This window comes from Acuticoccus sp. I52.16.1, assembly GCF_022865125.1.
GTDB lineage: Bacteria > Pseudomonadota > Alphaproteobacteria > Rhizobiales > Amorphaceae > Acuticoccus.
Genome location: NZ_CP094828.1, coordinates 2,501,076 through 2,616,418, shown reverse-complemented (window position 1 = coordinate 2,616,418; position 115,343 = coordinate 2,501,076). Strand labels below are relative to the sequence as shown.

Here is a 115,343-nt window from a genome sequence, read left to right as displayed (position 1 = left end):
ACCATCGACACCAGCAGCATCGTGCCGCCGAAGACGTAGCACCAGTAACCGTAGGCGGTGAGCCGCGGGTAGGCGAGGTCGCGCGTGCCGAGCAGCTTGGGCAGCAGGTAGATCGCGAGCCCTTCGAACGTCGGGATCGCGAACAGGAACATCATGATGGTCCCGTGCATCGTGAAGATCTGGTTGTAGATCTCCGGCCCGGCGAAGGCCGAGCCCGGCGTGGCGAGCTGCGCGCGGATCAGCATCGCCAGGATGCCGCCGATCAGGAAGAAGACGAACGCGGTGACGAGGAAAAGCTTGCCGACGTCGGAGTGGTTCACGGTGGAGAACCAGCCCCGGAGCCCCGGCTCGGACGACCAGATCGCGGTCAGCTTGCGGTGGCGCTCGAGTGCTCTCATTCGGTCTCGCTCGTCATGAAGGCGTCCCATCCGGCGGCGTCGTGTGCCACCACTTCGAACGTGAGGCGGTCGTAGCCGGGGCCGGAGAATTCCGCGCTGAGCCCGGCGTAGGTGCCCGGTCGGTCCGCCGCGATACGCAGGACGTTGGTGTGGCCGGGCACCGCGTCGAGCTTTCCGGCGAGCCGCGGCACCCAGAAGCTATGGAGCACGTCGGCTGTGGTGATCGCGACGTCCACCGGACGGCCGGCCGGGATGTGCAGCACGTTCCGGCTCGTGCGGGCCGGAGGGTCGCCGTACGAGAAGACCCAGGCCGACCGCCCGCCTTCGGCGGCGACGCGCACGACGTCCGGCGCATCGCGCGGCAACAACCGCTCGCCGACGACGAGACCGTAGGCCAGGAGCGCCAGCAGGACCGCCACCGGGAAGGCGATGCCGAGCTTGACGACGAACAGCCGCACGCGCGCGGCGTCGCCGTCCGTGCCGCTCCCGGCGTCACCGTCTTCGGGGCGACGAAAGGCGGCGGCGACGAGGGCCATCACCAGGGCGAAAATGAGCACCGCGCCGACCAGCATGACCCACCACAGCGTCGCGATATCGCGCGCCGCCGGGCCGGCCGGGTCGAGGGTCGACAGCGGCCCTTCGCAACCGGCCAGCGCGAGGGGCGTTGTCGTCAGGAACAGGATGCGGGGTGAGAGATGACGTCCGAAACGATTCTGAACGACGGCGAGGAGTTGACGGACCCGATCGCCGAGATCCCCGGCTTCCGGGAGACCGAGTCGCGGATCGCCGTCATGGGCCATCCGATCCACGCGATGAGCGTCGCCTTCCCGGTCGCGCTCACCTTCTGCACCTTCGGCGCCGATGCGCTCTACTGGTGGACGGGTGACGTCTTCTGGGCGCGCGCCGCGCTCTGGGCCGCCGGCACCGGGTTCCTGTTCGGGATGCTCGCCGGCTTCTCGGGCACGGCCGAGCTGCTGCTCGTCTCGGGCATCCGGGCGCGCGCACCGGCCTGGACGCACTTCATCATCGCGGTGACGCTGCTGGCGCTCTTGGGCGCCAACTGGGGCCACCGGCTCTACGGGTTCGAGGCGGCGGTGCTGCCTTATGGCATCCTCCTGTCGGCGCTGTGCGTCGGCGTCGTGGCATTTACCGGCTGGCATGGCGGCAAGCTCGTGTTCGACTATCGGCTGGGGACATCGAAGAGCAGCTGACGGCCGCGCGGGACGGTGAGCCAGTCCGGGAACTCGATGAAGGCCAGCGCCGGCTTGCCGAGGACGAGGACCAGGATCGCCACCACCGGAATCGCCACGGCCGCGATCGGCAGCCACGGGCTCGGCGGGGTGTGCTCGCCGGGTTCCTCGGCCACCTTCGCCAGGATGTGGCCGACCCACGCGTGCGCCACCACCAGAAGCGCGACGAACGCCAGCTTGGCGTAGAGCCATGGCGTGAACACCTCGCGCAGGAAGATGAGCCACGTTCCGGCGATCACGGCGATCACCGCCGCCGGCGTGACGCATAGCGTGTAGGTGACGTGCGTGGCGCGGCGGATGATGTCGTAATCCGCCGCCGACACGGCGGGGTCGTGCCGCGCGAGCATGAGCGGCAGCGCCACCAGCCCGCCGGCCCAGACCAGCAGCGCCGCGATGTGCACGGACTTGAAGAGCGGCACCGCGGCGGTCAGCGCCGAAAGGACGGGCCCGTCTAGCACGAGGCGGCGCCGCGGTGGGCGATCATCGCCCAGCCCCGCCGGGCGACGATGACCGCGGCGACGGCGTAAGGGATTCCCGCCGGCACCCACATGATCAGCCCGCCGAGCGCCTGGTCGTCCACCGGAGAGATGCCGAAGGCGAACGGCGCGGCGAGGTGGGCGGCGAACAGCGGCTGCGGCGCGAACGTCAGCACCGCGCCGAGCATGCCCATCTGCGCGAAGCCGGCGACGACGAAGGCGAGACTGTCGATCGGCGAGGCTTCCTGCGCGAACACGCAGCGCCAGAACCAGACGGCGCTGGCGAGAAGGCTCAGCTGCATCAGCCAGTAGACGGCGACGTTGGCCAGCGCGAGGTCGTAGGCCGCCGGCACGTGCCAGGCCCACAGGACGACCGTCGAGACCGCGAAGGGCAGCGCGATGCGTGGCGCGCGAAGCGAAGGCACCGCGCACGCGAGAAGCGGCGCCGCGACCGCCACCAGCAGGACGTGATGCACCCCCCGCGCCGAGAAGAGCGCCGCGGAGAGCGGGCACAGCGGAGAGACGAAGGCGACCGCCAGAACGCCCACCGCCGCGAGACCCGCCGGGTGGCGGCGCAGGACGAGGGTGAGGGCGAGCAGCGCCACGAGCAGAGCGGGATCGAAGTTCCAGGACGCCCAGACCGCGTCGGGAAGGGGCGGCGGTCCGCAGTACGTGGCGTTCATGCGGGAGGCGACCTCCATGGGGCTCGATGCGTTGGACCGCGAAACGATCGCGGGCGAGTGCCCGGATAAGGTCCCGCGCAAGACTAAACCGATGCGTGCGGACGATCGTTCCCCGCCCGCCTGCGACCAGACGCCTCTGCCGGCGGACGGCGAAAGCACGCGGACGACCCTCGTCGTCCGCGTGCCGGGATCGTTGCCGCGATAGATCCGCGACCCGCCGGGCGGCGGATCGCGCCGGGTTACTGCGTCTGCGACTCCGGCAACGTCGCCGGGGCGATGTCGGTCTGCGGCGGGGTGGTGCTCTCCTCGGTCGCGGCATCGTCCGTCGCCGGATCTGCGGCGGCCGGGTCCGCCGGAGCCTCTCCGGCCGTGTCCGGCGCGGGGGTCGCGGCGGCAGGATCGGCCGGGGCCGGAGCCTCGCTTTCGGTCTCCGCCGCGGTGGTGGCTTGGTCGGCCGCCTCCGTCGCCGGCGCGGAGTCGCCCGCCTCGCCCGCCTCGGTGGGGGCGGTGGCGAGGGTCACGCGGTCGGTGCCGATCGGCTCGGGCGTCACCGTCCCGTCGGCCGCCGCCACGCGCCACACGGTGTTGCCCGCATCGTCGGCGATGAGCAGCGCGCCCGTACCGTCGATGCCGACGCCGACCGGGCGGCCACGGGTGTCCTCACCGTCCAGGAACCCGGTGACGACGTCCTGCGCCATCCCCGCCGGCTCACCATTCTCGAACGGCACGTAGACGACCTTGTAGCCGTTGAAGGCGTTGCGGTTCCAACTGCCGTGCTCACCGATGAACGCGCCGTCGGCATAGGCCTCGGGCAGCGCCGAACCCATCGAGAAGGTCATCCCCAGCGCGGCGACATGGCTCGACAGCGCATAATCCGGCGCGATCGCCTGCTCCACCATGTCGGGCCGCGGCGGGTGCACGCGCACGTCCACGTGGTCGCCATAATAACTCCAGGGCCAGCCGTAGAACCCGCCGTCCCGGACCGAGGTCATGTAATCCGGCACCAAGTTCGGCCCCAGCTCGTCCCGCTCGTTGACGACGGTGTAGAGGGTGCCGGTCTGCGGATGGAACGTCAGCCCATTGGGGTTGCGCAGGCCCGATGCGTAGACGCGCGCCGCACCGGTCTCACGATCGACCTCCCAGATGGCCGCGCGCCCCTTCTCGGCCTCCAGCCCACGCTCGGCGGCGTTGGAGTTCGAGCCGACGGAGACGTAGAGCCGCTCCCCGTCGGGAGAGAGGGCGAGGTCCTTGGTCCAGTGGTGATTGATCGGCCCGCCGGGGAGCGGGGTCAGAACGGTCGGCTCGGCGGTGATCTCGGTCTGGCCCAGCTCGTACGGGTACGCCAGGATCGCCTCGGTGGACGCGACGTAGAGCGTATCGTCGATCCAGGCGACGCCGAACGGCGAGGCGAGGCCGGTCAGCAGCTCGCTCCGCGCGTCGACCACGCCGTCGCGGTCGGTATCCTGCAGCAGCGTGATGCGATTGCTTTCCGGCTGCGGCTCTCCGCCGCCGCCGTGCGCGATCTGCATGATGAAGCCGCGGATGAGGTCCTTCGGCCGCGCGACGGGCTTTCCGGAGGGGCCGCGTCCCTGCACCACCAGCACGTCGCCGTTGGGCAGGGTATGGACCGTGCGCGGGTTGGCGAGGTCGCGGGCATAGGCGCTGACGGTGAGACCGTCGGCCACCGTCGGCGCCTGGCCGTCGGCCCAGCCCACGACGGACGCGACCTTGAGGTCCGGGAGGAGCGCCCCGCCGGGCTCCGGCAGGACCGGATCCGGGCCGATCTGGGACGAGACGTCGAAGTCGGAGCCGCCCTCGTTGCAGCCGGCGAGCACCAGCAGGGCGAGGCACCCGCCGACGAGCGCCGTCGAGCGGCGAAGGGTGGAGGCGTTACGCATGGAGGGCTCCCAACTCGCGACGGTAGATCGGAGCGCGCCGCGTCATCGCGCTGAGGACGAGGAGCACGGCCGTCGCCGCCGACAGGCCAAGGCCCAGGAAGACGACGCCGGTCCACCCGTCGCGGGCGTGTACGAAGTTGTTGACGATGCCGACCGCGTAGGCCGCGACGAAGAAGATCGTCGCGCCCCACCCCGGCAGAAGAGGGCGAATGGAGCGCCGGAACAGCACCTCCAGGAGGCCGATCGCGAGCGCGATGCCGCCCATGACGGACGCCGCGAGCAAGAGCCACTCGGACGCGTGCTGCCAGAAGAGGTTGGCGGTTCGCCAATAGACGAAGTCGCTGACGAGGACGAGGATGAACGGGACCGACGCGAACGGGACCAGCGCCGCATAAAGCGGTGGCCCACCGATCACGACCGGCGAGGAATGTGGCGAAGCCATATGGACGAACTCGGCTCAGTGGGACGTTGCTGAAGAAGCGCGTTCAGCGCGGACGGAGTTCCCCCGCGGTGCGAGTTTAAGCGACGCGCCGCCGGCCCCGCGGCTCCGTCTCTCGCCCCTTGTCTGGCGGAACCCCGCACGGAGCCCGGCGATATAATGCGTTCCCGGCGGCCGGCGCTTCACAGCGAGCTACATCGTCGCGGGAACGGTGAGGCCGCTCGGCTCTTTCAAAAAGAGGTCCCGGGGAAGGTGAGCCGCGGTTCGACGTCCGCCCCGCCGCCGCGGCGGCGCGGTCGCCCGCCCGCAGCCTCGGCGACGCCACCGGCCCGCGACGGTGCGAGCGGACCGTACCGCCTCCCGTCCGGATCCGGCGGCTGGCCCACGACACGACGGAGGTTTGATCATGCAGCAGCACGTTTCGACGAAGACGGCATCCCTCTATCGCATGGTGATGCCCGATCACATCTGCCCGTACGGGCTGAAGTCGAAGGATCTGCTGGAGCGCCGAGGCTACACGGTGGACGACCACCACCTGGAGACGCGGCAGGAAACGGACGCCTTCATGGACGAGCACGGCGTGAAGACAACGCCGCAGACCTTCATCGACGGTGAGCGCGTCGGCGGCTATGATGAGCTGCGCGTCCACTTCGGCATCGACCCGCCGAAGGAGGAGCAGAGCGACACCACCTACCAGCCGGTGATCGCGATCTTCTCCGTCGCCGCCCTTCTGGCGCTCGGCCTCTCTTGGCACCAATACGGCACGCCGCTGACGCTGCGGGCGGCGGAATGGTTCGTCTCGCTGTCGATGACGATCCTCGCCATTCAGAAGTTGCAGGACGTCGAGAGCTTCTCGACGATGTTCCTCAACTACGACCTGCTCGCCCGGCGCTGGGTTCCCTACGCCAAGATCTACCCGTTCGCCGAGGCGCTGGCCGGCGCGTTGATGACCGCCGGTGCGCTCGTCGTCCTCTCGGCGCCGGTGGCGCTGTTCATCGGCACGATCGGCGTCGTGAGCATCGTCAAGGCGGTCTACATCGACCGGCGGGAGCTCAAGTGCGCGTGCGTCGGCGGCGCCTCGTCGGTGCCGCTCGGGTTCGTTTCGCTGACCGAGAGCCTCATGATGATGCTCATGGGCCTGTGGATGCCGCTCAAGGCGTTCGTTTTGTCGTGACCCGCGCGGTCGCGGCGCGCCGGGGGACCGGCGCGCCGAGCGCCCTCAGCGCTTGCCCAAGAAGGTGAACGGCTCGGCGGGCTGGAAGCGGCCGGTCGCATCGCCGGCATAGGTGGTCGACTGATCGGGACCGAGGTCGAGCTTCAGCGTTCGGCCGCTCTCGGCGGACAGGTCGAGCGACGTGAGGTCGACCCAGAAGGTGTTCGGGGTCAGCGCGGACTCGAAGAAGTAGAGCTTGCGGGCCTGGTCGGAGACCGTGCGCCAGCGCGTCGAGGAGATGTTCGGCTGGTCCGGCGTCGCGATCCCTAGCGGCACCGAGACGTTGCGGATCACCGAGAATGCCCCGGCGATGGCCCGATTCGCGTCCGTGAACTTGGGAATGGCGTTGGTATAGAACGACGCGCGAGCGAAGCGGTCGGCGGCTCGGTTGGTGCCGGGGAGGAAGACCGTGCCGCCGATCTCGGACCAGTAGGCGTCGAGGGCGAGCTGCTTCTCGAACGCGGGCGAGTTGGTCATCACCTGGTAGTCGCGGCTGTGGTGGATGACCTGCCGGCCGTCGATATATTCGACGATGGCGCTGTCCCCCTCGGCGTCCGACAGCGACAGATGCAACGTCGCGAGGCGGCTCTCGCCCGGCACCTGGTCGGTCACGACGACGAACGGCTCGGCCGACAGCGCGTCGACCGCCTCGGCGACGGTGGCGAAGTTGTCGAGCACGTATTGCGCCCAGGCGGCGATGGTGAGGCCGGGCTTGTCGCCCGTCTCGGCCGGATACTCCGATTCCACCAGCCACAGGACGTTGGCGACCAGGCCGGCCTCGTTCATGCCGTCGGTGGTGGCGATGTCGTAGGCGGAGGCGATCACGCTGCCGTACTTCGACGTCCAGGTCACGGAGTTCTCGCCCGCGCTGCCGTTGCGCGCCATGCCGCGGGGAAAGACCCACAGGTTGGTGCCGACGTCGGTCTTCCAGTCCATCGAGCGGGCGGTGATCACGGTGTCGCCGGCGCCCAGGTACACGAAGCGGGTGCAGGCGTGCGCGCCGACGACGGGGGCGACGGCACCGGCGAAGGCGACGGTGCCGGCGAGACCGAAGCGGGCGGCACGGCGGAGGAGTTGGCGCATGGCGTCTCTCGTTGCGAGGAGCGGTCGGCTCTCGTGGCGGCGAGCGGTCAGCTCGGGGAACCGGCGGGGAGGTCGAGGCCTTCCAGCGGCGGATGCTGGGCGGCGCTCAGGTCCCTGGCGAGGTAGGTCGTCTGCGACGGGCGGGCGAAGGCGGTGTCGTTGTCGTCGACCACGTCCATCACCTTGAGCAACAGCGCCTGCTTGATCTTGAGGAATTCGGTGTAGTCGGCGCTGTTGATGTAGGCCCAGATCTCCACCTCGAACGCCGACTCGGCGATGTCGAGCAGCACCACGCGCACGGTGTCGCCCTTCACGCGGAGATCGGCTTTCAGCTTCTGCGTGATGCCCTCGATCACGGCGGTCAGCTGCTCGGACGTGGTCTCGTGGCGCAGGCGAACCACCGTCTGCATCAGGTTGGCGTCGCGGCGCGAGAAGTTGGTGATCGACATCTGCGAGAACTCGGAGTTCTGCACGGTGACGAGGGTGCGGTTGAGGCTGCGCACCTTGGTCGAGCGCAGGCCGATCTCCTCCACCGTGCCCAGCATGGAACCGAACTGACAGAAGTCCCCCACCTTCACCGGCCGGTCGGCATAGAGGATGATCCCGCCGATGAAGTTCTCCAAGGTCGGCCGCACCGCCAGCGCGATCGCCAGACCGCCGACCCCGAGGCCGGCGACGATGCCGTAGACCGGCAGGCCGATGCGTGTCGCGCCCATGAAGAGGATGAAGCCGGCCGCGAGGAAGCCGATCACCCGCATCACTAGGCGGATCAGGCTGGCGTCGAGGCTCTCCTGGCGGATCCGCGGCGAGGAGATGATCAGCGCGGCGACGAGATTGAAGGCGAACAGCACCAGCGCGGCGAGCGCGATGGTCTGCAAGGTCTCCACCGTCAGCTCGACGTAGGTGAGAACGTCCCCCGTGAGGTTGACGACATCGTCGCACAGCCAGCGATAGACGCCGAGGAAGGCGATCACCAGGATCGGCATCAGCAAGCGGTGGATCGCGCCGCCGACGCCCTGGGACGAGGTGCGGCGCGCCTCGCCGTGCAGGACCAGATAGGCCAGCACACCGAAAACGGCGGTGATGAGGACGAGTGCGATCCACTGCCACATCGCCTGCTCGAAGTGGATCGTCAGCGCCCAGGGCGGCAGGTCGAGCACGTAACGGTAGAGCTGGATCGGCATCGACAGGCCGGGCGCCGAGACGAAGTGCCGGTAGAAATCGACCTGGCCCTCGGTCATGCGCGGCATGGTCCGCACCAACTCGTAGAAGTTCGGCAATTGACGGACGGTCTCGGGCGAGAACAGGAAACGCGCGTCGCCCGAGAGCGTCTCGGAGCGGATCATCTGGATCTGCGTGCCGGGGATGGTCCACCCATGGAGCGCGGCGCCGTCGTCGACCGCCGCCGCGTCGGGGACCGCGCCGGGCTCGGGCAGCGGGATGCGATCGAGGATCTCCTCCAGCAGCAGCACCGAGTTGATGCCGACCGTGCGCCGGTTCGTCGGTGCGATGGCGGAGAGGTCCATGGTCGACATCGCGCGCGTCAGGTTGTTGATCGCCGAGCGCTTGTAGGCGGCGGTCTCCTCGCTGTCGAACAGGAGGCTCCCCTCGTGGTCGCCGGATTCGTAAAAGGCGGCGACGAGGTCGGCGGCGGCGGCGTTGGAGAGGACGCGGAAGCTTTCCAGCGTCTGGCGCGGCGATCCCGTGGGCGCGGGCGACAGGGGCGAGTCGGTCGCGGCGAGGGACACGGACAGGGGCGAGGCCGCCGCGGCCGGGATCGCGTCGGAGGCGGAGGCATCCTGCGCGCCGGCGTCCTGCGCGCGCGCCGCCCCGGCGAGGATGACGGCGAAGCTCGCCACGACGATGGCCGCCAGCGCCGCCCGGTACGCTCGGGCGATGGCGGGCTGCAGGATCCGGGACGTCGTCATGATGCACTCCAGCCCAAGTCTTCGAACGCTCCACCGCGCACGCACGCCCCCCGGAGCGCGCGACCGGCCCTTGCAGGGCCCAAGTCTCCCCGCTCGGCCCCGTCGATTGCTAGCGTACCGGATAGATGAAGGTCGACCCCTGGCGGCCACCGAAAAGAATTATGGTCGGTCGTTCAGGACTGAAGCGAACGCCGGGTGAGCGCGCCCCTCGGCCGGCAGCAGTCCGCAGGCCATCGGCGCGGCGCGCGGCCGGGCGGCGCTCTCTGCTGCCACCATAAGTGTTGGTTGCGTCCAAATGCGAACCGCGGCGCGAGATTGGAAATGTTCACGTTCGAACGACAAGGTGTCGCGAGACGATCTCAGCCCCCCTCCTCGCGCAGACCTGCCATGATTCACCGCGGCAGCTTGCCCAAAACGCCGGCATTCGCTGACCGATACGATATGTTCGGCGGCTGTTTCGCGCGCAAACCGGCAAGGCAACCTGACGATAGAAGGTATCTATCGGAATTAGCTGACTTATCTATTTCCTATATTGCAGCGCAGCACATATGTTGCGGCGCAAAGGCAAGCGCCTGTCATTGCAGCGAAGGTTCCCCATGTCCGTCATCAATACCCCCGTCCAGCCGTTTGCCGCCAAGGCCTTCCACAACGGCAAGTTCATCGACGTGTCCAACGCCGATATTCGCGGCAAGTGGGCCATCTTTTTCTTCTACCCGGCGGACTTCACCTTCGTCTGCCCGACCGAACTGGGCGATCTCGCCGACCATTACGACGAGTTGCAGGCGCTGGGCGTCGAAGTGTTCTCGGTATCGACCGACACGCACTTCACGCACAAGGCCTGGCACGAGACGTCCGACACGATCGGCAAGATCCAGTACGCCATGATCGGCGACCCGACCGGCACGATCACCCGCAACTTCCAGATCATGCGCGAGAACGAGGGCCTGGCCGACCGCGGCACGTTCGTCGTCGACCCGGACGGCGTCATCCAGGCGATCGAGATCACCGCCGAGGGCATCGGCCGCAACGCCTCCGACCTGGTCCGCAAGGTCAAGGCCGCCCGCTACGTGCGCGAGCACCCGAACGAGGTGTGCCCGGCGAAGTGGGAAGAGGGCGAGGCGACTCTGGCCCCCTCGCTGGAACTCGTCGGCAAGATCTGACCGGCCGCGAGGCCCCTCCCCGTCCGGCGCGGCCTTCGTCGCCGGACGGGCCACCGCCCCATGACCGGCCGCACGGCGGCCGCCCGTATCGACCACGGCCGCGCCCGCTCGCGCGTGCCAGGAGATCCCGCGATGCTCGATGACGCGATGAAGGCCCAGCTGCGGCAGCACTTCACCAGGATGGTCCGCCCGGTGGAGATCCTCGCCAGCCTCGACGACGGCGCCAAGTCCGCCGAACTGGCGACCCTGCTCGCCGAGCTTGCGACCCTCTCCGACCACATCACCGTCACCGAGCGCAGAGGCGGCGCGGCCCGCACCCCGGCGTTCGCGCTGACGAGCCCGGGCGAGGACATCCACCTCGCCTTCGCCGGCATCCCGATGGGCCACGAGTTCACCTCGCTGGTCCTCGCCCTCCTGCAGACCGGCGGCTACCCGCCCAAGGTCTCGGACGAGACGATCGCGGCGATCCGCGCCATCGACGGCGACTTCCGCTTCGAGACCTACTATTCGCTCTCCTGCCAGAACTGCCCGGACGTGGTGCAGGCGCTGAACCTGATGGCGGTGCTCAACCCCAACATCCGCCACGTCGCCATCGACGGCGCCCTCTTCCAGGGCGAGGTCGAGGCGCGGCAGGTGATGTCGGTCCCGTCGGTCTATCTCAACGGCGAGCCGTTCGCGCAGGGCCGCATGGAAGTCGACGAGATCGTCGCCAAGCTCGACACCGGCGCCGAGGCGCGCGCGGCCGAGAAGATCGCGGCGCAGGACCCCTTCGACGTGCTGATCGTCGGCGGCGGGCCGGCCGGTGCCGCGGCCGCCGTCTACGCCGCGCGCAAAGGCATCCGCACCGGCATCCTCGCCGGGCGGTTCGGCGGCCAGGTGCTCGACACCATGGCGATCGAGAACTTCGTCTCCGTGCGGCACACCGAGGGGCCGCAGTTCGCCGGCGCGCTCGAGGCGCACGTGAAGGACTACGACGTCGAGCTGATGACGCTGCAGACCGCCACCGCGCTGCGCCGGCACGGCGACCTCTTCGAAGTGGAGCTGGCGAACGGCGCCTCGGCCAAAGGCCGCACCGTCATCCTCTCCACCGGCGCGCGCTGGCGGCAGATGGGCGTGCCCGGCGAGGAAGAGTACCGCAACAAGGGCGTCGCCTACTGCCCGCACTGCGACGGTCCGCTCTTCAAGGGCAAGCCGGTCGCGGTCGTCGGCGGCGGCAACTCGGGCGTCGAAGCCGCGATCGACCTCGCCGGCATCACCAGCCATGTGACGCTCCTGGAGTTCGGCGCCGAGCTGCGGGCCGACGAGGTGCTGCAGAAGAAGCTCGTCAGCCTTCCCAACGTCACCGTCCTGACCTCGGCCAGGACGACCGAGGTGCGCGGCGACGGCGCCAAGGTCGTCGGCCTGACCTACGAGGATCTCATCACCGGCGAGATGCTCCCGGTCGACGTCGACGGCATCTTCGTGCAGATCGGCCTCCTGCCCAACACCGAGTGGCTGCGCGGCACGGTGGCGCTGACCGACCGCGGCGAGGTCGAGGTCGCCGCCAACGGCGAAACGTCGCTGAAGGGCGTCTTCGCCGCCGGCGACTGCACCACGGTGCCCTACAAGCAGATCGTCATCGCCGTCGGCGAAGGGGCCAAGGCGTCGCTGGGCGCGTTCGACCACCTGATACGCGCCTCGGTCACCAACGACGCGCGCAGCAAGGCGGCCTGACGCCGTCCGGCACCGCGGGCCGCGCGATGACCCTGCGAGAGCTGGAATATCTCGTCGCGCTGGCACGCTTTCGCCACTTCGGGCGGGCGGCCGAAGCGTGCTGCGTCAGCCAGCCGACGCTTTCCACGCAACTCAAGAAGCTGGAGGGCGAGCTCGGCATGCAGCTCGTCGAGCGGGGCACCGGCGGCGTGCTCCTGACCCCGTTCGGCAAGGCGACGGCCGAGCGGGCGCGCAAGATCCTCGCCGAGGTGCAGCACATCAAGGACGCCGCACAGGAGGCGCGCGACCCGGAGAGCGGCGCCGTCCGGCTCGGCATCTTCCCGACGCTGGGGCCCTATTTGCTGCCCGCCATCATGCTGCGGTTCGCCGAGCGCTTCCCCAGCCTCAAGCTCTCCCTCATCGAGGAGAAGAGCCTGGACCTCCTCGCCCGCCTCGAAGGCGGCGAGATCGACGCCGCGCTCCTCGCGCTGCCCGTGGAGGGGGACGCCATCGCCTCGCGATTCCTGTTCGAGGAGCCGTTCCTGTTCGCCGTGCCGGCGGCGCATCCGCTCGCCGGGCGCGGGCGGATCGGGGTGGAGGAAATCGAGGGCGAGGCCCTCCTGCTGCTGGAGGACGGCCACTGCCTGCGTGATCAGGCGCTCGACATCTGCGGCCTGACCGGCGCGGCGCCGCAGCCCGCCTTCCGCGCCGCGAGCCTCGAGACCTTGCGCCACATGGTCGGCGCCGGTCTCGGCGTGACGCTCCTGCCGCAACTGGCGACGACGGGCGGCACCGCGGCGCCCGGCGTGCGCCTGGTGCGCTTCAGCACCCCGGCGCCGAGCCGGCGCATCGCCCTCGTATGGCGCCGCTCGTCGGCCCGCGCCGCGCTGTTCGGGGCGATGGCGGACCTCTTCGGCACCGTCGCCGGGGCGCTTCTGTCCGCAGATCCCGTCCCCCTCGCCCCGGCGGCGAGCCGTCCCGCGGCCTGACGCGGCCCGGCATGTTCAGCGCAGGCGCAGGTTCACCTCCGCCGCCTTATCCCAGGTCCACGTATCGCCCTCGCGGTACATTTCGACGAAATGGCCCGGAATCAGCCGATCGCCGAGGGTGAGGAGATGGCGGATCGTCTCCGTCGCCCGCTCGGGCGTATCGAACGCGTCGTTGACCCGCTGGGTGAAGACCTCCTTCGGGAACTTGATCGCGTCCTGCGCGACGACCGTGCGCCCGCCCGCGGTGTCGAGCACGAGCGCGGTACAGCCGGGGGTATGGCCGGGGGCGGGCAGATAGCGGACCCCAGGCGCCAGCTCCCCCGCCCCCTCCAGGAAACGGGTGCGGTACCGGGCGACCTGCTCGCGCACCATGAACGGCACGAACGGGTCCTTCGGATGCGGGTTCGCCGCATACTCGTACTCGGTCCGGCTGACGAAGACCTCGGTCGAGGTCGGAAACATGTGCAGGTTCAGGACGTGGTCGCCATGAAGGTGCGACAGAAAGATCCGCCCGACGTCCGCCGGACGCATGCCCCGCTCGGCCAGCGCGCGCTCCAACCCCTGCCGGTTCACCATATGCCCGACGTCGACGAGGATCGGCCCCGTGTCGGTGTGGACGAGGGTGATGTTGGTGAGCCCGATGTAGCCGATGTCGAGCGCGGCGGCCGACCCCTCGAGGAGGATCTCGTAGCTCACGGTCATGACTGATCTCCGGTGCGCGCGATGCTGCCGGCCGGTCGCGGCAGGTCGAAACGGACGGCCCCGCCCTCGACCACGACGCGCCGGCTCGGCGAACTTGACCCCGGCATCCATAACACCAGCATGACCTTTTCCCATGCCCGCGGACATTCGGGCGGACGACGACAACAAGGAGGCCCGATGGCCGACATCTGTCTGGAGGTGGCGCTCAACGGCGGGCTCGGCCGCACATGGCAGCCGGGAATGCCGACCAGCGTCGACGCGATCGTCGCCGACGCGCTGGCCTGCCTCGACGCCGGGGCGTCGGTCATCCACTATCACGCCTACGACGAGGCGACCGGAGCGCACGACGAGCGGGCGATCGACGTGCACCGTGCGGTGCTGGAGCGGCTGCGTGAGCGGACCGACGCGATCGTCTACGGCACGACCTTCACGCGGCGCGGCGACGCGCCGGCGCCATCGCTCCAGGAGCGGTTCCGCATCGAGCGGACCTTGCGGGACGAGGGGCTCGTCGACGTGTTCGTGCTCGACCCGGGCTCGTGCAGCTTCGCGCGGGAGAGCAACCTCGCGGGCGGGTTCGCCTACGTCAACGAGCCGCGCGAGACACTCGCCGGGGTGGAACTCGCCAGGGACAGCGCGATGGTTCCGGCGCTGGCGATCTACGAGCTGGGCTTCGCGCGGGCGGCATGCGCGGCGGCGAGGGCGGCGGGGCTCGACCCCCGGCGGATGGCCTTTCGGCTGATGTTCACGGACGGCTTCGTCTGGGGGTTGCCGCCGAGCCCCGAGACGCTGCGCCTGACACACGCGGCGATGGCTCACCTCGGCGTGGACCGCTGGATGCTCGCCGGCATCGACTTCGATGTCTTCGCGCTGATCGACGAGGCGCTGGCGCTCGGGTGCGACATCCGCGTCGGCCTCGAGGACGCCCCGCGCGGCACCGAGCAGACGAACGCCGCGATGGTGGCGCGTGCGGCCCAGCGCATCGCGGCGGCGGGGCACGGCGTCCTCACGCCCGCGGCGGCGCGCGCACGCATCGTCGGTTGAGGCGACGCTCGGGACCGCCCGGCCGGGACACGGGCACGCGCTCGTCGCGGCCTGCGGGCGGGAACCCGGTGACGACGAGGCCCGAACCGGCCGCTCGTCATGATCCGCATAAACTCTGCGGTTAACTGCGGAGCGTGATCGGGTAGGGTGCGCGCAACAGATTCGAGGTGGGGCCCAATGGACTTCATGGCACGGGTGACGTCGATCGTCGGCGGCACCATGGTTCTCCTACGGCGCAGGTCCGCGCCGAAGACGCATGCGATCGGCGCCACGCCGCAGATCCCCGACGCGAAGACGCAAGGGATCATGACGTTGAAGATGCCGAGCGCGCACGGCTGGGCGCCCGGCCATCTGCCGACCGTCGCGCCCGGCCTGAAGGTCAACGCCTTCGCCGAGAAGCTCGACCACCCGCGCTGGATCGAGGTGCTGCCCAACGGCGACGTGCTGGTCGCCGAGTCCAAGCAGCGCCCCCGCCCGGCGCGCGGCCTCATGGACCACGCCGCCCAGGCGACCATGGCCCGCGCCCGCGCCATCGGCGACAGCGCCGACCGCGTCACCCTGTGGCGTGACGAAGACGGCGACGGCGTGGCCGAGACGCGCACCGTCTTCGTCGAGGGTCAGAACCAGCCCTTCGGCATGGCGCTGCACGCGGGGACCTTCTACCTCGGCAACACCGACGGCATCGTCGCCTTCGACTACGAGGACGGCGCCACGTCGGTGGCGGGACCCGGCCGCAGGCTCGTCGAATTCAAGCCGGGCGGGCATTGGACGCGCAGTCTGATCGTCTCGCCCGACCGCACGAAGATCTATGCCGGCGTCGGCTCGCTCACCAACATCGCCGACAACGGCATGGAGGAGGAGGAAGGGCGCGCCGCGATCTGGGAGCTGGACATCGCGACGGGCGCGGCGCGGATCTTCGCCTCGGGCCTGCGCAATGCCGTCGGTATGGCGTTCGAGCCGACGACGGGCGCGCTGTGGACCGTCGTCAACGAGCGCGACGGCCTCGGCGACGAGACCCCGCCCGACTATCTGACGTCGGTGAGCGACGGCGGCTTTTATGGCTGGCCCTTCTGCTACTGGGGCCAGGTCGTGGACGACCGGGTGCCACAGGACGCGGCGATGGTCGCCCGCGCCGTCAAGCCGGACTACGCGCTCGGCGGGCACACCGCCTCGCTCGGCCTGTGCTGGATGCCGGCCGGCACGCTGGACGGGTTCGGCGACGGCATGGTCATCGGCCAGCACGGCTCGTGGAACCGCTCGACGCTCTCGGGCTACAAGATGATCTTCGTCCCCTTCGCCGACGGCCGCCCGGCCGGCCCGCCCCGCGACATCCTCTCCGGCTTCCTCTCCGAGGACGAGAAGCTCGCCTACGGCCGCCCGGTGGGCGTCGCCGTCGGTCCGGACGGCAAGTCGCTGCTGATGGCGGACGACGTCGGCGACGTCATCTGGCGCGTGACGAGCGCGTAGACGCCGCCCAAGGGTCCGCGGTCGCGCCAGCCGTCCCGGTGGCGGCGCTCGCCTCCCGTCCCGGCAAGACAGTGAGAATGGGCGCGGGCACGACCGCTCGCGCCGACTTCAGCGCAAGGCAGTCCTCATGACTTCAGACCAACCGACCCCCGACGACCGGGACGCCAGCACGCCGGGCCACGTCGCGGTTCAGCCACGGTGGGTGATTCTCGTACCGCCGGTCGCGGCCTTGTTCGTGGTGCTGGAGCACCTCGGCATCGTCAGCCTGCACGACGTCGTGGCGCAGCTCGTCGCCGTGCCGGTGCTGATGGCGACCATCTTCTGCGCGGTGCATCACGCCGAAGTGATCGCGCACAAGGTCGGCGAGCCGATGGGGTCGTTGGTCCTGGCCATCGCCGTCACCGTGATCGAGGTAGCGCTCATCATCTCCATCATGCTCGCCTCGCCCGAGAGCGGCTCGGAGATCGCCCGCAACACCGTGTTCGCGGCGATGATGATCGTGCTCACGGGGATCATCGGCGCATGCCTGCTGGTGGGCGGCATCCGCTTCTATGAGCAGGGATTTCAGGCGCGCGGTGCCATCGGCGCGATCAGCGTGCTGGCCACGCTCGCCACGCTGACGCTCATTCTACCGAACTACACCCTCGCGGTGCCGGGCCCGTTCTACTCCAACGGGCAGCTCATCGGCGTCGGGATGGCCTCGCTGGCGCTCTACTTCCTGTTCCTGTTCGTCCAGTCGATCCGCCACCGCGCCCACTTCCTCGACTCCGACGGCGATTCGGAGGCGGCCGAGGGGCACGGGCTCGTCGTCACCCGCCGCATGGTCACCGTCAGCCTGGGGCTTCTCGTCGTGTCGCTGGTGGCGGTGGTGATGATCGCGGAAGGCCTGTCGCCGGCGGTGGAGGGTGCGATCACCGCGGCCGGGCTGCCGCTCTCATTCGTCGGCGTGGTCATCGCGGCGCTGATCCTGCTGCCGGAGTCGATCGCGGCCTTGCGGGCGGCGCGGCAGAACCGCATCCAGCAGAGCCTCAATCTGGCGGTCGGTTCGGCGCTCGCCAGCATCGGGCTGACGATCCCCACCATCGCCTTCGCGTCCGTCATCCTGGGCATTCCGCTCAGCCTGGGCCTCGAGGACGAGCATACCACGCTGCTGATCCTGGCGGTGTTCATCTCGACGGTGACCGCCTCCACCGGGCGCAGCACCATCTTGCAGGGCGGGGTCCATCTCGTGATCTTCGCCGCCTTCCTCATCATCTCGGCGGTGCCATGAGGGTCCCGAACGCGCGCGGCGTGGCGCCCGGCCGTTACTTTAATTTCATATGATCGATATGATATGTCCGGACGGATGCCGCGACCGTCATAGAGGTTCCACTGCTCAGACCATGTCCTGGCCAGACGCAGACCCGACGCGGACCCGGCCGCGCTCCATCCCCGACCCGCGCCCCGCCGGATGGCGCGCGGCGCCGTTCCGCCGTCCCCCGGCGCGCTTCGAGGGCGACGCCTGATGTGCACGTCGCTGATCTACCGCGATGCGGCGGGGCGCCCCTACTTCGGCCGAACGCTGGAGCTGACCGTCGAGCTGCCCTACCAGGTCGCGTACGTCCCGCCCGGCACGCCCTTCTCCTCCGCAAGCGCAGGGCATCCGGCGCTCGGCTACAGAGCCTGCCATGCCTTCGTCGCGGTCACCGTCCCGGACCGGGTGCCGGCGGCCGACGCGCCCGTCGCCTTCGCCGACCTCAAGGTGCTGGAGGGTCTCAACGATCAGGGGCTGACCTTCAGCCTCCTCTCCTACCCGGCGGCGAGCGGCAAGCAGAAGGCCGTCGACCTGACGCGGGCGGTGCTGTCCGCGTCCGACCTCGGAAGCTGGGCGCTGGGGCAGTTCGCCACCGTCGCCGAGGTGAAGACCGCCCTCGCCGAACAGCCGGTGATGCTGGAGGCGCTGGCGATGCTGGGCGGTGTGGAATCCCCGTTCCACTACGTCGTGCACGACGCGACAGGCGCCGCGCTGGTGATCGAGTTCGACCACGGCGCGATGACGCTCCACGACAACCCCGTCGGCGTGATGACCAACGGCCCGGCCTTCGGCTGGCACCTCACCAACCTCGACAATTACACCTTCCTGTCGAACGTCGACCGCAGCCGCGCGACGTTCGGTACCTACACCGCGACGCAGCCCGATTCGGGGATCGCGACCGCGGGGCTGCCGGCGTCCAACACCTCCGTCGGCCGGTTCGTGCGGGCCGCCTACTACGCGCAATTCACCGAGGCGGCGGCGACGCCCGACCTCGCGGTGACGACCCTCGCCCACATCATGAACACCTTCGACCGGCCGCGCGGCGTCACGATCGACACCCCCGACGCCGGCGGCGGGCACATGGAGGTGGCCGGTCTCGCCGCGGACACCGCGACCCCGTACGCGACCGAATTCACCTCGTGGACGAACCTCTCGGATCTGGCGCGCCGGCAGTTCTTCCTGCGCAGCTACCAGAGCCTCGCCTACACCGCCTTCGACCTTGCCGCACTCGCCGGGCTGACGACGCCTCGGGTGGTGGCGCTCGCCCACCTCGATGGCGCGAACGGCACCGCGCTGCTGACGAACGCCCCCCACTGAACGCCGCCCCCAGAGGGCAACAGAGCGACGACGAGGAGACGCTGCCATGGCCGAGGACACCCCCCGCGACCGCGAGGACGGGATCAACGACGAGCTCTACGGCGCCGGCTCGGTGGGCGCCGCGCTGCCCAAGTCGACCTTCCCCGATGCCGAGCGCGACCCACGGAGGATCTACGCCGCCGTGCGCGACGAGCTGATGCTCGACGGCAATGCCCGGCAGAATCTGGCGACCTTCTGCCAGACCTGGGAGGAGCCGGAAATCCATCGCCTGATGGACGACTGCATCGACAAGAACATGGTCGACAAGGACGAGTACCCGCAGACCGCCGAGATCGAGGCGCGCTGCGTGCGCATGCTCGCCGACCTGTGGAACGCCCCGTCCGCCCGCGGCGAAGGCGAGGCGGTCGGCTGCTCGACCACCGGGTCGAGCGAGGCGGCGATGCTGGGCGGCCTCGCCATGAAGCGCCGCTGGGAGGCCCGCCAGCGCGCCGCCGGCAAGCCCACGGCGAAGCCCAACCTCATCACCGGGCCGGTGCAGATCTGCTGGCACAAATTCACCCGCTACTGGGACATCGAGCACCGCGAGATCCCGATGGAGGACGGCCGCCTCCTGATGACGCCGGAGGAGGTGCTCGCCCGCTGCGACGAGAACACCATCGGCGTGGTGCCGACGCTCGGCGTCACGTTCACGGGCGAGTACGAGCCGGTGAAGGCCGTCGGCGAAGCGCTCGACCGCTACCAGGCCGAGACGGGGCTCGACATTCCGATCCATGTCGACGGTGCCTCGGGCGGCTTCCTCGCCCCCTTCTGCGCGCCGGATCTCGAGTGGGACTTCCGCCTGCCGCGCGTGAAGTCGATCAACGCATCCGGCCACAAGTTCGGCCTGGCGCCGCTCGGCTGCGGCTGGGTGGCGTGGCGCGACGAGGCCGACCTGCCGGAGGAGATGGTCTTCTGGGTCAACTATCTCGGCGGCAACATGCGCGACATCGCGCTGAACTTCTCGCGGCCGGGCGGGCAGATCGTCTGCCAGTACTACAACTTCCTGCGCCTCGGCCGCGAGGGCTACCGCAAGATCCACGACGCCTGCTACGCCAGCGCCGGTTACGTGGCGCGGGAGCTGGCTGAGATGGGCCCGTTCGAGATCGTCTACGACGGCGATCCGGCGTGCGGCATCCCCGCCGTCTCGTGGGCGCTGAAAGACGGCGACCACGGCTTCTCGCTGTTCGACCTCGCCGACCGGCTGCGCGTGCGCGGCTGGCAGGTGCCGGCCTACACCCTCCCGGCCAACTGCCAGAACCGCGCGATCCAGCGCATCCTGGTGCGCAACGGCGTCAGCTACGACCTCTGCTCGATGCTGCTGGACGATATCCGCGCCGCCCTCGCCCACTTCGCGGCGCACCCGATCACCGCCCCGCTCACCAGCGAGGAGGCGTCCGGCTTCCACCATTGAGGGAGCCGGTCGCGGGGGCCTCCGCGTCGCGCGATCGCCGGAGGCCGTGCTCGGCGGCGTGGCCCCTCTCCAACCGAGGCGGCGCCGGCGGTAGGCTCCGACGCGGCCGGCCATACCGGGCCGCCGGAGGGTACACAATGCCGGGACATTGGACGATACGCACACTGTGCGCGGCGCTCGCGTTGAGCTGCGGCATCGCCGGCCCACCGGGTGCCGCGGCCGGGGCGGACGCGGACGCGACATTCCTCGCCATCAGCGACGTCCATCTGGATCCGTTCACCGGCACGGCCGCCGACGGTCGCCTTCTCGCGGCCGATATCTCCGAGTGGCCGCGGATCTTCGCGGACGTGTCCGTGCCGGTCGCGACCTACGGCGACGACGCCAACGTGCCGCTCCTCGACGCGGTTCTCGCCGATGCGGCCCGGCGGACCCCGTCGCCGGACTTCGTCATCTTCTCCGGCGACGCGGTGGTCCACCGCCTCGCATATCGCGTCCGCGCGGTGGAGCCGGGCGCCGGCCAGGAGCAGGTCACCGACATGGCGATAAAGATCACCACCTACCTCGCGCACCGGCTGGCCGACGCGTTCCCGCAGGCGCCGGTGCTGCTCGCGCTCGGCAACACGGACGCCGGTTGCGGGGACTACCAGGTCGAGCCGGGCGGGCGCTACCTCGCCGCCACGGTGCCGGCGCTGCGCAGGCTCGTCGGTTCCGACCGGCTGGCGCCGGACGCCGAGGCGACCTGGCGTGCCGGCGGCTACTACGCGGCGCGCCACCCCACGGTGGACGATATGACGGTCATCGTCCTCAACACCGTCCTGTGGTCGCCCAAATACGAGAACCGTTGCGGCCCGGCCGGAAGCGACAGCCGAGCCGCCGGGGATGCGATGTCGGCGTGGCTGGAGGCACGGCTCTCCGCCGCGGCGTCCGCCGGGGAGCGAGTGTGGCTGGTCTACCACATCCCCGCCGGGGTCGACGCCTACTCGACCGCGCAGGCGAAACCAGCCGATGCGGCGTGTGCCGCGCACACGGTGCCGTTCTGGCGCGAGCCCTACGCGGCGGCGTTCGCGAGCCTCATGCAGCGCCACCGCGCGATCGTCTCGGCCGGCTTCTCCGGCCATATCCACCGCGACAGTTGGCGCCTGTTCCCCGCGAGCGGCGACGGGGCGGCGGGGTTCGAGGCCATCGTCCCGGCGGTGAGCCCCGTCTACCGCGACGCGCCCGCCTTCCAGATGTTCACCTACGACCGCTCCGACGGCGCGTTGCAGGAGAAGACGACGTTCGCGGTGACGAACCTGCCGCAGGCCGCGGCGGGCGCACCCGTCGTCGTCGACAGGCTCTATGCGTTTACCGAGGCGTATGCGCGCACGCCGTTCGGCGCGACGGCCCTCGCCGAAGTGACGGCGGCGCTCCAGCGAGACGCCGCGTCGCCCGACCGCACGCTGTACGACCGGTTCTACGGGTCCGGTTACGGCCACGACCCGGAGACGGACTGGCCCGTCTACGCCTGCGCCCCGGCGGCGGCGACCGCCGGCGCCTTCGACGCCTGCCGCTGCGGGCCGCGTTAGTCCGGCGCGGTGTAGCGGCAGGCCGTCCATCCACCGTCGACGGTGATGACCTGACCCGAGACATAGGACGCCGCCGGGGACGCGAGGAAGGCCACGACGGCGGCCACCTCCTCCGGCCGTCCGGCGCGGCCGGCCGGGATCTGCCCCACCGTGAGGCGCTGGAATTGCGCGTTCTGCGCCATGCGCTCCGCCGTCGCGGGCGTCGCGATGAGGCCGGGCGCAACGGCGTTGACGCGCACGCCCCGCGGACCATAGTCGGCCACCATCTGCCGCGTCAGTGCGATCACGCCGCCTTTGGCGGTGGCATAGGCGGCGACGCCGGGGAAGCCGACCTCGCCGAACACCGACGACACGTTGACGATCGCCCGCGCTCTGCCGTCCGCTTCCCCCGGTGCCGTCACGAACGCGCGGGACAGTCGCACCACGGAACGCAGGTTGACGTCGAGGTAGCGGTCGAGCATGGCGTCGTCGGTCTCATGCAGCGGCTTGGCGTTGCCCAGGCCCGCATTGTTGACGAGGACATCCACTTCGCCGAATGCGTCCCGCGCGGCGGCGAAGATCGCCTCCGGGGCGTCGGCGGCGGTGACGTCGGCGACGAAGGTCGCGACGTTCGGGCGCTGCGCATAGGGGGCGAGCCCGTCGGGTTTGAGGTCGACCGCGAGGACTTGCGCGCCGTCGGCGGCGAGGCGCTCGGCGATGGCGGCGCCGATCCCGGATCCGGCGCCGGTGACGATGGCGCGGCTCATGTATTCCCCTCCCCTGCGGCGCCGTCCGAGGTGGCTGGAGCCTCGCCCGCCGCGGCGGTGTCGTCGGACGCGTCCTCGGCGGCGAACCGCAGCGGCTCCGGCGCGGCCGCAGAACTCAGGTAGCGCCGCACCACCTGGCCCATGAAGCTGACATGCTCGCGCATCAGCGCCTCGGCGCGCGCCGGATCGCGCGTGGCGATGGCGTCGCGGACGCGGTGGTGATCGTCGTGCGAACGGTCGATCAGCTTGTAGTCGTGCCACAGGATGATGCGGTCGGACAGGAACGGGATCTGCCCGATCTGGCGCACGAGGTCGGCCGTGCCGGCGCTGCCGCTCGCGGTGGTGATGGTTCGGTGGAACTGGTTGTTCATCTGCCGGTAGGCCGGCAGATCGTCCGGGTCGAGGCGCCCTCCGGCGAGGATCCGGTCGCCGTCGGCAAGCGCGGCGTCCAGCGTGGCGAGGTCCGCCTCCGAAATCCCGCATCGGGCGCACTGCCCGGCCGCCGCCCCCTCCAGCACCGAGCGCACGAAATACTTGTCGGCGATCTCCTCGCGGCTGAACACCCGCACGGCGAAGCCGCGTTTGGGGACATAGTCGAGCAGCCCTTCCCGCTCCAGCGCGGCGAGGGCGGCGCGCACGGGCGTCCGGGAGACGCCCATCGCCTCGGCCACCGGCACCTCCTGGAGGTGCGAGCCGGGCATGTAGTCGCCCTCGAGGATCATGGCCCGGAGGCGGTCGGCCACCGACGTGGATCGAGTCTGCATCCCTAATCGCGCCTCATATGTATACCTGTCACGCTTATTTTGCGATTTTTCTGTTGTCACGGCAACCGTTTTCGATCTCATGTATACATACAGAGACCAGGAGACGCTATGCTGACGATGCCCGACGAGACTGCCGACATGGCGGAGCGGACCGTCGACCCCATCGCACGGGAGATCATCAAAGGCGCGCTCGGCGCGATGCAGTCGGAGATGGAGGTGCTGCTCGAGCGGACGGCCATGTCGCCCTTCATCCGCGAGAAGAAGGACTACTTCATCGGCATCTTCGATGCGGATGGCGGGCTCGTCATGGGCACGAACATCCCCGTTTTCGGCGATCTCGTCCGCCCGATCTTCGAGCACTTCCCGAAGGAGACGATGCGGCCGGGCGACGTCTACTGGTATTCCGACTGCTACGGCACCAAGGGGGCGGTCTCCCACACGCCCGACCAGGTCTACGTCGCGCCGGTGTTCGAGGACGGCACGCTCGTCGCGTTCGTGCAGTCGTGGGCGCACTTTCAGGACGTCGGCGGGATGAGGCCCGGCTCCCTCTCACCCGATGCGACGGACATCTTCCAGGAAGGCATCGTCATTCCGCCGGTGCGGCTCTACCGCGAGGGGGTCCTGAACGAGGACGCCTTCCGCATCTTCCAGCGCAACTCGCGCTTCCCCGAGATGATCCAGGGCGACACGCGCGCCGCGGTGGCCGCGGTCCGGCTCGGCGTGAACCGGCTCGGCGCGATCATGACCAAGTTCGGCGCTCCGCAAGTGGCCGCGACGTTCGCTTCGCTGATCGACGAGACGCGCCGGATCGTGCGCGCCCGCCTCGCCGAGGCCTTCCCCGAGGGACGGACCGAGGTCACCGAATGGGTGGACGATGACGGCCACGGCAACGGCCCCTTCGCCATCCGTTTCGCACTGGTGCGGGAGGGCGACCGCTTCATCCTCGACACCACGGCGAGCGACGACCAGGCCCCCGGCCCGATCAACTACCTGACGCATCCCAACGTCCTCAACATGATCTTCGGCCTCTATTTCCTGGCCGAGCATCCGGACGTCCTCCTCAACGAGGGCGCGTGCCGGCTGCTGGACGAGGTGCGCCTGCGGCCGGGCAGCATCCTGCTGCCGCTGTCGCCGGCCCCACTCGGTCAACGCGGATTGACGCTGGTGCGCATGATCGCCGCCTGCTGCGCCCTCGTCGGCACGTCCACAGGGGGCCGGTCGGTCGCCGCCTCCAACGTCTACGCGCTCTACTACCTGCGCGGCAGCGACGACGGGCGGGGTGCGCCCTTCCTCATCACGGACGGCGTCGGCGTCGGCTGCGGCGCGCGGCCCTACGCCGACGGCACCGACGCGGTCTACCTCGTCGCGCAGGAGAACTATCCCGCCGAGTTCATGGACCTCACCTTCCCGGTCCGGCTGCTGGCCTACAGCCTCAACCCGGACTCCGGCGGCCCCGGCCGCTGGCGCGGCGGCTGCGGCGTGATCCGCGAGGTGGAACTCCTCGCCCCCGTCGCGATGCTCTCCAACCGCGCCGGCGGCGGAGGCTACCCCCCCTGGGGCATCGCCGGCGGACTGAACGGCGGCAACACGCGCTGGATCGTCAATCCCGGCCGGCCCGACGAACGGGAGCTGGCGCCGATGGCGGACGGCACGATCCTGCGCCAGGGCGATGTCCTGCAGATGCGCACCGGCGGCGGCGGCGGATGGGGCCACCCGTTCGACCGCGAGGCGGAGCGCGTGCGCGAGGACGTCCTGGGCGGCCAGGTGAGCCGCGAGAGCGCGGAACGGGACTATGGCGTCGTCCTCACCGGTCCCGCCGCGCAGATCGACGAGGCGGCCACCGCCGCCCGCCGCGACGCCCGCCCCGAGCCGGCGCTCTTCCACCGCAACGCCTATCAGCAGGTGCTGGCATGAATACGATGATGCGTGGCGGCGACCTTCTCCTCGGTATCGACATCGGCGGCACGTTCACCGACATCGTCGCCCTCGACACCACGACCGGCCAGCGCTGGTCGACGAAGACGCCGACGAGCCCGCAGGACCAGTCGCAGGGCTTCATCGCCGCGGTCGACAAGGTGCTCGAGACGATCGGCGGCGAGCGGCGCAACATCGCGCAGATCCTGCACGGCACCACGGTCGCGACGAACGCGATCCTGGAAGGCAAGGGCGGCACGGCGGGGCTGATCACCAGCGCCGGCTTCCGCCACGTGCTGGAGATCGGCCGGCATGACATCCCCCGCAAGGCGAACATGTTCTCCTGGGTCAAGCCGGCGCGCCCGGTGCCGCCCAAACGCATCGTCGAGGTCGCGGGGCGGATCGACGTCGACGGTACCGAGCATGTCCCACTCGACGAGGCGGCCGCGCGCGCGGCCGCGGAGGCGTTCCGGGCCGAGGGGCTTCAGACCATCGCCGTCTGCCTCATCCACGCCTACGCCAATCCGGCGCACGAACGGCGCATCGCCGAAATCGTGCGCGAGGTGATCCCGGACGCGCTCATCTCGCTGTCCAGCGACGTCCTGCCGGTGTTCCGCGAGTACGAGCGGTCGATGGTGACGATCCTCAATGCCTACGTCATGCCGCCGGTGTCGCATTATGTCGCCCGGCTCGGCGAGCGGATCGAGGAGCGGGCGTTGACGCGCTCGCTCCTCCTCATGAACTCCGGCGGCGGGGTCATGAGCGCGGCGACGGCGCGGGCCGAACCGGTGCAGACCGCACTCTCCGGTCCGGCGGCGGGCGCGCTCGGCGCCGCCGCCACGGGTGTGGCGGCCGGCCAGCCGGACGTCATCTCGATCGACATCGGCGGCACGTCGGCCGACGTCACCCTGATCCGCGACGGGCGGCCGACGATCACCAAGCGCGGCACCATCGGCGAGTGGCCGGTCCACACGCCGATGGTCGACATGGTGACGATCGGGGCCGGTGGCGGTTCCATTGCCCGCGTGACGGAGGGCGGCAGCCTCACCGTGGGACCGCAGAGCGCCGGGGCGGTGCCGGGCCCGGCCTGCTACGGGCGCGGCGGCACGCTGCCGACGGTGAGCGATGCGCACCTCGTCCTCGGCCGGCTCTGCCCCAACCTGCTCGACGACCAGATGGCGCTCGACGAGGAGGCCGCCCGCCGCGCCGTCCACGACCACGTCGCGGCCCCGCTGGGCCTCTCGGTGGAGCGCGCGGCGGAAGGCATCCTCGACGTCATCAACAACGCGATGGTCGGCGCGATCCGCCTCGTCTCGGTGGAGCGGGGCCTCGATCCGCGCGACTTCGCCCTCCTCGCCTTCGGCGGGGCGGGGCCGCTGCACGGACCGGCCCTCGCCCGGCTCCTGGGCATGTCGTCGGTCATCGTGCCGCCGTCGCCGGGGGTCCTGTCGGCGGTCGGGCTCACCGTGGCGGACCTGCGCAACGAGTTCTCGCTGACCTGCGTGGAGCGCGGGCCGGACCACGATCTCACCCGCCTCGCCACGACCTTCGCCTCGCTCGACGACAAGGCGCGCGCGTGGCTGGCCGCCGAGGGCATCGCCGAGGGCGCCAGCCGCACCGAGTGGGAGGCGAGCCTGCGCTACCGCAACCAGGGCTTCGAGCTTGCGATCCCCTGGCCGGACCACGCCGTCACGCCCGAGGCGCTCGGCCGGGTGTTCGAGGCATTCCACACCACCCACGAGCGGCTCTACACCTTCGCCCAGCGCGATACGCCGGTGGAGATCGTGACCCTGTCGGTCGCCGCTCACGGCCGCCTGGACCGGCCCGAGGTGACAGCCCATCAGCCGCCGGTCGCGGCGGATCCCATCGTCGCCCGTCAGCGCCTCTGGAGCGGCGACGGCTTCGTCGATTGTCCGGTCTATGAGCGTGCGAGGCTCGGTGCGGGCGCGCGCATCGAAGGACCGGCCATCCTGCGCCAGCTCGACACCACGACCGTGATCGAGCCCGGCCAGCGCGCCGAAATCCACCCGTCCGGCAGTGCGATCGTGACGGTCTAAATCATAACAATCGGGAGGAACTTCATGACGACACGCATCCTCGGCCTCGCGGCCCTGGCGCTCGCCCTCGCCGCGGCGCCCGCGACCGCACAAGATCAGGTCAAGCTCGGCATCCTCAACGACCAGTCTTCGCTCTACTCCGACCTCACCGGATCGGGGTCGGTCACCGCCGCCCGGTTCGCGGTGGAGGACTTCGGCGGCGAGGTGCTCGGCAAGCCGATCGAGATCGTCACCGCCGACCACCAGAACAAGCCCGACATCGGCTCGACGATCTCGCGCCGATGGATCGACGAAGACGGCGTGACGGCGATCGTCGACGTGCCGGCATCGTCCGTCGCGTTCGCGGTGCAGGAGGTCACGCGCGACACCGGCATTCCCTTCCTGATCTCGGGCGCCGCGTCCTCCGGCCTCACCGGCGAGGCCTGCTCGCCGACCACCGTCCACTGGACCTACGACACCTACGCGCTGGCCGCCGGCGCGGCGCGCGGCGTGGTGCAGGACGGGGGCAAGAAGTGGTTCTTCATCACCCAGGACAACCAGTTCGGTCACGCGCTGGAGGCCGACATCAGCCGCTTCGTCGAGGACGCGGGCGGTGAGGTCGTCGGCAGCATCCGCCATCCGTTGCAGACGAACGACTTCTCGGCCTTCCTCCTCCAGGCGCAGGCGGCCGGCCCCGACGTGGTCGCGCTCGCCAATGCGGGCAGCGACTTCACCAATGCGCTGAAGCAGGCGGCCGAGTTCCAGCTCGCCCAGTCCGGCATCCGCATGGTCGGCACCAGCGTGACCATCAACGACATCCACGCGCTCGGGCCCAAGACGGCCCAGGGGCTCCAGTTCGCCGCCCCCTTCTACTGGGACATGACGGACGAGACCCGCGCCTTCTCCGAGCGCTTCCAGGAGGTGGAGGGCAAGATGCCGAACCACATCCATGCCGGCGTCTACGGTGCCGTGAAGCACTACCTGGAGGCCGTCCAGAAGGCCGGAACGACCGACGGGCCGACGGTCGTCGCGCAGATGAAGGCCATGCCCATCGAGGATTTTTTCACCAAGGACGGATCGATCCGCGCCGATGGGCGGGTGCTGCGCGAGTTCTACCTCATGAGCGTCAAGACGCCGGAGGAATCGACGAGCGATTGGGACCTCGTGAACATCCTCTCGACCATCGCGCCGGAGGACGCCGCGCTGCCGCTGTCGCAGAGCAAGTGCCCCCTCGTCAGCGAGAAGAGCTGAGCGGCGCGCGATGACACGTCTCGCCCTCGTGACCGGTGCCGCCCGAGGGATCGGGCGGGCCATCGCCGAGCGGCTGGCGGCGGACGGCATGTCCGTCGTCGCCGCCGACCGGGACCTGCCGGCGACGGGCGACGGGCTGACGCCGCTGGCCCTCGACGTGACCGACCGCGCCGCGGTCGGCGCCGCGCTCGCCGGTATCGGCCGGCCGGTGGACGTCCTCGTCAACAACGCGGGCGTCTACTCCGACCGACCGTTCATGGACCTCACCGAGGCGGACTTCGAGGCTATGCTCTCGGTCAATCTGCTGGGCGTGTTCATCGTCTCGCAGGAGGTGCTGCGGACGATGCCGGACGGCGGGCGCATCGTCACCGTTGCCTCGCGGGCCTACCTGGGCGCGCGCAACATGGGGCATTACGGGGCCTCAAAGGCCGCGGTGGTGGCGCTCACACGCACCATGGCGATCGAGTTCGCCTCGCGCGACATCGCCGTCAACGCGATCGCCCCCGGCCTGGTCGACACTCCGATCCTCGACGGCCTCAGCGCCGAACGCAGGGCCGATCTCGCCCGGCTCCAGCCGACAGGCCGCCTCGGCCGGCCGCAGGACATCGCCGCGGCGGCCGCCTACCTCGCCGCGCCCGACACCGGGTTCGTCACGGGCCAGGTGATGATCGTCGACGGCGGCAAGTCGCTCGGCGGCGTCTGGATGTAGCCCGGTCGCGGCCGCCGCTGCGGGCGGCGCCCGCCTGCGCTGTCACCCGCGCGGTGTCCGCGTCGCCGCCACGGTGAAGGACTGCTGCGACAGTCCAGCTCAGCGTGGCGGGTGCTGGGGCGTCCGTTCGGGGGGAAAGGTATCGGTCGCCTCGGCGGCGGCCGCGGCGCTGTCGGTCTCGCGGGCGCTCTCGCGCACGGCGCGAAACCGTTCGTCGGACAGGACGGCCATGGCGCGGCGGCGGTCGGCCGCCTCGTGCTCCTCCCGGTCGCGCTTGTGGGCGCGGTAGAGGCCGGGAAGCGCGGCGACGATCTTGGCATAGCGCGGGCCGAGGCGGGCGGGCTCGGTCAGTGCGCGCCACAGCCACTCGGTTCCCGTGCGGCGCATGATGTCCGGCGCGCGCTTGATGTCGCCGGAGATGAAATCGAGCCCGCCGCCGATCGACACGAACACGCCGTGCCGCACCGCGTCCGCCATCCCGTTCGCCCAGATCTCCTGCTTCGGCGCACCGAGGGCGACGAGGATGATGTCGGGCCGCGCGGTGCGGATCATCGACAGCAGTTCGGCGTGCAGCTCGGGGTCGCGCTCGAAGCCGAAAGGCGGCGCATAGGCACCGCGGAATTCGAGCCGCGGGTGCCGTGCCTTGAGGATCTTCGCCGCCCCGTGCAGGCGCTCCATCGTCGATCCGAACAGGAACACCGAGCGTCCCTCGCGCGCGGCCGCCGCCATCAGCGGCTCGATCAGGTCCGAGCCCGTCACGCGGTCCTTCAGCGGCACGCCCTCGTGCTTGGCCAGCCAGACGAAAGGCATGCCGTCGGCGGTGACCATGTCCGCCTCGTCGTAGCAGCGGCGGAAGACGGGGTCCTTCTTCAGCTTCATGACGTGGTCGAGATTGGTGGTGACGACGGTGCGGGCCGGCACGGTCTTCGACCAGGCGATGATGCGCGCGATCGCCTCGTCGTAGGAGATCACGCACACATCGATGCCGAAGAGGCGCGTCTTGGCCATGGGGGGCAGCGGCGCAGCCTCGGCCTTGCGGGGCGGCGCGGCGGCGGTGGGCGGGGGCGTCCGCGGCATGGCGGGGGCCGTGTCGATCGCGCGGGGGGTTCGGGTCACGTTGGAGAGACCGCGGGCGATGAGGTAGCCGGCATAGGCACGTCTCAGGAACGGATTTCCCATTTCGGCGATCCCTATCTCTTCGTCGTCTGCCGCGAGTGTGCCGCTTCGCAGGACTTTGACATAGGGCGGTTACGAAAAAAGGCCCGGGATTGCCCCGGGCCTTAATCGCGGACCGCTGTTTGGAACCGAGCGCGCCAGGGGCCACACCCAGGCTTGCTCGGCATCCTCGAGGCCGGTTTGCGGACGGTGCCGCACGTGGCCCCGGTGAGGTGCGGACCGGGCGAGGCCCGGGCCGCCCTCGATGGTTAGGCGCGGCCCGACCCGAACTCGGGATAGGCGAGCACGCCGACTTCGCTGGAGTCGAGGCCGACGGCTTCTTCCTCCGGCGTTGCGCGCAGACCGATGACCGCGGCCAGGACCAGCCAGACGATCAGGCTCGAGAAGAACGCCAGCGCGCCGATCGACACCACGCCGATGAACTGGACGTAGTAGGTCGGATCACCCTCGGCACCGGCGTAGGAGAACGGCACGATCATGGTGCCCCAGATACCGGCGACCAGGTGGACCGGGATGGCGCCGACCACGTCGTCGATGCGCATCTTGTCGAGCAGCGGCACGAAGATCACCACGATCAGGCCACCGATACCGCCGATGAGGGCGGCCGAGGCCATCGACGGAGCGAGCGGCTCCGCGGTGATCGAGACCAGACCGGCGAGAGCGCCGTTCATGGCCATCGTGACGTCCACCTTGCGGTAGAAGATCTGCGTCAGGAAGATCGTCACGATCACGCCTGCGGCGGCCGCCGTGTTGGTGTTCACGAAGATCTTGGCCACGGAGGAGGCGTCGACCTGCGTGCCCAGCGCGAGCTGCGAGCCGCCGTTGAAGCCGAACCAGCCCAGCCACAGGATGAAGGTACCCAGTGTGGCGAGCGGGATCGACGAGCCCGGCATCGGGTGGATCACGCCGTTGGCGCCGAACTTACCGGCACGCGCACCGACGACGAGAGCGCCGGCGAGAGCGGCCCAGCCGCCGACCGAGTGCACCAGCGTGGAGCCGGCGAAGTCGGAGAAGCCCATCTGGTCGAGCCAGCCCGTGCCCCACTCCCAGGACCCGGTGATCGGGTAGAGGATGCCGGTCAGGAAGACGCAGAAGATCAGGAACGGCCAGAGACGCATGCGCTCGGCGACGGTGCCCGACACGATCGAGCAGGTCGTGGCGCAGAACACCATCTGGAAGAACCAGTCGGAATAGGCGGAGTAGTCACCCGTGTCGGCATCCGGCGCCGGGAACGTCTTCACGGAGAACGTGCCCATGTAGTTGGCGAGCGCCTGGATGTTGTTGGCGGTGTCGACCCCCTCGTACATGAGGTTGTAGCCGATGAGCCAGAACATGATGCCGGCGATGGCGTAGAGCGCGAGGTTCTTCAGGCACTGCATCGCCGCGTTCTTGGAACGGACGAGGCCGGCCTCGAGCATGGCGAAGCCCGCGGCCATGAACATGACCAGGAAACCGGCCATGAGGAACAGGAGGGTGTTGAAGATATAGGGCACGTCGGACGACTCGGCCGGCGCGGCGGCAGCCGGAGCGGCGTCCTGGCTGGCGGCGGTCGGCTCTTTCGGGCTGCCCTCCTCACCGTCCGTCGGGATGGCCTGGGCCACCGCGTCGACGGCCTTCTCGGCCTCGTCGGCAACGGTCTCGGCGGCCTGACCGACCGCCTCGCCGACCGATTCGGTCGTCGATTCGGTGGTGGTTTCGGCCGGCGTCGTGGTCGTGGTCGTGCTGTCGGCTTGCGCCAGCAGAATCGGCGCAGGCTCCGCGAGGGGCTGCATCGTCGTGTCGGCCTTCGCCCACACGGTCGTCGCCGAGAGCGCGAGCGCGAGGCCCGCTCCGGCGATCTTCAGGAGCATTGAATTCTTCATGTGGCTGTGCTGTCCGCGATGAATGGGTTCTTAGAGGGCTTCGGAGTCCACTTCGCCCGTGCGCACGCGAACCGCGTTGTCGAGCGTGTAGACGAAGATCTTGCCGTCGCCGATCTGGCCGGTCTTGGCGCTTGTCTGGATGGCTTCGATGACGCGCGGCGTCATCTCCTCCGGGACGGCGACTTCGATCTTGAGCTTCGGCAGGAAGCTCACGGCATACTCGGTACCACGGTAGACTTCGGTATGACCCTTCTGCCTCCCGTAGCCCTTCACTTCAGTCACCGTCAGCCCGGCGACGCCGATGGATGACAGTGCATCACGCACCTCATCCAACTTGAACGGCTTGATGATCGCCATCACAATTTTCATTGGCATTCCCTATATCTCCCCCGTGAGCTGATGGGTGCCCAACGGCGGTCAACACCGGTGCCCTTCAAAAGCCGTGCCAACCGCTAGGCCCCCTTCTGCCCGCATGGTGTACAACGGGCGTGCCTAAAGAAAAAGCAGTTGCATTGTATAGTGGCCGCCTTATCCGCAGGGCCGAAACGAGAGGACCGTGATGCGCTATTGGCTGTTCAAGTCCGAGCCGGGGACATGGAGTTGGGACGACCAGGTCGCCGCGGGGCAGACCGGCACGGAGTGGGACGGCGTGCGCAACTACATGGCGCGCAACCAGATGCGTGAGATGAAGAAGGGCGACAAAGGCTTCTTCTACCACTCGGTGAACGCCAAGGAGATCGTCGGCACGGTCAAGGTGGTGAAGACCGCCCACCCCGATTCGACCGACGCGAGCGGTACCTGGGAATGCGTCGACATCGCCGCCGACAACCCGCTCCAACGGCCGGTAACGCTGGCCGAAGTGAAAGAGGAGCCGGCGCTGGCGGAGATGGCGCTGATCAAGAACTCCCGCCTCTCGGTGCAGCCCGTCACCGAGGAAGAGTGGGCGGCGATCCTGGAGATGGCCGGGCGCTGACCGGCGCCGCTCTCCCCCCGATCCCGGACGACGAGACGGCGGCGCTCGCGCGGGCGCCGCCCGGCGGAGGTTCGCAATGGACGCGCGCGCTGCGGAGTGTCGAACATCGATGGATCGGATTGCTTTCATTCGCGCCAACACGGCGGTGAGTGCGGCCACGCACGTGCCCGAGGTGCGCCTGCACCTCGCCGACGAGGCGCTGCCGTTGTGGCACAAGACCGAGGAGAAGCTCGGCGAGGAGGGCTTGCCGCCGCCCTTCTGGGCCTTCGCCTGGGCCGGCGGGCAGGCGCTGGCGCGCTACCTGATCGACAATCCGGCCCTGGTCGCCGGCCGGCGCGTGCTCGACATCGGCGCGGGCGGGGGGTTGGTGGCGATCGCCGCGGCGCGATCCGGAGCGCACAGCGTCCGCGCCAACGAGATCGACGCCTTCGCGCTGGACGCGATCGGCCTCAACGCGGCGCTGAACGAGGTTGCGGTCGAGATCGTCGCGGGTGACCTCCTGGGCGGCACGGCCGAGGCCGACGTGGTCCTGGCGGGCGACATCTTCTACGAGCGCCCGCTCGCCGAACGCGCCCTCGCCTTCCTGCACCGCGCCAAGGCGGACGGCGCGGACGTCCTCATCGGCGATCCGAAGCGGACCTACCTGCCGGTCGACGCGTTGCGGATCGCGGCGACCTACGAGGTCGCCGTTCCCCGGGCGCTGGAGGATTCGGACGTCAAGCTGACCCGCGTCTGGCGCCTGGCCTGAGGCTCAGAAGGTCTCGACCCAGGGACGCAGCTCGATCTCCCAGCTCCACGCGCTCCGCGGCTGATCGAGCGCGGCGAGGGCGGCGTCGGCGATCGCGTCGGGGTCGAGGTGCGCGTCCTGCGACGGCGGCGCGCGGCCCGGCTTCTCGATCGCGCCGTCGATCACGACGTGCAGGGTGTGGATGCCCTTGGGCTGCATCTCGCGCGCCATCGCCTGGGCGAGGCCGCGCATGGCGAACTTGCCCATCGCGAAGGACGCCGAGGTGGGCATTCCCTTCACGCTGGCGGTGGCGCCGGTGAGGAGGATCCGGCCGCCGCCGCGCGGGACCATGCGCTGCGCCGCCTCCCGCGCCACCAGGAAGGGGCCGAGGGCCATCACCTTGAGCGCGGCCTCCACCGCGGCGGGGTCGAGTTCGGTGAGGAGCCCGCGGACCCGCGCCGAGGCGTTGTACATGACGAAATCCGGCACACCGAGATCGCTCTCGACGGCGGCGAAGAGCGCGGCCGTGGTCGCCGCGTCGCCCGCGTCGAGGGAGTAGGCGCGGCCGCCGATCTCCTCGGCCAGCGCGGTCTGCGGCGTGCGCGAGGCGAGCGCGACGGCAGTCCCCCGCGCCGCCAGCTTGCGGGCGACCGACGCCGAGAACCCCGGCCCCGCGCCGACGATGAGGGCGACGCTGCGCCCGGTTTCCGCCTCGTGGTGATCCGTCATGGCCGTCTCCCTGCTCCCACGCCTTTCTTTGGCAATGGTGCCTGGCGCCGCGCGCGGCAAGGGTGGGCCTGCGACAATGGCGGGGGCCTGCCGCGCAGACGCCGGGCGTGCTAGGAAAGGCGATGGGAGGATCGCCCCTTGCGTCACCGGTCTCTCGCGGCTCTGCTGCCGCTTCTGCTCGGCCTTTTCGCGCTGCTCGCACTGGAGCCTCGGCCCGCGCTGGCCTGCGGGCCGGACAGCGCCTGCACCGTCGGCGCGCGCACCTATCGCATCGCACTGCCCGAGGGGGACGGCCCCTTCGGCGCGATCGTCTACAGCCACGGTTACGGCGCGACGGCCGAGGGGGTGATGAACTTCGCCGCGCTGCGTGAGGTGGCGGACCGGCTGGGCGTCGCGCTGATCGCGCTCGACAGCGCGTCGAAGGGATGGCTGATCCGCAACGCTCCCCGCCGCGGGCTCGACGACGACGCGATCGAGCTCGCCGCCTTCGACGCCGTCCTGGACGACGCGGCGGAGCGCTTCGCCATCGACTCCGACCGGCTGCTCGCCGCGGGCTTCTCCGGCGGCGGCATGATGACGTGGACCCTCGCCTGCCGCCGCGGCGACCGCTTCTTCGCCTTCGTGCCGGTCGCCGGGACCTTCTGGGCGCCGCTCCCGCGGGACTGCCCGAACCCGCCGGTCGACCTCCTCCATATCCACGGGACGGCCGACACCGTGGTCCCCCTCGATGGCCGCGCCATCGCCGACACCCGTCAGGGCGTGGTGGACGAGGCGTTGGTGATGTTCCGCGCCGCGGCGCACCATGGCGCGCCCATGCCGATCGCGGTCGCCGCGGGGCTGACGTGCGAACAAACCACCGGCGACGACGAGACGCGCATCGTCGAATGCCTGCACGAGGGCGGCCACATGGTCGACGCCGGGTGGATCGAGGCGGGCTGGCGCATGTTCGCGGGCGAATAGTCGTGAGGCGCGCCGGCGGACGTCTGATCGCAGCGCTGCTGACGACGCTGCTCGCCACCGGCGCCGCCGCCCGCGACGGTAGAGGCGAGAATACGCCGCGCCTCACCGCCGAGACCGCTGCCGCGGGCGCCGTCCTCGCCGACGCGCGGCGCCGGAAGCGGGCCGGGACCCGGGCCAAGGTCCCGCCCGGCAAGCCCCGGCGCAAGGCGCGTGAGGCCGCGGCGCCGGCCGGGTCGGCGCCGGCGAAAGCCCGCTTCGGCGCAGTGCATGGGCCGACGGCGCCGCCGACCCGCGCCATCGGCGGCTACAGCCGCGGCTGCCTCGCCGGCGCCGCACAGCTCGCCGCCGACGGGCCGCATCACAGTGCGATGCGCCTGTCGCGCAACCGCCGCTGGGGTCATCCGGAGACCATCGCCTTCGTCGAGGACCTCGCCGCGGCGGCTGCCGGGGGCGGGCTCAACGGCATCCTGGTGGGCGACATGAGCCAGCCGCGCGGCGGGCCGATGCCGTTCGGCCACGCCAGCCATCAGGTGGGCCTCGACGTCGACATCTGGTTCGCCGCGCGGCCCGAGGCGCCGCTCTCGCCGGAGGCCCGCGAGACGATGGACTTCGTCACCATGCTGAACGCCGCCGGGACGGCCGCGGACCCCGAGCGGTTCACGCCGCACATCGCCGCGCTGGTGCGCGAGGCGGCGTCGGACCCGCGGGTGGAGCGGGTCTTCGTCCACCCGCACATCAAGAAGGCGATGTGCGACATGAGCTGGCCGCGGCGGGGCTTCCTGCGCCACATCCGCCCCTGGTACGGGCACGATTCGCATTTCCACGTGCGCCTGAAATGCCCCGCCGGCTCGCCCGCGTGCGAACCGCAGAGCCCGCCGCCGAAGGGCACCGGCTGCGGCACCCAGCTCGACTATTGGTACACGCCCGCACCCTGGACGCCGGACCCGAAGGCCAAGCCCAAGTCGCCCCTCACGGTGGAGCGGATGCCGCCCGCCTGCCGCGAGCTTCTGGCCGCGCCGTCCCACGTCTCCGTGCCGACCCCGGCGCCGCCCGGCACCACCGCGCCTCCGGCACCGGAGCCCATGAGCGCCGCCCCGCCGGGGCCCGCCACGGATGGCGCCGCCCTCGCGAACCGGACGCCCTCCGCGACGGACGGTGCCGCCGCCGCGCCCGATCAGGCCGCGGCGCCCGTCCCGACCGGACAGCCGACGCCCGTGCCGCCGAGCCCGCAATAGCCGTTCGGCACCTTGTGCAGGTACTGCTGGTGCTCGGTCTCGGCGTAGTAGAACGGCACCGCACCGCCGATCTCGGTGGTGATCGGGCCGTAGCCCTTGGCCTTCAGCGTCGCGGCGTAGGCCGCCTTGATCGCCTCGGCGCTGGCGCGCTCCTGCGCACTCTCGGTGAAGATCGCCGAGCGGTACTGCGTGCCGACGTCGTTGCCTTGGCGCATGCCCTGGGTCGGATCATGGCTCTCGAAGAAGAGCTTGACCAAGGTCTCGAACGAGACGACGGCCGGGTCGTAGACCACGAGCACGCCCTCGGTATGCCCGGTGCGCCCGGTGCAGACCTCGCGGTAGGTCGGGTTCGGGGTATGCCCGCCGACATAACCGACGGCGGTGACCTTCACCCCCGCCGTACGCCAGAAGATCCGCTCCGCACCCCAGAAGCACCCGAGTGCGAAGACGACGGTCCCGAGGCCGGTCCAGTCGCCCTTCAGCGGCTCGCCGTTCACGGCGTGGCGATCGGCGGTGACGATCGGGTCGGGCCGGCCGGGGAGCGCGTCCGCGGCGGACGGGATGTCGAGGGACTTGCCGAATAGCTGCATGATATTCATCGCGCCTCTCCCTTGTTATCGGACCCTATAGATGAGTTGTGCGATCAAGAGGCACAATGCGGCGAGGAGGATCAGCGCGAACCAGCTCGGCAGCAGCAGGAAGGTGAGCACGCCCGGATCCCAGATCGCGGGGTGGAGATAGCGTTGAACCGCCGGCTGGGCGAGCTGCAACGTCTCGGGTGAGAGGCGGAACCACAGTTCGCCCAGCTGCATGCCCGGCGCCGCCTCGTCCTTGACCATGTTCCAGATACTAATGAAGCCCGTGACGAATGCGCCGAGAAAACAGGCGTATCCCAGGACCTGGAACGGCAGGGAGAGGAGCCGGCGAAGCGATCGGATCATGAAGGGGCCTTTGCATGGGAGGTGTCGACGGCGTCGCCGCTCTCGGAACCGGGTCCGCCGAGCGTCCACGGATGAGCTGCCACATGGCTCTAGCTGTGACGTCTCACAAGGTTGTGCGGCGCGTCGGCGGGAGGACGGCTGTGAAGGGCGGCGTGCGGTCGATGTTCAATGTACCACGTGAGCCACCTCGGCAGATCGCGCGTTCGACTGTCTGAAGAGCGGTATGGGATCGCGTAGGCCCCCTCGCGAAGGAGGGGCTGGATAGAGCGCTCGGCCTTGCCGTTGGTCTTCGGCGTAAAAATTGATCCTGCCCCGAAAAAGTGGACGGGGTTATGCCGGCATTCGCTCGGCCTCGGCTGGTGATCGATAGCCGAGAGCGGAGTGAAGGCGGCGGGGATTGTAGAAGCCTTCGATGTACCCGAACAGATCACGGCGTGCGGCGTCACGTGTCGGGTAGATCTGGTGATGGACGCGCTCGACTTTGAGGGGGTGGAAGAGGCTCTCCATCGGCGCGTTGTCGAGGCCGTTGCCCCTGCGGCTCATGGACGGGGTTATACCCGCTGCGGCAAGGACCTGGCGGTAGGCCTCGGCAGCGTATTGGACCCCGCGGTCGCTGTGATGAATGAGGCCGGCCGGCGTGCGTTGCCGTTCGATCGCCATCCTGAGCGCGTCGATGGCGATGTCCGCGTGCAGTGTCTGGCGCATTGCCCAACCGACCACCTTGCGGGTCGCCATGTCGATGATGGCGGCGAGGAAGAGCCAGCCTTCGCCGGTCGGGACGTAGGTCAGATCTGCGAGCCACACCTCATTCGGCCGAGCCGCCACGAAGCGTTGACCAGCCGGTTCGGTGCGATGGGGAACGCATGCCGGCTGTCCGTCGTGCGCACCCGGCGGGGCAAGGCAGCCCTTCCCCTGAGCCCAGCCCGCCGCATGAGCCTTGCGACGCGATGGCGCCCGAAACCGTGCCCGTCCGCACGCGGCACCGCGTGAACGCGAGGCGCGCCATAGACGCCGGCGCTGTCCTTGTGGATCACCCGGATGCGTTGGAGCAAGGCCCTGTTCTCACTGACGTTGCCCCCGAAGTGTCCCCGCTCATAGCTGTGCTCTGTTCGTGTTGTGGTCCTGTCGGGACCGGGTTGCAAACTCGTTGGGGGTGAGGCCGCCGAGGCTGGTGTGCGGCCGGTCGTGATTGTAGTCGATGCGCCATTCCTCGATGAGGCGGCGCGGGTTTGGCAGGCTACGGAAGAGGTGCTCGTTCAGGCACTCGTCGCGGAACCGGCCGTTCAGGCTCCCCACAAAGCCGTTCTGCATCGGCTTGCCGGGCGCAATGTAGTGCCACTCGACGCGGCGGTCCTTCTGCCATTCCAGGATCGCGCGGGAGGTCAGTTCCGTGCCGTTGTCGCTGACGGCCATCAGCGGCTTGCCACGCTGGGCGATTAGCCTGTCGAGCTCGCGCGCGACCCGAGCGCCCGACAACGACGTGTCGACGACCAGCGCCAGACACTCGCGGGTGAAGTCGTCGACCACGACCAGCACCCGGAAGCGCCGCCCGTCGCTCAGCTGATCGGCGACGAAGTCGAGGCTCCAGCGCTGGTGCGTAAGCATCCGGCGAGGGCCGCGGGCACGGCGGATCGTATGCCGTGGCAGGCGGCGGCCGTGGCTCAGGCGATGGCGGCTGAGGGCGCTGGCCCCGTCCAGTTCCACGGCAGCAGCTCGGGAAGCCGTCCCTGCGGCGTGGCGGCGATCCGCGCCAGCACGTCGGCGAGCCAGGCCTGAGGGTCGATGTCGTTCAGCTTGGCCGTCCCGATCAGCGTCGCCATGGTCGCGGCCCGGTCGGCCCCGCGCTCGGATCCGGCGAAGAGCCACGCCTTGCGGCCGAGGGCAAAGCCCCGGAGCGCGCACTCGGCCGCATTGTTGGTGAGGCAGATCCGGCCGTCCTCGAGGAACCCGGCGAAGCGGTCCCAGCGCTTCAGCATATAGTCGATGGGCTTGGCGACCGATGCCGATCGCGACAGGAGAGCGCGTTCCTCGCGCAGCCAGGCTTCGAGGTTGCTCACCAGCGGTGCACTTGCCTCCTGCCGGACGCGCAAACGCTCGGCCGCATCAAAGCCATTGATGGTGCGCTCGATGTCGAACAGCGCATCGATGCGGCGGACGGCCTGAAGCGCAACAGGCGAGATCGCCGCCGCCTGTCGGCCCCGCCGCGCGTTGGCCGCAATGTCGGCGAGCTCGAAGAACTTCCGCCTGGCGTGCGCCCAGCACAGCGCCGGCGTGACCGCGCCCTCGGCGCGCGACGGGTCGGTGAGCGAGTTGTAGCCGCTGTAGGCGTCGGCCTGCAGGATGCCGGCGAAGCCTCCAAGATGGCGCTCGGGATGCTCCTGCCGCCGATCGCGCGAGGCGTAGTAGAGCGCGGCCGGCGGCGCGGGGCCGGCGAACGGGCGGTCGTCGCGAACGTAGGTCCAGATGTGGCCCGTGATCGTCTTGCCTTTGGCGAGGATCGGTACCGTGGTGTCGTCGCCGTGAAGGCGCTCGGCGGCTTTGACATGCGCCTCGATCAGGGTGTGGAGCGGAGCCAGGGCGGCCGTCGCGGCGCCGACTTGGTCGGCGAGCGTCGAGACCGACAGGTCGATGCCCTCGCGGGCATAGCGCTCGCTCTGCCGGTTCAGCGGCAAATGCTGGCCGAACTTGTCGAACAGGATGGTCGCCAGAAGGTGCGGTCCGGCAAAGCCGCGCGGCGTCACGTGGAACGGCGCCGGCGGCTGCGTCACCCGTTCGCACTGACGGCAGGCGAACCGCTCGCGCACCGTCTGGACGACCTTCCACCGGCGGGGGATCACCTCCAGCGTCTCGGTGATGTCCTCGCCGAGCTTCGACAGCCGGGTCGAGCCGCAGCACGGGCAGCTCTCGGGCGCTTCGACGATGACGCGCTCGCGCGGCAGATGGGCCGGGAAGGGTTTGCGCGCGGGCCGCTTGCGGGTGAACGCGGCGTCCGCCCCGGCCCGTGTCGCCGCGTCCTCGGCGGCGCGCTCGTCCTCGCTCGCCGTCGTCTCGAGGTCCTCCAGCTGCAGCTCCATCTGCTCGAGCAGGCGCGCCTTGCGCTCGGAGCGGCTGCCGTAGAGCTCGCGCCTCAGCTTCTCGATCTGGAGCTTCAGATGGGCGACCAGGGCGGTCACGTCCGACTGCGCCGCCTCGGCAGCGAGACGGCGTGCCCGCTCCGCGCGGATCATCGCGTGGGCGCTGGCAAGGTCGTCGGGAAGCGAATCGGCGGCGCTGTTCACGCCTTCAGCGAATCACGATCGCCGGCCCCGGCCAAGGTAAAACGTCACCCGACCGAGGTCGGTCGCCACGTCTCCTGCGGGTGGCGCCAGTCGATCCCTTCGAGCAGATAGCCGAGCTGCCCCGGGCTGATCGTCACCGCACCATCGGCGGGCGAGGGCCACAGGAAGCGACCGCGCTCCAGCCGCTTGGTGAACAGACACGCGCCCTGGCCGTCGTGCCAGATCACCTTCAGAAGATCGCCCCGGCGCCCGCGGAAGCAGAACAGATGGCCGCTCAACGGGTCGCGCCGCAGCACCTCCTGGACCAGCAGCGACAGGCCAGGGAATCCCTTGCGCATGTCCGTGTGCCCGGTCGCCAGCCACACCCTGACGCCGCTCGGAACCGGGATCATCGACGCTCCAGAACCGCGACCACGCGCGCGAGCGCCTTGCCGTCCACGTCGGCGCTGACGACGATCCGCCGGCCGCAAGTGAGAATGATCTCCATCCGCGAGATCGTCGCCGGGGCTTCAGTCCGCGGCTCTGTCGGCTGCCGCTCAGGCTCCGGCGGGGCCGGCTCGATGATGGCGGGCACGAAGGTCGGCGTCTTCTCAGATCGGGGCGGCTCCACCCGGAACGCGCGCCGCCACGTCACCAGCAGGGAGCGCGAGATCCCGTGCCGCCGGGCCGTCGCCGAGACCAGCCGCGGACCCGCCAGGCTCTCCAGCACGATCTTCAGCTTATCGTCATCGCTCCAGCGACGCCGGCGGCCCGTCTCGACCAACTCGATCCGCTCGAACGCCCTGTGCGTATGCCTGTCCATACGCACAGTTCTCCGCCGCCCCGCTGCCCGCCAACAAGGCGGCCTTTACCGGAGGCTTACGCTGGTTCGGCCCCTGCGGCAGCGTCATCGGCGCGCGCATTCCGATCGCACGTTTGCGGCCGCCACGGCGTCGCACCGTCAGCCGTTCCTCACGGTACAGGCGGAACAGCTTCTTGTGGTTTACCTCCAGGCCTTCACGACGCAGCAGGATGTGCAGTCGTCGGGAGCCGAACCGGCGCCGCTCGTTCGCCAGCGCCTTCCGCCGTTCGCGCATGGCCGCATCGTCCGGCCGCTGCGACCGATATCGGTAGGTTCTCGGATGCATCCCGATCAGGGCACAGGCGCGCCGCTGGGAATACCCCTTCTTTTCAATCGCCCAGCTCACGAAGCCTCTCCGCGCGCCGGGCGTCAGAAGTTTGTTCCCACAGCATCCCGCAATGTCGCCACGTCGAGCATCTGTTCGGCGAGGAGCTTCTTGAGGCGGGCGTTCTCGTCCTCCAGCGCCTTCAGCCGCTTGGCGTCCGAGACCTCCATGCCGCCAAAGCGCTTGCGCCACGTGTAGAACGTCGCGTCGCTGATCCCATGCTTACGGCACAGCTCCGCCACCCCGATTGAACTGCACCGGGAATTCCGGAGGCCAGTTTGTCTTAGCTACGCGGCCATGGGCGTTAGTTCCAGCGCTGCGTGGTAGTGAGCTTCGGCCTCGGCAGGCGAGATGTTTCCGATCGGCTCGAGAAGGCGGCGGTTGTTGTACCAATCGACCCATTCGAGGGTCGCGTACTCGACGGCCTCGAAGCTGCGCCATGGGCCGCGCCGGTGGATGACCTCTGCCTTGAAGAGGCCGTTGATGGTCTCCGCCAGCGCGTTGTCGTAGCTGTCGCCGACGCTACCGACCGAGGGCTCGATGCCTGCCTCGGCCAGGCGCTCGGTGTAGCGGATCGCCAGGTACTGCGACCCCCTGTCGGAATGATGCACCAGGCCTTTTCCCCTTACCGGCCGACGCTGGTGAACGGCCTGCTCCAGGGCATCGAGGACGAAGCCGGTATGGGCGGTCCGACTGACCCGCCAGCCGACGATGCGGCGGGCGTATGCGTCGATGACGAAGGCGACGTGGACGAAGCCCTGCCACGTCGCCACGTAGGTGAAGTCGCTCACCCAGAGCATGTTCGGAGCCGGCACCCGGAACTGGCGATTGACGCGGTCGAGCGGGCATGGCGCGGCCTTGTCGGGAATCGACGTTCGCACCCGTTTACCCCGAACAATGCCTTCGATCCCCATCTCCTTCATCAGCCTGGCGACGGTGCAGCGCGCGACTTGGAAGCCTTCTCGACGCATCTGCCGCCAGACCTTGCGCACCCCGTAGACCTGAAAGTTGGCGTCGAACACGCGCCGGATCTCGGGCCGCAGTTCGGCATCGCGGCGCGCCCGCGGTGAGCGGCGCGTCGGATCGGCCCGCTTCATCACATGATCATGGTAGGTGGACGGGGCGATCGGCAGAGCCTTGCAGATCGGCTCGACCCCGTGCTCGGCCCGGTGATCGTCGATGAACGCGATCATGTCTTCGACCGGCGGTCGAGCTCCGCCTGCGCGAAATACGCCGATGCTTTGCGCAGGATCTCGTTGGCCTGGCGCAACTCGCGGTTCTCCCGCTCCAGCGCCTTCATCCTCTCGGCCATGTCGCTCGGCACACCCGCGCGCCTGCCGTTGTCAACCTCGACCTTTTTCACCCACTCGTTCAACGTCTGTGCAGCGCAGCCGACCTTCGAGGAGATCGACAGGATCGCCGCCCAGCGGGACACGTGCTGGTGTTCATTGTCCAACACCATCCGAACCGCGCGCTCGCGTACTTCCGGTGAATATTTGTTCGTCGTCCTGCTCATCGGGCTCCATCCTACTCAGGAGTTGGAGCCTCCGGCAGACCCGGCGCGGGTCAGTCCGGCGCGCTCCGCAAGAAGTGCCAGTCGTTGATCGAGAGCGTCGAGGACGGGCTCGGCGGGCTCGCCACTGGCTCCGTCATGCTGCGCGCCGAGTGCGGCTCCTCGTTCTTCGCCGACCTCGTCGCGCACAAGGAGGTTCGCGAGACCTACCTCAACACTGCCGCAGCCGCGGATCTCCGCTCGAGGGTCGCCGACGAGGTCAGCTTCGGCGGGATCACCTTCCGGCGCTACCGCGGCAACGCCGCCTTCGGCGTCCCGGCCGACAAGGCGTACTTCTATCCCGAGGGCGTCGAGGGGCTGTTCGAGATCTACTACGCGCCGGCCGACAAGTTCGAGACCGTCAACACGCTCGGCCTGCCGCTCTACGCCCGCGCCATCCCCGACCGGGATCGCGACGAGTGGGTGCGGCTCGAAATCGAGAGCAACCCGCTTCCGATCTGCACCCGGCCGCAGGCGCTGCGAACCGGCAAGCGCACCTGATGAACGCACTCGTCGCCGCGCTCGACGCGCTGTTCGCTGACCCGAACGTCGGGCGCGATGCGGTCTACACGCCGGCGGGCGGCGGGCCCGTCGATGTGCGCATTGTCCCACGTCGCGGCGACGCGATCAGCGAGTTCGGTGACGCACGGGTCTGGTCGGAGACGATCCGTCTCGACGTCCGCGTCAGCGAGGTCGCGGAGCCGCGTCCCGGCGATGGCTTCGAGATCGATGGCGAGGCGTGTGTCATCCAGGGCGAGCCGGTCCGCGATCGCGAGCGGTTGGTCTGGACGATTGAGCTGCGGCCGGCATGAAGCTCGATCTGAAGGTCGTCCCCGATCTCGCGACCCTCATGGCGGAGGAGATCGAAGCTGCCGAGCGCGCGGTCACCACCGGCGTCGGCGAGGTCGGCGTTCGGCTGAAGGGCAACTGGCGGGCGCAGGTGGTGGGAGCTGGGCTTGGCCCGCGTCTCGGCAACACGATCCGCAGCGAGCGGTATCCGAAGCAGGGCAGCAGCATCCGCGCCGCTGCGCTCGTCTGGTCGAAGGCGCCGGCGATCGTCGGCGCCCACGACCGGGGGCAAGACGATCCGGCCGAAGTCGGGCCTTTGGCTCGCCATACCGTTGCCGGTCGCGCGGGAGCGCATCCGGCGCGGTCCGCTGACGCCGGCGATCTGGGAGCGCAAGACGGGCACCAGCCTGCGAATGATCCGGCGGCGCTATGGCCCGAGCCTGCTCGTTGCGGACAACGTGCGGATCACTAAGTCGGGCCGCATCCGGCCGAATGTCACCCGTCGGAAGGACGGCACGACCTACAGCCGGCTCGCCGGCCGTTCGTCCGCGCCGATCTTCCTGTTGGTGCCGCAGGTCCGCTTGCCGAAGCGGCTGGATCTGGGCCGCGCTGCCCGAGCGGCCGAGGCGGCGCTGCCGGGAGCGATCGTGTCCAACTGGGTCGAGGGGCGGTTTTCAAGCCACGCGGAGGGCCTCGTCGGTCCTCCGCGTCGTTCTTATCCGCGGGGCGGGAACGGGTCGTTTCCGTAGCTGTTGCGCTCGCGGATCCGGCCGTTACGTCCGTGGATGAGAACTTCGCTATGCTGGTTGCGCGCGATCTCCGTGGCCCGATCGACTGCCTCAGCCTGAGTGCCGTACCGCGCCGTGTCGCGGCTGTTCCCGGCGCCGAGGACGGCCCATCCGTCCTCGCGCCGAACAACGTGCTGGTTTTTGCCTGCCATGCCCATCACCTCCTTTAAGTGGCATGGCCAGGATGTGGTACACTGCTATCGAACATTCAAGTCAAAACTTGACGCCAAGGTTCGCTCGGCCTATCTTGTGCCAAAGTGGGGCCGGGAGAAGCTCGACACGCGCACCTGAGGAACCCGTCATGAACCGCACCGAAATGTCTCGTCGGCTGAGGGAGGCACGAGAACTCGCATCAATCAATCAGGGGGAAGCGGCTGAAGCGCTCGGCCTTCCCCGTACGGCCGTCACGCAGATCGAAGGAGGGAACCGCGCAGTGTCCACCATGGAACTTGCACGGCTTGCGGACCTCTATCGTCGCCCGGTCAGTTGGTTCCTTGCGGACGCGCCTGACGCCGAAGAGGACATCGTCGTGGCGCTGCATCGAATTGCGCCGGGCCTCGACTCGGCTCCGGAGATCCGGATCGAGGTGGACCGCTGCGTGCAAATCTGCCGCGAAGGTGTCAGCCTGGAGGGGTTACTGGGACGCGAGGAGCGTGATGGACCGCCGGCGTATCCTGAGCCGGTACCGAGATCGACCGGGGATGCCGTCGCCCAAGGCGAGCGGGTTGCTGAACAGGAACGGAGACGCCTCGAGCTCGGGAGTTCTCCGATTGCCGACATGACGGAACTGCTTGGCGATCAGGGCATCTGGGCATCTGTCGTCGATCTTCCGAACACCATGTCCGGCTTATTTCTGCATCATCCGAGCATTGGCATGGCCGTGCTCGTGAACGCTGGACATGTGCGCGCCCGACAGCGGTTCTCGCTGGCGCATGAATATGCGCATGCTCTTATGGATCGGAACCGGGTCGTCGGCGTCAGCAGTGCAGACAACAGCCGTGAACGGATTGAGCAGCGGGCAAATGCTTTCGCTGCGGCTTTCCTGCTTCCCGAAGCGGGGCTCGAAGAGGAACTGCGCCAGCTTGGAAAGGGTCAGCCGGCGCGCACGGATCAGATCGTCTTCGACGTGGCGACTGGCGGCAGCATACAAGGCCAGTTACGTCCGGCGCCGCGCTCCCAGACGATCGGCTTTCAGGACGTCGCGTTCATCGCGCACAGGTTCGGCGTGAGCTATCAGGCGGCGGTCTATCGGCTGAAGAGCCTTCGCTACATCAATCAACCGGAAAGCCTCCTGCTTCTGTCGCCGGAACAGGAGAATGCTGGAAAGGACTACTTGCGGGCACTGGACCTATTCGAAGATCTTGAGGAGCCAGTCCGTGGCCCCAGAGGAACCCGAGAGCTTCGCAGCCGCGTGGCCCACCTGGCGCTCGAGGCGTATCGGCTCGGCGAAATCTCCCGAGGACGACTTCTCGATGTAGGCAAGACCGTCGGCGTTGACGGGCGCAAGCTGCTCGAACTTGCGGAAGCAGCACGAGCCGAGTGACGTCCAAGATGCCTGCGCCGCCGCCAATTGTCCTCGTCACAGACACGTCCGTACTGGTGAACTTCCTCCGGATCGATCGGATGGGTCTGATCCGGGACCTGTCGCCGCAGTTTCTGGTCACCGACCATGCCGCTGGCGAGATCACCGATGTGTACGGGGATCAGTTGGCCCGGTTTGAAGCCGCGGTTGCCGCCGGATGCTGCGAAGTCTGCCGCGTTGAGGACGACGCTGCCCTCGAGATGTTCGGACAGCTGACCGACACGCAGCGCCTCGGCATCGGCGAAAGCGCCACGATCGCGCACGCCATTTCGATCGGTGCCGGTCTCGCTCTGGACGACAAGCGCGCGGCGAACGAGGCTCGTCGCATCAACGACGGTCTGGTGGTTCTCGGGACAGCCGACCTGACCGTACAGATGATCGTGGAAGGACTCCTGAGCGTCGAGGAGGCCGACGCCATGAAGGACGACTGGGCGGCGAACCACCGGTTCAGACTGAAGATCGCGAGCTTCGGCGACCTTCTCTGACCCATTTCGCCGCTTCCACACGAAGACGGAAACATGCCCACCCCTCGCGAAACCGTCCTCGCCGCGCTGCACGCGCGACTTTCAGTGTTGTCCGCAACCGTGCTGCGGGGCGAAGCCCTTCCCGAGCGGGTTCCGCCGGACGGCCTAATCATCCTCCGCGACGGTGATCCGGGCGCCCCCGAGGTGACGCTCTCGCCGCGGCGCTACCACTATGAGCACCAGGCGGAGATCGAGGCGATTGTCGCGCCGCGCCAATCCGCCGACCGCGACGAAGCGCTCGACGACCTCCTCGCGGCCATCGGCACCGCGATCGCCGCGGACCGTACCCTCGGCGGCCTGTGTGACTGGATCGAGGCGAGCGCACCGCAGCCGGTCGATCTCCCGGTCGAAGGCGCGGCGACGATGAAGGCCGCGATCGTTCCGATTACGCTGGGAGGGTGTCGGTGATGCCGATGGCGAGCCGGTCGATCCGACGTTCGACGGCATCGACGCGCTGCTCGACCTCTATCCCGTCTTCGAGGCCTTCCAGCTGAAGTACGTGAACAAGGGGCTGCTGCTCGACGCGGAAAAAAACGGCTCGCCGCCCTCGCCGAATGGCACTTCGGCGGCGGGCAAGGATACTGCGACGCCTGCCCGTCGCCGTGCCAAGAGTGCCCCGGCCGCCTGAACCTGCCGCAGACTCTTGAAGGCTGGCAGGTGTGGGACCTCGCACAGCGCATGGGCGGCCAGGTTCGGGTCGTGCCGGGCGGCGTCGTGGGATGGGACATGACAGCCGCGCTCGCGATGGCGGATGCGCTCGGCGTCAGCGCGCTTGCCGCCGCCGAGATGCTGCCTGCGCTGGAAGCCGCAGCGGTGACAGCCATTAACAAGCAGATCGGATCCGAGCATGGCTGAAAAGCGCGTGAGCGTCCGCCTCGCTGCCGTCGGCGGACGCCAGGTGAAGGCCGAACTGTAGGGCTTCGGAGAGACCGGCGGTAAGGCGTTCGGCAGGCTCTCGCGCGAGATGGAGGCGGCGAATGCGCGGATGGCGTCCTTCGCGCGAGCAGCCAAGGTCGGGCTGACGGCAGCAGCCGCTACCGCGACGGCCTCGCTCGGGCTCATCGTCCGCTCCGCGGCCGAAAGCGGCGCGCAGCTCCGGCAGTTCGTGCAGGTCGCCAACGCCACACCCGAAGGCTTCCAGCGCTGGTCGGGCGCCGCGCGCACCGTCGGCATCGAGCAGGAGAAGCTCGCCGACATCCTGAAGGACGTGAACGATCGCGTCGGCGACTTCCTCCAGACCGGCGGCGGGCCGATGGCCGGCTCCTTCGAAAAGGTGGCGCCGAAGGTGGGCGTCACCGCCGATCAGTTCGCTCGGCTCTCGGGTCCCGAGGCGCTGCAGCTCTACGTCGACACGCTTCAGCGCGCCGGGCTGTCGCAGCAGGAGATGACGTTCCACCTCGAGGCGATGGCCTCGGACGCCACGCGCCTCCTGCTGCTCCTTCGCGATGGCGGTGCGGAGATGCAGCGGCTCGGCGATCGCGCCGCGGACATTGGCGCCGTGCTCGACGACGACGCTCTGAAGGCGCTGCAGCGGACCGAGGTCGCGCTCGACACGATGTCGCTCGTGATGGAGGGGCTACGCAATCGAATCGCGGTGGCCGCGGCCCCGGCAGTTGAAGCGCTCGCTTCGGCCTTCGTCACGCTCGCGTCGGCCGGCGGCATCGTCCGCACCGCCATCGATGCCCTGATCGGCAACCTCGGCCGGCTTGCGACGTACGCGGCGACGGCCGCCGCGTTCTTCGCCGGACGCTGGGTCGCTGGAATGGTGGCGGCTGCGGTCTCGGTTCGCGGCCTCGCAACCGCGCTCGTCGTCCTGCGAGGCGCGCTGATCCGGACCGGCATCGGCGCGCTCATCGTCGGCGCGGGCGAGCTGATCTATCAGTTCGGCCGCCTCGTCAGCAGCACGGGTGGGTTCGGCAACGCGCTGTCGCTGCTCGCCGACGTCGCGACCGAGGTCTGGGAGCGGATCAAATCCGGCGGCCGTGCGCTGGCGCTGGCGCTTCAATCGGTCTGGGCCCGGATCGAGGCTGGCTGGCTCGCCGTCATGGCGCGGATCCAGAGGAGTTGGGGCGAGCTTCTCCATCGGCTCGCGCGCGGTCTCGACCAGCTGCCCGGCTTCGACGAGACGACGCTGCGGGTCCACGGCGCCGCGGTCATGGCGACGTCGGGCTTCTACGAGCTCGAACTCGCCGTCGGCGAGGCCGACAAGCGCGCGAAGGACCTCGCCGCGTCCGCGTCGGAAGCCGCAAAGGCTGCCACCGTCCCGCTAAAGTCCCTGGCAGCGCTCGGGCAGGCCGCCGAGGAGGCTGGCGAGGCCGGCGAAGCGTCGCTGCAGCGCGCAGCAAAGGCGGCCGGAGATCTGAAGGACGGCGTGGCACAGACCGCCGAGGCGGCGAAGGCCGCGAAGCCGGAGGTCGCCGAAACTGCCGAAGCCGCGAAGACCGGGTGGAGCCAAGCGCGGGACGCACTAACCGATTACGCCAAACAGGCGATGGCGCTCGGCAGACAAGTCGGCGACACGCTGGTCAGCGCGTTCCGCAGCGCCGAGGAGGCCTTTGCCGAGTTCGTGCGAACGGGCAAGATCGACTTCCGCAGCCTGGTCAGCTCGATGCTCGTCGACATGGCCAAGGTCGCGGCGCAGCGCTTCATCTTCGGACCGCTTTCGAACGCTCTGTCGGCCGGCATCGGACGCCTCGGGTCAGTGTTCGCCGGCGTCTTTCATGACGGTGGAGTGGTGGGGCAGCGGGCGCCGATGCGTCTCGCGCCGGCCGCGGCGTTCGCTGGAGCGCACCGGTATCATGCCGGCGGCGTGGCGGGGCTGCGGCCCGACGAGGTGCCCGCGATCCTGCAGCGCGGCGAACGCGTCCTGTCCCGCCGCGAGACCTCTGCGCTCGATCGGGAGCGTGGAGCGGGCGGCGTGAGCGTGACCATTGTCGCCAGAGACGCGGAGAGCTTCCGGCAGTCGCGCACACAGGTCGCCGCAGACGTCGCTCGCGCGGTGTCGCTCGGACGACGGGGGCTTTGATGGCGTTCCACGAGGTCCGCTTCCCCGAGAACATCAGCCGCGGCGCGCGTGGAGGCCCGCAGCGGCGAACGCAGATCGTCGAGCTGGCATCCGGGGCCGAGGAGCGCAACGCCAGCTGGGCCAACTCGCGCCGGCGCTATGATGTCGCCTATGGCATCCGCCGTGTCGACGATCTTGCCGCTGCCGTCGCATTCTTCGAGGCGCGCAACGGACGGCTCTATGGCTTCCGGTTCAAGGATTGGGCCGACCACAAGTCGTGCGCGCCGTCCGGGTCGCCATTGTCCGCCGATCAGCTAATCGGCACCGGCGACGGCGAGCAGACCGAGTTCCAGCTGACAAAGGCGTACGCGTCGGGGGGTGACGCCTGGGTCCGCACGATCACCAAGCCCGTCGCGGGAACTGTGCGCATCGCGGTCGACGGCGACGAACAGATGTCCGGGTGGTCCGTGGACGCCATGACCGGGATCGTCACTTTCGAGACCGCCCCAGCCGACGGCGTCGCCATCCGCGCCGGTTTCGAGTTCGACGTGCCGGTCCGCTTCGACACCGACACCCTCGACGTGACCCTCGACATCGAGCGGCTCGGATCGATCACCTCAGTCCCGCTCGTGGAGCTCCGCCGATGAAGGCGCTCTCATCTGAACTGCAGGCCCATCTCGACGAGGGCACGACGACGCTCGCCTGGTGCTGGCGCATCGCCCGATCCGACGGCAAAACGTTCGGTTTCACCGACCACGATCGCACACTGACTTTTGGCGGCACGGACTTCGAGCCGGAAAGCGGCCTGACTGCGTCCGAGATCCGCAGCGGTTCCGACCTCGCCGTCGATGCGCAGGACGCAGAGGGCGTGCTGATATCGGACTGGATCACCGAGACGGACATCCTCGACGGGCGCTGGGACAATGCGGCGGTCGAGGTTTGGCGGGCGAACTGGGCGGACGTCAGCCAGCGCGTCATGATGCGTCGCGGCTCGATCGGTCAGATCCGGCGCGGCCGTCTCGCGTTCGTGGCCGAGGTGCGTTCGCTCGCCCACGTCCTCGGCCAGACTGTCGGCCGGACCTATCAAGCCACGTGTGACGTTGTGCTCGGCGACGCTCGTTGCATGGTCGATCCCGACGCGGACGCCTACCGCGGATCGGGTGCTGTGGTCGATCGCCTGCGCGACCGAGCCTTCACCGCATCCGGGATCGGCGCGTTCGAGGCGGGCTGGTTCGTCCAAGGCACTCTCGAATGGACCAGCGGTGCGAACGATGGACGTCACGCGGAGATCCTCGCCCACGATGTGACCGAGGGGCTCGTGACGATCACGCTGCTCGAGGCGCCGGTGCGCGGCATCGCCGAAGGCGATGTGTTCGTGATCCGTGCCGGTTGCGACAAGCACGTTGCGACCTGCGTGGCGAAGTTCGCCAATGTCGCGAACTTCCGCGGCTTCCCGCACATCCCAGGCCAGGACACCGTGATCCGCTACGCGACGAGCGACGGCGGCCACGAGGGCGACGTTCTGTGACAGCACCGAGCCGAATTGTCTGGGAGGCGCTTCTGGCGCTTGCCGCGACGGCCCTCGACGTCCCCGTCGCCGACGTGGGTGGTTCAACGCGGGGTCCGGCGCGAGCCGCGCTCGCTCGGCAGCTCGCCTTCTACCTCGCGGTCACGACACTCGGGTGGACCGCGTCAGTTGCCGCACGTATCGGCGAGCGCGACCGTGCCTCCGTGAGGCATGCGCTGGCGCTCGTCGAGGATCGACGGGACTGCCCGCAGTTCGATGCCATGGTCGAGCGTCTCGAAGAGGCCGCGCTCGTTGCGGCAGGCCTTGCCGGCGCCGCAAACGCCGTTCCGGGACTCCCCACCGCGACAGCGCGGCGAACGCTAGCGCGACCGGAGTGGTCTGTCGATGACCCAGACCGCTGATCCCGCGCGCGTCGTAGTCGCGGCGCGGTCGTGGCTCGGTACGCCGTACCACGATCAGGCGAGCTTGAAGGGCATCGGTTGCGATTGCCTCGGCCTCGCCCGCGGTGTCTGGCGCGAGGTGGTGGGGCCGGAGCCATTCCCGATCTCGCCGTACAGCCGAGACTGGGGCGAGAGCGGTCCGGTCGAGGTCCTGGCGGAGGGTGCTCGCCTGATGATGCCCGAGATCGATCCGGCAGACGCCGAACCGGGGGCGCTGCTGCTGTTCCGCATGCGCCCGCGGGCGATCGCAAAGCATGTCGGGATCCTCACCACCCCCGATCGCTTCGTGCACGGCTACGAGCGGCTCGGTGTCATCGAGCAACTCCTCACGCCTGTCTGGCGACGCCGGATCGCGTTCGCCTTCCTCTTCCCGGCTCCGGATCTTGGCTGATGGCAACCCTCGTTCTCGGCGCTGTCGGCACCGCCATCGGCGGCGCGGTCGGCGGGACCGTCCTCGGCCTCTCCGGCGCGGCCATCGGCGGCATCGTTGGCTCGACAGTCGGCTCCGTCATCGACAGCTGGCTCGTCTCGCAGCTCGCACCGACCCAGCGCATCGAAGGCGCGCGGCTGGACAGCCTGCGCATCACCTCGTCCACCGAAGGCGCCGTCATCCCCCGGCTCTACGGCCGCATGCGCATCGGAGGTAACATTATTTGGGCGACCGACTTCCGCGAGGAGGTCCAGACGTCCACCCAGGGCGGCGGCAAGGGCGGCGGCCCGAAGGTCAAGACGACCGAGTACCTGTACTATGCCTCGTTCGCGGTCGCGCTGTGCGAGGGACCGATTACCGGCATCGGTCGCATCTGGGCCGACGGGAAGCTGATGGACCTCGCCGACGTCACCTGGCGCTGGTACCCCGGCGATGAAGCCCAGGACGCGGATCCGTTCATTGCCAACACGATGGGCGCGGTGCCGACACCGGCTTATCGCGGCACGGCCTACGTGGTGTTCGAGGAGCTTGCGCTGAAGCGCTACGGCAACCGCCTGCCGCAGCTCTCGTTCGCGGTGTTCAGGCCCCTCGCCGATCCTGACACCGCTGAGGGCTGCGTCGAGGCGGTCACGCTGATTCCGGCGTCCGGCGAGTTCACCTATTCGACCCAGCCGATCCGAAAGGGCGGCGATGGCGAGACCGTCGCCGAGAACCTGAACGCGCTCACCGATACAACCGACATCGTCGTCGCGCTCGACCGACTGCAGGCGATGGTCCCGGCGGTGAAGAGCGTTTCGCTCGTTGTCGCATGGTTCGGCAACGATCTGCGCGCTGGCGAGTGTCAGGTGCGGCCCGGTGTTGAAGTGCCGGCGAAGGAAACGACGCCGGTCGCTTGGTCCGTGAACGGCTTGGCGCGGGCCGGGGCACACCTCGTCAGCCGGGACGACCAGGATCGGCCAGTCTACGGCGGTACGCCGGCCGACTTCGCCGTGGTCGAAGCGATCCGAGAAATGAAGGCCCGCGGCCTCCGGGTGATGTTCTACCCGTTCATCCTCATGGATGTCCCGCCGGACAACGGACTGCCGAACCCGTACAGCGACAACGCCGCTGAGATCGGACAGCCGACGTTCCCCTGGCGGGGGCGGATCACCTGCTCGCCCGCGGCCGGACATGTCGGCAGCGTCGATAAGACCGCGGCGGCGGGCGCCCAGGTGGCCGTCATCTTCGGCAGCGCGGCCATCTCCGATTTCGCGGTCGCTGGCGACACGGTCAGCTGGACCGGCAGCTCCGGCGATTGGGGGCTTCGTCGCATGGTGCTGCACTACGCCCACCTCTGCACGGTCGCCGGCGGTGTCGACGCCTTCCTGATCGGCTCGGAGATGCGCGGGCTCACCACGATCCGCGACGGGGTCGCGAGCTTCCCCGCAGTCGACGCCTACAGACAGCTGGCGGCGGACGTCCGCTCGATCGTCGGTGCGGACAGCCAAGTGAGCTACGAAGCCGACTGGTCAGAGTATTTTGGGCATCAATCAGACCACGGCTCGGGCGACGTCTTCTTCCACCTCGATCCGCTCTGGGCGGATCCGAACGTCGACTTTGTCGGGATCGACAACTAGAGCACTTCGCGCTCAGTCCGGGTCATAGCCGGCGGCTCGGAAGTAGGCTCGGGCTTCGTCTGGCGTGACGAGGTCGAGGACCGCGCCGATGCGGTCCCACAGGTCATCGACGGTTCGCTCCGCCGCCTTTCGAAGGAGCGCCTTGATCTTGGCGAAGGCCATCTCGATCGGGTTGAAGTCGGGGCTGTAGGGCGGGAGGAACACGAGCCTCGCCCCGGCGCTCTCGATCAGGTCGCGAACGCGCCAACCCTTGTGACTGCCGAGGTTGTCCATCACGACGACGTCGCCCGGCGACAGGCATGGTGCGAGAACCTGCTCCACGTAGGTCTCGAACCATACGCCGTTGATCGCCCGGTCGAGCACCATAGGCGCGACGATCCCGGACAGCGAGAGCCCGGCGACCAGCGTGGTCGTCTTCCAATGGCCGAACGGCAGCGGCATGCGCAGCCTTGTCCCCCGGGCGCAGCGGCCGTGGGTGCGGGCCATCTTCGTGTTGGCCCAGGTCTCGTCGATGAAGATCAGGCGCTCGGCGTCGAGCTCGTCCTGCCCGTCGAACCAGGCGTGCCGCCGGGCAAGGACATCCGCGCGGTCCTGCTCGGCCGCGTGGCCGGTCTTTTTTTGCGCGTGATCCCGTGGCGACGGAAGAAGCGCGACAGCGCCGAGATGGAGACCGTGCCGCCGCTCTCACCGAGCCTTGCCTTCAGCTCGACCAGGGTGATGTCGCCGGTGCCGTCCAGGATCGCGAGGATGCGCTCGGCGTGGGCTTCGGTGACGTGGGACCAGCGGTCGCCGCCCTGGCGCTTGGCGCGGCATGAGCCGGTGCGTTGCCAAGCCTCGTACCATCGGATCGCCGTGGACGGGGCGACCTCGAACCGCGCCGCGGCCTGCCGGCGGGACATTCCATCGTCGATGGCGCGAACCACGCGAAGGCGAAGATCCTCAGAGAGCAGCTTGGGCATCATGACTGGCCCCCCCATCGCCAGCCATGATGCTGAATCAGACTTCCGCTGATTCGGGAATCCCACAGCGGTTCATTCCGAGCGCGAACTGCTCTAGATGGGAATCCCTCACCATGAGTTCAGGACCTAGGCGACAGCGCGAAGTGAAGCGTGCGGTGGACAGCCCCAAAGAACTGTAGCAAGAGATGAACCGAACCCGACGTTTGGAGCGACGACACCTTCGTGGCCCCTTCTCTCGCTGATCCGCGGCCTGATGGCGTGACGCTCGCCGTGTGCACACACAACGGCGCCACGCGACTCGGACCGACCCTCGCCCGCATTGCCGCTCAGGCCGATCTTGAGAAAGGCAACCCGCCGGGGACTGGTATTCACTTCGAACTCCTTGTCGTCGACAACGCATCCACCGACGGCACCGCCGAAACGGTAAAAGCTTTGTGGCCGGCCGCCCTTGCCGATCGGCTGACCATCATCCGGGAGGGCGCCCCCGGGGTCGCTCATGCTCGCCTGCGCGCACTGAGGGAGGCGCGTTTCCGGTTCATCTCCTTCATCGACGACGACAACTGGATCTCGCCTAACTGGGTGCGCGAGGTCCATGCCATTTTTGCCGATAATCCTAAGGTGGCTCTTCTCCACTGCCCCTCGACAGCCCACCTTCCCGGCCCCGAGCCGGCCGACTTTCCCACCTATTCCAGCTGGCTTGCCATCGGCAGTCTCGTCCAGGAGGAAGGCATCGTCACCCGCCGTCCAGTCTCCTTCTGGACAGCAGGCCTTTCGGTCCGCCTCGCCGCCCTCGCCTTTCTGGACGATCCTCGATTTGCCTTCGCTCTCAGCGGCCGCACCGGTGCCCGCACCCTGGGCGGAGAGGATCACGAGCTGTGCCTTTGCACCCTCCTGGGCGGGTGGGAGGCTGTGTTCACCCACAAGATCCAATTCGTGCACGACATCCCTATGCGCCGGCTGGAGCCCGACTATCTCGCCGATCTTGTAGAGAATGGCGGCCGCTCACGCCGCGTCCTCAGTGAATATCGCGCCGCCTTCGCACCGGACCGGTTTCCTACCGGGCTGCGCCTGCTTGCGATCTGCGTTCGCGATTTCGCGTATCGAGGCGCAGCCTATTGGCTGAAACGCGCCGTCGGGCGCCTGCCGTCTGCCGCCGCGCCCTCTGCGCTCTCCTACCGCCACGCCCGCGGTAGGCTGGTCGGTTATTTCGAGACGGCCGCGCGTGTGCCCGTGGCCCGCCGCAACATTGCGATCGCAAGGCGCTTTCATGCGCCGGACGCTGGCTGAGCCGGAGATGGTGTCTGCCTCGCTGCCCGCCCGTGCCGTTCGCCGCGCCCGCCACCATGTCTTGACTCACCTGCAGCACGCCTTCACGCGGGTCAACGAGCGTCCGGTCATCGTGCTCGGCAACCAGAAGAGCGGAACGAGCGCGCTGGTCTCCTTGCTCGCCGCCGCCGCCGGAAAGCGGGCCACCAACGACATCTTCACCTGGTATGGCGACATGGAAGGGGAGCTGCTCGCCGGCCGGATGTCCTTCCCCGAGTTCGTGGAGCGGGCGCGCTATCATTTCTCGAGTGCGTTTGTGAAGGATCCGAGCTTCACCTTCATGCTGCCGGCGGTGAAGACGCGCTTCCCCGAGGCGCGCTTTGTCTTCGTGGTGCGGGACCCAAGGCTCAACATCCGCGGTATTCTCAACCGTGTAGAGGTGCCCGGCACCCTCGCCGATCTCGATGCGGCAGCTTTCGCGCAGGTGAGGGCACAACGTCCTGGCTGGCTTCCCGTGCTCGATGGGCGCGGCGTGGTGACTGAGGGCACCCATGTCGCCCGCCTCGCTCATCGTTGCCGCATCGCCATGGAGATCGCCGCCGCGCACCGCACGCAGTGGCCCGTGGTTCGCTACGAGGATTTCCTGGCTGATAAGCCAGGCACCATCGCCGCAACCCTTGAGGCTGTGGGCGAGCAGGCGCGCCACGACATCGCCCCCCTCGCAGACAATCCCTTCCAGCCACCGAGCCGCAACCGCAGTACCCCAGCCGACTTCTTCAGCCCCACCAACCTTACGCTCATCGAGGAGATCTGCGGCCAGGCGATGACGGAGTTCGGCTACAGGTGATGATCCTCTCCTGCGCTTCTCGTCGCTGCCGGGTCTCCCTGCCCGGCGCCTGGGCCTGATCGTGCGGGTTCTCGCATTCGTGCCGGCGCTGGGGGTGGTGTCGGAGACGTTCATCGCCGATGCGCTGGAAGGGCTTGCGCAGACCACCGAGCTCGTCGTCGCCACCGGCCAGGCGGGCGATGCGGCACGAGTGCCCTCGGGCGCCGGTTTCGTGGCCGCCCCCTTTCTCCACCTGTCGCGGAAAGGCGAGCGGTTCGCTGCGCGCCTTTCTCGTGCTCCCCTCTGGTCGACCAAGCGCGATACCCCGCTCGACCACAACGCTGCTCGTGTTGTCGGAGATCTCATCACCCGCATCGACCCGAGCGTCGCCTATCTGGAATACGGCACCACCCTTGCACGGCTCGCCAAGCCGCTTGCCCGCGCCGGCGTGCCCGCCATCGTCCATCTGCACGGGCACGACGTCACCGCCGCGCTTGCCGATCCCGCCTATCGTGCCGCACTCGCTGCGGGGTTGGGCGAGGTGGCGGGGGTGGCCGTCGCCTCTCACCACATGCGCCGCCTTGCCATTCTCGCCGGTGCGGCGCCGGAGCTGGTACATGTCGTGCCGCTCGGCATCTGCCCGCAGGGCCTGGAGCCCATGCCATGGGCAGAGCGCGCCGCCGCCCCGCCGCGCATCGTCTTCCTTGGTCGGCTCGTTGCCAAGAAGCACCCCGTCGCGCTCATCGAGGCATTTGCTATCATCGCCGCGGCCCGGCCCGATGCGACGCTGGATATCATCGGTGATGGCCCCGAACGCGCCGCCGCCGAGGCCCGCGCGGCCGCGCGAGGGGTGGCCGGCAAGGTAAGCTTCCACGGCGCCCTTCCACGGGGCGAGGCGCTCGCCATCGTGCGGCGGTGCCGGATCTATGCACAGCACTCCGTTACCGCCTTCACCGGCGACCAGGAAGGGTTCGGCATCTCCATCGCCGAGGCGGCCGCGTTGGAACTCGCCGTCGTCGCGACGCACCATAACGGCATCCCTGAACAGGTGAGCGACGGCCAGACCGGTCTTCTCGTTCCCGAATACGACTTCGAAGCAATGGCGGCGGCGATTCTCTCCCTCATCAAAGATCCCGACCGTTGTGCCGCGCTCGGCCGTGAAGGCCGCGCCCGAGTTTTCTCCACGTACCCACCGGCCGCCCGGATAGAAAGACTTACCATCCTTCTGAGCGCTGCAGCGGGGCAGCCGCAGCGTCGGTGAGTGCAGGCAAGGCTCGCTCCGGGCGCACACACCCGCTAGAACAGGCCTGGCCGAGGTGGGTAGAACCGTGATCGTCAGACCGGGCCCCCTCGGGTAATCCTGGCCCTATCGCCGGGAAGGCCGAGCAGACCGGGACCGCCATGCTTTTTACGACGCTCGAATACTGGATCTTCTTTTTCGTCGTCTTCGTCCTCTATCATCTTCTTGCCCACCGGGCGCAGAACCTCATGCTGCTCGTCGCGAGCTATGTGTTCTATGCAGCTTGGGACTGGCGCTATGCGGGGCTGATGGCGCTGTCGACGGCAATCGCCTATGGGGCCGGCCTTGCCGTAGAGGACCATCGTGCGGGGCACCGGCGCCGCGCGGCGCTGACGTCCGCGGTCGTCGCCAATCTTGCCGTACTGGCCGCCTTCAAGTATTGGGGGTTTATCGTTGACGTAATAGGCGATCTTTTAAACCCGGGGGCTGATTTCTACGACAATATCTCTCTCAGTGTACTGCTTCCGGTCGGGATCAGCTTCTATACCTTCCAGTCCATCAGCTACGTGGTCGATGTCGCCCGTGGCGAGATCCGGGCGGCGCGCAACCCTCTCGACCTTGCCCTTTACGTGTCCCTCTTTCCTCAGCTCGTCGCAGGTCCCATCGAGCGCGGCGCCCAGCTGATGCCGCAGGTGATTAACCGTCGCCCGGTCAATCTTCCTGCCATGCGATCAGCCCTCTGGTTGATCGCGTGGGGTCTTTACAAGAAAATCTGCATCGCCGACACGCTGGCCCATCCGGTCAATGCCGTGTTCGCGACATCTGACCCGACGGGACCGGAAGTGTATGTCGCGGCAGTGTGCTTTGCGCTACAAATCTACTGCGACTTCTCTGGCTATACGGATATCGCTCGCGGATGCGCTCGGCTCATCGGGTTCGAACTGATGCTGAACTTCAATCTACCCTATATTGCTCGCAATCCGTCTGATTTCTGGCGACGTTGGCACATCAGTCTGTCCACTTGGTTGCGCGATTACCTTTATATTCCGCTGGGCGGAAGCCGGCGTGGGCCGGGGCGCACCACATTCAACCTGATGGCGACGATGGTGCTGGGCGGGCTGTGGCACGGGGCGCGCTACAATTTCATCTTGTGGGGAGCCTACCACGGCGCCATCTTGGTTGCTCATCGCGTCATCTCCGGTCGCCTGACGGGAAGAGGCTCACGGCTCGGCATCGTCCTGTCGGTTCTCGTCATGTTCCAGTTCACCTTGTTCGGCTGGCTGCTGTTTCGGGTGGAAACGATCGAGCAGCTCTCCCGCATGATGGGAGCGCTCGCCACCGGCTGGTCCTCCGCCGGGGTGGCAGGCGATATCCTCCTTTACGCTTTGCCGACCACGGTGCCTCTTCTTTTCATCGAGGCCTGGCAGGTACGTGCCAGCCGGCTCGACGTGGTGGAGCGCTCTCCCTGGCCGGTCCATGTTGCCCTCGTCTCTCTCGCTCTGGCGGCGGCAGTGATTCTCGACCGCTCGGGGGCAGCTCCATTCATCTATTTCCAATTCTGAGGCGGCGATGGCGATATTCTCCACTTCCACGCTCTGGCCGGCGCTGCGGCGCCTCTCACCCCTGCGTCTGGCGGCCGGCCTTCTGATCGCCATCCTGTGCACCGAGGCGGTCGCCCGCGTGGCGCCCCTCGTCGTGCCGAAGACGGTGCGTCAGCCCTTCACCGTCCTCACCATGGCTGGCGAAGAGACCGGCCGCGGAGAACCCGGGAGCCAGGTGGAGTGGCGCACAAACGAGGTGGGCGCGCGCGGCAGTTTCCAGCGGCCGGGCCTTGCCATTGCCGCCTTCGGCACGAGTACGACGGCCGGGGCCGGGATCACGCAGGCGGACACCTTTCCCGAAGTGCTCGGCGCGCGGCTGTGCGGTGCCTCAGTCGACAACTTCGCCCGGGATGCCGCAGGCTGGTCAGAGGCGCTCGTCATCATGGAGGATCTCGCCAGGCGCGGGCGGCACTATGATGCCGCCATCATCATGGCCCATATCGGTGGACGGTCGGCGGGTCACATAAAACCGTTTCATGCCTGGTCGGACTTTTCGGCAGGCGGGGGGCCCCTCGCCGCGCCGGTCCTCTTCAAGCAGGCCCTGCGCCGCGAGTTTCACGAGACAGGAAAGCGTGCGCCCCTCATTGCCACCCTTCTTGCCGAAGTGCGCAAGATCCGTAACCCGCCTCTCCAAGGCTTCCATCATCCCTCCCCCCTAGACGAGAACAATCGCGCCCTCAGAGCCTCCAGCGCCGTCCAGTTCGCTGACAGCGAGGCGCATCTCGACGAGGCTCAGCGCGCCGTCATCGTGCGGCGGACGCAAAGCCTCGTCGAGGATGCCCGCCAGATCGCCTCTCATGTCATCGTCCTTACCCAGCCCGTCGCCTATGACGAAGACGCCCTTCCGGGCGTTGCAGCCCGCTGGCTCTCGCTCTATCCGCTGGCGAAGGATCGCCCTCTTTACATCTCGAACCGTTCCGTTGCCGAAGGGATACGCCTTGGCCAGAGCGTAGTGGCGGAGGCCGCCGCAGCAGCTGGCGCAACCGTGGTCCCGCTCGATGCGGCGATGCGTCCGATGCTTGCCGAAACCGACCGCCTGTTCTTCGACAAGTGGCATTTCACAGCCGAGGGACATAGAACTGCCGCTAAAATTATCGCTCCCTACCTGTGCGCGGCGCTGGTCGGGGAAGGTGGTTGCAGCTGCTCCGGCGCGACGTGAGCACCTCCTGGTGGCGACGCGAAACGACGATGGAGGAGGTGCCGGGGTGCTGAGCGCGACGGCGTCATGAGGTCGGCAAACTCCCCGTGGCGGCCAATGCGTTCAACAGATTGTTCTTGCCTTATCGATACGAACGGGCGACACCTTGCATCTCTCGCAGCCGCATCGTTGCATGCTCCCGCAGTCGCATCCATGTGGCCGACGTCTATACGCATTCGTGGACAAGCTGTGCGTCTCATCATCCAGATACCCTGTTACAATGAAGGACAGACGCTCCTAGAAACTCTGCGCGATCTGCCGACGACGATCGATGGTGTCGACTCTGTCGAGATCCTCATCATCGACGATGGATCGGCGGATGCAACCATTGCAGTCGCGCGGGAGCACGGGGTCGATCACATCATCCGGCATAAAAAGAATCGTGGCCTAGCCCGGTCGTTCAGAACTGGCATCGATGCAGCGCTTCGTCTTGGCGCCGATATCATAGTCAATACAGACGGCGACAATCAGTATAGCGGCGCCAGTATTCCCGACCTCGTCAAGCCGATCGTAGATGGACGTTTTGACGTTATCGTGGGCGATCGGCAGACTGGCTTGATCGCCCATTTTTCGCCGATGAAGAGAGTTCTTCAACGCTTTGGATCGAGCGTTGTGCGGCGACTATCCGATGTCGACGTTCCTGATGCCGTAAGTGGCTTCAGGGCGTTCAACCGAAACGCTGCTCTGCAATTCAATATTGTGTCGGGGTTCAGTTATACGATTGAGATGCTGATTCAGGCGGGGAAAAAACATATGGCGGTTGGATCCGTCCCAGTCAAAACCAATCCTAAGACGCGTGAATCTCGTCTATTCAAAAGCATTCCAAAGTTTATCGAGCGATCATTGACGACGATGGTGCGCATGTATGCCATGTACCAGCCATTGCGGTTTTTCGTATTCACGGGCGCCTTGATCTCCTTCATCGGGCTCCTGCCGATCCTGCGCTTCCTGATGTTGTACGCCCTCGGCGAAGGTGACGGGCACATTCAATCCTTGACCGTCGGCGGCGCGCTCCTCGTGATCGGAACCCTCGTCCTCGTTATGGGCGTCATCGGGGACCTTGTGAACTTCAACCGGCAGCTTGCCGAAATCATACTCGAGAAGGCGCGCAGGGCAGAAGCGCATCAGGGTGACCTGATCATCCCGAACGCCGACTGGGTCCGCATCAATGGTCAGGATTGCAACAGCGGATGCGCGGCCAGCGTCGGCCATGCCGTCTAGGTATTGCGCATGAGCGCGGCGACGTCGCACGGGCGGAGCAGCTGGCGCTCTATGCGCCGCCTCTTCGGCATCGTTGCGGTCGCAATTGCCGTCCTGTTCCTCGCCGCCTCTCTCCGCGACAGCTGGGGGATGGTCAGTGCCATGGTGGGGGCGGGGTCGTTCTGGGCGATGGCCACCCTGGCCGGCCTCGCCTACGGGGCCAATCTCCTTCTCCTTGCGGCGGCCTTCCGCAGCCTTCTTCAGGATCCCCGGGAGACTGGCGCCAGGCCAGGGTTGCGTGCAGTCGCCAAGGTCTATGCGCGAGCCAACGTCCTCAAGTACGTTCCAGGAAACATCATGCACTACGTCGCGCGCCAGGTTCTGGCGCGGGATCTTGGAGCCTCTCAAGCCGCCATGGCGAAGACTTCGTTCTACGAGATGGGCCTTTTGGTTCTCGTCGCAGCTGCATTGGGGAGCGTCGTGCTTGTCCGAAGCGCAACGGCGCTAGAAGCGGCCCTGTCGTCGATAGGTCAGCTCGTCGCCGGTATCGCCGTGGTTGCGGTGGCGCTCGTCGGCGCGTTGTTGCTGTCGCAGGCCCGCCACATGCGGGGCTTGCTGCCGGCGTGTGGCCCGGGCGGCATTGTTTTCGCTATTCTTGCCTATGCCGTCTTCTTCATCGCGACGGGGCTCCTCCTCTTCGTGGTGATCCTCCTTGGCCTTCCCGGCGAGGCCACATCCCGGCCGCTTCAGGCCATCCCGGCGTTCACGGTCGCATGGTTGATCGGCTCGGTAACGCCCGGGGCATCGGCTGGGATCGGTATACGCGAGGCTGTCCTGTCATTGCTTCTTGCGCCGATGATTGGAGAGGATGAGGCCCTTGCGGCGGCTTTCGCAATGCGAATTGCAACGACGCTTGGTGATCTCCTCTTTTTCCTGTCCACCATCATGCTCGGCCGCTTTGTTGGCCCGCCTGCCTCCAGCACCATGTCTTCCTGAGGTTAAGTCAATGATTGTCGAGCAACCCGCGGGCAACTTCGAGGACAAGTACAACTCGAAGAATCCGATCTCGGCGCGCTTGGTCGCCAACTTCCTGCGTACTTTTGAAACCATGGCCGAACGGTCGGGAGTGCGGGAGGTGTACGAAGTCGGGTGCGGTGAGGGTGAACTCATTGCCCGCCTCGCGCAGACCGGCTTCACCGTCCGCGGAAGCGACGTGGCGCGCGAGGCGATCGCGGAGGCCCTCGTGCGGCATCCCGAACTCGAAGGTCGCATCGAGGTGGCGCCGCTCCAGCAGCTGTCCGCGGCGCGGGACAGTGCGCCTCTCGTCGTTTGCTGCGAGGTTCTCGAGCATATCGACGACCCGGAAGAGGCGCTTGATGTCCTTGTGGAACTTGCGAAGCCTTATCTTCTCGCGAGCGTGCCACGTGAGCCGTTGTGGCGCGCGCTGAACATGAGCCGGCTGAAATACGTGGAAAATTTCGGTAATACGCCTGGCCATGTCAACCACTGGTCGTCGCGGAGCTTCGTCGCCTTTCTCGAGCGGCGCTTCGAGGTCATCGCCGTGTCAAGGCCGTTGCCGTGGACAATGGTGCTCGCCAAATCGCGCAGCGCGCCACAGGCCTCAGAGTGACTTTTATGAAAAGTGCGTCAGCGCGCGAGCGAATTGCAAGCATTGTGAGTGTTTTTTTTGGGTCTACTGCCTCCGTTTTCCTGCTTTATAGGCTGACCAGAGGCAGTTTCGACTTTTTTGCGTTTGGAGATATATTTTCTCTAGCGTACAATTACTATTACGAATCGATAAAATCGGGAAGTCTTACTGTCCCTCTTCGGGCAATTGGCTATGAAGGGATGTACCGACCCGACGGAACGGCAATGATGTACTACGGCATACTCCCTGCGATCTTGCGGTCCGTGTTTGAACCTTTTGTGGATCTCACGGTCGTGCCGGTGGCTAGGGCGGTCGTCTGGGTGACGATCACGCTGATCGGTACGGTTGCGGCCGTTGTGCTTTATTGCAGTGCACGTCCGTTCGTGACCTCCGGTCGGGGCCGATCCGCGCTTGCGGCCTTTTCGCTTGTCGCAGGTTTCCTTTGCTCGCCCGCCATCATGCTCTCGACCGCCGCACCGCTTTATTATGAGCCGATCGCGATTGGTGTCCTTGCGACACTGCTCTTCATCCTCATCGCGTTGCCTGCGTTGTTCGGACACCCGCTCGGAGGGACAGCCATCGTGTTCCTCGGTCTTCTCGCAGCGTTGGCGTTCCTTGTGCGACCGCACATGGCAGTTGGTCTGTGCCTTTCCATCTTCCTTCTTTGGCTGGCGCTCGGCCGGCGCTCCGGGGGCACGCTGCGGGTATTCTTCCGTCCGGGCCAGTTCATGCCGATCGTGGCCGCCGGCCTCCTCGTCGCTGCTGCGCTAGTCGTTTATCTAGAGCTATCGACGCAGCGCAACGGGAGCGCCTTCGTTCTGCGGTCGCTGGCAAACGATGTGGCCACTAAAGGCAACGTGTTCCTCGGATACGAAGATGTCGGTTCGGCCCGCATGCGTGCATTCGAGGAAAACGGCACGTTCAATTTGAAGCGCATCGCCTCCAACAGTGCCTTCTACCTTGTCGGTGCAAACCCGCTGACGCCACGCTTGGAACGCGCATTGCAGCTTGGTTACATCCGCAAGGAAACGCAGCCGGTTCTGATCGATCAGTGGGCGCTATGGTTCGCCATGTCGGCTGTGTTCGTCGGGGCGGCGGTCGCATGTGTCAGACGCCCGTCGCGCCTTGACGACATGGGTGTTTCCCCCCTCGCCTGTATTGCCGTTCTCGTCGGCACTCTTGTGTCGGCCGTCATGATCCTCAGTTATGGGACAGTGGCCTATCGTTATGCGTGTGAGTTCTGGCCTGCCCTGTTCGTCGCCTCCGCCCTTGGGCTGCGGGCGCTCGCGTTCTGGCTTTGTCGCGCGACCGGGCCGCAAAGACTGACCGCGATCGTCTTCCTCATGCTGCTCACCGGTGGGTCGAGCGTACAATCGCTCGACAGATCCGCCCGCAACGCGTCGCTCGGCTCGAACCTCGAGAACAAGGATTTCATGTTGCGGGAGGAGTGCCTCGAGAGGATCGCAATGGCGCGAACCACGCGAGCCCTTCCCACTTCGCTGTGCGATTTGCCGGGAGTGGGCGATGGTGGCTGATCTGTTGCCGCTGGCATGCAGCAAAGGTTCGCTCACGCTTTCGCTGTGTCGGTCCTGACGGGTCCGCCTGATGGGATTTCACATCTCACCGGTCTGGTCGACTCTTGTAAAGCTTAAGCTTCATCGCTGTGTCCTGGGCGCGATTATCTCCATTCTGTGTATTGAGGCGGTGGCAAGGGTCGCGCCGCACATCGTCGCGAAGACCGTGCATCAACCCTTCGCAACGACCACGACGCGCGGTCTTGAAGGGGTGATGGTGGAGTGGCGTGTCAGTGAGGTTGGAGCCCGTGGCTCGCTGCGTCGCCCCGGTCTCTTGATCGCCACGTTCGGAACTAGCACGACAGCGGCTCCGCGAATAACACAGGCGCAGAGCTGGCCGGAGCTTCTGAAAGCGCAGTTGTGTGGTGCAGTCCATGTGGACAATTTTGCGCGCGATGGAGCCGGCCCCAATGATATCGCCGGCCTTCTGAAGGACCTTGCCGCCCGGGGGCGACACTACGATGTCCTCACCATCATGAGCTGGATGTTTCCCGGTGAGCGGATGCCGCCCGGCAATCCGTTTCACCATTGGTCGGCCTACGATTTTGGCAAAGCGCCGTTTGCTGCCCCGGTGCTTTTTGTCCGCGCGATACGACGCGAACTGCACGAGGCGGAGGAGCGTTTAACTTTCCTCCACCGCCTCCTGGAGCTTACTCGGAACCTGCGCCGACCATCGCCGCCGGGCTTCCGGCATCCGCCGTCCGAAACCCCTGAAAACCGAGAGCTGCGGGCCTCCGGCATCATCGATTTCGTAGATAGGCCAAATGCCCTGACGCCTGAGGAAGGGAAGCGTGTGAGAGCGCGCACCGAGGCAATCGTGCGGACCGCTCTGACGGTCTCTCCCCACGTCTTCTTCCTCGTGCAGCCGGTGGCCTTCGACGAGAACGAGCTTCCGGGGGTGGCTGCACGCTGGTTTTCGCTGTTTCCGGCACGCGAAGACCAGCCCGTCTATCTGTCCAACCGCTCGGTCGCCGAACGTATTCGCAGTGTGCAAACATACATGCGGGAAGGGGCCGAGGCTGCCGGGGCAACCATCGTGCCGCTCGATGAGATCATGCGCCCGATGCTCTCACAGACGGATACGCTCTTCTTCGACCGATGGCATTTCGCACCTGACGGGCATGCGCTGGCCGCGCAGACCATTGCGCCGTACGTCCGCACGGCCCTCCCGGCGCTCGCGGATATGGCTTGCTGTGACCCCGCAGGCCATTGCGGATGAAGGAAAAACACCCGTGACCGCGACTCTCCACGGGTGTGGCAGGCTCATGCGGGTGTAAGAGGCGCAGCGTGAAAGAGCCGCACCACAGGCTGTCAGGACCCGCGAGAAACTGAGGCCCATCCAGCAGAGCAGTCCCACTTCGGCAGGAGGTTGTCAACGCCGATCCAAATCTGACCCACTTTCGGCGGTCGCGCCGATCGTAATCTGACCCACCCTCGTGTTCAGGCGGCCTCCCTCTTCGGGGCCGTGGCGGCGATGAGGCCGGCCTTGCGTTTGTCCTTCAGGCGGTAGCTCTCACCCTGGATCGAGACGACCGTGGCGTGGTGCAGGATGCGATCGAGCATTGCCGCAGTGAGGACCGTCTCGCCGGCGAAGGCCTGGTCCCAGGCGCCGAAGGTGAGGTTCGAGGTCAGGATCATCGAGCCGCGCTCGTAGCGCTTGGCGACCACCTGGAAGAACAGGTTGGCCTGCTCGCGCCCCAGCGGCAGGTAACCGATCTCGTCGATGATCAGAAGCTTGTAGACGTTGACCGCGCGGTGCATCGCCTCCTTCAGCTTGCCCTGGCGCTGGGCCGCCTCGAGCATCAGGACGAGGTCGGCCGCCGTGGTGAAGCGCACCTTCATGGCTCGCTGCGTCGCGAGGTGGCCCAGCGCGATCGCGAGGTGCGTCTTGCCGACGCCGGAGGGGCCGAGGAGCACCACGTTCTCGGCCCGCTCGATGAAGGCGAGGCTGGCGAGCTCGAGGAGCTGTTTTCGCGGGGCGCCTGTGGCGAACGCGAAGTCGTAGCCCTCCAGCGTCTTGATCGCGGGGAAGCCGGCGACGCGTGCCGCCATCTCCCGAGCCCGCACACGTCGCCCTTCGGCTTCACTGCGCAGAACATCCTCGAGGAAGTCCCCGAACGATCCCTCCTTCGCGGCCTGCGCCTGTGCGGCTGCGGTCCACGCCGTGTCGATCATCTTCAGCCGAAGCTCCGCGCAAAGGTCGGCGATGCGCTCGTGCTGGAGAGCGTTCATCGGCCCACTCCCGGCAGCATCAGCCCGTCGTAGATCGACAGCGGGTGTTGGAGGCCGACGATCGGGACCGGTGCCGGACGCGGATCATCTCGCACGATCTCCCCGCCATAGGGCGCCGGGATCGGCTGCAGCATCGCGCGTTCGACGGCCAGGCGTTCGGCCGGGACCGCCTTGGTCGTGGCGTGAACCCTGGCGTTGGCGACCTCACGCAGCCAGCGCCGCACAGCGGAGTTTGCTGCCGCGGCGTCCACGGTGACCCCGTCCTGCGACAGGCGGCTCGCGAACGGCACGTAGAAGCTCGACCGCACGTAGCGGATGAAGCGCTCCACCTTGCCCTTCGTCTGCGCGCGATAGGGACGGCACAGGCGCGGGCGGAAGCCGCAGTGTCCGGCGAAGTCGAGGAAGCCGGCGTGGAAGCGGTGCCGGCCCGGTCCATAGGCGTCCCGGTCGATCACCACGGTCTTCACGTTGTCATAGAGCACCTCGCGTGGCACGCCGCCGAACGCCAGGAAGGCCCGTTCGTGGCAGGCGATCAGCGTCTCCACGCGCTCGTCCGTGACGAACTCGACGTAGGCCGCCCGGCTCCAGCCGAGCATCGCGACGAAGACCGACAGCCGGTTCCGTCCCCTGCGGATCGTCGCCCAGTCGACCTGCATCTGCTGGCCTGGCGTCGTCTCGAAGCGCACCACCGGGTCCGGCTTCGGCGCCGGTTTGAGCGTCGCCACGAACACCTTCACCATGGTGTAGCCGCGCCGTAGCCGCGCTTGGCGATCTCGTCGAACAGCACCTTCGCCGGGATCGGGTCCGGCGCCGCGGCCGCCAGGCGCTCGCGGATATAGTCCTTGAACGGATCGATCTTCGCCGGACGCGCCGGCCGCTCCTTGTAGCGTGACGCCTCTTCGTCTCGCAGATAGCGCCGCACGGTGTTGCGCGAGACGCCCACCTCCCGCGCGATCTCTCGCACCCCTTTGCCATGCTTGGCCAACACTCGGATCTCCATCGACAGCTCCACTCCGATCATCAAGGCCCTCCGTATCGCGCCGGGCCCGAGGCTATCGGGTGGGTCAGCTTTCAGTCGGCGACCGGGTCAGTTTTCCAGCGGCGGTAACAACGTCACCACTGGGGTCGGCCAGCATCCATCGTCGCGGTGGGCCTCGAGGCCACTTGGCCTTAATGAGGCGAGCGAGAAGCACCAGTTGCCGTCAGGCCCCGCCCAGGCGGACGCGGGCGGCGCTGATGCGCTCGGCGGCGAGGGGGCCGAGAAAGCGCACGAGTGTGCGATAGGCGAGTGGGCCTGGAGCGGGAGCGTGCGGGCACAGGAGACGCGCTTCGTGGAAGAAGCGGCGGGCGGTTTCGGGTGCACCGCGCTGCAGCGTCTCACGCCCCTGGCGCCACAGGCGATGGGCGAAGGCTTCACTGAGCGCCGGTGTCATCAGTCCCGCCGCCCGCGCCTCGGCCACATGACGCAGCGATGCGGCAAGGACACTGTCCCCCACGACACCCGATGCGGAGCTGATGCGCCCCGTGCCGCCGTGCTGGCGGTAGTAATAGGAAGGCCCTGGCCGATAGTGAAAGACGACGCCTGACAGCGCCAGACGTACGTGCAGATCGTGCTCCTGGCCACGGCGCACGAGCGGATCGAACCCGCCGACCTCACGAACGTCTGTGGTGCGGTGGAGTGGGGCGCTGGTCAGCGGAGGGCCGGCAACGATGGCCGGCAGGTCGAACACCATCGAGGCAGGCGCCATAGGGGCAAGACCGGCGAGCGGGGTGCCGTCCTCAGCCGCCCAGATCGCATCCCCGAAGACGCATGCCTTTGCCGCGCCGAGCGCCTGCGCCTCCCGGAGCTGACGGGCGATGGCTCCTTCGGCAAGCCAGTCGTCGGCGTCGAGGAATTTGACATAAGGGGCGCGTGCGATGGCGAGCCCCGCATTGCGCGCCGCACAGGCCCCCTTGTTGTCCTGGAAGACGGGACGGATCGCATCTCTATAGCGGGCGATGACGGCGCGGGAGGTATCGTGCGAGCCGTCATCGACGACGATGATCTCGACGAGAGGTCCGGCGGCAAGGGCGCTGTCGATCGCTTCCGGCAGGTAGTGGGCATAGTTGTGATTTGCGATGACGAGGGAGACGAAGGGAGCGTCCATCCTCAATGCTCCCGCCCGGCGGCGGCCCGCACCGTCGCCTCCAGCGCGGCGGCGTAGTGAGCCGCGACGCTGTCCCAGGAGAAGTTCTCGGCGACGAGGCGGCGGCCGCGTGCCCCCATGGCGGCGAGCGTCTCGGGCGGCAGCGCGGTTGCCTCTTCCAGCGCCGCGGCAAGGGCCTCCCGCTCGCGCGGTACCCACCAACCCGCCCCACATTGGGAAAGGCTCTGCCAGGGCGTTCCGGTGGTGGTCAGGACGGGAGTGCCGGCGGCCAGAGCCTCGGCGATGACGAGGCCGAAATTCTCGTTGTGGGTGGGCAGGACGAAGAGATCGGCCTCGGCAAGGGCGCGGGCCTTCGCCTCGCCTTCCAACAGGCCTGGAAAGGTGATGGCAAGGCCGAGCTGCGAGGCGCGCGCGGCGACCTCTGCAGCATGGCCGTTCTCGTCGGGACCGGCGATGACGAGGCGCCATTCTTTCCGCGCTGCTGCAAGCGGAGCGAAGGCGTCGAGGAGAAGGAAAAGGCCCTTTTTGGGATGGATACGGCTCATGAAGAGGAGCGTACGAAGTCCATGCACCGATTTTGGCGGGAGGGGTAACGGGGGAAGGTGGACCCCGTTTGGGACGATGTGGATCGGCTGGGTCAGGCCGAGGGCTCGGATTTCCTTCGCCTCGGCTTCGCAGGTGGCGTGGAAAGCCGTGGTGCGGCGGAGGATGTGGCGCCCCCCGAGGGCGAGGAGGAGGCGCTTGCGCCTGCCACGCATGGCGAAGGAGTAGGAAGAGAACATGCCATGCGGGCTGAGGAGAAGAGGCCGACGCGCGGCAAGAGCGGCGGCGGAGGCGGCGACGAGGGAGGGGGCCCAGAAACCGTGCACGGCGACGACCCGAACACCGTGGCTGCCATAGACTGCGCGGGCGAAAGCGGGGATGGAGCGCACCGTCGCAACCTCGACGCCCGCAAGCGTGGGCACAGCATCCCGCTCGCGCGTGAGAATGGACACAGGGGCCCCGCCTCCAACGAGGGCGGTTGAGAGCTCGCGCACCACGGTGGCCACTCCCGACCGGGGCGAGCCGATGCCGTCGGCGACGAAGAGGGTCATGGGCGCGGCCGTGGTGCGAGCGGGCGCGGCGGCGGGTATAGCCGCTTCCTCTGCGCCGTTCCAGGAAGCGGCTGCGCCCCTGGCCGGCGCGCACTGCATTTGGTGCGTGCGTTTATGTCGAGCCGCCTGACGCCGATGATGCCGACGAGGAGAAGGAGCATCGTGGCGGCAGACATGGCCGAGAGAAGGAAGGCCTCAAAGATGCTGCCTATGATAAGGGAGACGACGACGCCCCCCGCGAAATCCCCCTGCAGTTGGGCGCGGCGGGTGGGCGCCGATCCAAGCAGCAGCTGGGTCGCGATCTTGAGCAGCATGGCCCCGCTGGCAAGGAGCGGGAGCAAGCCGAGGAGCCCCGTGGTCGCCGCCATGGCAAGCCAACTGCTCTCGCCAAAGCCGAGCCTGTCGCCAGTCAAGCTCATCCCGGTCAGGGGATTGTTTTGAAAGGATTGCCACAATGCGGCCCAGACACCGCCCCGGGTGTTCTCGGTCGAGACGAGGCGATCGAGCGCAAAATCGCCTGGTGGCGTGGTGAGAATGACATAAAGGCCCGCGATAGTGGCGAGAGCCCCGGTGCCGATCGCGACCGCGCCGGAGCGACGCAGGAGCAGCATCGTTGCCGCGGCGCCGATCAGAAGGCCTGTGCGCGAACCCGTCCACATCAGGAAATAGGCGGCGACGGCGGCGGTGCCGAGCGCCGCCAGCTTCCAAATGAAGCCGCGCGTGAGCGCCACATAGACGAGCGCCGGAATGCCCGCCCCGAGGAAGGCCGCTGCGTGCTGTGGGTTGCCGGTGGTGCCGTTGAAACGGCCGTTCGCTACAGCGAGCGCCTGCGGTCCCAGTACATACTGCACCGCGTTCAGTGCTGTGAAGGCGGTGATCGCGGCAGCAACGGCGACGATCGCCCGGTCGATATCGCCGTCTTGCCCGATCCAGCGCGGTCCGACCTGAGAGAAGATGAAGAAAATGAGCCCCGTTGTCACCGCCGACAGGAGCGCAAAGCTTATCGAGCCGCCGGAAAATGTCTTGAGGGCGATGACGAGGTGGGCGGTGAGAAGGGCGAAGGCAAAGGGGGGAAGACCAGCCGGTGCGCGCAAATAGCGCACAGGCATCAGCACCATGATTGCGAGGAGGATGATCGTCAGCGGTCGCCCGTTGCCAACCAGCATGTCGATCGGGCCAAAGAAGGAAGGTGGGTTTGGGTACCACTCATTGACAAAGCGGCTAAGCGAGGCAGCGAAGACGAGACTCCCAAGAGCAAGCCACGGCAAGAGAGGATTGGCGCGAGCCTGCATGAGCACGAGGCCACCGAGCCCCGCAAAGGCGATGCCGAGCGGACTGATGGCGAAACTGATGAGGCTCGAAAGTTGTTCCAAGGGCTGTTCTCACGATGCGGCGAGGAGCGCGGTGCGCACGCGCTCTGCCACGCACTCCCAGGTGTGCTGGCGGGCGACCCGATATCCGCGAGCAACGAGATCCGCGCGCCAGGTTTCGTCATAGCGCAATCGGTGGAGGGCCGCGACCGCCTGTTCGGCGGCGTTCTTCGAATCGGGATCTATGAGGATGGCGGCGCCTTCCACAATCTGGGGCAGTGAGGCGCGGTCAGCGGCGATCACCGGGATGCCGAGCGCCATTGCCTCGATGGGGGGCATTCCGAACCCTTCGTAGCGGGAGGGGAAGAGAAGGGCTACTGCTCCCGCCATCGCCTCCACTAGGTCGGAATCGGACAGGAAGCCGGCGCGCGTCAGGTTGGGGAGGCCGGCGGCGCGGGCCGCAAGCTCCGGGTCGTCGGGGCCGCCGATCGACACGATATGGGTTGCAGCCCCATCGGCGAGGAGGCGCTCTGCAACGGCGAGCGTCACGTCTCCACCCTTCAGCCGCCGCAACCCGCCGAGGACGATCACCGTGTCGGCTTGCCTGGCGGCAGGGGCGGCGGCACGGGCAATGACATGGGGCTCGAGCCCGTTACCGACGGCCACCACCTTGTCGGGATCGAGCCCCATCAGCGCGACGAGGCGGGCCTTGGAGAAATCCGAGACGGTGAAGATGATGCGGGCCTTGTCCGCGGCCCGGCGCATCCAGGAACGCATGAAGGCGTCGCGAGCGTGCGCCTTGGCGCCTCGCGCGGAAAGGTCAGGCTCGAACAAGCGTGCATCATGAAAGGTGATCGCCACGGGCGCCTTGCGCGAAGCAATGAGAATGTCATGGGGGGAGTAGATCCAATCGGTCCCGGCGGGGAGCGCATGGTCGAGGAGAGGAAGTCCGCTCACCTTGGCCCATTGCTCCGTCCGCCGCGCCGAGCGCATCGCACAGACGGCAGGCAGCGCCCTCAACGGAGCGTTCTGAGGAAGGCGGCCATCCGACTCCGTCTGGTCTGCCCCCGTCAGGAGGGTCAGATGGTCTTTGCCCAGTGCGGCAAGGGCAAGGAGAACGCCATTGGTGTGCCGCCCTACCCCGGTGCAGGGCAGGAGCGTGCGCCGGGTATCGACGAATGCGGCGAGCCTCATCGGTGAGCGGGCTCGGCCTCGGCAATAGCGCGGGCTACGGCTTCGATCGCTGACTGACGCGCCCCCTCGAGGGCTTGGGCTGAGATCTCCACGGTTCCGGTACCTGGCTGTCCGGCAGTGAGGACGTCGCGGTCGACGACCAGTTCCGATGGGATGCCGAATTCGGAAAGAAGTGCTTGCGCCTTTCCTGCGTAAGCGAGGGGGATGAAAGGCGTTCGGGTACGCATTCCTGCGATGAGAGCATGGAAGCGCGTCGGCAGCAGGAAGGTCGAGCCTGCTATGATCTTCTCGTGGGAGGAAAGGTCCGTGGTAAATGAGCGGAACCGAACGCCCTTGGGCAGGATCGCGCGGGCGAATAAATCGTCTTCAGGTGCAAACGGCAGGTGCATCACCTGCCTCCCTTGCTTCAGCATCGAGTGCGAGAGCTCCGCTACGAAGCCGACATAGGCATTCGCCACGGCGACGATCCTGTCTACAAGAGGTGAGCCTTGTCTACGATAGAGTGCCTCAAGCGGGCTGCCAGGACGGAAGCTGCGTCCCTCCAGGATATGAAAGACCGGCAGAACGTTGATCGCCACACACTGCGCATCGCGCGGCCTTGTCTCCCGAAGGGACAGCGCGAAGGCGATGTCGGAATGGACATAGGTGTTTTTATTGCCGGTCCACTCAAGAACGCGGTCGTGCTGACCGGCGTGGCGCAGACCGATCGAGGTGGCGGCGCGGCACATCTCGCGGATCATCGGATCGAACTCGTGGAGATTGGACGCGAAATCCGTACCGACGAAGGTCACATTAAAGCGGTGCTTCGACCATGCCTCGGCGACGGGGAGAAGCGCATCGGCGGTTGCGACGGCGCCACCGCCGATGATGATGGAGCGTGTCGATTCGGCAAGGCGCGGGGCGTCGCGCATGGCAAGCCGCCGCGCCGGGAGGCCGCTTCGCCGAGCTTGTGCCATCAAGGCCTCGCCCATGGCCCAGTCGCCGCTGTTTTCGCCATGATAGCCGCCCAATAGGATGATGTCGGCCCCATGCGGTTGGCGGCTGCGCACGAGGTGAAGGCTGCGGGCAAAAAAGCTCGAGGCGGCATAGCGGGCATAGGCCGGTCGCGAGGCCGTCCTCAGGCTTCTCATTCCGGTCGTCCTGCCAGGCGGCGCATCGTGCGGTTCGTAGCAAGGCAGTTGCGTGCGAGGCGGCTCCAGCGCACGGGCAGGCGGCCGCCGAAATGTCTGAGCAGCCGGCCGTTTGGCAGAAGGTCGCCTGCCTGGTAGCCGGCCCAGTGCATTAGGAGAAGACGCTTCCTGTGGTCGTTGCCGCCGTGGTCCCACAGTCGCCACACTCCCTCTTCGTCGCGGTAGGGGCGCCCTTTTTGGCGGGCCCAGCCTGAGGAGACCGTGTCGCCCAGGAGGTCAGAGATCTTCACCATTCTTACCCCGTGGGCGTCGCAGGCATGGTTGATGAACGCCTGGTCCGTATTGCGCGGATTGAGTTCGGATCGCACGGTCATCTGTGCCTCCACCAGAGTCTCGAAGTCATCGACCGTGAAAAGGCCCCGGCGCGAGGCCCAGCGGCCGGAATTGAAGCCCCGTGCGCCGCCCTCGCGCAGGAAACGGGTGCGCATTGGCCCGGGCGCGTAGACCTGGTCGAGTTCGGTGTCGTAATAGGCAAGATCGATGCCGAAGGTAGCGGTCGCTTCCACGAAGGCGGTCAGATCGCCAAGTATCACTTGGCGCGCGTCTAGATAGGCGAACCGCTCGAACGGCCCCCAGAAGGCGGCGTAGCGGCGAAACCAGTGCGGGCCATAGGAGGAATGACCAAGTTCCAGGCGCGCGCCGATCGCCTCGAGGCGTCCGAAGCTCTCGTCCTCGAAGACAGTAAACCCGAATCGTCCGGCAAGGTCCAAGACGCCCTCGCAATCGGCGTCGAACGGAATGAGGGCAAGGGGAATATCGGGATTGTGGGCCCTGAGGCTCGTCAGAAAAGGTAGCGTCCAGGAGAGTACCGCGTCGTTGGCGGAAAAGACGATTCCAGCGCTCATCCATGCCCCGGTCCCGGCCGGCTCCAAGTCCCCTTGATCCTCCCTCTCACGGTCCCGTCCTGAAGGCAACGGGGGAGGTCCCGGCGGGCGTCCCGGCCACGATACCCATCTTCGTTCTCGCCCGCCGGTCCCGGAGCCGGTGCTGGTAGCGCTTGTCGCCGCGGGGTGCAGGCAATAGGAGTAGCTTCGGGCGAAGCGAAGGAAAGGCCATCAATGACTGAGCGGGAGAAGAGCGGCACTGCTGCCGAGCCGCTCCGTGTCGTGTTTTGCTGGAGCGACATCTCCGGATACATGGCCGCATGCTGGCGCGCCCTGTCGGCGCGATCCGATGTGGCGGTGAAGGTCCTCGCTTACGGCTCATCGAATGCGACCAGCTTTGCCCACGAGACGATGGCAGGCATCGACTGGCACGCTCTTGAGCCGGGCGAGCACGAGAATATCGGGCAGATCGCCACCCTCGTAGCGGCTCACCGGCCAAATGTGATTGTGGTGCCGGGTTGGATGAACCCGACCTACAAGGCGCTCGCCGAGCGGGCCGAATTCGCCAGGATGCGCTTCATCATGACGATGGACACGCCCTGGCGCGGCGACTTGCGACAGCGTCTCGCCCGGTTCGCGCTGCAGCGTTATCTGAGGCGAATGGACCGGGTGGTGGTCACCGGCGAGCGATCTTTCCAGTATGCCGTGCGGCTCGGGGTGCCGGAGGCGCGGATCGCGCGTGGTCTCTACGGGGTGGACTGCGAAGAACTGGGGAGAGTGGCCGAACGGCGCAGCGAAGGTCCCTGGCCGCGCCGTTTCCTGTTTGCTGGGCGCTACGCCGAGGAGAAGGCCCTCGACGTTCTGGTCGAGGCTTATCGGCTCTACCGTGCCGGTGCGGCCGAGCCGTTCGAACTCGTCACCTGCGGACAGGGCGAGCTCGTCCAATTGCTCGAAGGGGTGGAAGGCATCTCAGATCACGGCTTCCGCCAGCCTTCGGAGATGCGTGATGAACTCGCTGCGGCGGGATGCTTCGTGATGGCGAGCCGCTTCGACCCGTGGCCACTGGCGCTGGTTGAGGCATGCGCGGCGGGACTTCCTGTGGTGGCAGCCTCGGCCTGCGGAAGTGCGGTGGAGAATGTGCGCGACCACGTCAATGGCTTCATCGTGGCAACGGGGGATGCCGAGGCCCTGGCCCGCGCCTTGCTCGCAATCGACGCGACTTACGCGCGGCTGCCCGAGTTCGGCGTTGCATCGCGGAACTTCGCCGCCGCTTACTCGGCTGAGGTGTGGGTGCGGCGCTGGGTGGAGATTCTCGGAACCAATCCGAAGTGGGAATGCGAGGCGTGACTTTTCAAAAAGATGAAACTCCGTCCCTGAAGCTTGGGATAGGGTTAGACAACCGTCCGAAAATAAATGATATTGCGTCTTTTCTTTCGAGGAAGAACATAAGGGATGTGATCCGTCAGCGTAGCATTCCCCTCGGAGGGGGGCCCCACTTCTGGTTCGAGATTGGAGGGGTGCGATATTTGTATACATACATCAGGAAAAATGGGTGCTCATCATTTAAGCATATGATTGCCCAGACATCAGAGCATAAATCTCGGTTAGAGGCTGGTAAGGAGATAGATTTTTTGAGGGAATACCACTTGCTGAAAAATTTTAATGACACAAAAACTGTAAGCTGTTCAATTTTTGTTTACAGAAATCCTGTTGAAAGGGTGATCTCCCTTTTTAAGAATAAGTTTATTATAAGAGAATGGAATTCTGATATATGGGAATCAGTTCATAAATCAATAGGCAATAACCCCGAGAAATTATCATTTAATGATTTTGTGTTTAGTTATATACAAGGTTATGCTGCGTTTAACAAGTGGAGAGGGAAATACATAGATCCTCATGTGAAGCCCCAGGTCAGACATCTTGCTCCGATTTTTTACAATACGGCAGTGGATTTGGCTGACCTTACTGAGGCGTCTTATCGATTATTTCCCGCAGAAGTTGCCGAGAAATTCTTTAGAGAAAAGATAAATTCTACATCTGCGCAAGAGTTTGTCGAAGACGGTGCGGAGCTGATGCCCTCTGAAATCCTCCGCCGACGCTGGAAGGAAAGCAGATCTGTTCCGTCCCGTGAATCGTTGATGAATGCGGAAATCCTAAAGGCTATAGAGCAAGTTTATTCGGAGGATTACGCAATGATTGCTGCAGCCAATAGAACTGACTGCATGTAGAGTGAATTTAAAGTGCGGCTGTCGACGTCCGCGACCCGGCAGCCGTCGCGGACGTCCCCCGCCCATGGAAATTGAAGGCCCTCGACCAGTAGGCGGCTCAGTCTATCTTCGTCTCTGCCGGCTGACGGTTTCGTGATGGTACGGTTTCCTGTGTTCAAGTAGCCTTCAGGTTGCAGGCCACCGGAATGCCCGGCGCATGGCCGCAATGCGCGTCCCCGGGACTGTGAACCGATAAGCTCTGCGCGGAGGATCCGCGGGGGCATGGCTGCTTGTCCTGATGGATGACGTGCGTTGGTGGTCTAATGCATGCAAGCCTTTTATAAGCTCCTGCCGGGCCATTAGGGGTTGGGATGAGATGCGCGTATTGGTGACTGGGGGAGCGGGCTTCGTTGGCTCACACACGGCCAAGGCTCTCGCTTCGGCAGGGCACGAGCCGATCGTCTATGACAATCTGCGCACCGGCCACCGATGGGCCGTGAAGTGGGGCCCCTTCTACCACGGTGACCTGTTCCATACCGAGCGTCTCGTGGAGGTCATGCGTGCCGAACGCATCGAGGCCGTGCTGCACTTTGCAGCGCTCGCCTATGTCGGGGAATCGGTCGATCGCCCCGACCTTTACTACCGCACAAACGTCGCCGGCTCTCTGGCGCTCCTGGAAGCGATGCGCATGGTCGGGGTGGAGAAGATCGTCTTTTCCTCCACCTGCGCAACCTACGGGATAGCCCAGGAAATTCCGATCCGCGAGACAACGCCCCAAAACCCCATCAATCCTTACGGTCGCACCAAGCTGATGGTGGAGGACATGCTTGCCGATCATACCGCCGCCTTTGGAATAGGGGCGGCGGTGCTGCGCTATTTCAACGCCGCAGGATCGGACCCGGAGGGGGAGATCGGCGAGGAGCATGATCCCGAGACCCACCTTCTGCCGCTGGTCCTGCAGGCGGCGGCTGGACAGATCCCTCATCTCTCGGTTCTCGGCGACGACTGGGATACCCCCGACGGCACTTGTGTGCGCGATTATGTGCATGTTTGCGATCTTGCCCGCGCCCATGAGAAGGCGCTGAAGGCGATCGAACCAGGGCGGGTGCGCACCTGGAACCTTGCGAGCGGGCAGGGCACTTCGGTGCGCGAGATGGTGGAGGCGGCCGAGCGCATCACCGGACGCACCGTGCCCTGCAGAGTGATAGTGCGCCGACCCGGCGATCCGCCAACCCTGACCGCTTCAGGCGATCTCGCCGCAGCCGAACTCGACTGGAAGCCGCGGGAGAGCCTTGACCGCATGATCGAAACGGCATGGGCCTGGATGGTGGAGAACCGCACCGACATGCGTCTTTCCTCGGTGCTGGATCCCGGCAACCGTCCGCTGCGAATCTGAGGCGAGCGTGACGCGAACAAACGGTGCTCCGCCATCGCTGGACATCACTGCCAACCGCCGCGCCTCGAAGTGGACACGGTCGGAACTTGCCGGTCGTATTCTGTGGGCCCTTGCCCAGCCGCTCTTCCGCCTGACGCCACGGCCGTTATGGGCAGTACGCACGGCGCTCCTGCAGGCGTTCGGCGCGCGGGTTGGACACAACGTGCAAATTCATCCGACAGTGAAAATCGCGATTCCCTGGAACTTGTCGATCGGCGATCGGGCAGGTATCGGTGATCGTGCCATCCTGTACGCGCTGGGACCAATCACCATCGGCGCCGATGCGACGATCTCTCAAGGGGCGCACCTTTGTGCCGGGACACATGATTTCCGCGATGCGGCGATGCCGCTTCTGAAGCCGCCGATCATCATCGGAGCCGGGGCATGGGTCTGCGCCGATGCCTTCGTGGGCCCGAACGTCAGTGTCGGCGAGCTGGCCGTATTGGGCGCGCGCTCGGTCGCGATGCGCGATGTGCCGGCGGGGGCCATCGCCGCTGGTAACCCGGCGCGCGTTGTGGGGCGGCGGGTGATGCGGGCGGTCGAACCATGAACGCTGTCCTTCCAGTCAGCGTCGTCATCCCCACCAGAAACGAGGCGCGCAACCTGCCAGGTTGCCTTCGATGTCTGTCGCGCTTTGCCGAAGTTGTCGTTGTGGATTCAGGCTCCACCGACGAGACAGCGGCGATTGCGAAGCACATGGGCGCACGCCTCATCCCTTTCGCCTGGAACGGGCGCTATCCGAAGAAGCGCAATCACATTCTCATCAACGAGAGGCTCGCGGCACCTTGGGTGCTGTTCCTCGATGCCGACGAGCAGATCCCTGAGACCTTTTGCGACGAACTTGCCCGCACCCTTCCTGGCAGTGACAGGGCTGGTTACTGGATAAATTACACAAACCATTTCATGGGGCGGGAACTGAAGCATGGCGTTCCCCAGCGTAAGCTCGCGCTCATCCGCGTCGGACGCGGCCTTTTCGAGCGCATCGAGGAGGATGGCTGGAGCACACTCGACATGGAGATCCACGAGCACCCGGTCCTGGACGGCCCTACCGGGGAGATTGCGGCGCGGATCGATCATCGCGATTTTCGAGGCCTCGACCGATTTTTTACGCGCCACATCGACTATGCCCGGTGGGAAGCACGGCGCCACGAAGTGCTGCACAACCAGGGGCTTGGCTCTGCGGCACACCTAACGAAGCGTCAGCGGTTCAAGTATGCCAATCTTGATCGGTGGTGGTATCCGTTCTTCTATTTCGCCGTCGCCTACTTTCTCAAGCGAGGCCTTCTGGATGGCCGCGCCGGGTTTGATTACGCGCTCTATAAGTTATGGTATTTCAACGCGATACGCGGCCTGATCGACGAGCAGAGGCGCGCACCCCACGAAGGGTGAGGAAAGTTCGACGACCCTTTGTGGTAATCTGACCTGATAAGTCTTGTCCGCGTTTCCTTACCTTCTGAATGCCCGGTGTGAGCCATCCCCGGCCCACATTTGCGGCATGACACTGCTCCATACATCGAAGCCGCCGGGTCACCGACATAGCGAGATCGCCTCACACGTGCTGAAGACCGTTGCAGACCTCCTTTCCGTTCTCTCGCCACGCCGGCGACGCACCTTCTGGGTGCTCATCGGGCTTTATGTGGTCGTGGGCCTAGCTCAGGCCGCCGGCGTGGCGGCCATCGGGCCGTTTGTCGCGGTGGCCCTGGGCCCCGAGCAGGCGGTGAGTGGCGGCCGACTGGCAAAGGTCTACAGCTCGCTCGGGTTCTCGTCGCCACGAGATTTTCTGGTGGTTCTCGGCGTGGTGGCGGCCGGCCTCATCATCGTCGGGCAAACGTCATTCCTCCTGGTGGAACGCATGCGTCTCAAGTGGATGCACGGAACGCAAGCCGAGCTGTCGCGGAACATGCTGCGCACCATACTTTCCCGCCCCTACGCATTCTTTGCCACTCGCCACTCGGGAGCTTTAGGCAATCTTGTTCTGGGGGAAACAAATCAAGCTGCTCAGCGCTTCATATTTCCGATGATCGAGGCGTTCTCGCGTCTCACCATCATTGTGTTTCTTATCGCAATGATGCTTTTCGTCGATGCCGTGGTGGCGCTCGGTACGGCCTTTCTCCTGGGTCTTATCGCGACAGCCATGTATTTCATTACCGTCCGGCGGTTGAAGCGTGCCGGTCAGCGGATGCGGGAAATCAACGAGCAACGGTTTACGCGGGTGATCGAGATCTTTGCCGGGCACAAGGAGATGAAGCTTCGCGGCAGTGAGGAGAGCGCTGTCCGGCAGTACCAGTCCTTGGTTTTCCACTATGCCAACATCGCAGCCCGTGCGGAGTTTCTGCGCGTGGCGCCGCGGCCCATTGTCGAGGTGTTCGTCTTTGCCGGCATCATCGTTGTAGTCATCATCATGGCACTGACGTCTCCCCTGGCGCTCACCGCCATGATGCCCAAGGCCGCTGTCTTTCTGCTGGCCGGCTACCGTATCCTGCCGGGAGTGCAGCTCGCGCTGCAGACGTTGCAAGGCATGCGCACTGGTGAGGCCGTGGTGCGCAACGTGCTCAAGGAAGTCCGGACCCCCGCGCCTTCCTCGCCGCAGGGTTATGTCCCGCAAGCGCTTGTTCAGGCTGTGGCGGGCTTTCGCACGTTCACCCTCACCGACGTCACCTATTCCTACCCCGACGCTGAGCGCTCGGCCCTTCAGGGGGTCAATCTTGTCGTGCCGCGCAACAGCTGCATCGGTATCGTCGGAGCGAGTGGAGCTGGGAAATCCACCCTCATGGACGTGATGCTCGGCCTGCTCCAGCCCTCCTCCGGCGCTCTAGATGTCGACGGCAAGGCGCTCGATGCACAAGCCCTCGCGGCGTGGCGGACGTCGGTCGGCTATGTCGCCCAATCGGTGTTTATCAGCGACGATACGATCGCCGCCAATGTCGCCTTCGGGCATGACAAGCCAGACATGGACCGCGTGCGCGAGGCCATCCGCCTCGCCGCGCTCGAGCCCTACGTTGCGGCGGATCCGAACGGACTTCAGGCGCATGTCGGCGAACGGGGCGGGCGCATGTCGGGCGGCCAGCGTCAACGTCTTGCGATCGCCCGCGCGCTTTACAACGACCCGGCAGTGCTCTTCCTTGACGAAGCGACGAGCGCGCTGGACGTTGATACCGAGACCCAGATCATGAACGAATTACGCGGGCTGGTGGGGACGCGCACCCTAATCATCATCACGCATCGTCTATCGACGCTAACGATCTGCGACACGATCTTGGAAATGGCCGACGGGCGAGTAAAGCGTATAATGAAAGCGGCGGACTTCTTCTCGTCCTCCAGTTGACCGAGAGGCTCATCCCCTAGAGCGGTTCGCGCTCGGAATGAATCGCTGTGGGATTCCCGAATCGGCGGAAGTCTGATTCAGCATCATGGCTGGCGATGGGGGGGGCCAGTCATGATGCCCAAGCTGCTCTCTGACGATCTTCGCCTTCGCGTGGTTCGCGCCATCGACGATGGAATGTCCCGCCGGCAGGCCGCGACGCGGTTCGAGGTCGCCCCGTCCACGGCGATCGTAACCGTCCGGAGAGGCCGGTCAGGCGGTTTCAGCGATGTTCCAGGGCAGGAGTTCGGTGATCCGGTTGATCGGGTGTTCTGCGATGCGGGTGAGAACGTCGCGCAGGTAGCGCTCCGGGTCGAGGCCGTTGAGACGGGCAGTCTCGATGAGCGACAGGATGCCGGCGGCGCGCTCGCCGCCCCTGTCGGAACCTGCGAACAGCCAGTTCTTGCGGCCGAGCGCGATCGGGCGGATGGCTCGCTCGGCGGCGTTGTTGTCGATCTCGATGCGTCCGTCGCCGAGGTATCGCTCGAGCGCCTGCCACCGCGCCAGGGCATAGCGGATCGCCTTCGCGGTCTCACTCTTGGCCGGGAGGCGGGCGAGCTGGCGCTCCAGCCATGTCTTCAGCGCGGCGACCTTGGGCGCCGCCTCGGCTTGCCGGATCCGCTCGCGCTCGGGAGCCGGTGAACCTCGGACCCGCTTCTCGATCTCGTAGAGTTCGCCGATCCGCTCCAGCGCGGCCTCGGCCAGCGGCGCCTTGCCGCCGGCGGCGAGGTCGAAGAACTTGCGCCTGACATGGGCCCAGCAGGCCGCCTCTAGAGCGGTTCGCGCTCGGAATGAATCGCTGTGGGATTCCCGAATCAGCGGAAGTCTGATTCAGCATCATGGCTGGCGATGGGGGGCCAGTCATGATGCCCAAGCTGCTCTCTGAGGATCTTCGCCTTCGCGTGGTTCGCGCCATCGACGATGGAATGTCCCGCCGGCAGGCCGCGGCGCGGTTCGAGGTCGCCCCGTCCACGGCGATCCGATGGTACGAGGCTTGGCAACGCACCGGCTCATGCCGCGCCAAGCGCCAGGGCGGCGACCGCTGGTCCCACGTCACCGAAGCCCACGCCGAGCGCATCCTCGCGATCCTGGACGGCACCGGCGACATCACCCTGGTCGAGCTGAAGGCAAGGCTCGGTGAGAGCGGCGGCACGGTCTCCATCTCGGCGCTGTCGCGCTTCTTCCGTCGCCACGGGATCACGCGCAAAAAAAGACCGGCCACGCGGCCGAGCAGGACCGCGCGGATGTCCTTGCCCGGCGGCACGCCTGGTTCGACGGGCAGGACGAGCTCGACGCCGAGCGCCTGATCTTCATCGACGAGACCTGGGCCAACACGAAGATGGCCCGCACCCACGGCCGCTGCGCCCGGGGGACAAGGCTGCGCATGCCGCTGCCGTTCGGCCATTGGAAGACGACCACGCTGGTCGCCGGGCTCTCGCTGTCCGGGATCGTCGCGCCTATGGTGCTCGACCGGGCGATCAACGGCGTATGGTTCGAGACCTACGTGGAGCAGGTTCTCGCACCATGCCTGTCGCCGGGCGACGTCGTCGTGATGGACAACCTCGGCAGTCACAAGGGTTGGCGCGTTCGCGACCTGATCGAGAGCGCCGGGGCGAGGCTCGTGTTCCTCCCGCCCTACAGCCCCGACTTCAACCCGATCGAGATGGCCTTCGCCAAGATCAAGGCGCTCCTTCGAAAGGCGGCGGAGCGAACCGTCGATGACCTGTGGGACCGCATCGGCGCGGTCCTCGACCTCGTCACGCCAGACGAAGCCCGAGCCTACTTCCGAGCCGCCGGCTATGACCCGGACTGAGCGCGAAGTGCTCTAGGACGCGCGGTTCGTCCGTGCCGCTGGCCTTGTAGATGTCCTTGAAGCCCGCGTAGCCGTCGGCGTGCAGCACGCCGCGGAACGGCTCGAGGTGGCGCTGCGGATGGATGCCCTTGCGGTCCGGGGTGAAGCGATAGCAGGCGGCCGGCGGCGTCTGCGCATCGCCGGCGGGGCGGCCGTCGCGCACATAGACCCACAGCCGACCCTGCCGCGTCTTGCCGTTGCCAGGGGCGAGCACCGGCACGGGCGTGTCGTCGCCATGCAGGCGATCGCCCGAGAAGACGTGCGCGGCGAGAGCCTCGGTGAGGGGCTCCATCAGCGCGGCCGCCCGGCCGACCCAGTCGGCCATCGTGGAGCGGGAGAGGTCGACGCCTTCGCGGGCGTAGATCTCGGCCTGGCGGTAGAGCGGAAGGTGGTCGCAGTACTTCGCCGCGAGAACGTGGGCGACGAGGCCGGGGCCCGGCTTGCCACGCTCGATCGGCAGGCGTGGCGGCGGCGCCTGCATCGCCCGGTCGCAGGATCGGCACACCACCCGCGGGCGCACGCGCCGGATCACTCGGAAGGACGCGGGCACGTATTCCAGCACCTCCGTGACGTCCTCGCCGCGCTTCAGGACGTCGACGCCGCCGCAGTCCGGACACGTCGCAGGGGGCGCGTGAACGACCGCCTCGCGCGGCAGGTGGGGCGGCAAGGGCTGGCGCGCGGGTCGATCGGCCTTTGCGCGCGCAATGGCCGGCATGGCGCGCTCTTCTTCGGCCGCGGCCTCGTCCGCCTCGCACTCGCCGAGCGCCAGTTCGAGCTGGTCGATGATCCGGGCGAGCTTCTCCGAGGAGGTGCCGAACCGGATCCGCTTCAGGACCGCGAGTTCGGCCTTGAGCTGTTCGATCACGCTGCCCTTGGCCGCGAGCTCGCTCGCCTGCGCGCGGATGATCGCCTTCAGTGCATCGGGATCGGAGGGCAGCGAATCAGTCCGCATGCCCTTGATTTTACGAAGAATGCGATGGACCGGAAGCGCTTTCCGCCCTCGCCGACAGCCGATCCGTCAGGCGACGCGTTGCGGCGGCGCACTCCAGGACGGGCGGCGCCAGTCGATGCCCTCCCACAGCATCGCCAGCTGTGCCGCGGTCAGCCGCGCCGTGCCGTCCGCCCGCGACGGCCAGGGAAAGCGCCCGCGCTCCAGAACCTTGTAATAGAGGCAGAAGCCCTGGCCGTCCCAGGTGAGGAGCTTCAGCCGATCGCCCTGCCTGCCGCGGAAGGCGAACACCGCGCCTGAGCACGGGTCCTGCCGCAGCACCTCCTGCGCCGCGGCGGCGAGCCCGGCGATCCCCTTGCGCATGTCGGTCGGGCCGCAGGCGAGATAGACGCGCACGCCGGTGCCGGGGCCGATCATGCGCTCTCCAACGTCTGGATGAGCCGGGCCAGCGTCTCCGGCGCGATCTCCGGATCAACACGCAGACGCCGCCCGTTGCGCAGCGTCACCTCCACCGCCTTCGTGCGGCGGCGTCGCTCCGGTGCGGGCTCTGGCGCCGACGGCTCGGTGATCTCGACCGACAGGAATGCCGGCACCGGCACGGCCGGCGACGACACCTTCCGCATCATGCTGCGCCAGGCGTACAGCTGCTGGGGGTGGACGTCGTGCCGCCGCGCCACCTCGGCGAGCGCGATGCCCTCGTCCTCGGCTTCCGCCAGCATCAGGAGCTTCTCGTCCTCGCTCCACCGCCGCCGACGCTCTCGCCCCGTCAGGATCTCGATCCGCCCCATCCGACCCGCTCGTTTCGAAACAACTTGCCAAGTTACTTTCGAAAGCTGGACCAGATCGCGAACGTCACAAACGCCCGCTCACCGGACGCTTACCGGCGATCCGATGGTACGAGGCTTGGCAACGCACCGGCTCTTGCCGCGCCAAGCGCCAGGGCGGCGACCGCTGGTCCCACGTCACCGAAGCCCACGCCGAGCGCATCCTCGCGATCCTGGACGGCACCGGCGACATCACCCTGGTCGAGCTGAAGGCAAGGCTCGGTGAGAGCGGCGGCACGGTCTCCATCTCGGCGCTGTCGCGCTTCTTCCGTCGCCACGGGATCACGCGCAAAAAAAGACCGGCCACGCGGCCGAGCAGGACCGCGCGGATGTCCTTGCCCGGCGGCACGCCTGGTTCGACGGGCAGGACGAGCTCGACGCCGAGCGCCTGATCTTCATCGACGAGACCTGGGCCAACACGAAGATGGCCCGCACCCACGGCCGCTGCGCCCGGGGGACAAGGCTGCGCATGCCGCTGCCGTTCGGCCATTGGAAGACGACCACGCTGGTCGCCGGGCTCTCGCTGTCCGGGATCGTCGCGCCTATGGTGCTCGACCGGGCGATCAACGGCGTATGGTTCGAGGCCTACGTGGAGCAGGTTCTCGCACCATGCCTGTCGCCGGGCGACGTCGTCGTGATGGACAACCTCGGCAGTCACAAGGGTTGGCGCGTTCGCGACCTGATCGAGAGCGCCGGGGCGAGGCTCATGTTCCCCCGCCCTACAGCCCCGACTTCAACCCGATCGAGATGGCCTTCGCCAAGATCAAGGCGCTCCTTCGAAAGGCGGCGGAGCGAACCGTCGATGACCTGTGGGACCGCATCGGCGCGGTCCTCGACCTCGTCACGCCAGACGAAGCCCGAGCCTACTTCCGAGCCGCCGGCTATGACCCGGACTGAGCGCGAAGTGCTCTAAGCGACCGGTAAAGGAGATACGGCGGCGGCCAGGTGCGGGTGGGGCATTGCTCGCTGGCCGGTAGGTTTGGCTCAGTACCGTCGCCTACCGAGCGGAAAAGCGAAATGAGGTGATGCGACGGACAATGAGCTCTGGCGGTGAGCGGCGATCAGAGCTGTTGACCCAAACCGCGCGGTCAACAGCTTGTGAGAACGGAGCCGTCGAGAGAACGAAATATCCGCATCCGGGCCAGCCGGCAGTCAACAGCTCTTACTGCTGGACCGCACGTAGGTTGGCAGTTCTAGCGATCGCCCAGCAAACGGAGATCGGTTCGAACTCAATTGATGGCGGAGGGAGTGGGTCTGGGAGCGAACGTTCTCCGCCGTTTAAGTCATTGTGACATTCAATCCGACAATCCGACTGATGGTTTGAACGGTTATTCGGTTCTGTCGCGACTGGCAGAAAAACGGACAAGCTGCGGCCGGGACAGCTTCTTGCGGAACACCACCGACGCGTCCGCCGCGGCAGCGTGCTCCTAGGCTCAGGACTCACAACCAGTAGCAAATGAGTGCGGCGAGGAAGTTCGTCGCCGGGCGGTCGTAGCGTGTGGCGATGCGACGGAAGTCCTTCAGGCGCCCGAACATGCGCTCGATGGCGTTCCGGTCCCGGTAGAGGAAGGACGAGAAGCAGCTCTTCAAGCGCCGGTTGGATTTCGGCGGGATGTTCGGCAGGGCATCCCGGGCTTCAATCGCACGGCGGATGGCGTTGGTATCGTAGGCCTTGTCGGCGTGGACAACCCGGCAGTCAGGCATCTCCTCGAGGAGTTCCTCGGCGGCTCGGCAATCCGCCGCCTGGCCGCCGGTGAGGTGGAAGGCGACCGGTCTGCCGAAGCCGTCGGTCAGGGCGTGGATCTTGGTCGTGCGCCCGCCGCGCGAGCGACCGATCGCCTGCGCCCGCTCCCCCCTTTGCCGCCTGCCGCGCAGCGATGCGCCTTCACTGCGGACGAGTCGATCAGGATCGCCGCGGGTGGTCCACCGGCCGCGGCGAGGGCATGGAATACGTCGATCCACACGCCTTTCGCAGCCCACCGAACGAAGTGGTTGTACAGCGTCTTGTGCGGCCCGTAGGCCTCGGGCGCATCTTTCCACCGGCAGCCGGACTTCAAGACGTGGATGATGCCGCTGATCACCCGGCGATCATCGACCCGTGGCTTGCCTCTCGTATCGGTTGGGAGGTGTGGCACGAGGCGATCGAACTGCGTCTCGCTCAGCCAGAAGTGCGCGTTGCTCATGGCGATCTCCCTTCGGAGACCGTGGAATCAGATCCGTATTAACGGATCGTGTTTATGGGTCCTGGGCCTAATTTACTATAACGTCGTTCGAGATTGTCAGCCGATTATTTCGACTAGCTCCCGTTTAAGTTTCTCGGGAACCGAAAGTTGCGGAAGGTGGTCGCTGGCTAGCTGACTAACGCTCACATTCGGCCAGACGGCGCTCATCTCCTCCTGGAGACTTCGCGGCAGTATGCCATCTGCCGTGCAGAGTATGTAGTGTTTCTCCAGATCTTCGAAGTTGGCGCCAGGTGCGAAAGCAGCTGTCAACGGCGCGTTTGGTTGGCGCGACAAACCCTTCAGCGCGGTCGGTCCATGTCCAAGGAACTCCATGACTATGTCGTCGGGACCGGTTCCGGAGCGCCCCATTATATCCCAAGGAGTCTCGCCGTTGCCGGGTAACATCGCGGCAACATAAACCAGCCGCTCAACTCGGCCAGGATGAACCGCAGCGACCTGAGAGATTGTAAATCCACCCATTGAATGGCCAACTAGGACGGCTTTGCCAGTATCAGGCAGGTTTTCCGCTACCCTTTCGACATAGTCTCCATGGTAGTTGAGTTACGTTCAGGCGTTTCCAGTATTTCAGAGTGACCCGGAAGTGTCGGCCAGCGTACCTCGTGTCCCTCCGCGCTCAACCCCGCTGGCACTTCAAACCAGCTTAACCGATTTGCCGCTGCTCCGTGAACAAGAATGACATGCGCCAAGGCCATCTCCTATAAATCGTGCTAAGTTTCGCCGGCCACAATCAGTCGATCTTCCATAGTTCTAGCGCGAAGCCATCCGCGACATCGTCTAGTGTACCTGCGCCAACAAAACTTGAGCCTGTCCAGAGATCGAAGTGGCCCGAAGCGTCAGCCCAATCCGCATGGTAGACGATGATGCCGGAAGCTTTCGGTAAGTCATCCTTGCCTATCTCATCACCCGGGTTCTTACTCATACCCCAATAGGATGTGCCGAAGGTGTCGCTCACGAACTTCCCCATCGTCTTGACCTTGATGATTAGGGGCGAACCGTCCCCTTCGATGGCTTCCTTATACGCGTCACCAATCTTCACGTTGCTTGACTTAAACGCCACGGATAAGCGTATTGCGCATGTGTTCTGGTAGTTTGGGTCGTCGATCAGTCCTGGCCATTCTCCGCCAAGATCATCATATAGTTTTTTGCGATCTTTTAGCGGATAGTTATTCTTCAGATCTGAGAAATTCACCGGCAATGTCTTATCTCCTTCAATTGGTGGCGCTTAGTCCTGTCCCGCCTTTGTAGAGCGCATTGTTCCATTCGTGATCTCAGGCAATTGACCACTTGAACGTTACATCCCTTTGTCGACCGGTGGCTAGCCTCCCTTCATTCCGCGAGCAAACCTAACGTTTCTGTCGTCAAGCAACCGAAGTACGTTTCAGAATTATGAAACGATGTTCTAATCATTGACGAGGACGGCGTGGACACGATCTGATCCACGGAGCGCGACATGCTAACGTCTACATGCGGTCCGCCCGGCGCGCTTCCCGTCGTACCTCGGACGTCCGCGACTGCCGCCCGCATGAGGGGGTCGCCGGACAGCAATGGCGTCCGGCTACGATCGTAGGCTCCCCGGCATCAGAACTCCGCTGGCTCGACCTCGTAGTAGGGAAGCCCGCGTTTCGTTCGCTTTCGCAGATCTCGCTTCTCTGCCGGGTCACCAAAATGGACCAGCCGGCGCAAATCGGCAACCGCCTCCGCGCGGGTCAGTGCATTGTAGTGGTCGCAGATGTTCCAGCGCGCGCGAAGGAACCCCCACATGCAGCTGAAGAAGCCGCGGTCGAGTGTACTCGTGTCGATCGTATCGAGCCGACCCGCGACGAAGAGTTGCGCACCCGCTCGCCCGGCGCGCTCGTCCTTGTGCTTCCACTCGGATACGGTGAGCGCATAGTCCGATTTGGAAGCATAGAGCGTCGCCTCAGCGTGGGACGGCAGACCGTAGCGCTGGGCAAAGCTCAGTGTCGGGACGTCCGGCGCAACGTAGATCGCAAGCTTCAATGGGGCGAGCGTGGCCGTCTCCTGAATGAGGCTGGCAAGACGCCCGCCCATGCTGTGGCTGACTAAGTCGATCCGACTGATTTCCGGCATTGCGGCGAGAGCCTCCAGGAACGCTTCGAGATGAGGTCGGCTGAAGCCGATCTTCGCCTCATCGCTGCTGTAGCTGCGGCCACCGGTGATCCCGAGTGAAGGCCACGACCAGATGAGTACTGGTGCGGGTGCGTCGACGTCTCGTGCGAAGGAGAGGCCTCGCTTCATCGCGGTCTCGAACGTGTTCGCAAACCCGGGGATCATCACGATGAGCCGGCCGCCGGTCTCAAAAACGAGATCGCGAATGCGCTGAACACATGTTTCGTCCGTGTCAACGGCCGTCCCGGCATAAAGCTCGACCGGTCTCGTGTAGACCCCCGCGTCGTCGCCCGGCGAGAAATCGGTCGCCAGACGGCCGCAGGAGATCGGCGAGGACACCCCTGCGGCGGGGAAGCGGTCGATGAGGACGCTCCCCCGATCGTCGCGACGGTCCGTTGCGAAGAGTACCATGGGTCCCGCCGCGTCATCGCCGGACTCGACCGGTGACGCGTCGGAGCGGCGGTCGAGCGGTCCCGTTCCGCGTCTCGCGCCTTCGATCATTTCCAGCAAATGGAGGGCATCGGCGCGTCCCAAGCCGTCCTCACGCAGGTACAGTTCGCGAGCCTTCTCGCCGATATCCTCACGCGTTCCGTCAGGCGCCTGCGCATCGAGTTGGCGGAACGTCGTGTAGTTGACGCGAGCCGTGCTCGCGATGGCGGCGAGGGCCTCCTCGTGCTCCTGAAGCTCGGCGACGTTTCCCGCCTGTGCCTCACGGATCGCCTCGCCCAAAACGCGCTGCTGCTTTGCAGTGAGCGTCAGATACCATTCCAGTCCCGCGAACACGACGCCGGGATTGAACCGCGTCCGGATGATGCTCCCGCCCTGCACGGCGCCAACGAGATCGTTCAGGCTCGGCCCGCTAGAACGCTGCGCGAGCGGAACCTCCGCCGCGTCGATGGCCCCGTTTCTGAGGGCGGGATAGACCTCGGAGAACGCCCACTCCACCGTTGATGCGCCGTAGTCGTCCCGAAGCATCGCCCCGAGCGCCGAATTGCTCGGCGTCCTGACCTTCAGTCCTTGGAGGTCTGTCGCGGCGACGATCGGCACGCTCGATACGATCCCGCTGGGCGCATCGTTCCAGAACCCGAGAGGCAGGAGCCCTTCGCTCTCGACGTCCGACATGACGGCGCTTCCGAGCAGCGATCCCTGTAGCCCGATCTGTTCGTCGAGGGTATCGGCGAGTTGCGGTTGGAGCAGAAGCTGTGCGTACGCGTCTTCACCTCCGGCAACGGCGGCGAGGGGCACCAGCGCCGCGTCGACGACACCGCTCGCCATCGCGTCGAGCACGACATTCGGCGGCATGATCCTGGTCTCGACCGAAAAGCCGGCCTCCGCGACATCGGGAACCTGCTCGAACGCCGCAACGAACTGCTCGGCACTCGACGAGTCCGGGATCGCGATCAACATCCGCGCCGACTGCGCCGAGGCGGGCCCTGCGCCGCTGCATAGCGACGCGCCACCCACGGCAAAAAACATCGCCGCCATGAGCAGCCGGTTCGATATATTTCGTCTTGCATTCATAGCAATACCTCATGGTTTCCAACGCGAGTGTGTCGATGCGCAGGCTCCCCGGCGATGATGGAGCCGACCGCTCTCCCTCCTGTCGACGCCCCGCTCATCCGCCCGCGTTCTCGATGCGGATCGGCTTTGACAGTCCGCGGATCGTCGCCTGCGCTTCAAGTGCGCGGGAGAGACGTTCCGGACGCAGCGCCCGTTGCGGATCGGTCTCGTCGGAATCGATCGGGCCGAAGATCCAGCTGAAATCGAACTGGTCTGGACTGGTCTGCGGGCGCGACGAATGCAGCAGCGAAGCGTCGATCCAAACCGGATCGTTGGACGACAGTCTGAACGAGAGGTCGCACGCGCTCGGAGTTTCGAAGACCGCGCCGCGCGTCGCCAGATCGTTCAAGCTGAAGATCGTGGTGCGGACGCGCGCGTGATTGGCAGCCGCCCAGAGGAGCTCAACGGTGAGGCGGTCACCGTCGACCTCCCGCAGGATCAGGTCGAATGCGGTGATCTGCGCTAGACCGTCGAAATGCGGTTCAAGCTCAAGGTCAAGCGTGCCGTTCGCGGGGGCCGCGTCGGCCCCTGTGTCCCCGTTCGCCTGCTGCGTAAACGTCAGGTCCACGGACAGCCCGCCGGTCGGGATCGCACCGTTCCCCCCGCGGACGTGGAACCGCAGCATCGTCATCCGGTCAGGCCCGCGCGTCGCGACGAGGTCGAAATGTGCCGCCTTCCATTTTCCATCGTAGCCGACGTTGCTATTGATTGCCGGCGCGGCGCGCTGCTCGATCTCGACCAGTTGCATCGCCTCCGCACCGTCCACAGAGGCAAACTCGGCCGCGCCGGTCGCGTCGCAGAGCGCAACGGCGGGGTCGTCCGCTCCTGCGCCGTTGTCGGCTCCGGCGGGCCGGCGCGGAAGGTCAATCTCGTGTCCGACCTGCGGGGTCGGCCAGAGCAGGATCTGGGCAAGCCGCCTGTGGACGAAGCGGGTATCCGTCCGTGCAGCGACCGGCGCCTGAATCACCGTCGGCTGGTAGCCGCCCGTCGGGCCATTGTCGGCAGTCGCCAGATGAACGAGCGCCGGGGTGTTCGGGTTACGCAGTCCGACCAGCGACTCGATAGAGGTGTCGCCGCCTGCGCCGGCGTACGAGGTCATGTCCCGACCGGTCCGCACCCAGCGCAGGACGGTCTCAGACGAGCTGCGCGTAGGTATAACTTCGGCTGGACCCTGCAGCAGCAGGCGCTCCGGACCATCGAAGCTGATGGACGCGACGAGCCTGCGGCGCGCGACCGTTCGCTGACGATCGAATATCGCGAGCCGATAGCGGCCGTCGCCGTCGCCGGAGAGGTGCGCCGCCTCCCACGGTTTTTCCCAGAGCGATTCGAACAGTTCTTCCTCCGGCGTTTCGAGCCGCTCCGCGTCGACGTCGGGAAACAGGGCAGCGCGCCGTATACGAACCGCGCTAGGCCTCAGCTCGACGAGGTGGTCGTCCCGGTCCACGGACAGGTGCAGGACGAAGGGGTCGGACTTCGGAACAATCCAGTGGTGCGTCGTGTCGCCAAGGGGACGCGAGCCGTTCGGTTCCTCATGCTCCGCCACCGTAGCCGTGGCTCCCGTCGAGGACCGCACGCACCAAGCCGGGTCGGCAAATCGCGTCAGCGTCACCGCGAGAAAGGCTTCTTCGAGTTCGGACCCGACGGCTTCGCCTGTGTCCTCGTCTGCCGGCTCATCGATCTCAAGTGCCATCCATAGCAGGCTGTTCGAGAACGCCGGCGCGGTCGTCTCGGCCGAATCGAAGTGGAGACCCATGATGCCGATCCGATCGAGCGCGGCCCCGCGGGAGCGCCCTGCGGATACGTTTCGTGGCGATAGCAGCGGGTCGGGCCCGACCTCCTTGCGCAGGCCGGTGAGTACAAGCTTGCCCCCCGGCAGATCGTAGAGGTGCGTCGTGCGGATCTCAGGCTCGATCGTCTCCGCAAGGCCGAGCTGCGAGTAAGGCGGCTCAGAGAGAATGCAGACGAGCGGAGTCGCTGCCGCTCTGGCCGTTTCACCGAGGATCTGCCCCGTCGTCTGGGACGATGAGCGGCGCAGCAAAGGTATGTAGGAGCGGACCTGCGGGCGGGTCAGCGGCGCGCGCAACGGATCGGCGAGGATGGCGATCCGCTGCGCCCATTTTGATCCGAGATCGACGGTGACCGGCCTGCGAACGTGGATCGCGGCATAGCGCGACGTCAGCTCCAGCATGTGGCGAATATAGGTTGCAGAACGTTCGGGCCATTCGACCCGCCGGACCGGCGTTGGGGTCGTGGTCCCGTTCAGCCGGACACGGCGGCGCGTGGCGTCGGACGGATCTCGGCCGAAGAACGCCTGCTCCTCGAACTTGGCGAGCTTGGTGAGGGCCTCGGGCTCGTCATCCGGGTCGACGACGACGACGGGACGGTCGTGGGGGGTACCCGGCCGCACGGGTTCAAACGTATGCTCCAGCGGTGTTCCGGTCGGCCGCCAGCGCTGCGAGGTGACGACGCACGTGGAGAAAATGCGCCATTCGCTGGTGTCGTCCGGGAAGCCGACCGTGAGTTCGTAGGCACGGTGCGTGCCGTCCGCGCGAACGCGCAGCGCGTCCGTCAGCATCGCTGTGTCCGCAACGATGTCGATGGCGCGCGCGACCTCAATCGAGAGCTTCGCCCCGTCGAACACTGCGAGACCGTCCTGCCCACGGCTCAGAGCGAGCCTGCCGATGTGAAGCGAAATGGGGCGCTCGGCAGGGTCGTCGTCCGCGGGTGCTGCCGCATCATCGGCCGTCGCCGGACCATCCGGGTCGGGAACGATGAGGTCGTCCGCGACGGCGGGCGTGATCCACAGCCGCGTCACGGCCCCTTCAGGGCAGGTCAGCCTTGCCGACATTTGGCCGGTTCGAACCTCGACGACGTCGCCGGCGTGAACATCCAACTCGACGCGGCCTGCATCAGCAATTTTGTTGAGCAGGTATTCCGCCGCACGCAGCGGCGGCAAAGCGGTATCCGGAAGGTCTAGCCCGGCGTATGGCCGGGTTTCGATGCGGCCGAACCCGTGCGCATCGTTCGGTAGCTCTTGGTGGGTATGCCGGGTGATCCCAACGCCCAGCAGCAATGCTTCGATCGCAGGGTCGGGCAGCCTGTCGATTTCGCCGACGCGGGCATGGCCGGTCGCCGCGAGCACGGCCCGCGCCCGCCGGATCGCCGTCGCAACGGATTGGGCCCGCGCGATCTCCGCCTCGGTGGGCGGTTCGCTCCCGCTACCTCGACGCATGGATCGCGCGAACAGTGCCGTGTTCCGCGTCCATCGGTCGAAGTCGGTGAACGAGACGCGCGGTAAGTCGATTGTCAGGTTCGTCTGCGAGGCAACCGTCCATCCCGCCCCCGCCCCCGCCGACGGCGCGAGGACCAGCACCGGCGCGGGCGCCGGGGTGGCGGTCTCCCCCTCGCCAATCGCAGGATCGGAGAGGCTCACGGGGCCAGACCTCGACGAAAGGCGCAGCCATACGGATGAAGGGACGTCGTGCGGTTCGATGCCGGCCATGTAAGGGAGCGACAGGTTGCCGTCGGCGATGTCTGCCGGCGTAAAGTTCAGCGTTGCGTGTACCGTACCGAAGCCCGAGAGAACTTCGACGGCGAGCACTTCTTCGTCGTCCGGGAACACGACATCCTGCAGCATCACGGTTGCCGGGACCGGGAGGGGATCATCGCGGTGGAGGTCTGCCGACCCGTTCGCCGGGACCTCGATCAACTGGCTCTCGTCGGCGGGGTCGCTGAAGGCTGCCGCGCCGTTCGCCATGGTGACTCGCAGCCACACCTTACCCGGCCGCTCGTTCATCGCGTGCAGCGCCCCTGCGTAAAAAATGGTGAGACGCCCATCCATGACGTGGCTCGCGTCGAGGTTGAACGAAGCGAGGCTCTCGTCGGCGTCACTCATCACGTCGAGCCGTAGTGTAGCCCCGTCACCGATCACGGCGTTCTGCAGGACGAGCACGGGGACCGGAAGCACACCGGTACCGTCCTTGCGCCGGAACAGAATGCGCCGCTGCACACCGGGAAGAACCAGAACCCGCGGGTCGTCGACCGCAAGGCTGTGGACCCCCTCCGGCACGATACCCGGCGTTGGTCGGGGCCGCTCGTCGTCCGCGACTTTGGCGAGGGTGATCGTTACCTCCGAGATGGGAGTCCGGCGTCTGTAGGGGATCAACCCGTCGTTCAGCGCTGGGACGTCTTCGTCGCTCACGATGGGCTTAGGCGTGAACGGATCGAGCGCGCGGTCCATCCGCAAGCTGACGGGGAGCACGCCGGACGGCGGGATCCAGAATGGTTGGAAACCGTAGCGCTTCCCATAGGCCAGCGTCGGCACCGGCGGATAACCGGAGGCGGCGGGGTCGACATCGTCGAGCACGAAAGGACGAAGCCGGTTGATGTCGAGACCGCCGTCCTGCGCTGCAACCCCAGGCGTATCGCGGTTCGGGCTGGACAGCGGATCACCGACGTAGGGGAGGACAGGGCGGCTCAACGCACCGCCGCCAGCCGGCATAACCGGATCGATGGTCGCGATTTCGAGGGCCGCTGCTGCGATCGCGCCTGGCACGGGTTCGGGCATCGAGAGAGAGAGCGACACGAGGCTGGCGTGCACCCAGTGCGGGTCGTCGCCGCTGCGCACGAGGTAGGCGACACCCGAGGTGTTGACGGTCGCGGCGTCGAGTTCCGCGGCCGTGGTCACGGACACGAACGGGAAGTAGAGCGGCTGCGGTGCGCGGTCGGGCACGAAGCGGTCCGGGTTCTCCTCCGGCGTCGAGACGATCCGTGCGACCCGATCCGGCCAGATGCTCGACTGAAGGTACGTCGCCACTTGGTCCGGCACCTCCTCCGCGGATCCGATAACCGTCAGCAACTTAAACAAGCCATCGAGCGGCTTCGAGGGAAGGGCGGCGGTCGCGCGGCGAAGGAGTGCATCAGAGGCCAGGAGATCGTCGCGGACGTTCTCCGGCCCCCTCGCGAGTAGAATGCTCGCGACCGCCACGCCGATGTCCGCACGTGCCACGCTCGCGGCGTCGTACCGATCCGGCACGGCGATATCGGTCGCGAAGTCCTCGAACCCGAGAATGAGCTTTTGCCAGACCTCATCGAAGCCGGCGTCCGTACCTAGGACGGACGTAGCCATGTCGCGTCTTGTTTGCTCCTGAACATCGTCGATCAGGCGTTTTCTGAGATACCGGACGACCACGTCCTCGAACGTTGTCTCTTCTTCCATCCGGTATGCGAGGTCATTGAGTTCGGCGAGAAAAGGAGCGACGGGCCCGACACTTTCCGCGTTCAGCGCCTTGATTATTAGTGGGAAGCGCAGCGGTTGGTCCCGCTCTTCCCACGCCTGCAGCCATTCGGCGATATCTTTCGGACTGGGTGCTTCAAGTGCGTCGTCGATGGCGTTGTGCAGCTTCTCGTCGTCGACCCGCACGGTGGCACCCAGCGCTTCGGCGCGTGCCGTCATGAAAGCGGTGAGGTAGGCGAGGATCGCGGGCCGTCGGCGCCAAACCTTGGCCGGATGATCCTTCCCATGGAGAACCGACAGCATCGGTAGGTCGAACAGGGTGATGACGGCGGCGCGGGCGATCCATGAAGAAGGCGTGCTGTCGCTGGCCTCCATGCCGATCAGGCGCGGATCGGCGATGATGTCCTGCAGTACCGGTGCGAGCTCGATCGCCGAGGCGCCATTCTCTTCGATGCGCGCCATTAGTGCGGCGAGCGCCTGTGCGTCCTGCGGCAGATCGATCCAGCCGTTGGTTTTGAACCCCGCCGGAAGCTGGTCCTGATCGAACGGCCCGGCAATCTCGCAGCGCGCCTGGATGGTTTGACCATCCAGCCAGGGGATGTCCAGCACGACCTCATCCGTTGGTTCGGCGGTGCAGACGATGCTGGCGGGATCCGCTCCCTCGGGAAGGTAAACGAATGCAGAGCGCCCGGGCTCGATCGAACCGGTGTGGGCGACAGCCAGCAGGCCGGCATTCTGCGCGGCCGGGGCCGGCCATCTCGCGGCCGACCGCAGCAGCTCGGTCGCCGTCATGTTGCGGCTTTCGGTGATGCGGTCGGGGTCCGTGCTGCTGATGAAGAACGGCGGCGCGATCTCGTGTTGCCTTGCGATTTCGTCCCTCGCGGCGTTCAGCCAGCCGGTGAGATCTGGCGCGGGATCACCGGGCTCGAGATCCCCGGCGTGGACTGCGGTGACCGCGAGCTCCGGTGCTTCGCCGATATCGACGCGATAGAAAGCGCCCGACCGGATCGCACCGAAGAACGAAAGAAAACGCGCTCTAGCGGCCGCTTCGGGGTCACCTTCGCCCGCATCGACTTCGGACACCTCGAATGCGAGGGAGACGGCGAAGTGGCGACCTTCTCCGAAATGGAATTCATTCGGTTCGCCGCAGGAATCAACGAAGAGTGTCACAAGTGTCGGCATGCGCGGGTCCGTCCAGAATATGCATTACGGCCGCCCACGTCAGAGCGACCTGCGCGCCTGATCCAATTTTTCGAATTTATCGAGAGCTTTCTTTACTTTCGGGTCGGTTATTTCGGCTTCGGTCTCGCTGGTCACTTTTGTTTCCGAGCGACCGTCGCGAAGCTTGTAGGTCGCCTGACCCTTGAATTTGAGTTTGAAGAACCGCGAGATCCTGAGCTCGACACACACGGAGCCGCGTCCATCCATCCGCCCGCTCTCGTGATAGGAAATGCACAGTTGTAGGCCGAGCAGGATTGTCGCGAGGCCGAAAATTGAGACGCAGCCTGCGATGCCGAGGGCGAGCGAGGTCGTCAGGCCGCTGTTGAGATCCGCCCCCTGGTAACCCATTCGCCTCGCGTAGCGGATCGTGACCACCAGGGTGATGAAGACGCCCCCCGCAATCGGCCCCAACGCGAACGCGAGAGCCGCCGAACCGCCCACGCCGAACTCGACTGTGACCAGCATCCGATCGCCGACCGGCCTGTATTCGGCGTCGATCTGAATGTAGCCCGTGCCGCCTATGATGAAGATTGAGAAGATGAACGGGACGTCGATCGTCGAAAGATTGAACCGGTTCGCGATCACGAAGTCCGGCAGCGCACGGAGCGAGAAGGCGTTCGAGATCGCAATGTTCTGCACGCCGGACGTGGCATAATTGAGCGATAAGGGTGGCATCGCGAAGCGGTGTTCGACGCCCACCGGGAGCCCGCCGTCCTTCAGCACCGTCAGTCCGCCCAGCGAATCGCCGAAAATTTTTCCGAACGTATCCTGGATGAACTGCATGTTCCGGTGGATCCGGATCCGCTTCGGATCGAACTCGACGTTGAGTTTCTCGCGGGACGAATACGTCATTCGGACCGCTTCGAGTGTCACCATTGTCTGGCCGCCGACAACCGCCTCGATGGTCGTCAGGAACTCCGCATAGTCAGTGACTTCGGTCTCCGCCTCGTCCTTGTTCGCCTCCGCCCGGAGCCACGCCTTCAGTGTGCTGTTCCGGACGTACATGACGAACGGGCCGAGCGCGAACAACGCCTTGCGGCCGGGGACCGGCGCGTCGAGAGTGGCGAGGATCCATGCACGCCCCGCCTTGACGTCGAGGTCGTGCGTCACCTTCAGCCAGTCCGGAACGTCGCCGTCGAGGCCGACATCGCCGAGCAGCCCGGAGAGATCCATCCCGCAGAAGTCGGGAACGAGATCGCGAAGGAGCGCCTTCCCGTCGGTCTTGATGGCGTCGATGCCGATCGCGTCCGCAAAGGTGCTCGTGTCGAACTTGAGGCCGAGCGCCTTCGCCGCGTCGCCCAACAGATCGAGACCCATGCGGACCGGCTTCGACTCCAGAACGTCTTTCGCGTCGTCGACCAGCATGCGCATCTGGTCCGCCTTCGCCTTGAGCGCAGCGACTTCGGGCGCGGTCGAGGCGAACGACACCAGCTTGAGGCCGAGCCCAGGCAACGCACCGGGACTCGCCTCCTTGAATTCGCTGATCAGCTCGACGCCGCGATCGATCACCGAACGGACAAGTTCGCCAGATTCGTGGATCGTGTCGATCCCCTTATCGACGATCCTGACCATGCTTCCGACACCGTCGACGAGATCAGGCAGCCCAGTCTGATCGAACTCTTTCAGAAGCGCAGTCGCCTCGTCCTTTAACTCGCTGGCGATCTCGCGGAGCGCCTCCTCGGCGCTCGCGAGCAGGAGATCCTTGTAGCCTGCCAAGGTCTTACAAAGCTTTTGCGCCTCCGCAACCGCGTCGCCGGCCAGATCCTGCGCTTGATCGAGCCGTGCGGCGAAATCGCTTTCGAGCGCATCAAGTTTTGACTGGATCTCACTCTTCAACGCCACACCGTCCGACGCGGCGAGCGACCAGTCGATCGAACCGACAAGCGCGGCAATAACCGGCTCCACGACGGCGCTGTTGAACCTTTCCGTCACGATTTTCGGCAGGCGTTCTTCGATGACGGCGAGCTCGCGCTCGATCCGCCCGAGCCATATGTCGGCCGCCGCATGGGCCTCCTTCTCCGCAAGGCTCAGACGGAGGGCGCGCGCGGCGATCCAGTCGCGGATCTGCCGCACGGCGTTGTCCAAGACGGCGTGATGCGGGCGGAGGTCGCGCAGCACGTCGTTTGCGAGGACGACGACGTCGCCTACCACCTGGCGCGTTGCGCCGCTCACCTTTTCGAGCCCTTTCCTCAGCTCGTCGTCGAGCGCGTCCGCAGCGCCCTCGATCGCAGCCGTAAGCTCATCCGCCAACGCTTGGACCTTCGCCAGCTTCTGTTTTGCCTCGGCGGCGATTTGACGTGCCATCGCGTTCGCGTCGGCAAGGACGACTTGCGCACTGCGGCTGATGCCGTCGATCTGCGCCGCGGCGTCGCGCCCGATATGGTCAATTCCGGTTTCCCGGTCCGCGGCCGCTGCCACGAGATCGTACAAGGGCTGCGCAGCCGGTGGCACATCGTCAGGCTTAGGCCATTCCGTGTCCATCCGCGCCTTGTACTGGCGCAAGTCGGCCGACGTTGGCAGCCCGTCGATCACGCCCCGGGCGCCCGCACCTATCCGCACAACCGACTTGTCGAGACCGGCGAACGTGAACTGCGCGGTCTCCTTCGCCTTGATGACCTGCGCCGTGGCGGTGACGAGACGGCTTCCGAGTACGCTCGCCTGTGCGGACAAGTCCGTGGCGAACCGATGACGCGCCTCGTCCAGCACCTGGAGCGCCTCGTCTTCAAGGCCCTCTACCGCGTCGGACAACTGCTGAAGAGCGCGCCGAAGCCGTTCGTCGGACACCGGCTGAAGGTCTCCGAAACGAACTGCGAGGTCGTCGACGCGCGCCAGCGCCCGGTCCAGCGAGGACTGCGCGTCACGATGCCAGTCGGCGAGGATTGCGCGGGCGGTTCCGACCTCGCCGCGAAGGTCCCCGATCCCGGCCTGCGCGGTGTCGAGCGCGGTGTCCAGGGCGCCTTTGAAGTGATTGGTGAGCTTGTTCCGCAGATCGTCCTCGTTCGGGACGTAGCCGATGCCCTCGACCCAGTCGCCGACGGTGACGCGCGCCTCGCCCGCGATGCGGGTCAGGAGCAGTCGGCGACGCTTCAGCGAGGCGGTCAGCTCGTCCGCGAGCCGCGTACACGCGCGCTCGTCGAACTTCAGGACGTCGCCAACAATGGGCTTTGCTTTCAGTTTCTTGAACTCTCTGAGCGCTTGGTCGGCTTTGGACATGACGTCTTCGCCGACGGCGCTCTTTATCTCAGCAAGCAGCACATCGTCCGTCGCGGTGGAGAGGTCTTTGAGCGCTGAGCGTAGCTCCTCTTTCGCGCCCTCGATGTCGCCTCCTTTGTCGATCTCCCGCTTCAGACGCCTGCGCGCATCGTGGACCTTTCCGTAAAGCGCCAACGGCTTGGCGAGCGCGCTGTTGTTAAACGGGTAGGGCCTCAACGGATCGGGCACCGGCAGGTCACCGGCCTCGACTTTGCGCTCCTCGATCACCTCCTTCAGATCCGCTTGGTCCTCGTGCGGCGGCGCACGCATGAAGGTCACGCTCTCGAGCCCGGCGAAAATCGGTTTTGCGCCGCGACCGGCGTTCACCCGGCTGCGGGACGCGCTCGGCGCGAGGCGCCATGTGAACGCACGCAGCCCAGGCACGATGCGCGACGCCGGCGCCTGCCGCTTGCCCATTTCGTTTTCGTTTACGCTCCCGATGTCTGTCAGCTTCCGAAGATTCACGACGCTGCCGAGCGGGGTGTAGTCGATCGACCGGCGCGGCGGCCAGGCGTCGGTATCGGAAGAGAGCGATCGCGCCGCTTCGGGGTCGGTGTAGAAGTAGAGGTTGTCCGGATCGAGGCAGTCCTGGACTGCCACCGGATCGGGTCCGTCGCCCTCGCCGGCGGTGACGAACGAAATGTCGGGGAACGGGTAGACCTGCGGCCGCCGCTTTGCCGCCGCGCGGTTCCACAGCGGCACCTTCCAGCCGACCCTGCCGATGTCGCGGCCCCACGCGCTGTCCACCGCGATCCGGGTTGCGTTGAAGCGGATCTGACGGAGCGGCCCCGCGGTCTTCTCCTCCGCCGCCGCGCTGTCGGGGTAACTGCGGACGGGCTCCAGGATCTCGACGAATTCGGCGACCTTGCGCAGGATCGGCCTCTGGCTGCGCCCCGGCTGGTTGGCCGGGGCAAACTGCGCAGACGCCGCCGTCGTACGCTCGTAGATGACCACGTGCTTAGCCCGGTGCCAGCACACACCGATGCGCCCCCTTACCTCGACCCGATGGCGCGAAAGCCGCCCCTCGTGCGTTTCGGTGATGATCGATACATAATCGCCAAGGAATTGGGCCGACTGGTCGCCGCTGTCGCCGAGCGGCGACAGTGAAACGCTCTCGAGCGTCCCACCGCTCGCGCCGACTGTCTCGGCGAGGATCCGCACGACATTTGCCTGCTCGATCGGCCACAACGCGCCACCCGGCAGCCCGTACTGCGCGTCGAAACGTAACGGGTCGAACCCTACTTCAGTGTCCGCGCCTGAAGGCTCCACAAGCGGCGAGGACACCGGATGCGCAAAATGGGCGGTGGAGCGCAATGCGAAGCTCAGACCATCGCTGAACCTCGCGGGGCGGAAGGGATCGCTCCGGTCGGGATCGAGCGTCCAGACTTCGAGTTGCTCGGGACGGTCCGTCAGATCTGACCTGAAGTCGGGCCAGTTCAGACCGGGTTCGTCGACTCTCGCCGTGAGAAGTCTACCGGATAGCGCCTCGATTTCAGCGACGCGCGCCGGCAGGCCGTCGACCGCGCGGCGCTCCACGCGTAGGCCGGTTGACAGCCCGTAAACGAGTTCGGTTCGCAGGGCCGCCAGTTCCATGCCGAGGCCGAAGTCGCCACGCTGCCGAAACAGCGCCCGCCCCGCGTATTCCGGAAGATAGAAATTGCGCGCGAGGTCACTCGGCCGCGTCCACAACACCGTGGGCGGCGAATGGCGCATGGGCACCGCGTACGTCTGCTCCGGGTGGTCCGGGTCCGGAGGCATGGGCACCGGGCCATCGCCCGCATCGTCGAGGATCTCGTAACGACCGGGCTTGTCGGCGCCTTCGCCGATCCCGCTCGCCTGCCGCACGAAACGGTAGAGGGCGCTCGGCTTCGACTTGAGCCTCCAGGTGCGCTGGTCGCTGTCGTACTCGGCGATCTCGTTCCCGTCTTCGTCGCCGACGTCCGCGAACGCGGGTCGCGTGAACCTGTATGCCGAGAAAGGGAATCGGCTCAGGACAACGTAACTCGCACTTTCCCGCGACTGCGCCTGTTCCAAGGCCTTGCCCGGATCGTCGTCGTTCGAACTATCGCCCCCCAGAGCGTCGCCGCCCGACCCGTCTCCACTCGAACCTTCGTCACTACTGGTCGTGCGGTTGGATAGCGTGGCGGTGAGGTGCCTGTCCTGATCGTCGCTCAGGCGCTCCTCGAGTCGGAGCTCGAACGCCGCGTCCGCATGGGCGGTGCCAACCGATTCTCTGATGAGGAGATCGTCGCTCCGGATGTCGCGGTCACCGTGCGCGACGTCGATCGTCACAGGCTCGACGTGGGCGATCGGGAGCCGCAGTTCGAAGATCACATGCAGCGTCGGCGCCCGGTCGGACGTCGGCCCCAGCGCTCTGCGGTCTCGGCGCTGGATGGTGAGCGACGACGGCGTATCCTTCGACAAGAGCCGATCGCCGGTCCGAAACGCCAGCGACCCGAGCCGGAACGTCACGGGCCGGAACTCCTGATCGAAATGAATATCGATGCCGACTAGCCCGAACCTCGGCGCGGGCGTCCCCAGCGGGGTACCGCTCGGATCGAACTCGGCGACTTCCTTAGATGCGTCTTTGAGGAGCTTGGGCCTGCGTAAGAGCGTCACCGTGGCCGACCAGCCCGCGAGCGCAGGATCGAGCAGGCCGGGCAGCTTCAGCTTCGTAGTCTGCGGAGCTGACTGCGGCAGGGTCCTCCAGCCGTCGAACATTTCGTCTCCGGTGACGGTGTCGAGCGTGATGCGGACGGACGGCAGCGGTCGGAGGCTCGCGTAGGGCGCCGGCGGCCGGCTCAGCGACGCAGCGTCCACACGGTAGACCCCACCGACGTAGGCCACGAAGCCCGCATCGATCCTTCCTGCGAACTCTGGCAGCGCCGACTGCGGTTGACGGGCGACGCTCGGCAGCGCGTCGCGCGTCAGCTCTGCGATGCGAAGCGCCTCGGGCAGTCCGCCGGCGCTGAAGTCGAGAACGGCCGGTGGGGGGAATTGGTCCGCGAGATCGATCGAGGTGGTCCAACGCAGCAGGACGCGGAACTCGGTCCGCCCCACCGGCGCATCTCTGTTCTCTTTAAGCGCCTCGCGCAGGAGCACGTCGCTGATTGTCGTCTCCCGCAGGAGGCTGACCTCGAAATTGCTCGGTTCGAGCACGCCGCCGAGATGCTCGGCGAGGTCCAGCGGCCCTTTGATTGCGCACGTTTCGACCGTGCGGAAGTTCGACACGTCGTTCTCAATACCGATGCGCTCCGCCCGAATCTCGAAGTGCCGGCGAACCGGCTCGCGCTTCGCGGACGAAACGAGCTTGTGCAGGGTCTTAAGGGGTAGGTCCCGCCCTGACACCTCGATGACGCTGGAGACCGGATGAGTCGAGAACGCGATCTCGTCGAGGAATGGACGGGCGTGTTTCAGGTCGTCCAGCTCTTTGCCTGCCAGTGCCAAAAATGTCGGTCGCTGGATCCACCCGATCCATCTCGCGAGCCGCTCCTGATCCGACTCACTACGCCTCCTGCGAACCTCGCTGCCCGGGACGTGCGAATTGTAGATGATCCGAGCCGGTGGCGGCGGGCCGGCATCGGGCAGCTGAGAGTGTGGCAAGGTCAGATCGAGCGCCCAGGAGGCGTCCGTGCCGTTGCCGAACGTCAGACTGCTGCCGGGACCCGGCTGGAACAACGGCATCCGGCTGAAGAACGTTTCGCCGTCCCCCACACCGGGCTCGAAGCGATCGACGATCCACAGTCGATGAAGGCTGAGAACCGGCTTGCCGGGTTTGCCGTTCCGACGGCCGCACCAGAACGTTGCCGATCCATCGGCCGTGAGCGTCTCGATGGCGGCGTCGAGGCCCGCGTCATCGAAGATGTCGAGCTTCGGGTCCGGGATTGCCACTAGTTCCGACGGATCGCGCTCCGCGATCCCGTGCGACAGCCGGGCGAACACTGCCGGGGTGACCTTTCCGTCGACCTCCCGGTTCGCGAGGAACAGCTCCACCTGCCGGACGGGCTTCTCCAGCGGGATGACATCCCAGCCCTTGCAGGTCCGCGTTTCCATCGGGCCGAGAAAACGAAACAGCCGATAAGGTAAATCCGGCATCGGAAGCCCCTCTCGTGTCGACGCCTGCATCGCCGAGCCAAAGGTCGAATGGCGTTCGAACCGAACTCGGGGTTCCCAGCGACTGCGAACGCGTCAAAAACAAGTAAAAGCAAGTAACATCGACCAACTTCCGGCTTGAGAATTCGACCGGACTAACATTACTACGGCGCCACTCAGTCTGACGCTTCTCCCTCCTTGCTGGCTTGACGGTCGGACTCTCCCTTTCCGAACTCGAACTTCCCCACGATGTACGCGGAATGGGACAGCGCCAGCAGCGCCGCGAAGGTCGCCCCGGGGTCGGGAAAGTCGAGCCAGCCGTCGCCTCCGGTCGCCCGAAGAAAACTCACGATCGTGGTCTCGCGCATCACTGCAATCAGGGCGCCCATGTAGCTCACGACCAGAATGATCGTGAACAGGACTTGCTGGACCCTGCTGAGGTCCGGGCGCTGCTCGGACCCCGCCTCCTCGCTCAAGAAGAGGTCCGCGATGGATGCATCGCCCGGGTCCGGACGCTCCGCTGCGCGCGGGCCGAGGTCGATCCGCCCCGGCCCCGCCCTCACGTTGACCGAACGCGTACCCGCCCCCGGCCTCGCCTCCTTCACGAGGCCGGTGACGAGCGCCGAGCCGACCGAAATGCTCAGCGCGGCCCAGATCCAGCCGTGCAGTACCGGGAACAGATTGATGTTGCCGTCCGTCACCGCCACGCTGAGCGCGCCAATTTTAAAGCTGGCGAGCATCGCATAGGCGCCGACGATCACCGTGGTCCAGAGCGCCACCTGCGTCTTGCCCAGCGACATGCGGTTGTTGTCGCCGAGGAGGATGCCGCGCGTCACGCCGAGAATGCCGTACCCGACCGCCACCCCGAGCAGGATGATCCCGACGGTCGCCAGCGCGAACATGGGCACGAGCGACGGCTGCACGCGCGCGCCGAAACTTTCTGGCGACGGTGCCGCGAAGGTCACCACGTTGCCAATGATGCCGACGACCCAGAGGAGGGCGGGCTTGAAGCCCCACTCAAACGTGACTGGCTCGGTGGTCGCCGCGAGCTCCAGGGCGTGCCGCCAAACCGCGAGACAGCCGGGCGGGAGCTCGGCTACGTTTTCGTTCGGCGCACACTCTTTCCGCGGCAGCGTGACCTTCGACGCGTCGCACCCGGCGGCCCCGGCACTCCCGTTTTCGCACGACTTCTCGTTCGTCCTGGCCGGCTCCGGCTCCGCCTCGATGTGGCCGGAGATCAGCATGTGGGCGCCGGCGTAGACAAGCCCCGTCGACAGCGCACTTGCGATCGAGACTACGAAGACGAAAACCCCGATGGTACCGAGCAGGATCGCCACCCTGGTCTGGCTCATCCAACCGCTTCCGCTGGAGTGCGCCGGACTCGAGGCGCGAGACGCCCGCGTACGCGTCATGGCAGCTGCTGCGCCGTCGACCCGCAGATGGTCTGGCTAGCGTCGTTCTCGTAGGCGACCGACCAGCCGTACGTGGCTACCGCATCCTTTTTCCCGGTGACCGTTCCGGCCTCGTCGAGCACCAGCAATTCCAGGTGCAGATGGTCCTCGATCGAGGTCTTTCCGTTGCACGTAGCGTCCCGCCAGCATGCCCCGTTGTTGCCCGCGTTCCCCGTGCATCCGACCTTCCCAATCACGTCGCCCCCCGCAACGCTCTTGGGTGCCGGGAACGCGCCCGACGGATCGAGGTGCGCGTGGACAGCGATATGCCGCACCCCGGCAATCCTGTGGTAAAGGTAGATGTGGTTGCCCCAGTCTGGATGCACCGGACGCCACTCGATCGTTCCCCCGGTCAGCGCCAGCACGTTCGTGCCGCTCTCACCAAACAGGTCGGATCCGCCGTGCGGTCCTGACGGACGCGGCCCCTGATACTTCGACCATTTCGGCGCCCAAAGCGCTCTCCCGGCGTCGGCGCCGCTCGTTATCCGGTACCAGCCGCGGTATTGCGCGTCGGCATCGACCGGAAACCTATACGACCCGACCGCGCGGGCGATGCCCGGCCCCTCTTCGTCTGCGAACAGCGTGAGATCCAGGTTCGCTCCGGCTTCGGCCAGGCTCACTTCGTTTGGAAAATTCATAATATCAAATTCTTTTGCCCGCGCGACGCGCCAGCTTTACGGTAAGTGCCTCCAGGCGACCGACTAGCAGGCGATTTGCGGCCGATCGGCTCCTGCTGGAGGACCGTATCGATCTTTTTGTGTCTCCCGCCGAACCGGACGGAGGCAGTCGCGTCGGTCGAGAAAATTCGGTTGTCCGCACAGAAGCACTGGGCGAGCAACCGTGCATCTGCAAGGATGGTCTTTCCCGATTTACCCGGGACCGGAAGCGTGTGTTCGGTCAGAGACCGGTGCTTCGCTGGAATGAAGGCGCTGATGCTGACAGTTATTCTTTTCGCCGATACTGCCCCCGCCAGCCGAAGCAGCGACGCAGCGCCCAATGAGATTCTTTCGATCATAAAGGTGCCCAGCATGATAAATTTACTCGGAAAACACTGCTCCAATGTAGCCCGCACAACACGGTCGCGAAATATCGCTTCGCCGCGAACAAATTCCCGGTAAAGCTCTTGGTTACATCATCATCGCCGGCAAGGGTTCTGGCGTCAATATTATGTTTGACAATTTGTGGAATGGGCCGGACGAGACGGATTTGTGTCCGGCTATGGGTGGTGGGCATAAAGGTTGAACGTTCACACGTTCCTGCCGACGGTCCATGCCATACACCCTCCTCGTCGTTGACGCTGATCGCGATCGTCGGCGAGAGGGGGACCTCACCCCTCACGGTACTTATTCCTACGCCGGCATCCTGCGGGAACCGGCCGCCTTCGACGCGTCAGGCCGCTTCGTCGCCGTCGTCACCGAAGGTCAACTTAAAGACGCAACGCCTGGCGGCAGCATCGACTTGTGGCGTCTCGTCGAGGAACCCACGCGTATAGGTTCGCCTACACAGAACCTCATCGCGGTCCGCGATCCATGGTCCTCGTTGATTGAGTTCTTCGAAATCAAAGAGGATGGCGCTTGTCTGAGCCAGCCCCATTCAGCCGAATTTAGTGGTACCGGCGCGCCTGCTCCCGTACTACTTAGTAGTTCTTAAGTAAGCGCACGATCGCCGCTCCCTCCGGCAGCTCCTCGACCTCGTCAGTCGCACGACCGAGAAGCTCCTGGCTGTACATCGGCACCGGTACGCACGCGACCCGAGCCTACTCAGACCTAGCCGTCGCGCATGCGCCGAGCGAGATCGTCACCACGCAAGGACAATCGCGCGACGCATCCAGCATCCGCCGCCTTTAGAGATCAATACTGGAACGGTTCTTCCGGCGGCCCGGATGCGGCACCAAATAGGCTGCCAAAACAGGATCCCGTCGATGCCAACCTCCGGCATCTTCTCACCGAAGAGCTGGGAGTTCATTCATCGGGCACATGCGCGCGCCTGCGCCCGCATCACCGCATAGTCCTCCAGCAAGCCCACAACGGCCGCGCCCTCCGGCAGGCCGCTCGACCTCATCCGCCGCGCGGTCGAGAAGCTCTTGCCGGTACTCCGGCACCGGCACACACGCGACGCCTTGCTCAGAACTCGCCGTCGCGCATGCGCCGAGCGAGCTCATCAGGCCCGCGAGGACGATCGCGTGATGCATCCAGCATCCGCTGACGCGCATCGGACACCTCCCGTTCCTGTTCGAGTTGCTCTTGGAGACGCCCGCTGCGCTCGCCGGACCGGTGAAGCGCGGCCAGCGCCACGAGAAAAGCGCCGGCAGCGGCGGCGTACATTCCGAGCCGCCGCACCCACGGCAGCGCGAGAAGCCATCCAATCACGTGACCTCCTCGCCGAGCTGCCGAGCGGCATTCACTCGTCGCCACAGCGCATATCCACCCCCGGCAACGATCAGCAACCCGACCGCGACGCCGAAGATTGTCCCGGCCTGGATGTGGTGATCGGCCCGTTCGAGTTCGGTGACCAACGCGGGAAGGTTCTCGGCGACGATCGCGCCGCCACTGGCAACGGCGATGCTCGTTCCCTGGACGACGCCGGACTTTGCCAGCGGCTCGATGTCGGGCGGCAGCGCAACCTCGGCCGGCCAGCGATAGCCGAGCAGCTGGTTCGCCGAGTATGGGCGGATGCTGACCGCGTCGCCCTGGTTTCCGCCGAGGACCAGGATGTCGCCGTTTTTCGCGCGGCCGGCGTAGAAGCCGACATGGCCCTGCCAGCCGTCGCGCTTGCCGCGCCAGAACACGACGACGCAGCCGACGGTCGGTTTGTCGAGCTTGCGGCCCCAGCTCAGCCAGGACCGCGCTGCGGCGGCGCGAGGGACGTCATAGCAAATGCCAGACTCGCGGAGACACCACGCGACGAACGCGCCACACCAGGCGGTTTCGTCGTCGGTGGCGCGCAGGCCCGTCGCTTGCTGGTAGCTGACGATCCGCGGGTTGTGTTTCGCGCCACGGATCTCCTGCTGGCCCAGCTCGGCGGTGGCGAGCTGATACCACTTGGGCGTCATGGGGGACCTCCAAAACGAAAACAGCCCGCACAAGGCGGGCTCGGTTGCCCAGCGCGGCAGGTGGACCGTGCCTGGCGCGAACGCCGCGCCGACCTCGACCTCCTCCAGAGCCGGACGGTCCAAGCGGAGGAAGCGGTAGGTCTCCGCCTTGAACTTCGAAGCCGCCACGGTCCAGAGCCGTGCCCCTCGGCGCAGCCGCTTCCCGGCGACGGTTGCGTCCACGAACGTCGGTCCGGTCACGGGGCTCGCCCGGTTGAACCCCTCGACGCCCTTCACTGGCGCCACCTGCGCGAACCCGACCTGGCGCGCCCAGGCGTACACCGCCGGAGTCTCGTAGCCGGTGTCGATGGCGAGCCGTGTGATCGTTAGCGACGATCCGTTCTCGTGCGGCCAGGTCCGGCCGAGAAGCTCGGTGAGCCCCTGCCAGCATGTCTCCGACCCGGGCCCGCCGTCGATCACCACGTGTTCGACGAGCCAGCTCTCGAGCCCGCGGCCCCACGCCCAGACGTCGACCTCAATGCGGTCCTTCTGAACGTCGGCGCCGGCCGTCAGGAACAGGCCACCCGCCGGGACGATACCCGGTGTCCAGTCCTCCCGCCGATCGGCGAGCCGCTGCCAATCCGGCGCGTCGCCTGTCTCGACCCACGTCTCGCCGAGCACGGTGTTGCGGAACACGCGCTCCGCCTCGTCCGACCCGGCGACCATCTCCTTGTCCCGCGCGATGTCAGCCCACGACTTCCAGCCGGGCGGCGAATAGAGCGCCGAGAGATGGAAGCCGATCGTGCGCGGGTCTTGGCTCGTGCCTGTCGCCCGCCATTCGCCGGCGCCAAGCATCGCCGCCTTGTAATGCTCGCCGAACGGCTGCTCGCATTCCTCGCAGTGGTACTCCGCCGTCTCCGGCTGCCCCTTCTCCCAGCGCAGCCGCTCGAACCGCAGCCACTGCATGTGGCCGCACAGCGGGCACGGCACGAAGTAGCGTCGCTGGTCGCTCGCCTCATACTCGCGCTCGATCCGGCTGACGCCGCGGATCGTCGGCGTCGAGACCAGGAACACCTTGCGCCGATGCGCGAAGGTCAGCGATCGCGCTTCGGCGAGCGCGACCGGATCGCCTTCCTCGTCGGCCGACGCTGGATAGGCGTCGACCTCGTCGAGGAAGACGTACCGCGCCGGCATCGAGCGCAGACCGACCGCGGAGTTCGCACCCGTCATCACGAGCACGCCGCCCGGAAAGTCCTTGGAGAGCTGCGTGTTGCCGGCGTCGCGCGATCGCGCCGGCTGCACGCGCTCTCGCAGCGCTGGACTCTCCTCGATCAGCGGATCGATGCGCTGCCGCGAGTTGCGCTTGGCCAGTTCCACCGTCGGCTGGACGGCTAGCATCGGCCCGGGCGCATGGTGCATCACGAAACCGATGAAGCAGTTGCCCGCTTCGGTCGCGCCGACCTGCGCCGCCTTCATGAACACGACCCGTTGCGCCGGGTGGCTCGGGCTGAGCGCGTCCATGATGGCGCGCATGTACGGCGTCCGGTCCGTCCGGTACCTCCCGGGCTCTGCCGAGGCGCGCGACGAGAGCCAGCGATGCCGATCCGCCCATTCGGAGACCGTGAACGCCGGGTCGGGCGTCAGCCCTTGGCGCCACGCCTTCGTGAGATCTTCTGCGCCATCGAAGGTCTCGGTCTCAACGGAAGCCGACGCGGAGCTCCGCGAGCTCCTCGAGGTGGGCGCGGACATGGCTCTCCAGAACCCTCTGCGTGGCGCCGACATCGGTGCCGAACTCGGCCGCCATCAGCGCCGCCACGCGTGCCGGCCACGTCACCCAGGCATCGCGCTCCTCCCGCGCCAGCTTGAACACCATCGCCTTCGCCCGGTCCCGGTGCAGATCTTCGTCTCGGGCCGCAGCCTGATCTCCTCAGGCCAGACGGCGGTTACGCTCTATCAGACCCAGCCCGTCTCGGAGAAGATGCGGCCTCGGGAACTTCTGGCGGGTATATACGCGACCGATGGCACACTGATCTCGGACGAATACACGCTGCTGTTCGATTTCCGATCCGAAAACGCCCGCGAGAGGGAAATGCCGCGCAAGTTCCTTCTCTCGCGTGAAGCCGACCGGTTCAACAATCAGGACGTCATCCTGAAACTGCGTGAACGAATCGGAAAGACCAGTCATTACCAAGACTATGCCACCCATCGTTTCCAGTTGCGGCGTGGCATCACCACCGACTTTGATTTCTGAGGAGCCCGCGGATGAGTGATCTCGACGCTAAGATCAATGAGTATTTCGCCGGCTTCGTGGTCCGAAAGGATCTGGTGAAGGCGGTCAAGGGCAACGCAATCGTGCCGACCTACGTGCTTGAGTACCTGCTCGGCCAGTACTGCGCGACGGACGATGAGGCATCGATCCAGACCGGCATCGCGACGGTTCGCGAGATCCTGCACAAGCACTACGTTCACCGTAGCGAGGCCGGGTTGATCCAGTCGACTGTTCGGGAAAAGGGCCGTCACAAGGTCATCGACCAGGTCAGCGTCTCACTGAACGACAAGACCGACAGCTACGAGGCCGCCTTCGAGAATCTCTCCATCAAGAAGGTCGCAGTCGACAGCGGCACCGTGAAGGCCAACCCGCGGCTACTCGTCACCCCGGTCTGGTGTATCGCGGATGTCCAATACGAGTTCACCGATGACAAGCGCACCTCCCCCTGGATACTTGAGAGCATCAAGCCCATCCAGATCTCCCGGGTTGACTTCGACGCCTATCTTGCTGCACGAGCGGCCTTCAGCACCGAGGACTGGATCGATCTTCTGATGCAGAGCATCGGCTTCGCGCCCGAGGCTTTTGGCCGGCGCAGCAAGCTCCTGCAGTTGATGCGCCTCATTCCTTATGTCGAGCGCAACTACAATCTGATCGAACTCGGCCCCAAGGGTACTGGAAAATCACATATTTACTCCGAGTTCTCGCCCCACGGGCAGCTGATCTCGGGTGGCGAGGTCACAGTGCCGAAGCTCTTCGTGAACAACTCCAGTGGCCGGATCGGCCTCGTAGGCTACTGGGACGTCGTCGCCTTCGACGAATTTGCCGGCCGGGAAAAGTCGGCTAACAAGGCACTCGTCGACATCATGAAGAACTATATGGCCAATAAGACCTTCTCGCGCGGGGTTGGCTCCATGAGCGCCGAGGCGAGCTTCGTCTTCGTTGGCAACACCGACCACAATGTCCCGTTCATGCTGAAGAACAGCGATCTCTTCGAGGCCTTGCCGAAGCAGTTCCACGACTCGGCTTTCATCGACCGCCTCCACGCGTACCTGCCGGGGTGGGAGGTCGACGTCATCCGCGGCGATATGTTCACCGTAGGTTACGGCTTCATCGTCGACTACCTCGCCGAGATCCTGCGCCATTTGCGCGCCGACGACTTCTCCAATCGGTTCGAGGCGCATTTCAGGCTCGGGCCGCAGATCTCCACGCGGGACCGCGACGCGATCTACAAGACGATGTCGGGGTTGATGAAGCTCCTGTTCCCGGCCGGTGGCGAGAACTCCGACGAGGTCGAGGAAATTCTCGGGCTCGCGGTCGAGAGCCGCAAGCGGGTAAAGGACCAGCTTGCCCGAATCGACAGCACGTACCCCGACGTCGATTTCCATTTTGCCGGATCAGACGGCCGCAAGCGCCCGGTCACCACGGTGGAAGAGGAGGAGTTCCCGCAGTTCTATCGTCTCAAGCCGGCGCTCGAATCTAGGGAGCAGGCCCCGCTGCCAACTCCGGCGTCGGCTACCGCGATGTGCGATGACTCTCCGTCGCCGCAGCCGGCTCCCCGCGTTGCACCAGCGCCAGTTGTGGATCGCATCGCAGCCCGGGAGGGTCACCACGTATTCCCAGAGAATCGCAAGGGCGTCAGCTTCGAGAAGCTCTTCGTACCCTACCTCTCGGGCGCCAGCGAGATCACGATCACCGACCCCTACATCCGACTCTTCTATCAGGTCCGCAACGTCATGGAGCTGGTGGAAATTGTGTTGCGCCACAAGGCACCCGAGGATCAGGTCAAGATCCACCTCGTCACCTGCCCTGACGAGGGCAACGTCGGTCGCCAACGCGAGTACCTCGACGCCATTGTCACAGCCTGTACCGGCACCGGTATCGACTTCACTTGGGCCTTCGACGGTACCGGGACCCTCCATGCGCGGCACATCGTCACCGATACAGGCTGGAAAATCTCCCTTGATC

Annotated in this window: 92 protein-coding genes, 10 pseudogenes and 1 other annotated feature (2 of these 103 cut by a window edge); of the genes and pseudogenes, 52 read left to right on the top strand and 50 right to left on the bottom strand. The window is 66.7% G+C overall.

Annotated features, from left to right (window positions below):
* Both ctaD and MRB58_RS11860 read right to left on the bottom strand, forming a co-directional pair.
* Positions 1 to 398: the 5' portion of a cytochrome c oxidase subunit I gene (gene ctaD / locus MRB58_RS11865; RefSeq protein WP_244777178.1), read on the bottom strand. 2,086 nt of this gene lie to the left of the window's left edge; only the first 398 of its 2,484 coding nucleotides appear in the window; its start codon is at positions 396 to 398; its stop codon lies off the left edge, out of view.
* Entirely contained in the window at positions 395 to 970 is a 576-nt protein-coding gene (locus tag MRB58_RS11860) for a cytochrome c oxidase subunit II (protein WP_244777175.1), read from the bottom strand. The genes ctaD and MRB58_RS11860 overlap by 4 nt, the downstream gene beginning before the upstream one ends.
* A gap of 123 nt (positions 971 to 1,093) precedes the next feature.
* On the opposite strand from MRB58_RS11860, the gene MRB58_RS11855 reads away from it, so the two are divergent.
* A complete protein-coding gene (locus MRB58_RS11855; protein ID WP_244777173.1) occupies positions 1,094 to 1,609 on the top strand; it encodes a DUF2231 domain-containing protein in 516 nt (171 codons plus the stop codon).
* Here MRB58_RS11855 and MRB58_RS11850 read toward each other — a convergent pair.
* From MRB58_RS11850 to MRB58_RS11835, 4 genes are all read right to left on the bottom strand, one after another.
* Positions 1,579 to 2,106, bottom strand: coding sequence for a CopD family protein (locus MRB58_RS11850; protein WP_244777171.1), 528 nt, complete (start codon positions 2,104 to 2,106; stop codon positions 1,579 to 1,581). The genes MRB58_RS11855 and MRB58_RS11850 overlap by 31 nt on opposite strands.
* Positions 2,100 to 2,807 carry a cytochrome c oxidase assembly protein gene (locus MRB58_RS11845; RefSeq protein WP_244777170.1) on the bottom strand — a complete coding sequence of 236 codons (708 nt, stop codon included), beginning with the start codon at positions 2,805 to 2,807 and terminating at the stop codon, positions 2,100 to 2,102. Before MRB58_RS11845 ends, MRB58_RS11850 begins: the two co-directional genes overlap by 7 nt.
* A gap of 239 nt (positions 2,808 to 3,046) precedes the next feature.
* The gene (locus tag MRB58_RS11840) at positions 3,047 to 4,705 is read right to left on the bottom strand and encodes a sorbosone dehydrogenase family protein (RefSeq protein WP_244777168.1); all 1,659 of its coding nucleotides are present in this window, start codon (positions 4,703 to 4,705) and stop codon (positions 3,047 to 3,049) included.
* On the bottom strand, positions 4,698 to 5,147 hold the full coding sequence (locus MRB58_RS11835) for a DUF2231 domain-containing protein (protein WP_244777166.1): 450 nt from the start codon (positions 5,145 to 5,147) through the stop codon (positions 4,698 to 4,700). Before MRB58_RS11835 ends, MRB58_RS11840 begins: the two co-directional genes overlap by 8 nt.
* Positions 5,148 to 5,550: 403 nt before the next feature.
* Here MRB58_RS11835 and MRB58_RS11830 point away from each other — a divergent pair, with 403 nt between their 5' ends.
* Positions 5,551 to 6,318, top strand: a complete 768-nt coding sequence (locus MRB58_RS11830) for a MauE/DoxX family redox-associated membrane protein (protein ID WP_244777165.1) — start codon at positions 5,551 to 5,553, stop codon at positions 6,316 to 6,318.
* A gap of 45 nt (positions 6,319 to 6,363) precedes the next feature.
* Here MRB58_RS11830 and MRB58_RS11825 read toward each other — a convergent pair whose 3' ends face one another.
* A complete protein-coding gene (locus tag MRB58_RS11825; protein ID WP_244777163.1) occupies positions 6,364 to 7,440 on the bottom strand; it encodes a linear amide C-N hydrolase in 1,077 nt (358 codons plus the stop codon).
* 47 nt (positions 7,441 to 7,487) lie between these two features.
* A complete protein-coding gene (locus tag MRB58_RS11820; RefSeq protein ID WP_244777162.1) occupies positions 7,488 to 9,368 on the bottom strand; it encodes a mechanosensitive ion channel family protein in 1,881 nt (626 codons plus the stop codon).
* A gap of 596 nt (positions 9,369 to 9,964) precedes the next feature.
* On the opposite strand from MRB58_RS11820, the gene ahpC reads away from it, so the two are divergent.
* The 3 genes from ahpC (at position 9,965) to MRB58_RS11805 (ending at position 13,209) form a co-directional block, all read left to right on the top strand.
* The gene (ahpC, locus tag MRB58_RS11815) at positions 9,965 to 10,528 is read left to right on the top strand and encodes an alkyl hydroperoxide reductase subunit C (RefSeq protein ID WP_244777160.1); all 564 of its coding nucleotides are present in this window, start codon (positions 9,965 to 9,967) and stop codon (positions 10,526 to 10,528) included.
* Positions 10,529 to 10,660: 132 nt separating this feature from the next.
* A complete protein-coding gene (gene ahpF, locus MRB58_RS11810) occupies positions 10,661 to 12,241 on the top strand; it encodes an alkyl hydroperoxide reductase subunit F (RefSeq protein ID WP_244777159.1) in 1,581 nt (526 codons plus the stop codon).
* A 26-nt stretch (positions 12,242 to 12,267) separates the two neighbouring features.
* On the top strand, positions 12,268 to 13,209 hold the full coding sequence (locus MRB58_RS11805) for a LysR substrate-binding domain-containing protein (RefSeq protein ID WP_244777158.1): 942 nt from the start codon (positions 12,268 to 12,270) through the stop codon (positions 13,207 to 13,209).
* A gap of 15 nt (positions 13,210 to 13,224) precedes the next feature.
* Here MRB58_RS11805 and MRB58_RS11800 read toward each other — a convergent pair whose 3' ends face one another.
* Complete coding sequence (locus MRB58_RS11800) at positions 13,225 to 13,911, bottom strand: MBL fold metallo-hydrolase (protein ID WP_244777157.1); 687 nt, start codon at positions 13,909 to 13,911, stop codon at positions 13,225 to 13,227.
* Between the two features lie 177 nt (positions 13,912 to 14,088).
* On the opposite strand from MRB58_RS11800, the gene MRB58_RS11795 reads away from it, so the two are divergent.
* The 6 genes from MRB58_RS11795 to MRB58_RS11770 all read left to right on the top strand — a co-directional run bounded on the left by MRB58_RS11795 (position 14,089) and on the right by MRB58_RS11770 (position 22,045).
* Entirely contained in the window at positions 14,089 to 14,952 is an 864-nt protein-coding gene (locus MRB58_RS11795) for a 3-keto-5-aminohexanoate cleavage protein (RefSeq protein ID WP_244777156.1), read from the top strand.
* A 219-nt stretch (positions 14,953 to 15,171) separates the two neighbouring features.
* Entirely contained in the window at positions 15,172 to 16,419 is a 1,248-nt protein-coding gene (locus tag MRB58_RS11790; RefSeq protein ID WP_244781970.1) for a sorbosone dehydrogenase family protein, read from the top strand.
* Positions 16,420 to 16,546: 127 nt separating this feature from the next.
* Positions 16,547 to 17,689 (top strand): calcium:proton antiporter, encoded by a 1,143-nt coding sequence (locus MRB58_RS11785; protein ID WP_244777154.1) that lies wholly within the window; start codon positions 16,547 to 16,549, stop codon positions 17,687 to 17,689.
* Between the two features lie 234 nt (positions 17,690 to 17,923).
* A complete protein-coding gene (locus MRB58_RS11780; protein ID WP_244777153.1) occupies positions 17,924 to 19,030 on the top strand; it encodes a linear amide C-N hydrolase in 1,107 nt (368 codons plus the stop codon).
* 46 nt (positions 19,031 to 19,076) lie between these two features.
* Positions 19,077 to 20,480: a glutamate decarboxylase gene (locus tag MRB58_RS11775; protein ID WP_244777151.1), complete on the top strand. Its 1,404-nt coding sequence runs from the start codon at positions 19,077 to 19,079 to the stop codon at positions 20,478 to 20,480.
* Positions 20,481 to 20,617: 137 nt separating this feature from the next.
* Positions 20,618 to 22,045 carry a metallophosphoesterase gene (locus MRB58_RS11770; RefSeq protein ID WP_244777150.1) on the top strand — a complete coding sequence of 476 codons (1,428 nt, stop codon included), beginning with the start codon at positions 20,618 to 20,620 and terminating at the stop codon, positions 22,043 to 22,045.
* Here MRB58_RS11770 and MRB58_RS11765 read toward each other — a convergent pair.
* Both MRB58_RS11765 and MRB58_RS11760 read right to left on the bottom strand, forming a co-directional pair.
* On the bottom strand, positions 22,042 to 22,791 hold the full coding sequence (locus tag MRB58_RS11765; protein WP_244777149.1) for an SDR family NAD(P)-dependent oxidoreductase: 750 nt from the start codon (positions 22,789 to 22,791) through the stop codon (positions 22,042 to 22,044). The genes MRB58_RS11770 and MRB58_RS11765 overlap by 4 nt on opposite strands.
* Positions 22,788 to 23,534: a GntR family transcriptional regulator gene (locus tag MRB58_RS11760; protein ID WP_244777148.1), complete on the bottom strand. Its 747-nt coding sequence runs from the start codon at positions 23,532 to 23,534 to the stop codon at positions 22,788 to 22,790. Before MRB58_RS11760 ends, MRB58_RS11765 begins: the two co-directional genes overlap by 4 nt.
* Positions 23,535 to 23,663: 129 nt before the next feature.
* Here MRB58_RS11760 and MRB58_RS11755 point away from each other — a divergent pair, with 129 nt between their 5' ends.
* Genes MRB58_RS11755 through MRB58_RS11740 form a run of 4 tightly spaced genes read left to right on the top strand, consistent with a single transcriptional unit; the run spans position 23,664 to position 29,465 of the window.
* Positions 23,664 to 25,469 (top strand): hydantoinase B/oxoprolinase family protein, encoded by a 1,806-nt coding sequence (locus MRB58_RS11755; protein ID WP_244777147.1) that lies wholly within the window; start codon positions 23,664 to 23,666, stop codon positions 25,467 to 25,469.
* Complete coding sequence (locus MRB58_RS11750; protein WP_244777146.1) at positions 25,466 to 27,526, top strand: hydantoinase/oxoprolinase family protein; 2,061 nt, start codon at positions 25,466 to 25,468, stop codon at positions 27,524 to 27,526. Before MRB58_RS11755 ends, MRB58_RS11750 begins: the two co-directional genes overlap by 4 nt.
* 24 nt (positions 27,527 to 27,550) lie before the next feature.
* A complete protein-coding gene (locus tag MRB58_RS11745) occupies positions 27,551 to 28,756 on the top strand; it encodes an ABC transporter substrate-binding protein (protein ID WP_244777144.1) in 1,206 nt (401 codons plus the stop codon).
* A 10-nt stretch (positions 28,757 to 28,766) separates the two neighbouring features.
* The gene (locus tag MRB58_RS11740) at positions 28,767 to 29,465 is read left to right on the top strand and encodes an SDR family NAD(P)-dependent oxidoreductase (protein ID WP_244777143.1); all 699 of its coding nucleotides are present in this window, start codon (positions 28,767 to 28,769) and stop codon (positions 29,463 to 29,465) included.
* Positions 29,466 to 29,564: 99 nt separating this feature from the next.
* Here MRB58_RS11740 and MRB58_RS11735 read toward each other — a convergent pair whose 3' ends face one another.
* The 3 genes from MRB58_RS11735 to MRB58_RS11725 form a co-directional block, all read right to left on the bottom strand.
* Positions 29,565 to 30,644 (bottom strand): WecB/TagA/CpsF family glycosyltransferase, encoded by a 1,080-nt coding sequence (locus MRB58_RS11735; protein ID WP_244777142.1) that lies wholly within the window; start codon positions 30,642 to 30,644, stop codon positions 29,565 to 29,567.
* A 245-nt stretch (positions 30,645 to 30,889) separates the two neighbouring features.
* Positions 30,890 to 32,491, bottom strand: coding sequence for an ammonium transporter (locus MRB58_RS11730; RefSeq protein WP_244777141.1), 1,602 nt, complete (start codon positions 32,489 to 32,491; stop codon positions 30,890 to 30,892).
* Between the two features lie 42 nt (positions 32,492 to 32,533).
* Positions 32,534 to 32,872: a P-II family nitrogen regulator gene (locus MRB58_RS11725; RefSeq protein ID WP_244777140.1), complete on the bottom strand. Its 339-nt coding sequence runs from the start codon at positions 32,870 to 32,872 to the stop codon at positions 32,534 to 32,536.
* A gap of 190 nt (positions 32,873 to 33,062) precedes the next feature.
* Here MRB58_RS11725 and MRB58_RS11720 point away from each other — a divergent pair, with 190 nt between their 5' ends.
* The gene (locus tag MRB58_RS11720; RefSeq protein WP_244781969.1) at positions 33,063 to 33,476 is read left to right on the top strand and encodes an EVE domain-containing protein; all 414 of its coding nucleotides are present in this window, start codon (positions 33,063 to 33,065) and stop codon (positions 33,474 to 33,476) included.
* Positions 33,477 to 33,585: 109 nt separating this feature from the next.
* On the top strand, positions 33,586 to 34,224 hold the full coding sequence (locus MRB58_RS11715; RefSeq protein ID WP_244777138.1) for a methyltransferase: 639 nt from the start codon (positions 33,586 to 33,588) through the stop codon (positions 34,222 to 34,224).
* A gap of 3 nt (positions 34,225 to 34,227) precedes the next feature.
* On the opposite strand, the gene MRB58_RS11710 is transcribed toward MRB58_RS11715, so the two are convergent.
* Complete coding sequence (locus tag MRB58_RS11710; protein WP_244777137.1) at positions 34,228 to 34,932, bottom strand: SDR family NAD(P)-dependent oxidoreductase; 705 nt, start codon at positions 34,930 to 34,932, stop codon at positions 34,228 to 34,230.
* A 138-nt stretch (positions 34,933 to 35,070) separates the two neighbouring features.
* On the opposite strand from MRB58_RS11710, the gene MRB58_RS11705 reads away from it, so the two are divergent.
* Positions 35,071 to 35,892: a PHB depolymerase family esterase gene (locus MRB58_RS11705; RefSeq protein WP_244777136.1), complete on the top strand. Its 822-nt coding sequence runs from the start codon at positions 35,071 to 35,073 to the stop codon at positions 35,890 to 35,892.
* 2 nt (positions 35,893 to 35,894) lie between these two features.
* Positions 35,895 to 37,127 carry a penicillin-insensitive murein endopeptidase gene (gene mepA / locus MRB58_RS11700; protein WP_244777134.1) on the top strand — a complete coding sequence of 411 codons (1,233 nt, stop codon included), beginning with the start codon at positions 35,895 to 35,897 and terminating at the stop codon, positions 37,125 to 37,127.
* On the opposite strand, the gene msrA is transcribed toward mepA, so the two are convergent.
* The 10 genes and pseudogenes from msrA to MRB58_RS11650 form a co-directional block, all read right to left on the bottom strand.
* Positions 37,067 to 37,717, bottom strand: a complete 651-nt coding sequence (msrA, locus tag MRB58_RS11695; protein ID WP_244781967.1) for a peptide-methionine (S)-S-oxide reductase MsrA — start codon at positions 37,715 to 37,717, stop codon at positions 37,067 to 37,069. The two genes, mepA and msrA, sit on opposite strands and share 61 nt — an antisense overlap.
* Positions 37,718 to 37,741: 24 nt before the next feature.
* Positions 37,742 to 38,068 (bottom strand): hypothetical protein, encoded by a 327-nt coding sequence (locus MRB58_RS11690; RefSeq protein WP_244777132.1) that lies wholly within the window; start codon positions 38,066 to 38,068, stop codon positions 37,742 to 37,744.
* Positions 38,069 to 38,157: 89 nt separating this feature from the next.
* Positions 38,158 to 38,367: pseudogene (locus tag MRB58_RS11685) on the bottom strand (integrase core domain-containing protein); the annotation flags it as partial.
* A 31-nt stretch (positions 38,368 to 38,398) separates the two neighbouring features.
* A pseudogene (locus MRB58_RS11680) lies at positions 38,399 to 39,129 on the bottom strand (IS3 family transposase); the annotation flags it as partial.
* 31 nt (positions 39,130 to 39,160) lie between these two features.
* Positions 39,161 to 39,697: pseudogene (locus MRB58_RS11675) on the bottom strand (integrase core domain-containing protein); the annotation flags it as partial.
* A 32-nt stretch (positions 39,698 to 39,729) separates the two neighbouring features.
* A complete protein-coding gene (locus MRB58_RS11670; RefSeq protein ID WP_244781965.1) occupies positions 39,730 to 41,295 on the bottom strand; it encodes an IS66 family transposase in 1,566 nt (521 codons plus the stop codon).
* 95 nt (positions 41,296 to 41,390) lie between these two features.
* Positions 41,391 to 41,738 carry an IS66 family insertion sequence element accessory protein TnpB gene (gene tnpB / locus MRB58_RS11665; protein ID WP_244777131.1) on the bottom strand — a complete coding sequence of 116 codons (348 nt, stop codon included), beginning with the start codon at positions 41,736 to 41,738 and terminating at the stop codon, positions 41,391 to 41,393.
* A complete protein-coding gene (locus tag MRB58_RS11660) occupies positions 41,735 to 42,109 on the bottom strand; it encodes a transposase (RefSeq protein WP_371747172.1) in 375 nt (124 codons plus the stop codon). Before MRB58_RS11660 ends, tnpB (MRB58_RS11665) begins: the two co-directional genes overlap by 4 nt.
* A gap of 97 nt (positions 42,110 to 42,206) precedes the next feature.
* Positions 42,207 to 42,757 (bottom strand): annotated as a pseudogene (locus tag MRB58_RS11655) (transposase); the annotation flags it as partial.
* A 42-nt stretch (positions 42,758 to 42,799) separates the two neighbouring features.
* Positions 42,800 to 44,028 (bottom strand): IS3 family transposase gene (locus MRB58_RS11650; protein WP_244777129.1). Its coding sequence is split into 2 segments (ribosomal slippage): positions 42,800 to 43,734 and positions 43,734 to 44,028, totalling 1,230 coding nucleotides; the frame shifts between segments, so codons are not numbered across the junction.
* Positions 43,631 to 43,747, bottom strand: a sequence feature (AL1L pseudoknot). Its footprint overlaps the gene before it by 117 nt.
* Here MRB58_RS11650 and MRB58_RS11645 point away from each other — a divergent pair.
* From MRB58_RS11645 to MRB58_RS11630, 4 genes are read left to right on the top strand one after another with little or no spacing between them, the layout of a single operon-like run.
* Complete coding sequence (locus MRB58_RS11645; RefSeq protein ID WP_256461733.1) at positions 44,005 to 44,565, top strand: major capsid protein; 561 nt, start codon at positions 44,005 to 44,007, stop codon at positions 44,563 to 44,565. The two genes, MRB58_RS11650 and MRB58_RS11645, sit on opposite strands and share 24 nt — an antisense overlap.
* A complete protein-coding gene (locus tag MRB58_RS11640; RefSeq protein WP_244777127.1) occupies positions 44,565 to 44,876 on the top strand; it encodes a hypothetical protein in 312 nt (103 codons plus the stop codon). Before MRB58_RS11645 ends, MRB58_RS11640 begins: the two co-directional genes overlap by 1 nt.
* Positions 44,873 to 45,325, top strand: a complete 453-nt coding sequence (locus MRB58_RS24970) for a DUF6441 family protein (protein ID WP_371747171.1) — start codon at positions 44,873 to 44,875, stop codon at positions 45,323 to 45,325. The genes MRB58_RS11640 and MRB58_RS24970 overlap by 4 nt, the downstream gene beginning before the upstream one ends.
* On the top strand, positions 45,207 to 45,602 hold the full coding sequence (locus MRB58_RS11630; RefSeq protein WP_371747292.1) for a DUF6441 family protein: 396 nt from the start codon (positions 45,207 to 45,209) through the stop codon (positions 45,600 to 45,602). Before MRB58_RS24970 ends, MRB58_RS11630 begins: the two co-directional genes overlap by 119 nt.
* Here MRB58_RS11630 and MRB58_RS11625 read toward each other — a convergent pair.
* Positions 45,569 to 45,793: a DUF2188 domain-containing protein gene (locus tag MRB58_RS11625; protein WP_244777125.1), complete on the bottom strand. Its 225-nt coding sequence runs from the start codon at positions 45,791 to 45,793 to the stop codon at positions 45,569 to 45,571. The two genes, MRB58_RS11630 and MRB58_RS11625, sit on opposite strands and share 34 nt — an antisense overlap.
* A 149-nt stretch (positions 45,794 to 45,942) precedes the next feature.
* Here MRB58_RS11625 and MRB58_RS11620 point away from each other — a divergent pair, with 149 nt between their 5' ends.
* The 9 genes from MRB58_RS11620 (at position 45,943) to MRB58_RS11580 (ending at position 54,765) form a co-directional block, all read left to right on the top strand.
* Positions 45,943 to 47,184: an ImmA/IrrE family metallo-endopeptidase gene (locus tag MRB58_RS11620; protein ID WP_244777123.1), complete on the top strand. Its 1,242-nt coding sequence runs from the start codon at positions 45,943 to 45,945 to the stop codon at positions 47,182 to 47,184.
* Complete coding sequence (locus tag MRB58_RS11615; RefSeq protein ID WP_244777122.1) at positions 47,181 to 47,708, top strand: hypothetical protein; 528 nt, start codon at positions 47,181 to 47,183, stop codon at positions 47,706 to 47,708. The genes MRB58_RS11620 and MRB58_RS11615 overlap by 4 nt, the downstream gene beginning before the upstream one ends.
* A gap of 33 nt (positions 47,709 to 47,741) precedes the next feature.
* Positions 47,742 to 48,155, top strand: coding sequence for a hypothetical protein (locus MRB58_RS11610; protein ID WP_244777121.1), 414 nt, complete (start codon positions 47,742 to 47,744; stop codon positions 48,153 to 48,155).
* Positions 48,156 to 48,404: 249 nt separating this feature from the next.
* Positions 48,405 to 48,602, top strand: coding sequence for a hypothetical protein (locus tag MRB58_RS11605; protein ID WP_244777120.1), 198 nt, complete (start codon positions 48,405 to 48,407; stop codon positions 48,600 to 48,602).
* A 130-nt stretch (positions 48,603 to 48,732) separates the two neighbouring features.
* On the top strand, positions 48,733 to 50,772 hold the full coding sequence (locus MRB58_RS11600; RefSeq protein WP_244781850.1) for a phage tail tape measure C-terminal domain-containing protein: 2,040 nt from the start codon (positions 48,733 to 48,735) through the stop codon (positions 50,770 to 50,772).
* Positions 50,772 to 51,398: a DUF2460 domain-containing protein gene (locus tag MRB58_RS11595; RefSeq protein WP_244781849.1), complete on the top strand. Its 627-nt coding sequence runs from the start codon at positions 50,772 to 50,774 to the stop codon at positions 51,396 to 51,398. The genes MRB58_RS11600 and MRB58_RS11595 overlap by 1 nt, the downstream gene beginning before the upstream one ends.
* Positions 51,395 to 52,279, top strand: a complete 885-nt coding sequence (locus tag MRB58_RS11590) for a DUF2163 domain-containing protein (RefSeq protein ID WP_244781848.1) — start codon at positions 51,395 to 51,397, stop codon at positions 52,277 to 52,279. The genes MRB58_RS11595 and MRB58_RS11590 overlap by 4 nt, the downstream gene beginning before the upstream one ends.
* 384 nt (positions 52,280 to 52,663) lie before the next feature.
* Complete coding sequence (locus tag MRB58_RS11585; protein WP_244781847.1) at positions 52,664 to 53,110, top strand: peptidase P60; 447 nt, start codon at positions 52,664 to 52,666, stop codon at positions 53,108 to 53,110.
* On the top strand, positions 53,110 to 54,765 hold the full coding sequence (locus MRB58_RS11580) for a glycoside hydrolase TIM-barrel-like domain-containing protein (protein ID WP_244781846.1): 1,656 nt from the start codon (positions 53,110 to 53,112) through the stop codon (positions 54,763 to 54,765). Before MRB58_RS11585 ends, MRB58_RS11580 begins: the two co-directional genes overlap by 1 nt.
* A 12-nt stretch (positions 54,766 to 54,777) precedes the next feature.
* On the opposite strand, the gene MRB58_RS11575 is transcribed toward MRB58_RS11580, so the two are convergent.
* Positions 54,778 to 55,724, bottom strand: a protein-coding gene (locus MRB58_RS11575; RefSeq protein ID WP_244781858.1) for an IS630 family transposase whose coding sequence is annotated in 2 segments (ribosomal slippage) — positions 54,778 to 55,388 and positions 55,388 to 55,724 — 948 coding nt in all. Because the reading frame shifts where the segments join, the coding sequence is not laid out codon by codon here.
* A 222-nt stretch (positions 55,725 to 55,946) separates the two neighbouring features.
* On the opposite strand from MRB58_RS11575, the gene MRB58_RS11570 reads away from it, so the two are divergent.
* The 10 genes from MRB58_RS11570 to MRB58_RS11525 all read left to right on the top strand — a co-directional run bounded on the left by MRB58_RS11570 (position 55,947) and on the right by MRB58_RS11525 (position 67,496).
* Positions 55,947 to 57,011 (top strand): glycosyltransferase, encoded by a 1,065-nt coding sequence (locus MRB58_RS11570; RefSeq protein ID WP_244781845.1) that lies wholly within the window; start codon positions 55,947 to 55,949, stop codon positions 57,009 to 57,011.
* Positions 56,992 to 57,837: a sulfotransferase gene (locus MRB58_RS11565; protein WP_244781844.1), complete on the top strand. Its 846-nt coding sequence runs from the start codon at positions 56,992 to 56,994 to the stop codon at positions 57,835 to 57,837. The genes MRB58_RS11570 and MRB58_RS11565 overlap by 20 nt, the downstream gene beginning before the upstream one ends.
* 61 nt (positions 57,838 to 57,898) lie before the next feature.
* Positions 57,899 to 59,077 carry a glycosyltransferase gene (locus MRB58_RS11560; protein ID WP_244781843.1) on the top strand — a complete coding sequence of 393 codons (1,179 nt, stop codon included), beginning with the start codon at positions 57,899 to 57,901 and terminating at the stop codon, positions 59,075 to 59,077.
* A gap of 140 nt (positions 59,078 to 59,217) precedes the next feature.
* Positions 59,218 to 60,618: an MBOAT family protein gene (locus tag MRB58_RS11555; protein ID WP_244781842.1), complete on the top strand. Its 1,401-nt coding sequence runs from the start codon at positions 59,218 to 59,220 to the stop codon at positions 60,616 to 60,618.
* Positions 60,619 to 60,625: 7 nt separating this feature from the next.
* Positions 60,626 to 61,816 (top strand): GDSL-type esterase/lipase family protein, encoded by a 1,191-nt coding sequence (locus tag MRB58_RS11550; RefSeq protein WP_244781841.1) that lies wholly within the window; start codon positions 60,626 to 60,628, stop codon positions 61,814 to 61,816.
* Between the two features lie 228 nt (positions 61,817 to 62,044).
* The gene (locus MRB58_RS11545) at positions 62,045 to 63,076 is read left to right on the top strand and encodes a glycosyltransferase family 2 protein (RefSeq protein WP_244781840.1); all 1,032 of its coding nucleotides are present in this window, start codon (positions 62,045 to 62,047) and stop codon (positions 63,074 to 63,076) included.
* Between the two features lie 51 nt (positions 63,077 to 63,127).
* Positions 63,128 to 64,051, top strand: a complete 924-nt coding sequence (locus MRB58_RS11540) for a hypothetical protein (RefSeq protein ID WP_244781839.1) — start codon at positions 63,128 to 63,130, stop codon at positions 64,049 to 64,051.
* Positions 64,052 to 64,061: 10 nt separating this feature from the next.
* On the top strand, positions 64,062 to 64,685 hold the full coding sequence (locus MRB58_RS11535) for a bifunctional 2-polyprenyl-6-hydroxyphenol methylase/3-demethylubiquinol 3-O-methyltransferase UbiG (protein WP_244781838.1): 624 nt from the start codon (positions 64,062 to 64,064) through the stop codon (positions 64,683 to 64,685).
* A gap of 242 nt (positions 64,686 to 64,927) precedes the next feature.
* The gene (locus tag MRB58_RS11530; RefSeq protein WP_244781837.1) at positions 64,928 to 66,238 is read left to right on the top strand and encodes a hypothetical protein; all 1,311 of its coding nucleotides are present in this window, start codon (positions 64,928 to 64,930) and stop codon (positions 66,236 to 66,238) included.
* A gap of 70 nt (positions 66,239 to 66,308) precedes the next feature.
* Positions 66,309 to 67,496 carry a hypothetical protein gene (locus tag MRB58_RS11525; RefSeq protein ID WP_244781836.1) on the top strand — a complete coding sequence of 396 codons (1,188 nt, stop codon included), beginning with the start codon at positions 66,309 to 66,311 and terminating at the stop codon, positions 67,494 to 67,496.
* Positions 67,497 to 67,717: 221 nt separating this feature from the next.
* Here the strand turns inward: MRB58_RS11525 and istB are convergent, their stop codons facing one another.
* The 8 genes and pseudogenes from istB to MRB58_RS11485 form a co-directional block, all read right to left on the bottom strand.
* Positions 67,718 to 68,509 (bottom strand): IS21-like element helper ATPase IstB, encoded by a 792-nt coding sequence (istB, locus tag MRB58_RS11520; RefSeq protein WP_244781835.1) that lies wholly within the window; start codon positions 68,507 to 68,509, stop codon positions 67,718 to 67,720.
* A pseudogene (gene istA / locus MRB58_RS11515) lies at positions 68,506 to 69,530 on the bottom strand (IS21 family transposase). Before istA ends, istB begins: the two are co-directional and overlap by 4 nt.
* A gap of 181 nt (positions 69,531 to 69,711) precedes the next feature.
* Entirely contained in the window at positions 69,712 to 70,656 is a 945-nt protein-coding gene (locus tag MRB58_RS11510; protein ID WP_244781834.1) for a glycosyltransferase family A protein, read from the bottom strand.
* A gap of 2 nt (positions 70,657 to 70,658) precedes the next feature.
* Positions 70,659 to 71,750: a glycosyltransferase gene (locus MRB58_RS11505; RefSeq protein WP_256461726.1), complete on the bottom strand. Its 1,092-nt coding sequence runs from the start codon at positions 71,748 to 71,750 to the stop codon at positions 70,659 to 70,661.
* On the bottom strand, positions 71,747 to 73,123 hold the full coding sequence (locus MRB58_RS11500) for a hypothetical protein (protein ID WP_244781832.1): 1,377 nt from the start codon (positions 73,121 to 73,123) through the stop codon (positions 71,747 to 71,749). Before MRB58_RS11500 ends, MRB58_RS11505 begins: the two co-directional genes overlap by 4 nt.
* Before the next feature lie 9 nt (positions 73,124 to 73,132).
* Positions 73,133 to 74,254, bottom strand: coding sequence for a glycosyltransferase family 1 protein (locus tag MRB58_RS11495; RefSeq protein WP_244781831.1), 1,122 nt, complete (start codon positions 74,252 to 74,254; stop codon positions 73,133 to 73,135).
* The gene (locus MRB58_RS11490; RefSeq protein ID WP_244781830.1) at positions 74,251 to 75,384 is read right to left on the bottom strand and encodes a polysaccharide pyruvyl transferase family protein; all 1,134 of its coding nucleotides are present in this window, start codon (positions 75,382 to 75,384) and stop codon (positions 74,251 to 74,253) included. Before MRB58_RS11490 ends, MRB58_RS11495 begins: the two co-directional genes overlap by 4 nt.
* A complete protein-coding gene (locus MRB58_RS11485) occupies positions 75,381 to 76,289 on the bottom strand; it encodes a hypothetical protein (RefSeq protein ID WP_244781829.1) in 909 nt (302 codons plus the stop codon). The genes MRB58_RS11490 and MRB58_RS11485 overlap by 4 nt, the downstream gene beginning before the upstream one ends.
* 213 nt (positions 76,290 to 76,502) lie before the next feature.
* On the opposite strand from MRB58_RS11485, the gene MRB58_RS11480 reads away from it, so the two are divergent.
* The 6 genes from MRB58_RS11480 to MRB58_RS11455 all read left to right on the top strand — a co-directional run bounded on the left by MRB58_RS11480 (position 76,503) and on the right by MRB58_RS11455 (position 83,235).
* Positions 76,503 to 77,615: a glycosyltransferase family 4 protein gene (locus tag MRB58_RS11480; protein ID WP_244781828.1), complete on the top strand. Its 1,113-nt coding sequence runs from the start codon at positions 76,503 to 76,505 to the stop codon at positions 77,613 to 77,615.
* On the top strand, positions 77,612 to 78,496 hold the full coding sequence (locus MRB58_RS11475; protein ID WP_244781827.1) for a sulfotransferase family 2 domain-containing protein: 885 nt from the start codon (positions 77,612 to 77,614) through the stop codon (positions 78,494 to 78,496). Before MRB58_RS11480 ends, MRB58_RS11475 begins: the two co-directional genes overlap by 4 nt.
* 355 nt (positions 78,497 to 78,851) lie before the next feature.
* Complete coding sequence (gene galE / locus MRB58_RS11470) at positions 78,852 to 79,871, top strand: UDP-glucose 4-epimerase GalE (RefSeq protein ID WP_244781826.1); 1,020 nt, start codon at positions 78,852 to 78,854, stop codon at positions 79,869 to 79,871.
* Positions 79,872 to 79,878: 7 nt separating this feature from the next.
* Positions 79,879 to 80,460: a putative colanic acid biosynthesis acetyltransferase gene (locus tag MRB58_RS11465; RefSeq protein ID WP_244781825.1), complete on the top strand. Its 582-nt coding sequence runs from the start codon at positions 79,879 to 79,881 to the stop codon at positions 80,458 to 80,460.
* Positions 80,457 to 81,299 (top strand): glycosyltransferase family 2 protein, encoded by an 843-nt coding sequence (locus MRB58_RS11460; RefSeq protein WP_244781824.1) that lies wholly within the window; start codon positions 80,457 to 80,459, stop codon positions 81,297 to 81,299. The genes MRB58_RS11465 and MRB58_RS11460 overlap by 4 nt, the downstream gene beginning before the upstream one ends.
* Positions 81,300 to 81,465: 166 nt before the next feature.
* Complete coding sequence (locus MRB58_RS11455) at positions 81,466 to 83,235, top strand: ABC transporter ATP-binding protein (protein ID WP_244781823.1); 1,770 nt, start codon at positions 81,466 to 81,468, stop codon at positions 83,233 to 83,235.
* Positions 83,236 to 83,484: 249 nt separating this feature from the next.
* On the opposite strand, the pseudogene MRB58_RS11445 reads toward MRB58_RS11455, so the two are convergent.
* Positions 83,485 to 84,045, bottom strand: a pseudogene (locus MRB58_RS11445) (IS66 family transposase); the annotation flags it as partial.
* 92 nt (positions 84,046 to 84,137) lie between these two features.
* Here MRB58_RS11445 and MRB58_RS11440 point away from each other — a divergent pair.
* Positions 84,138 to 85,084 (top strand): IS630 family transposase gene (locus MRB58_RS11440; RefSeq protein ID WP_244781858.1). Its coding sequence is split into 2 segments (ribosomal slippage): positions 84,138 to 84,474 and positions 84,474 to 85,084, totalling 948 coding nucleotides; the frame shifts between segments, so codons are not numbered across the junction.
* On the opposite strand, the pseudogene MRB58_RS11435 reads toward MRB58_RS11440, so the two are convergent.
* The 3 genes and pseudogenes from MRB58_RS11435 to MRB58_RS11425 all read right to left on the bottom strand — a co-directional run.
* A pseudogene (locus tag MRB58_RS11435) lies at positions 85,062 to 86,075 on the bottom strand (IS66 family transposase); the annotation flags it as partial. The gene MRB58_RS11440 and the pseudogene MRB58_RS11435 overlap by 23 nt on opposite strands.
* A gap of 66 nt (positions 86,076 to 86,141) precedes the next feature.
* Entirely contained in the window at positions 86,142 to 86,489 is a 348-nt protein-coding gene (gene tnpB / locus MRB58_RS11430) for an IS66 family insertion sequence element accessory protein TnpB (RefSeq protein ID WP_083551860.1), read from the bottom strand.
* Complete coding sequence (locus MRB58_RS11425; protein ID WP_244781822.1) at positions 86,486 to 86,860, bottom strand: transposase; 375 nt, start codon at positions 86,858 to 86,860, stop codon at positions 86,486 to 86,488. The genes tnpB (MRB58_RS11430) and MRB58_RS11425 overlap by 4 nt, the downstream gene beginning before the upstream one ends.
* A gap of 83 nt (positions 86,861 to 86,943) precedes the next feature.
* Here MRB58_RS11425 and MRB58_RS11420 point away from each other — a divergent pair.
* A pseudogene (locus tag MRB58_RS11420) lies at positions 86,944 to 87,793 on the top strand (IS630 family transposase); the annotation flags it as partial.
* A gap of 615 nt (positions 87,794 to 88,408) precedes the next feature.
* Here the strand turns inward: MRB58_RS11420 and MRB58_RS11415 are convergent.
* From MRB58_RS11415 to MRB58_RS11370, 11 genes and pseudogenes are all read right to left on the bottom strand, one after another.
* Positions 88,409 to 89,079: pseudogene (locus MRB58_RS11415) on the bottom strand (IS5 family transposase); the annotation flags it as partial.
* A gap of 96 nt (positions 89,080 to 89,175) precedes the next feature.
* Positions 89,176 to 89,655, bottom strand: a pseudogene (locus tag MRB58_RS24965) (alpha/beta fold hydrolase); the annotation flags it as partial.
* Between the two features lie 211 nt (positions 89,656 to 89,866).
* Positions 89,867 to 90,328, bottom strand: coding sequence for a T6SS effector amidase Tae4 family protein (locus tag MRB58_RS11410; protein WP_244781963.1), 462 nt, complete (start codon positions 90,326 to 90,328; stop codon positions 89,867 to 89,869).
* 389 nt (positions 90,329 to 90,717) lie between these two features.
* On the bottom strand, positions 90,718 to 92,787 hold the full coding sequence (locus MRB58_RS11405; RefSeq protein ID WP_244781820.1) for an alpha/beta fold hydrolase: 2,070 nt from the start codon (positions 92,785 to 92,787) through the stop codon (positions 90,718 to 90,720).
* Between the two features lie 94 nt (positions 92,788 to 92,881).
* Positions 92,882 to 99,244, bottom strand: a complete 6,363-nt coding sequence (locus MRB58_RS11400; RefSeq protein ID WP_244781819.1) for a hypothetical protein — start codon at positions 99,242 to 99,244, stop codon at positions 92,882 to 92,884.
* A 39-nt stretch (positions 99,245 to 99,283) separates the two neighbouring features.
* A complete protein-coding gene (locus tag MRB58_RS11395) occupies positions 99,284 to 106,630 on the bottom strand; it encodes a hypothetical protein (RefSeq protein ID WP_244781818.1) in 7,347 nt (2,448 codons plus the stop codon).
* Positions 106,631 to 106,803: 173 nt separating this feature from the next.
* Positions 106,804 to 107,979: a hypothetical protein gene (locus tag MRB58_RS11390; protein ID WP_244781817.1), complete on the bottom strand. Its 1,176-nt coding sequence runs from the start codon at positions 107,977 to 107,979 to the stop codon at positions 106,804 to 106,806.
* A 56-nt stretch (positions 107,980 to 108,035) separates the two neighbouring features.
* Positions 108,036 to 108,716 carry a M23 family metallopeptidase gene (locus MRB58_RS11385; RefSeq protein ID WP_244781816.1) on the bottom strand — a complete coding sequence of 227 codons (681 nt, stop codon included), beginning with the start codon at positions 108,714 to 108,716 and terminating at the stop codon, positions 108,036 to 108,038.
* 1,485 nt (positions 108,717 to 110,201) lie between these two features.
* A complete protein-coding gene (locus MRB58_RS11380; protein ID WP_244781815.1) occupies positions 110,202 to 110,447 on the bottom strand; it encodes a hypothetical protein in 246 nt (81 codons plus the stop codon).
* Positions 110,444 to 112,858: a terminase gpA endonuclease subunit gene (locus tag MRB58_RS11375; protein ID WP_256461725.1), complete on the bottom strand. Its 2,415-nt coding sequence runs from the start codon at positions 112,856 to 112,858 to the stop codon at positions 110,444 to 110,446. Before MRB58_RS11375 ends, MRB58_RS11380 begins: the two co-directional genes overlap by 4 nt.
* Positions 112,806 to 112,982 (bottom strand): hypothetical protein, encoded by a 177-nt coding sequence (locus MRB58_RS11370; protein WP_244781813.1) that lies wholly within the window; start codon positions 112,980 to 112,982, stop codon positions 112,806 to 112,808. Before MRB58_RS11370 ends, MRB58_RS11375 begins: the two co-directional genes overlap by 53 nt.
* 18 nt (positions 112,983 to 113,000) lie before the next feature.
* On the opposite strand from MRB58_RS11370, the gene MRB58_RS11365 reads away from it, so the two are divergent.
* Complete coding sequence (locus tag MRB58_RS11365) at positions 113,001 to 113,360, top strand: hypothetical protein (protein ID WP_244781812.1); 360 nt, start codon at positions 113,001 to 113,003, stop codon at positions 113,358 to 113,360.
* Positions 113,361 to 113,371: 11 nt separating this feature from the next.
* Positions 113,372 to 115,343, top strand: the 5' portion of a protein-coding gene (gene brxL / locus MRB58_RS11360) for a BREX system Lon protease-like protein BrxL (protein WP_244781811.1). It continues 128 nt past the right edge of the window; only the first 1,972 of its 2,100 coding nucleotides appear in the window; it begins with the start codon at positions 113,372 to 113,374; its stop codon lies beyond the right edge, outside the window.

Excerpts from the sequence above, each read along its gene's own strand:
- MRB58_RS11860 (WP_244777175.1), bottom strand. The coding sequence starts at position 970 with ATGCTGGTCGGCGCGGTGCTCATTTTCGCCCTGGTGATGGCCCTCGTC.
- MRB58_RS11855 (WP_244777173.1), top strand. The coding sequence starts at position 1,094 with ATGACGTCCGAAACGATTCTGAACGACGGCGAGGAGTTGACGGACCCG.
- MRB58_RS11845 (WP_244777170.1), bottom strand. The coding sequence starts at position 2,807 with ATGAACGCCACGTACTGCGGACCGCCGCCCCTTCCCGACGCGGTCTGG.
- MRB58_RS11840 (WP_244777168.1), bottom strand. The coding sequence starts at position 4,705 with ATGCGTAACGCCTCCACCCTTCGCCGCTCGACGGCGCTCGTCGGCGGG.
- MRB58_RS11835 (WP_244777166.1), bottom strand. The coding sequence starts at position 5,147 with ATGGCTTCGCCACATTCCTCGCCGGTCGTGATCGGTGGGCCACCGCTT.
- MRB58_RS11830 (WP_244777165.1), top strand. The coding sequence starts at position 5,551 with ATGCAGCAGCACGTTTCGACGAAGACGGCATCCCTCTATCGCATGGTG.
- MRB58_RS11825 (WP_244777163.1), bottom strand. The coding sequence starts at position 7,440 with ATGCGCCAACTCCTCCGCCGTGCCGCCCGCTTCGGTCTCGCCGGCACC.
- MRB58_RS11820 (WP_244777162.1), bottom strand. The coding sequence starts at position 9,368 with ATGACGACGTCCCGGATCCTGCAGCCCGCCATCGCCCGAGCGTACCGG.
- ahpC (WP_244777160.1), top strand. The coding sequence starts at position 9,965 with ATGTCCGTCATCAATACCCCCGTCCAGCCGTTTGCCGCCAAGGCCTTC.
- ahpF (WP_244777159.1), top strand. The coding sequence starts at position 10,661 with ATGCTCGATGACGCGATGAAGGCCCAGCTGCGGCAGCACTTCACCAGG.
- MRB58_RS11805 (WP_244777158.1), top strand. The coding sequence starts at position 12,268 with ATGACCCTGCGAGAGCTGGAATATCTCGTCGCGCTGGCACGCTTTCGC.
- MRB58_RS11800 (WP_244777157.1), bottom strand. The coding sequence starts at position 13,911 with ATGACCGTGAGCTACGAGATCCTCCTCGAGGGGTCGGCCGCCGCGCTC.
- MRB58_RS11795 (WP_244777156.1), top strand. The coding sequence starts at position 14,089 with ATGGCCGACATCTGTCTGGAGGTGGCGCTCAACGGCGGGCTCGGCCGC.
- MRB58_RS11790 (WP_244781970.1), top strand. The coding sequence starts at position 15,172 with ATGGTTCTCCTACGGCGCAGGTCCGCGCCGAAGACGCATGCGATCGGC.
- MRB58_RS11785 (WP_244777154.1), top strand. The coding sequence starts at position 16,547 with ATGACTTCAGACCAACCGACCCCCGACGACCGGGACGCCAGCACGCCG.
- MRB58_RS11780 (WP_244777153.1), top strand. The coding sequence starts at position 17,924 with ATGTGCACGTCGCTGATCTACCGCGATGCGGCGGGGCGCCCCTACTTC.
- MRB58_RS11775 (WP_244777151.1), top strand. The coding sequence starts at position 19,077 with ATGGCCGAGGACACCCCCCGCGACCGCGAGGACGGGATCAACGACGAG.
- MRB58_RS11770 (WP_244777150.1), top strand. The coding sequence starts at position 20,618 with ATGCCGGGACATTGGACGATACGCACACTGTGCGCGGCGCTCGCGTTG.
- MRB58_RS11765 (WP_244777149.1), bottom strand. The coding sequence starts at position 22,791 with ATGAGCCGCGCCATCGTCACCGGCGCCGGATCCGGGATCGGCGCCGCC.
- MRB58_RS11755 (WP_244777147.1), top strand. The coding sequence starts at position 23,664 with ATGCTGACGATGCCCGACGAGACTGCCGACATGGCGGAGCGGACCGTC.
- MRB58_RS11750 (WP_244777146.1), top strand. The coding sequence starts at position 25,466 with ATGAATACGATGATGCGTGGCGGCGACCTTCTCCTCGGTATCGACATC.
- MRB58_RS11745 (WP_244777144.1), top strand. The coding sequence starts at position 27,551 with ATGACGACACGCATCCTCGGCCTCGCGGCCCTGGCGCTCGCCCTCGCC.
- MRB58_RS11740 (WP_244777143.1), top strand. The coding sequence starts at position 28,767 with ATGACACGTCTCGCCCTCGTGACCGGTGCCGCCCGAGGGATCGGGCGG.
- MRB58_RS11735 (WP_244777142.1), bottom strand. The coding sequence starts at position 30,644 with ATGGGAAATCCGTTCCTGAGACGTGCCTATGCCGGCTACCTCATCGCC.
- MRB58_RS11730 (WP_244777141.1), bottom strand. The coding sequence starts at position 32,491 with ATGCTCCTGAAGATCGCCGGAGCGGGCCTCGCGCTCGCGCTCTCGGCG.
- MRB58_RS11725 (WP_244777140.1), bottom strand. The coding sequence starts at position 32,872 with ATGAAAATTGTGATGGCGATCATCAAGCCGTTCAAGTTGGATGAGGTG.
- MRB58_RS11720 (WP_244781969.1), top strand. The coding sequence starts at position 33,063 with ATGCGCTATTGGCTGTTCAAGTCCGAGCCGGGGACATGGAGTTGGGAC.
- MRB58_RS11715 (WP_244777138.1), top strand. The coding sequence starts at position 33,586 with ATGGATCGGATTGCTTTCATTCGCGCCAACACGGCGGTGAGTGCGGCC.
- MRB58_RS11710 (WP_244777137.1), bottom strand. The coding sequence starts at position 34,932 with ATGACGGATCACCACGAGGCGGAAACCGGGCGCAGCGTCGCCCTCATC.
- msrA (WP_244781967.1), bottom strand. The coding sequence starts at position 37,717 with ATGCAGCTATTCGGCAAGTCCCTCGACATCCCGTCCGCCGCGGACGCG.
- MRB58_RS11690 (WP_244777132.1), bottom strand. The coding sequence starts at position 38,068 with ATGATCCGATCGCTTCGCCGGCTCCTCTCCCTGCCGTTCCAGGTCCTG.
- MRB58_RS11670 (WP_244781965.1), bottom strand. The coding sequence starts at position 41,295 with ATGATCCGCGCGGAGCGGGCACGCCGTCTCGCTGCCGAGGCGGCGCAG.
- tnpB (WP_244777131.1), bottom strand. The coding sequence starts at position 41,738 with ATGATCCCGGTTCCGAGCGGCGTCAGGGTGTGGCTGGCGACCGGGCAC.
- MRB58_RS11640 (WP_244777127.1), top strand. The coding sequence starts at position 44,565 with ATGAACGCACTCGTCGCCGCGCTCGACGCGCTGTTCGCTGACCCGAAC.
- MRB58_RS24970 (WP_371747171.1), top strand. The coding sequence starts at position 44,873 with ATGAAGCTCGATCTGAAGGTCGTCCCCGATCTCGCGACCCTCATGGCG.
- MRB58_RS11625 (WP_244777125.1), bottom strand. The coding sequence starts at position 45,793 with ATGGCAGGCAAAAACCAGCACGTTGTTCGGCGCGAGGACGGATGGGCC.
- MRB58_RS11620 (WP_244777123.1), top strand. The coding sequence starts at position 45,943 with ATGAACCGCACCGAAATGTCTCGTCGGCTGAGGGAGGCACGAGAACTC.
- MRB58_RS11610 (WP_244777121.1), top strand. The coding sequence starts at position 47,742 with ATGCCCACCCCTCGCGAAACCGTCCTCGCCGCGCTGCACGCGCGACTT.
- MRB58_RS11600 (WP_244781850.1), top strand. The coding sequence starts at position 48,733 with ATGGCGTCCTTCGCGCGAGCAGCCAAGGTCGGGCTGACGGCAGCAGCC.
- MRB58_RS11595 (WP_244781849.1), top strand. The coding sequence starts at position 50,772 with ATGGCGTTCCACGAGGTCCGCTTCCCCGAGAACATCAGCCGCGGCGCG.
- MRB58_RS11590 (WP_244781848.1), top strand. The coding sequence starts at position 51,395 with ATGAAGGCGCTCTCATCTGAACTGCAGGCCCATCTCGACGAGGGCACG.
- MRB58_RS11585 (WP_244781847.1), top strand. The coding sequence starts at position 52,664 with ATGACCCAGACCGCTGATCCCGCGCGCGTCGTAGTCGCGGCGCGGTCG.
- MRB58_RS11580 (WP_244781846.1), top strand. The coding sequence starts at position 53,110 with ATGGCAACCCTCGTTCTCGGCGCTGTCGGCACCGCCATCGGCGGCGCG.
- MRB58_RS11565 (WP_244781844.1), top strand. The coding sequence starts at position 56,992 with ATGCGCCGGACGCTGGCTGAGCCGGAGATGGTGTCTGCCTCGCTGCCC.
- MRB58_RS11555 (WP_244781842.1), top strand. The coding sequence starts at position 59,218 with ATGCTTTTTACGACGCTCGAATACTGGATCTTCTTTTTCGTCGTCTTC.
- MRB58_RS11550 (WP_244781841.1), top strand. The coding sequence starts at position 60,626 with ATGGCGATATTCTCCACTTCCACGCTCTGGCCGGCGCTGCGGCGCCTC.
- MRB58_RS11540 (WP_244781839.1), top strand. The coding sequence starts at position 63,128 with ATGCGCCGCCTCTTCGGCATCGTTGCGGTCGCAATTGCCGTCCTGTTC.
- MRB58_RS11535 (WP_244781838.1), top strand. The coding sequence starts at position 64,062 with ATGATTGTCGAGCAACCCGCGGGCAACTTCGAGGACAAGTACAACTCG.
- MRB58_RS11530 (WP_244781837.1), top strand. The coding sequence starts at position 64,928 with ATGATGTACTACGGCATACTCCCTGCGATCTTGCGGTCCGTGTTTGAA.
- MRB58_RS11525 (WP_244781836.1), top strand. The coding sequence starts at position 66,309 with ATGGGATTTCACATCTCACCGGTCTGGTCGACTCTTGTAAAGCTTAAG.
- istB (WP_244781835.1), bottom strand. The coding sequence starts at position 68,509 with ATGAACGCTCTCCAGCACGAGCGCATCGCCGACCTTTGCGCGGAGCTT.
- MRB58_RS11510 (WP_244781834.1), bottom strand. The coding sequence starts at position 70,656 with ATGGACGCTCCCTTCGTCTCCCTCGTCATCGCAAATCACAACTATGCC.
- MRB58_RS11505 (WP_256461726.1), bottom strand. The coding sequence starts at position 71,750 with ATGACCCTCTTCGTCGCCGACGGCATCGGCTCGCCCCGGTCGGGAGTG.
- MRB58_RS11495 (WP_244781831.1), bottom strand. The coding sequence starts at position 74,254 with ATGAGGCTCGCCGCATTCGTCGATACCCGGCGCACGCTCCTGCCCTGC.
- MRB58_RS11490 (WP_244781830.1), bottom strand. The coding sequence starts at position 75,384 with ATGAGAAGCCTGAGGACGGCCTCGCGACCGGCCTATGCCCGCTATGCC.
- MRB58_RS11485 (WP_244781829.1), bottom strand. The coding sequence starts at position 76,289 with ATGAGCGCTGGAATCGTCTTTTCCGCCAACGACGCGGTACTCTCCTGG.
- MRB58_RS11480 (WP_244781828.1), top strand. The coding sequence starts at position 76,503 with ATGACTGAGCGGGAGAAGAGCGGCACTGCTGCCGAGCCGCTCCGTGTC.
- galE (WP_244781826.1), top strand. The coding sequence starts at position 78,852 with ATGCGCGTATTGGTGACTGGGGGAGCGGGCTTCGTTGGCTCACACACG.
- MRB58_RS11460 (WP_244781824.1), top strand. The coding sequence starts at position 80,457 with ATGAACGCTGTCCTTCCAGTCAGCGTCGTCATCCCCACCAGAAACGAG.
- tnpB (WP_083551860.1), bottom strand. The coding sequence starts at position 86,489 with ATGATCGGCCCCGGCACCGGCGTGCGCGTCTATCTCGCCTGCGGCCCG.
- MRB58_RS11425 (WP_244781822.1), bottom strand. The coding sequence starts at position 86,860 with ATGGGGCGGATCGAGATCCTGACGGGGCGAGAGCGTCGGCGGCGGTGG.
- MRB58_RS11405 (WP_244781820.1), bottom strand. The coding sequence starts at position 92,787 with ATGAATGCAAGACGAAATATATCGAACCGGCTGCTCATGGCGGCGATG.
- MRB58_RS11400 (WP_244781819.1), bottom strand. The coding sequence starts at position 99,244 with ATGCCGACACTTGTGACACTCTTCGTTGATTCCTGCGGCGAACCGAAT.
- MRB58_RS11395 (WP_244781818.1), bottom strand. The coding sequence starts at position 106,630 with ATGCCGGATTTACCTTATCGGCTGTTTCGTTTTCTCGGCCCGATGGAA.
- MRB58_RS11390 (WP_244781817.1), bottom strand. The coding sequence starts at position 107,979 with ATGAGCCAGACCAGGGTGGCGATCCTGCTCGGTACCATCGGGGTTTTC.
- MRB58_RS11385 (WP_244781816.1), bottom strand. The coding sequence starts at position 108,716 with ATGAATTTTCCAAACGAAGTGAGCCTGGCCGAAGCCGGAGCGAACCTG.
- MRB58_RS11375 (WP_256461725.1), bottom strand. The coding sequence starts at position 112,858 with ATGTCCGCGCCCACCTCGAGGAGCTCGCGGAGCTCCGCGTCGGCTTCC.
- MRB58_RS11370 (WP_244781813.1), bottom strand. The coding sequence starts at position 112,982 with ATGGTGTTCAAGCTGGCGCGGGAGGAGCGCGATGCCTGGGTGACGTGG.